General features: G+C 49.6%; 98 protein-coding genes, 1 tRNA gene and 1 pseudogene (1 of these 100 cut by a window edge). 59 read left to right on the top strand and 41 right to left on the bottom strand.

Annotation, left to right across the window (positions count from 1 at the left end):
* On the top strand, positions 1-1588 hold the 3' portion of the coding sequence (locus ACYVK4_RS05585; protein ID WP_461126486.1) for a glycoside hydrolase family 10 protein. It extends 113 nt beyond the left edge of the window; only the last 1588 of its 1701 coding nucleotides appear in the window; the start codon falls outside the window, past its left edge; its stop codon occupies positions 1586-1588.
* Positions 1589-1590: 2 nt separating this feature from the next.
* Here the strand turns inward: ACYVK4_RS05585 and ACYVK4_RS05580 are convergent, their stop codons facing one another.
* Positions 1591-2850 carry a 4-hydroxy-3-methylbut-2-enyl diphosphate reductase gene (locus tag ACYVK4_RS05580; protein ID WP_461126485.1) on the bottom strand — a complete coding sequence of 420 codons (1260 nt, stop codon included), beginning with the start codon at positions 2848-2850 and terminating at the stop codon, positions 1591-1593.
* 334 nt (positions 2851-3184) lie between these two features.
* On the opposite strand from ACYVK4_RS05580, the gene ACYVK4_RS05575 reads away from it, so the two are divergent.
* The 4 genes from ACYVK4_RS05575 (at position 3185) to ACYVK4_RS05560 (ending at position 8065) form a co-directional block, all read left to right on the top strand.
* Positions 3185-3658, top strand: coding sequence for a flavin reductase family protein (locus ACYVK4_RS05575; protein WP_461126484.1), 474 nt, complete (start codon positions 3185-3187; stop codon positions 3656-3658).
* 56 nt (positions 3659-3714) lie between these two features.
* Positions 3715-4995: a hypothetical protein gene (locus tag ACYVK4_RS05570; protein WP_461126483.1), complete on the top strand. Its 1281-nt coding sequence runs from the start codon at positions 3715-3717 to the stop codon at positions 4993-4995.
* Between the two features lie 269 nt (positions 4996-5264).
* The gene (locus ACYVK4_RS05565) at positions 5265-5726 is read left to right on the top strand and encodes a (2Fe-2S)-binding protein (RefSeq protein ID WP_461126482.1); all 462 of its coding nucleotides are present in this window, start codon (positions 5265-5267) and stop codon (positions 5724-5726) included.
* An 80-nt stretch (positions 5727-5806) separates the two neighbouring features.
* Positions 5807-8065: a xanthine dehydrogenase family protein molybdopterin-binding subunit gene (locus tag ACYVK4_RS05560; protein WP_461126481.1), complete on the top strand. Its 2259-nt coding sequence runs from the start codon at positions 5807-5809 to the stop codon at positions 8063-8065.
* A gap of 115 nt (positions 8066-8180) precedes the next feature.
* Here ACYVK4_RS05560 and ACYVK4_RS05555 read toward each other — a convergent pair whose 3' ends face one another.
* From ACYVK4_RS05555 to ACYVK4_RS05510, 10 genes are all read right to left on the bottom strand, one after another.
* On the bottom strand, positions 8181-10223 hold the full coding sequence (locus tag ACYVK4_RS05555; RefSeq protein ID WP_461126480.1) for a M13 family metallopeptidase: 2043 nt from the start codon (positions 10221-10223) through the stop codon (positions 8181-8183).
* 174 nt (positions 10224-10397) lie between these two features.
* Positions 10398-12044 carry a long-chain-fatty-acid--CoA ligase gene (locus ACYVK4_RS05550; RefSeq protein ID WP_461126479.1) on the bottom strand — a complete coding sequence of 549 codons (1647 nt, stop codon included), beginning with the start codon at positions 12042-12044 and terminating at the stop codon, positions 10398-10400.
* A 127-nt stretch (positions 12045-12171) separates the two neighbouring features.
* Complete coding sequence (locus ACYVK4_RS05545) at positions 12172-13047, bottom strand: SDR family oxidoreductase (RefSeq protein WP_461126478.1); 876 nt, start codon at positions 13045-13047, stop codon at positions 12172-12174.
* Positions 13048-13079: 32 nt separating this feature from the next.
* Positions 13080-14288: an acyltransferase family protein gene (locus tag ACYVK4_RS05540; protein WP_461126477.1), complete on the bottom strand. Its 1209-nt coding sequence runs from the start codon at positions 14286-14288 to the stop codon at positions 13080-13082.
* A 182-nt stretch (positions 14289-14470) separates the two neighbouring features.
* Positions 14471-14980 carry a lipocalin-like domain-containing protein gene (locus tag ACYVK4_RS05535; RefSeq protein WP_461126476.1) on the bottom strand — a complete coding sequence of 170 codons (510 nt, stop codon included), beginning with the start codon at positions 14978-14980 and terminating at the stop codon, positions 14471-14473.
* Positions 14981-15053: 73 nt separating this feature from the next.
* Positions 15054-15596 (bottom strand): hypothetical protein, encoded by a 543-nt coding sequence (locus ACYVK4_RS05530; RefSeq protein ID WP_461126475.1) that lies wholly within the window; start codon positions 15594-15596, stop codon positions 15054-15056.
* A 111-nt stretch (positions 15597-15707) separates the two neighbouring features.
* Positions 15708-15956 (bottom strand): hypothetical protein, encoded by a 249-nt coding sequence (locus ACYVK4_RS05525; protein WP_461126474.1) that lies wholly within the window; start codon positions 15954-15956, stop codon positions 15708-15710.
* Positions 15957-16075: 119 nt separating this feature from the next.
* Positions 16076-20053, bottom strand: a complete 3978-nt coding sequence (locus tag ACYVK4_RS05520) for an ATP-binding protein (RefSeq protein ID WP_461126473.1) — start codon at positions 20051-20053, stop codon at positions 16076-16078.
* 280 nt (positions 20054-20333) lie between these two features.
* Positions 20334-20786: a putative quinol monooxygenase gene (locus ACYVK4_RS05515; RefSeq protein WP_461126472.1), complete on the bottom strand. Its 453-nt coding sequence runs from the start codon at positions 20784-20786 to the stop codon at positions 20334-20336.
* Between the two features lie 21 nt (positions 20787-20807).
* Positions 20808-21404 carry a hypothetical protein gene (locus ACYVK4_RS05510; protein WP_461126471.1) on the bottom strand — a complete coding sequence of 199 codons (597 nt, stop codon included), beginning with the start codon at positions 21402-21404 and terminating at the stop codon, positions 20808-20810.
* A 37-nt stretch (positions 21405-21441) separates the two neighbouring features.
* Between ACYVK4_RS05510 and ACYVK4_RS05505 the strand changes: the two genes are divergently transcribed.
* A complete protein-coding gene (locus tag ACYVK4_RS05505) occupies positions 21442-21723 on the top strand; it encodes a hypothetical protein (RefSeq protein ID WP_461126470.1) in 282 nt (93 codons plus the stop codon).
* Positions 21724-21865: 142 nt separating this feature from the next.
* Here ACYVK4_RS05505 and ACYVK4_RS05500 read toward each other — a convergent pair whose 3' ends face one another.
* A complete protein-coding gene (locus ACYVK4_RS05500; protein WP_461126469.1) occupies positions 21866-22768 on the bottom strand; it encodes a helix-turn-helix domain-containing protein in 903 nt (300 codons plus the stop codon).
* Positions 22769-23001: 233 nt separating this feature from the next.
* Here ACYVK4_RS05500 and ACYVK4_RS05495 point away from each other — a divergent pair, with 233 nt between their 5' ends.
* Positions 23002-23988 carry an aldo/keto reductase gene (locus ACYVK4_RS05495; protein ID WP_461126468.1) on the top strand — a complete coding sequence of 329 codons (987 nt, stop codon included), beginning with the start codon at positions 23002-23004 and terminating at the stop codon, positions 23986-23988.
* A 56-nt stretch (positions 23989-24044) separates the two neighbouring features.
* On the top strand, positions 24045-24800 hold the full coding sequence (locus ACYVK4_RS05490; protein ID WP_461126467.1) for a carboxymuconolactone decarboxylase family protein: 756 nt from the start codon (positions 24045-24047) through the stop codon (positions 24798-24800).
* Between the two features lie 261 nt (positions 24801-25061).
* Here ACYVK4_RS05490 and ACYVK4_RS05485 read toward each other — a convergent pair whose 3' ends face one another.
* The 7 genes from ACYVK4_RS05485 to ACYVK4_RS05455 all read right to left on the bottom strand — a co-directional run bounded on the left by ACYVK4_RS05485 (position 25062) and on the right by ACYVK4_RS05455 (position 38249).
* The gene (locus ACYVK4_RS05485) at positions 25062-26585 is read right to left on the bottom strand and encodes a GH3 auxin-responsive promoter family protein (protein WP_461126466.1); all 1524 of its coding nucleotides are present in this window, start codon (positions 26583-26585) and stop codon (positions 25062-25064) included.
* 71 nt (positions 26586-26656) lie between these two features.
* The gene (locus ACYVK4_RS05480; protein ID WP_461126663.1) at positions 26657-27535 is read right to left on the bottom strand and encodes a glycerophosphodiester phosphodiesterase family protein; all 879 of its coding nucleotides are present in this window, start codon (positions 27533-27535) and stop codon (positions 26657-26659) included.
* Positions 27536-27601: 66 nt separating this feature from the next.
* Positions 27602-31414, bottom strand: coding sequence for a VCBS repeat-containing protein (locus tag ACYVK4_RS05475; protein WP_461126465.1), 3813 nt, complete (start codon positions 31412-31414; stop codon positions 27602-27604).
* A 124-nt stretch (positions 31415-31538) separates the two neighbouring features.
* Positions 31539-33074, bottom strand: a complete 1536-nt coding sequence (locus tag ACYVK4_RS05470) for a RagB/SusD family nutrient uptake outer membrane protein (protein ID WP_461126464.1) — start codon at positions 33072-33074, stop codon at positions 31539-31541.
* Positions 33075-33098: 24 nt separating this feature from the next.
* A complete protein-coding gene (locus ACYVK4_RS05465; RefSeq protein ID WP_461126463.1) occupies positions 33099-36569 on the bottom strand; it encodes a SusC/RagA family TonB-linked outer membrane protein in 3471 nt (1156 codons plus the stop codon).
* Between the two features lie 17 nt (positions 36570-36586).
* A complete protein-coding gene (locus ACYVK4_RS05460; protein ID WP_461126462.1) occupies positions 36587-37579 on the bottom strand; it encodes a FecR family protein in 993 nt (330 codons plus the stop codon).
* Between the two features lie 76 nt (positions 37580-37655).
* Positions 37656-38249, bottom strand: coding sequence for an RNA polymerase sigma factor (locus ACYVK4_RS05455; protein WP_461126461.1), 594 nt, complete (start codon positions 38247-38249; stop codon positions 37656-37658).
* Positions 38250-38421: 172 nt separating this feature from the next.
* Between ACYVK4_RS05455 and ACYVK4_RS05450 the strand changes: the two genes are divergently transcribed.
* From ACYVK4_RS05450 to ACYVK4_RS05315, 28 genes are all read left to right on the top strand, one after another.
* Positions 38422-40848, top strand: a complete 2427-nt coding sequence (locus tag ACYVK4_RS05450; protein WP_461126460.1) for a penicillin acylase family protein — start codon at positions 38422-38424, stop codon at positions 40846-40848.
* 60 nt (positions 40849-40908) lie between these two features.
* The gene (locus ACYVK4_RS05445; protein ID WP_461126459.1) at positions 40909-41283 is read left to right on the top strand and encodes a hypothetical protein; all 375 of its coding nucleotides are present in this window, start codon (positions 40909-40911) and stop codon (positions 41281-41283) included.
* Between the two features lie 60 nt (positions 41284-41343).
* Positions 41344-41940: an OmpH/Skp family outer membrane protein gene (locus tag ACYVK4_RS05440; RefSeq protein WP_461126458.1), complete on the top strand. Its 597-nt coding sequence runs from the start codon at positions 41344-41346 to the stop codon at positions 41938-41940.
* 222 nt (positions 41941-42162) lie between these two features.
* Positions 42163-42624 (top strand): SsrA-binding protein SmpB, encoded by a 462-nt coding sequence (gene smpB / locus ACYVK4_RS05435; RefSeq protein WP_461126457.1) that lies wholly within the window; start codon positions 42163-42165, stop codon positions 42622-42624.
* A 176-nt stretch (positions 42625-42800) separates the two neighbouring features.
* Positions 42801-43316: an HNH endonuclease gene (locus tag ACYVK4_RS05430; RefSeq protein WP_012930120.1), complete on the top strand. Its 516-nt coding sequence runs from the start codon at positions 42801-42803 to the stop codon at positions 43314-43316.
* Between the two features lie 256 nt (positions 43317-43572).
* Positions 43573-45360, top strand: coding sequence for a 30S ribosomal protein S1 (rpsA, locus tag ACYVK4_RS05425; protein WP_461126456.1), 1788 nt, complete (start codon positions 43573-43575; stop codon positions 45358-45360).
* A 143-nt stretch (positions 45361-45503) separates the two neighbouring features.
* Positions 45504-45574, top strand: a tRNA-Cys gene (locus ACYVK4_RS05420).
* A 226-nt stretch (positions 45575-45800) separates the two neighbouring features.
* Positions 45801-47129, top strand: a complete 1329-nt coding sequence (locus tag ACYVK4_RS05415) for a c-type cytochrome (RefSeq protein WP_461126455.1) — start codon at positions 45801-45803, stop codon at positions 47127-47129.
* A gap of 89 nt (positions 47130-47218) precedes the next feature.
* Complete coding sequence (locus ACYVK4_RS05410; protein ID WP_461126454.1) at positions 47219-50332, top strand: TAT-variant-translocated molybdopterin oxidoreductase; 3114 nt, start codon at positions 47219-47221, stop codon at positions 50330-50332.
* Positions 50333-50429: 97 nt separating this feature from the next.
* A complete protein-coding gene (gene nrfD / locus ACYVK4_RS05405) occupies positions 50430-51860 on the top strand; it encodes an NrfD/PsrC family molybdoenzyme membrane anchor subunit (RefSeq protein ID WP_461126453.1) in 1431 nt (476 codons plus the stop codon).
* A gap of 81 nt (positions 51861-51941) precedes the next feature.
* Positions 51942-52475 carry a DUF3341 domain-containing protein gene (locus ACYVK4_RS05400; protein WP_461126452.1) on the top strand — a complete coding sequence of 178 codons (534 nt, stop codon included), beginning with the start codon at positions 51942-51944 and terminating at the stop codon, positions 52473-52475.
* A gap of 14 nt (positions 52476-52489) precedes the next feature.
* Positions 52490-53101: a c-type cytochrome gene (locus ACYVK4_RS05395; protein ID WP_461126451.1), complete on the top strand. Its 612-nt coding sequence runs from the start codon at positions 52490-52492 to the stop codon at positions 53099-53101.
* 74 nt (positions 53102-53175) lie between these two features.
* Positions 53176-54486, top strand: coding sequence for a quinol:cytochrome C oxidoreductase (locus tag ACYVK4_RS05390; RefSeq protein WP_461126450.1), 1311 nt, complete (start codon positions 53176-53178; stop codon positions 54484-54486).
* An 18-nt stretch (positions 54487-54504) separates the two neighbouring features.
* Positions 54505-55626, top strand: a complete 1122-nt coding sequence (locus ACYVK4_RS05385) for a cytochrome c oxidase subunit II (RefSeq protein ID WP_461126449.1) — start codon at positions 54505-54507, stop codon at positions 55624-55626.
* A 27-nt stretch (positions 55627-55653) separates the two neighbouring features.
* Entirely contained in the window at positions 55654-57537 is a 1884-nt protein-coding gene (locus ACYVK4_RS05380; RefSeq protein WP_461126448.1) for a cytochrome c oxidase subunit I, read from the top strand.
* Positions 57512-58531: a COX15/CtaA family protein gene (locus ACYVK4_RS05375; RefSeq protein ID WP_461126447.1), complete on the top strand. Its 1020-nt coding sequence runs from the start codon at positions 57512-57514 to the stop codon at positions 58529-58531. The genes ACYVK4_RS05380 and ACYVK4_RS05375 overlap by 26 nt, the downstream gene beginning before the upstream one ends.
* Before the next feature lies 1 nt (position 58532).
* Positions 58533-59411, top strand: a complete 879-nt coding sequence (cyoE, locus tag ACYVK4_RS05370; RefSeq protein ID WP_461126446.1) for a heme o synthase — start codon at positions 58533-58535, stop codon at positions 59409-59411.
* 8 nt (positions 59412-59419) lie between these two features.
* A complete protein-coding gene (locus tag ACYVK4_RS05365; protein WP_461126445.1) occupies positions 59420-60010 on the top strand; it encodes a cytochrome c oxidase subunit 3 in 591 nt (196 codons plus the stop codon).
* Positions 60011-60026: 16 nt separating this feature from the next.
* Positions 60027-60824, top strand: coding sequence for a cytochrome c oxidase subunit 3 (locus tag ACYVK4_RS05360; RefSeq protein WP_461126444.1), 798 nt, complete (start codon positions 60027-60029; stop codon positions 60822-60824).
* A gap of 12 nt (positions 60825-60836) precedes the next feature.
* Positions 60837-61160: a cytochrome C oxidase subunit IV family protein gene (locus ACYVK4_RS05355; protein WP_461126443.1), complete on the top strand. Its 324-nt coding sequence runs from the start codon at positions 60837-60839 to the stop codon at positions 61158-61160.
* A gap of 3 nt (positions 61161-61163) precedes the next feature.
* Positions 61164-61874, top strand: a complete 711-nt coding sequence (locus ACYVK4_RS05350; RefSeq protein WP_461126442.1) for an SCO family protein — start codon at positions 61164-61166, stop codon at positions 61872-61874.
* A 10-nt stretch (positions 61875-61884) separates the two neighbouring features.
* Positions 61885-62427 (top strand): DUF420 domain-containing protein, encoded by a 543-nt coding sequence (locus ACYVK4_RS05345; RefSeq protein ID WP_461126441.1) that lies wholly within the window; start codon positions 61885-61887, stop codon positions 62425-62427.
* Between the two features lie 11 nt (positions 62428-62438).
* Entirely contained in the window at positions 62439-62714 is a 276-nt protein-coding gene (locus ACYVK4_RS05340; protein ID WP_461126440.1) for a hypothetical protein, read from the top strand.
* Between the two features lie 58 nt (positions 62715-62772).
* Positions 62773-63042 (top strand): DUF983 domain-containing protein, encoded by a 270-nt coding sequence (locus ACYVK4_RS05335; protein WP_461126439.1) that lies wholly within the window; start codon positions 62773-62775, stop codon positions 63040-63042.
* 110 nt (positions 63043-63152) lie between these two features.
* Positions 63153-63752 carry an RNA polymerase sigma factor gene (locus ACYVK4_RS05330; protein ID WP_461126438.1) on the top strand — a complete coding sequence of 200 codons (600 nt, stop codon included), beginning with the start codon at positions 63153-63155 and terminating at the stop codon, positions 63750-63752.
* Entirely contained in the window at positions 63721-64650 is a 930-nt protein-coding gene (locus ACYVK4_RS05325; RefSeq protein WP_461126437.1) for a hypothetical protein, read from the top strand. The genes ACYVK4_RS05330 and ACYVK4_RS05325 overlap by 32 nt, the downstream gene beginning before the upstream one ends.
* Positions 64650-65669, top strand: coding sequence for an outer membrane beta-barrel protein (locus tag ACYVK4_RS05320; protein ID WP_461126436.1), 1020 nt, complete (start codon positions 64650-64652; stop codon positions 65667-65669). The genes ACYVK4_RS05325 and ACYVK4_RS05320 overlap by 1 nt, the downstream gene beginning before the upstream one ends.
* A gap of 3 nt (positions 65670-65672) precedes the next feature.
* Positions 65673-66497, top strand: coding sequence for an NAD(P)H-binding protein (locus ACYVK4_RS05315; protein ID WP_461126435.1), 825 nt, complete (start codon positions 65673-65675; stop codon positions 66495-66497).
* Here the strand turns inward: ACYVK4_RS05315 and ACYVK4_RS05310 are convergent.
* The gene (locus ACYVK4_RS05310; protein WP_461126434.1) at positions 66492-67640 is read right to left on the bottom strand and encodes a glycosyltransferase family protein; all 1149 of its coding nucleotides are present in this window, start codon (positions 67638-67640) and stop codon (positions 66492-66494) included. The two genes, ACYVK4_RS05315 and ACYVK4_RS05310, sit on opposite strands and share 6 nt — an antisense overlap.
* Before the next feature lie 17 nt (positions 67641-67657).
* Entirely contained in the window at positions 67658-68476 is an 819-nt protein-coding gene (locus tag ACYVK4_RS05305) for a UDP-2,3-diacylglucosamine diphosphatase (RefSeq protein ID WP_461126433.1), read from the bottom strand.
* Between the two features lie 113 nt (positions 68477-68589).
* Here ACYVK4_RS05305 and ACYVK4_RS05300 point away from each other — a divergent pair, with 113 nt between their 5' ends.
* Together ACYVK4_RS05300 and ACYVK4_RS05295 are read left to right on the top strand one after the other, a co-directional pair.
* On the top strand, positions 68590-69222 hold the full coding sequence (locus ACYVK4_RS05300; RefSeq protein WP_461126432.1) for an acetyltransferase: 633 nt from the start codon (positions 68590-68592) through the stop codon (positions 69220-69222).
* Between the two features lie 153 nt (positions 69223-69375).
* Complete coding sequence (locus ACYVK4_RS05295; protein ID WP_461126431.1) at positions 69376-70119, top strand: TlpA family protein disulfide reductase; 744 nt, start codon at positions 69376-69378, stop codon at positions 70117-70119.
* An 80-nt stretch (positions 70120-70199) separates the two neighbouring features.
* On the opposite strand, the gene fcl is transcribed toward ACYVK4_RS05295, so the two are convergent.
* Positions 70200-71141 carry a GDP-L-fucose synthase gene (gene fcl / locus ACYVK4_RS05290; protein ID WP_461126430.1) on the bottom strand — a complete coding sequence of 314 codons (942 nt, stop codon included), beginning with the start codon at positions 71139-71141 and terminating at the stop codon, positions 70200-70202.
* Between the two features lie 118 nt (positions 71142-71259).
* Between fcl and ACYVK4_RS05285 the strand changes: the two genes are divergently transcribed.
* Positions 71260-72273: a toxin-antitoxin system YwqK family antitoxin gene (locus ACYVK4_RS05285; protein ID WP_461126429.1), complete on the top strand. Its 1014-nt coding sequence runs from the start codon at positions 71260-71262 to the stop codon at positions 72271-72273.
* Positions 72274-72387: 114 nt separating this feature from the next.
* Here the strand turns inward: ACYVK4_RS05285 and ACYVK4_RS05280 are convergent, their stop codons facing one another.
* From ACYVK4_RS05280 to ACYVK4_RS05270, 3 genes are all read right to left on the bottom strand, one after another.
* A complete protein-coding gene (locus tag ACYVK4_RS05280; protein ID WP_461126428.1) occupies positions 72388-73197 on the bottom strand; it encodes a tetratricopeptide repeat protein in 810 nt (269 codons plus the stop codon).
* Between the two features lie 73 nt (positions 73198-73270).
* On the bottom strand, positions 73271-74698 hold the full coding sequence (locus tag ACYVK4_RS05275) for a DEAD/DEAH box helicase (RefSeq protein WP_461126427.1): 1428 nt from the start codon (positions 74696-74698) through the stop codon (positions 73271-73273).
* 126 nt (positions 74699-74824) lie between these two features.
* Positions 74825-75721, bottom strand: a complete 897-nt coding sequence (locus ACYVK4_RS05270) for a fructosamine kinase family protein (RefSeq protein ID WP_461126426.1) — start codon at positions 75719-75721, stop codon at positions 74825-74827.
* A gap of 86 nt (positions 75722-75807) precedes the next feature.
* Between ACYVK4_RS05270 and ACYVK4_RS05265 the strand changes: the two genes are divergently transcribed.
* Positions 75808-77004, top strand: a complete 1197-nt coding sequence (locus ACYVK4_RS05265; RefSeq protein WP_461126425.1) for an anhydro-N-acetylmuramic acid kinase — start codon at positions 75808-75810, stop codon at positions 77002-77004.
* A gap of 45 nt (positions 77005-77049) precedes the next feature.
* On the opposite strand, the gene mog is transcribed toward ACYVK4_RS05265, so the two are convergent.
* The 3 genes from mog to ACYVK4_RS05250 form a co-directional block, all read right to left on the bottom strand.
* Positions 77050-77574, bottom strand: coding sequence for a molybdopterin adenylyltransferase (gene mog / locus ACYVK4_RS05260; RefSeq protein WP_461126424.1), 525 nt, complete (start codon positions 77572-77574; stop codon positions 77050-77052).
* An 82-nt stretch (positions 77575-77656) separates the two neighbouring features.
* Positions 77657-79477 carry a glycosyltransferase gene (locus ACYVK4_RS05255; RefSeq protein WP_461126423.1) on the bottom strand — a complete coding sequence of 607 codons (1821 nt, stop codon included), beginning with the start codon at positions 79475-79477 and terminating at the stop codon, positions 77657-77659.
* A 95-nt stretch (positions 79478-79572) separates the two neighbouring features.
* Complete coding sequence (locus ACYVK4_RS05250; RefSeq protein ID WP_461126422.1) at positions 79573-80586, bottom strand: isoaspartyl peptidase/L-asparaginase family protein; 1014 nt, start codon at positions 80584-80586, stop codon at positions 79573-79575.
* A gap of 110 nt (positions 80587-80696) precedes the next feature.
* Here ACYVK4_RS05250 and purU point away from each other — a divergent pair, with 110 nt between their 5' ends.
* Positions 80697-81551, top strand: coding sequence for a formyltetrahydrofolate deformylase (purU, locus tag ACYVK4_RS05245; RefSeq protein WP_461126421.1), 855 nt, complete (start codon positions 80697-80699; stop codon positions 81549-81551).
* Here purU and ACYVK4_RS05240 read toward each other — a convergent pair.
* A complete protein-coding gene (locus tag ACYVK4_RS05240; RefSeq protein WP_461126420.1) occupies positions 81538-82278 on the bottom strand; it encodes a copper homeostasis protein CutC in 741 nt (246 codons plus the stop codon). The two genes, purU and ACYVK4_RS05240, sit on opposite strands and share 14 nt — an antisense overlap.
* A 310-nt stretch (positions 82279-82588) precedes the next feature.
* On the opposite strand from ACYVK4_RS05240, the gene ACYVK4_RS05235 reads away from it, so the two are divergent.
* Positions 82589-82810: a DUF2795 domain-containing protein gene (locus tag ACYVK4_RS05235; RefSeq protein WP_009284883.1), complete on the top strand. Its 222-nt coding sequence runs from the start codon at positions 82589-82591 to the stop codon at positions 82808-82810.
* Between the two features lie 256 nt (positions 82811-83066).
* Here the strand turns inward: ACYVK4_RS05235 and ACYVK4_RS05230 are convergent, their stop codons facing one another.
* Positions 83067-83549 carry a sterol desaturase family protein gene (locus ACYVK4_RS05230; RefSeq protein ID WP_461126419.1) on the bottom strand — a complete coding sequence of 161 codons (483 nt, stop codon included), beginning with the start codon at positions 83547-83549 and terminating at the stop codon, positions 83067-83069.
* Between the two features lie 220 nt (positions 83550-83769).
* On the opposite strand from ACYVK4_RS05230, the gene ACYVK4_RS05225 reads away from it, so the two are divergent.
* The 3 genes from ACYVK4_RS05225 to ACYVK4_RS05215 all read left to right on the top strand — a co-directional run bounded on the left by ACYVK4_RS05225 (position 83770) and on the right by ACYVK4_RS05215 (position 87253).
* Positions 83770-84438: an AlbA family DNA-binding domain-containing protein gene (locus tag ACYVK4_RS05225; RefSeq protein WP_461126662.1), complete on the top strand. Its 669-nt coding sequence runs from the start codon at positions 83770-83772 to the stop codon at positions 84436-84438.
* Positions 84439-84519: 81 nt separating this feature from the next.
* Entirely contained in the window at positions 84520-86586 is a 2067-nt protein-coding gene (locus tag ACYVK4_RS05220; RefSeq protein WP_461126418.1) for an OPT family oligopeptide transporter, read from the top strand.
* 100 nt (positions 86587-86686) lie between these two features.
* Positions 86687-87253 carry a hypothetical protein gene (locus ACYVK4_RS05215; RefSeq protein ID WP_461126417.1) on the top strand — a complete coding sequence of 189 codons (567 nt, stop codon included), beginning with the start codon at positions 86687-86689 and terminating at the stop codon, positions 87251-87253.
* Between the two features lie 21 nt (positions 87254-87274).
* On the opposite strand, the gene ACYVK4_RS05210 is transcribed toward ACYVK4_RS05215, so the two are convergent.
* From ACYVK4_RS05210 to ACYVK4_RS05200, 3 genes are all read right to left on the bottom strand, one after another.
* Complete coding sequence (locus ACYVK4_RS05210) at positions 87275-88339, bottom strand: DmpA family aminopeptidase (RefSeq protein WP_461126416.1); 1065 nt, start codon at positions 88337-88339, stop codon at positions 87275-87277.
* A 232-nt stretch (positions 88340-88571) separates the two neighbouring features.
* Positions 88572-89312: a ferredoxin reductase gene (locus ACYVK4_RS05205; RefSeq protein WP_461126415.1), complete on the bottom strand. Its 741-nt coding sequence runs from the start codon at positions 89310-89312 to the stop codon at positions 88572-88574.
* An 11-nt stretch (positions 89313-89323) separates the two neighbouring features.
* A complete protein-coding gene (locus ACYVK4_RS05200; RefSeq protein ID WP_461126414.1) occupies positions 89324-89938 on the bottom strand; it encodes a sulfite oxidase-like oxidoreductase in 615 nt (204 codons plus the stop codon).
* Positions 89939-90593: 655 nt separating this feature from the next.
* On the opposite strand from ACYVK4_RS05200, the gene ACYVK4_RS05195 reads away from it, so the two are divergent.
* The 4 genes from ACYVK4_RS05195 (at position 90594) to ACYVK4_RS05180 (ending at position 95416) form a co-directional block, all read left to right on the top strand.
* Positions 90594-90944, top strand: coding sequence for a hypothetical protein (locus ACYVK4_RS05195; protein ID WP_461126413.1), 351 nt, complete (start codon positions 90594-90596; stop codon positions 90942-90944).
* A gap of 1113 nt (positions 90945-92057) precedes the next feature.
* Positions 92058-92507 (top strand): hypothetical protein, encoded by a 450-nt coding sequence (locus ACYVK4_RS05190; protein WP_461126412.1) that lies wholly within the window; start codon positions 92058-92060, stop codon positions 92505-92507.
* A 1528-nt stretch (positions 92508-94035) separates the two neighbouring features.
* The gene (locus ACYVK4_RS05185) at positions 94036-94629 is read left to right on the top strand and encodes a hypothetical protein (protein ID WP_461126411.1); all 594 of its coding nucleotides are present in this window, start codon (positions 94036-94038) and stop codon (positions 94627-94629) included.
* A gap of 391 nt (positions 94630-95020) precedes the next feature.
* Positions 95021-95416, top strand: coding sequence for a barstar family protein (locus ACYVK4_RS05180; protein ID WP_461126410.1), 396 nt, complete (start codon positions 95021-95023; stop codon positions 95414-95416).
* A gap of 132 nt (positions 95417-95548) precedes the next feature.
* Here ACYVK4_RS05180 and ACYVK4_RS05175 read toward each other — a convergent pair whose 3' ends face one another.
* Complete coding sequence (locus tag ACYVK4_RS05175) at positions 95549-96655, bottom strand: DUF4932 domain-containing protein (protein ID WP_461126409.1); 1107 nt, start codon at positions 96653-96655, stop codon at positions 95549-95551.
* 327 nt (positions 96656-96982) lie between these two features.
* On the opposite strand from ACYVK4_RS05175, the gene ACYVK4_RS05170 reads away from it, so the two are divergent.
* Positions 96983-97381 carry a response regulator gene (locus ACYVK4_RS05170; protein ID WP_461126408.1) on the top strand — a complete coding sequence of 133 codons (399 nt, stop codon included), beginning with the start codon at positions 96983-96985 and terminating at the stop codon, positions 97379-97381.
* A 363-nt stretch (positions 97382-97744) separates the two neighbouring features.
* On the opposite strand, the gene ACYVK4_RS05165 is transcribed toward ACYVK4_RS05170, so the two are convergent.
* The 3 genes from ACYVK4_RS05165 to ACYVK4_RS05155 form a co-directional block, all read right to left on the bottom strand.
* Positions 97745-98407, bottom strand: coding sequence for a methyltransferase domain-containing protein (locus ACYVK4_RS05165; protein ID WP_461126407.1), 663 nt, complete (start codon positions 98405-98407; stop codon positions 97745-97747).
* Positions 98408-98739: 332 nt separating this feature from the next.
* Positions 98740-99984, bottom strand: coding sequence for an RNA polymerase sigma factor (locus tag ACYVK4_RS05160; protein WP_461126406.1), 1245 nt, complete (start codon positions 99982-99984; stop codon positions 98740-98742).
* The gene (locus tag ACYVK4_RS05155; RefSeq protein WP_461126405.1) at positions 99985-100323 is read right to left on the bottom strand and encodes a YciI family protein; all 339 of its coding nucleotides are present in this window, start codon (positions 100321-100323) and stop codon (positions 99985-99987) included.
* Between the two features lie 762 nt (positions 100324-101085).
* Between ACYVK4_RS05155 and ACYVK4_RS05150 the strand changes: the two genes are divergently transcribed.
* Positions 101086-101655, top strand: coding sequence for a methyltransferase family protein (locus tag ACYVK4_RS05150; RefSeq protein ID WP_461126404.1), 570 nt, complete (start codon positions 101086-101088; stop codon positions 101653-101655).
* 508 nt (positions 101656-102163) lie between these two features.
* On the top strand, positions 102164-103033 hold the full coding sequence (locus ACYVK4_RS05145; protein WP_461126403.1) for an alpha/beta hydrolase: 870 nt from the start codon (positions 102164-102166) through the stop codon (positions 103031-103033).
* A 116-nt stretch (positions 103034-103149) separates the two neighbouring features.
* On the opposite strand, the gene ACYVK4_RS05140 is transcribed toward ACYVK4_RS05145, so the two are convergent.
* Positions 103150-103554 (bottom strand): VOC family protein, encoded by a 405-nt coding sequence (locus tag ACYVK4_RS05140; protein ID WP_461126402.1) that lies wholly within the window; start codon positions 103552-103554, stop codon positions 103150-103152.
* A gap of 307 nt (positions 103555-103861) precedes the next feature.
* Between ACYVK4_RS05140 and ACYVK4_RS05135 the strand changes: the two genes are divergently transcribed.
* Positions 103862-104863 carry an alpha/beta hydrolase family protein gene (locus ACYVK4_RS05135; RefSeq protein ID WP_461126401.1) on the top strand — a complete coding sequence of 334 codons (1002 nt, stop codon included), beginning with the start codon at positions 103862-103864 and terminating at the stop codon, positions 104861-104863.
* A 129-nt stretch (positions 104864-104992) separates the two neighbouring features.
* Here ACYVK4_RS05135 and ACYVK4_RS05130 read toward each other — a convergent pair whose 3' ends face one another.
* Positions 104993-105433: a hypothetical protein gene (locus ACYVK4_RS05130; protein WP_461126400.1), complete on the bottom strand. Its 441-nt coding sequence runs from the start codon at positions 105431-105433 to the stop codon at positions 104993-104995.
* A 326-nt stretch (positions 105434-105759) separates the two neighbouring features.
* On the opposite strand from ACYVK4_RS05130, the pseudogene ACYVK4_RS05125 reads away from it, so the two are divergent.
* From ACYVK4_RS05125 to ACYVK4_RS05115, 3 genes and pseudogenes are all read left to right on the top strand, one after another.
* Positions 105760-105864: pseudogene (locus tag ACYVK4_RS05125) on the top strand (IS5 family transposase); the annotation flags it as partial.
* An 80-nt stretch (positions 105865-105944) separates the two neighbouring features.
* Entirely contained in the window at positions 105945-107342 is a 1398-nt protein-coding gene (locus ACYVK4_RS05120) for a hypothetical protein (RefSeq protein WP_461126399.1), read from the top strand.
* 276 nt (positions 107343-107618) lie between these two features.
* A complete protein-coding gene (locus ACYVK4_RS05115) occupies positions 107619-108038 on the top strand; it encodes a GNAT family N-acetyltransferase (protein WP_461126398.1) in 420 nt (139 codons plus the stop codon).
* 674 nt (positions 108039-108712) lie between these two features.
* Here the strand turns inward: ACYVK4_RS05115 and ACYVK4_RS05110 are convergent.
* A complete protein-coding gene (locus ACYVK4_RS05110) occupies positions 108713-109909 on the bottom strand; it encodes a PQQ-dependent sugar dehydrogenase (protein WP_461126397.1) in 1197 nt (398 codons plus the stop codon).
* Between the two features lie 929 nt (positions 109910-110838).
* On the opposite strand from ACYVK4_RS05110, the gene ACYVK4_RS05105 reads away from it, so the two are divergent.
* The 3 genes from ACYVK4_RS05105 (at position 110839) to ACYVK4_RS05095 (ending at position 114688) form a co-directional block, all read left to right on the top strand.
* On the top strand, positions 110839-111210 hold the full coding sequence (locus ACYVK4_RS05105) for a hypothetical protein (RefSeq protein WP_461126396.1): 372 nt from the start codon (positions 110839-110841) through the stop codon (positions 111208-111210).
* 2565 nt (positions 111211-113775) lie between these two features.
* Complete coding sequence (locus ACYVK4_RS05100; RefSeq protein WP_461126395.1) at positions 113776-113970, top strand: hypothetical protein; 195 nt, start codon at positions 113776-113778, stop codon at positions 113968-113970.
* A 1-nt stretch (position 113971) separates the two neighbouring features.
* Positions 113972-114688, top strand: coding sequence for an IS110 family transposase (locus ACYVK4_RS05095; RefSeq protein WP_461126394.1), 717 nt, complete (start codon positions 113972-113974; stop codon positions 114686-114688).
* A gap of 467 nt (positions 114689-115155) precedes the next feature.
* Here ACYVK4_RS05095 and ACYVK4_RS05090 read toward each other — a convergent pair.
* On the bottom strand, positions 115156-115343 hold a 188-nt coding region (locus tag ACYVK4_RS05090; RefSeq protein WP_461126393.1), incomplete at its 5' end, for a hypothetical protein.

The following is a 115343-nucleotide window of genomic DNA, read 5'->3' as shown; positions in this document are numbered from 1 at the left end:
TGCGTTTGTGCCCGCTCAGCCCAAACCTGCCACCACGGTCAAACCCGATCCGCCAAAGCCGGTTGTACCCAAAGTTATTACGCCACCGGCTGATACCCTTCCCTACGATGAAGTGACCGATCTGACGCCCGCTCCGCCAAAACGGGAGTTTCGGGCTGTCTGGATCGCTACGGTAACCAATATCGACTGGCCCAGCAAAAAAGGCCTGCCCGTGGCCGATCAGCAGCGGGAAATCGTGACAATGTTCGACCAGCACCAGCAAATGGGCCTCAACGCGGTTGTGGTACAGGTTCGATCGGCCGCCGATGCGTTTTATGCGCGCGGCTCGGAGCCCTGGTCTGAATGGCTGACGGGTCAGCAGGGGCTGGCTCCCGAACCGTTTTACGACCCGCTGGAGTTTATGATCGAGCAGGCGCATCAGCGCGGACTTGAGTTTCATGCCTGGTTCAATCTCGACCGGGCCGCATTCAGCAAAACGGCCAGCATAGCGCCCACCAATATCGTAAATCGGAAACCCGAATGGATGCTGTCGTATGGAGGAAAAAAGCTCTTCAACCTCGGTATACCGGCGGTTCGCTCCTACATCGCCGGTATCGTGGCCAACGTGGTTCGGGAATATGATGTGGATGGAATTCACTTCGACGATTATTTTTATCCCTATGCCGAACCCGGTCAGGTACTGCGTGACGACAGTACTTACAAAGCGAACTTCAACGGAATGAACAAAGCCGACTGGCGACGCGACAATGTAACGAAGCTGGTTACCGAACTGCGCGATTCCATTCGGGCCAACAAGCCCTGGGTTAAATTCGGCATCAGTCCGTTTGGCATCTGGAAAAATCAGAGCAACGATCCCGAAGGTTCGGCGACCAATGGTGGTCAGGCTTATTACGAACTGTATGCCGATACCCGCAAATGGGTACGCGACGGGCTGATCGACTACATTGTGCCGCAGGTGTATTTTAGTTCGGAATTTAGTCGGGTGCCCTACAAAACGCTGGTCGACTGGTGGACGCGCAACTGTGGCGAAAACTGTCATCTATACATCGGCCACGGCGCTTATCGTGTCGGGCGCGGGTCGGAACGTGACCCCGGCTGGTGGCGTCCTACCGAATTTCCGAACCAAATGCGCTATAACCGGCAGCAGCAGGGGGTAAAGGGGAGTGTGTTCTTCAGTGCGAAGAACCTGCAGATTAACCCGCTGGCCATTCGGGATTCGCTCCAGACGAACTTCTACCGGCACCCGGCGCTGGTGCCAACCATGAAATGGCTGGATAGCATTCCGCCCCTGCCGCCCCGCGATCTAAGAGCGGCCCTGACACCCGAAGGCGTCGAATTATACTGGCACCAGTCGGCCGATGCGTCGGATGGCGACGGGGCGAATGCTTATGTCGTTTATCGGTTCGAGGGGCGCCGTCCGCGTTTGCGGCTCGATGATCCCCGCTGTATTCTGGCGCAGTGCATGGGTGAATCCTCGACCCGCTTTGTCGATAAAACGGCCGATCCCAAAAAGAAATACACCTACGTCGTAACGGCCCTCGACCGGCTACAGAACGAAAGCCGGGAGGTCGTGGTCAAAGTGCCGTAAGATTATTGGGCAAACTCGCTGATGATCTCTGATACCGGGCGGGCATTCGGGAAGTAGCTGACCAGTTTCAGCAGAATGCCTTCCACAACGGCGTCGGGGCACGAAGCACCACAGGTCAACAACACCGTAATGGGGCTGTTGGCCGAATTGTCGGAGGACTGATCGGCCTGTTTGGTTAGGAAGTTTTCGGTAACAACTTCCTGCTTCGTATGCCCGTTGAAGTGCCGGATCAATTTGTCCGACAGGATTTTCTGCTCAGACTCGATGAAGTATGTTGGCAGTTTTTCTTCGCAAAGTTCAACGATGTGCGAGGTGTTGGACGAATTATACCCGCCCGCTACGATGGCGAAGTCGGCCGGGTACATCAGCAGGGCGTAGGTTGCATCCTGATTGTCGTTGGTGGCGTAGCAGAGCGTATCGCGGGTGTTGGCAAAATGGGCCTCTGTTGTATCGGGTGTTAGACCGTATTTCTGGATCATCACCTGCTTCAGAAAATCGGCAATTCCCTGCGTATCCGAAGCCAGCATGGTAGTTTGGTTTACGACCCCAATGCGCTGCAGGTCACGTTCCGGCTCGAAGCCAAGCGAATGTTGACCAGCAAATTCGGTATAAAACGCCTGGGCGGGCAACTCACCGGTAATGTATTTCGCCAGACGCTGGGCCTGCGCCATGTCTTTCACAACAACCGTTGGGGCGGCCTCTTTGCTGTGCGAGAAAGTAGCGCGGGTCTCTTCATGGGTGGGTTTGCCATGCACAATAACCGTATAGTTCTTCTGACCAATCTGACTCGCTTTGTTCCAGACTTTTTCAACGAACGGGCAGGTGGTGTCATATTTGGCTACGTCGAGGCCAAGGGCAGCGAGCTGATGCTGGGTTTCCAGTGTTGTGCCGAAAGCCGGAATGATAACGACATCCTCGGCCGTTAGCTCAGTCCAGGAAATAAGTTGATTGCCCTTGGTATCCATAATGAACCGAACCCCCCGATCCTGTAGATCGGCGTTGACATCGGGGTTATGGATCATTTCGCTGAGCAGGAAAATGCGCTTGTCCGGATTCTCAGCGATGGCTTTGTACGCAATTTCCACCGCATTTTCAACGCCATAGCAGAAACCAAAGTGCCGGGCGATCAACAGCCGGATGGGGCCGAAATCGAGTAGGGTAGGGGTGAAGTCCCGTTTCAGTTTATCCTTCTTCCGCCGAAATTCTTTCAGTGGGGTAATAATGCTGCTGCGGTAATAGTCGGGTATGTCGAACGATTTCATTGACGGAAAAAGCGAAAGAGCGAATGAGTGAAAGAGCGGAGTAGCCATTTCACACCACACTCCATAATGAATCACTGCTTAATTCAAGGCTTTCGTATAAAAAAGAATTAGAACACAGATGATACAGATCGAACGGATTTGTACAGATAAAACGGCTGGTCCTCGACTTTATCCGTACGAATCCGTTCGATCTGTATCATCTGTGTTCTAATTCTATCCATCCTTAGGTGTATCTATTTTTATAAGCAAGTCCTGCTGATTAACTATAGAACAGAAGTGTAAAACGCTTCGTTCGGTGCAAAGTTAATGTAGCGTCCATGCGACAACCAACCCTATGCCCAAACGACTACTGAAATACAAAGATTACGACATTCACAGTGTAACGACCAGTGCTAATGGAAAACGCAATGCCAACATTGTTACCTGGCTGATGCAAACGGATATGGGTGGTAAGGTGCTCGCCGTGGCGTTGTATAAAGTCGATTATACAATTGAGCTCGTACGCGAAAGCGGCATCCTGAACATTAATCTATTAGCCACCGATCAAACGAACCTGATTCGTAAACTTGGCCAGCAGTCGGGTCGCGGTCGGGATAAGTTTAAAAATCTGCCCCATGCCCTCGACGAACGCGGCTGCCCATATCTGACCGAGGCCGTTGGCTACGTCCAGTGTCGTGTGATGCACAGCACCGATGCGGGCGATCATGAACTGTTCATTTGCGAGGTGCTGAAACAGGTCGTTCTTCATCCCGATAAAGACGTGATGACAAACTCATTGATCAAGATGAAGAAGTTGATTCGGGGATAATTGGTGATTTTGAGGGGATTACTTATTATTGTTAGTTCCTCTCAAACACACCATGTATGGAAAATACCGCTGTGCACCCTGCCGATCAATGGGCTTTCTGGCAAAAATTCCTGTTTCGTTTCGGCTGTATTTATCTGCTGCTCTACATGTCGCCCTGGACATGGGTTAGTGATTTGCCTTTTCTGGGGTTCATCGGCGAATATTACGGTAAAGTTGAAGAGATACTGGTTAATTTCACCAATACGTATATCGTTCACGTGAAAGACGTGCTGGTGCCGCTCAACGGCAGTGGCGATACATCCTATGGCTATGCACAGCTTTGCTTTTTTCTGATCAGTGGCTTGGTCGGTGCGATCGTTTGGACACTTTTCGACCGGCGCGACAATTATAATACTGCTTACTACTGGCTGTTGGTTCTCCTTCGGTATTATGTGGCTATGGTTGCTTTGCGGTACGGGGTTATCAAGCTTTTTGGCCAGCAAATGGTGTTTCCGTCCATGAGTGCGCTGGCGACTCCACTGGGCGATCTGCTGCCCATGCGCTTCTCCTGGTATTTTATCGGATACTCAACGCCCTATCAATTTTTCTCGGGTGCGGTGGAGGTGGTGGCCGGACTGCTGCTGTTCTTCCGGCGTACGAGTACGTTGGGGGCGTTTGTGGCCGCGAGTGTTTTTCTCAACGTGATGATGATGAACTTGTGCTACGACATACCCGTCAAGCTGTTCTCTATTCACCTGTTCCTGTTCAGTAATGTGTTGCTGATTGGCGATGCGAAGCGCCTGCTTAATTTCTTCGTTTTCAACAAACCCACCCAGCCAAAACCCCGTCTGGTTCTACCCAAAAAATGGATGCGAACCACGCAGATCGCGTTGAAAGTGGCTTTTGTCATTCTGTTCCTGGCCATGCCTTTGTTTGGGTTTTACCAGAGTACCGCTGGATCGAGTAACAATTCAGCTCCCAAAAAACTGACAACGGGCTTTTTCACCGTCGACCAGTTTCAGGGCAATGTGGCCGATAGCCTGCGGTGGAAAGATGTTGTTTTTGAACCGAACACTTCAGGGAGTATCCTGACCGCCGATACGTTGTTTCGGCAACGCTACCGACGGGGCTATTTCAACTATACACTGGATTCGCTCAATCACACGTTGGCGTTCAAAAAATTTGCGTCGGATTCGACGGCTCTTTTCACGATGGGTTACAGCATGCCGGACACGAATCACATTGTGTTACGGGGCAAAGTTCGAAATGATTCGATCGTGGTGGCCCTAACACGTCAGAAACGTCATTTTCAACTGGCAGAGCGGCAGTTTCACTGGCTTTCGGAAGCGAATCGGTAGCGGGCGAAGAAGCAGGAGGGGTCTAAGTGCCATTAAATCAGTGAAATTGGTAGGAATATCTGTAATTTGTATACCATTTAGTTCAAGGATAAAAAAGACCTTTGTAAAGCTCCTGACTGGCTCATGAATTTTTAGTGCGGGTCTGACAGAGAGTAACTTGATCGTTTTTCGATAGCTGTAGCTGCAAGTATATAAAGGCACCGACGAAATGGTTAGCCGCTATGAGTCTGTGTTCTGGTTCAATATAAATCCTTTAACTAGTTTACACGTTGGCAAAGTATAACCTAAAAATCAACGGAAAAGTCAGACCCGTGGAGGTTGATCCATCCACGCCAGTACTTTGGGTACTCCGCGACCATCTGGACTTGCCCGGCACAAAATACGGCTGTGGCATGGCGCAGTGCGGAGCCTGCACGGTTCATCTGGACGGAACGGCAGTTCGGTCCTGTCAGTTGCCTGTTTCGGTTGTTGGCAATCAGGCTATCACCACCATCGAAGGGTTATCGGCTAAAGGCGACCACCCGGTGCAAAAAGCCTGGCTGGAACACGATGTGGCGCAGTGCGGCTACTGCCAGGCCGGACAAATCATGAGTGCGGCTTCGTTACTGAAGAGCAACCCCAAGCCTACCGATGCCGACATCGATGCCGCCATGAGCGGTAATATCTGCCGCTGTGGCACGTACCTGCGTATCAAAGAAGCCATCAAATCAGCATCTAAAACGACAAAGTGATCGAACGCTGATTTTTATGATCATTACGATTCCCCAAATCATGATCATCATAAAAGTCTGTGTTCCATCTGATACACAGTATGGAAACGACCAAGACAACATATAACAGGCGGTCTTTTTTGACGTCTTCGCTGCTGGCGGGTGGCGGCCTGATGCTCAGCGTGAGCTGGTTATCGAGCGCGAAAGGTGCCGATAAAATGCAGGCGTTAAACCTGCCCGAGAAATGGGTGGAGTTAAACGGCTACATTCAGATCACACCGGACAATGTGATTCGACTCCTGTGCCCCAATCCGGAATTTGGCCAGAATGTAATGACCTCGCTGCCCATGATGCTGGCCGAGGAACTGGACGCCGACTGGAAAAACGTGGTTGTGGAAATGGGACCGCATGACAACGCAAAACTAGGTCCCCAGTTTACGGGGGGGAGTAATTCGGTGCGTATGTACTGGAAACCCCTCCGCGAAGCCGGTGCGGCTGCCCGACAGATGCTGTGCGAAGCAGCCGCCCAAACGTGGAATGTGCCGGTTGGTGAAGTGACCACCAAGGCAGGCGTGTTGTCGCACTCGAGCGGAAAATCGGCGAAATACGGCGAAATGGCTACCAAAGCCGCTACCATTCCTGTGCCAAAAGGCATGAAGCTGAAAGCCCCGAAGGATTTCAGCATTGTCCGAAACTCGAAGAAAAATGTCGAGGGGCTCAAAGTAATTACCGGCAAGCCGCTGTTCGGACTGGATTATCGGGCAGAGGGTATGTTGATCGCGATGATTCAGCATCCGCCAGCCTTTGGTATGAAGCTAAAATCGTTCGATGCGTCGCAGGTGCTCAAAATGCCGGGCATCAAGGACGTGTTCACCCTGAAACTGTACCAGGACGGATTTGAGCAGGGCGGTTTCGATACCCGTACCTTCAACGATCTGCTGGTTGTGGTGGGCAAATCGACCTGGGAGGTCATGAACGCCCGCAAAAAGCTGGTGGCCCAGTGGGAACCGACCGGCGACATTAAAGATACGATGGCGGGTAGGGGCGGTAAACGTGAGGTTACGGTTCCGGGTGAACTGGAAAGTACCACAGCCCAGCTTGAGAAAATGGCGGAATACGCCAAAAAACCGGCGCAGCAACTGCGGAAGGACGGCGACCCCGAAACGGCGTTCAAAAATGCGGCTCAGATTATCGAACGCACCTATAATGCTCCGTTTCTGGCCCACAACACGATGGAGCCGATGAATTTCTTCGCCCATGTAACGGAGGACAAAGCGGTATTGGCTGGACCACTTCAGGCACCGGGTTGGGTAGAACCCACTTTGTCAAAAGTGCTCAATCTCCCCGCCGACAAGATCGAGATTCAGATGACACGCATGGGTGGCGGCTTTGGCCGTCGGGCATACGCCCATTACATGACTGAAGCGGCACTGATCTCAAGAAAAGCCAAAGCGCCGATCAAGCTGATCTATACCCGCGAGGATGACATGACCTATGGTATCTATCGCCCGATGTACACGGCTACGTATCGGGCCGCTCTGGATGCCAATAAAAACCTGATCGGTTTCCATGTGAAAGGGGGAGGCATTCCGGAGCACGCAATTCATGCCAATCGCTTTCCGGCCGGAGCCGTGGATAATTACCTGGCCGAAGGCTGGGAGATTCCGTCCAACATTACGATTGGGGCGTTCCGGGCACCGCGCTCCAACTTCAACGCAGCCGCTGAGCAATCCTTCCTGGATGAAGTGGCCGAAGCGATGGGCAAAGACCCTATCGAGTTGCGGCTGGAGCTGCTGAAACGGGCCAAGGAAAGTCCGGTAGGCAAAAACAACGAGTACGATGCCGACCGATACGCGGGTGTACTCACCCTGGTACGGGACAAATCCAACTGGAACAAGGCTGGTAGCGAAAAGTACCACCGCGGTGTGGCGGCTTATTTCTGCCACAACTCCTACGCGGCCCACGTGGTCGATATGGTAACCCGCGATGGGCAGCCGTATGTGGAGCGGGTATTTAGTGCCATTGACTGTGGTATTGTGGTCAACCCCGATTCGGCCAAAAACATGGTGCAGGGCGCGGTGGTCGACGGCATCGGCAACGCGTTCTACGGTGCGCTGACGCACAAGAGCGGAGCCCCCGAACAGACTAACTTCGACAAGTACCGGCTCATTCGTCATAACGAAGCCCCCAAGCTTATTGACGTTCACTTCGTGGAAAACGACATCGACCCAACCGGATTGGGCGAACCGCCTTTCCCACCCGTATTTGGTGCGGTGGCCAATGCGTTGTATAAAACCACGGGTAAACGTCAGTATAATCAACCCTTCCAGCCCGAGTTGGAGAAGAAAATTCAGGGTTAATAAAGCGTTTAAATAGAACGCGGATGACGCAGGTTAAGCAGATTTTACTAATTTTTTAAATCTGCTTAATCTGTGTCATCCGCGTTCTATTTTTTTATGTCAGTTAGCGCCAACCCTACCAGACGACTATCCGATCCTTTTCAGGTTTATACATCTTGTCGCCTGGTTTCACATCAAAGGCGTTGTAAAAAGGCGTGAAGTTCATCAGTGGACCGTTTACGCGCCACTTGGCGGGTGAGTGGGGGTTCGTGTTCACGTACATGCCCATATACGCGTCCCTTGTTTTCACACGCCAGATGCGGGCGATCGAAATGAAAAATCGTTGATCGGGCGTAAAGCCATCCAGTTTCGTTGTGCTCTTTCCTTGCTCAGTCAGCTTGAAGGCATCGTAGGCAATGGCCACTCCGGCAATGTCTGCTGTGTTTTCGCCCACGGTTAACGCCCCTTTTACGTGTACCGAATCCAGCACGGTAAACCGGTTGTATTGATCAATTACCTGATTGGTTCTGGCTTTGAATTTGGCGTAATCGTCTTTAGTCCACCAGTTCGTTACGTTGCCGACTTTGTCAAACTGCGCGCCCTGGTCATCGAATGAGTGGGTTATTTCGTGGCCAATCACCATACCGACACCGCCGTAGTTCAGCGCATCATCGGCATTTACGTCAAAATAAGGGGGTTGCAGGATACCCGCCGGGAAAACGATTTCGTTGAGCGGGGGATTGTTATAGGCCGTTACCGTTGGCGGAGTCGTGTGCCATTCCGTTCGGTCGACCGGCTTTCCTACTTTGACCACGCTTTGGAGGTAATCATTTTTGTTTGCCGACAACCGGTTTTCAAAATAAGCGTCCCGCTTAACGTCTACCTTCGAGTAATCCCGCCATTTGTCAGGGTAGCCGATTTTCTCGGTAAAGGCATAGAGTTTCTCTTTGGCCCGGGTCTTGGTCGAATCACTCATCCAATCCAGCTTGTTGATCCGGGCTTCAAAGGCTTTTTTGAGGTTGCCAACCAAAGCGGTTATCCTTCTTTTGGCTTCTTCAGGAAAGTATTTCTTCACATACAGCTGCGCCAGTGCCTCGCCTATCGACCCATCGACTGCCTGGGTCATTTCTTCGGCCCGCGTTTTCTTGGCGGCTTGCCCGGTCAGCATTTTTGAATACGCAAACGACTCGTCCACAAAGGGTTGGCTCAGGTAATTGGCATAGTTGGACAGCGCATGGGCTTTCAAATAGACCTTCCAGTCATCGATGGAAACGGACGTTAACATCGTGTTCAGCTTGTCGTAATATCCCGGCTGGGCTACGTTGACGGAGTCTGCCTGTACACCTAAGTTGGTTAATAACGTCGGCCAGTTCAGGACAGGCTGTTTTTGAGCGAGGCCAGCTACTGCCAGTTTGTTGTAGTTGGCCTTTACATCCCGGCGTTCAATATTGGTTCGGTGGGCGGTGGCCAGTTGTTTCTCAATGTCGTAGGTAACGGCGGCATTTTTCCGGGCCGTGTTGGCATCCGTACCAGTAAGTTCAAACAGGCGGGTAAGGTAATTTCGGTAGGCTTTCTGGATTGAGCCGGTTGAGGAATCGGTCTTAAAGTAGTAATCCCGTTCGGGCAGGCCAATGCCGGTCTGGCTAAACTGAGCAATATTGATCGAACTCCGTTTGTTGTCGGGGCCAACGTAAAAACCAATGATGGACCGATCTCCTGCTTTTTGTTCTTCAGCCACCAGTTTTAACAAGGCAGCAACATCGGTCAACGCGTCGATGCGGGCCAGCAGGGGTTTAATGGGTTCATAGCCGCGTTTGTCAATGGCGGCTACGTCCATGCCCGACGCGTAAAAATCGCCCACCTTTTGTTCGATGCTCCCCACCGGAAATTTTCCGGCCGAAACGCTGTCCAGAATCGCTTGCAGCCGTATGCGTTGCGGGTAGTTCATGAAGGAATATGCCCCTACACCGGCCTGACTTTCGGGTATCCGGGCGGTGTCGGTCCAGATGCCGTTGGCATATTTAAAAAAATCGTCGCCGGGTTTTTTAGACGGGTCGATTCCCGTGATAACGACGCGCTTTGTGGTCGGAACAGTTGTCGTTGGCATGGACGCCCGTTGGCAGGCGACTGCCAGTAACAGGGTTAGAGAGACGTAAACGAGGCTTTTATAAGTTGTCATGTATAGGGGCTGATCAATGAATAGCGCCTAAAGATAGTCAATATATGAACGGGCCGGATTCTGCCGGAATGGGATAGATTAAGTCTAAATCAGAGCAATTGTAAAAAAAGGAAAGGCTTTTGAATGGGCGAATGGACGCCATCGCTTTCACAACGCTTCGTTCAAAGAGGTCACCTATTTCAGTAATTCCAGCCGGAGTAACTCCCGACGCAGGATTTTTCCAACGACACTTTTAGGTAGTTCGCCCAGGAACTCGATGTGTTTTGGGATTTTATAGGCCGCCAGCCGCTCCCGGCAGAACGCCGATACTTGATCGGCGGTCAGCGTTTCGCCGGGTTTGAGCACGATAAACGCTTTTACGGTTTCGCCCCTATAGGCATCGGGTATACCCACACAGCAGGCTTCCAGAATGGCGGGATGGCTGTATAAAACCTCATCCAGTTCGCGTGGATAGATGTTATAGCCTCCGGCAATGATCATATCCTTCTTCCGATCCACAATGAATAGCCATCCCTCGTTGTCGATATAGCCAATATCGCCCGAGTACAGCCAGCCATCGCGCAGTACGTCAGCCGTAGCGTCGGGTTTGTTCCAGTAACCCACCATTACCTGTGGCCCCCGAAAACAGATTTCGCCGTGCTCACCGAGGGGTAGGATCGTCTGCCCTGTAGCCGCATCGACAATTTTAACGGCCCCGTTGGGGTAAGGAACGCCTATTGATCCGGGCTTGAACGAGTCAGCACGAACCGACGTTCCTGTGGCAAAACCACTGAGTTCGGTCATACCCCAGACTTCGCTAATGGTCACCTGTGGACACTTTGCCATCAGCTTCGGATAGGTCGAAGCCGCCATAGGAGCCGATGAGGTAATCAGGATCTTAAGGCTCGATAAGTCCAGCTCTGCCCATCGGGAGTCGTTTAGTAACCCGACATAGATAGTAGGCACCGCTCCAATGCTGGTTGGTTTAAAGGTGCGCAGCAAGTTGATAATACTGTCGGGGTCGGGTCTAGGTATCAGCGTTATGACGGCTCCGTAGCTTAGGCCCAAAACCTGAACGCCTGTATAACCCGCCACGTGGAAGAATGGATAGATAGCCAGACTTCGCTCCCGGCCATCCAGCCAGATTCCGTCAAAATCAACTTTTGCCTGCTGAACATTGCTCGATATATTGGCATGCGTAAGCATAACTCCTTTGCTCTGCCCGGTAGTGCCGCCGGTATAGAGCAACGCAGCCGTGTCATGCCACCGGCTCTGGTCGGGAAAGGGGTGGCCGACGGGGTAATCAGCCTGCAAATCGAGGTAGCTGTTGATACCCTCACCCGTTTCTACCGCCCGGTATGCGTTGGCAGGAAGTGCCTCCGTCGGCACCGGAATCAGATCATTTACGTGGCAGACAATAAGCTGTGTCAGGGATGTTTGCGGCCAGGCCGCCTTCGCTTTGTCGATAAGTGCATCCAGCACGATCAATGTTTTGGCTCCGGAATCGTTGAGCTGATCGGTTAACTCAGGAACCGTATAGAGCGGATTCACCATTACGGCCACGGCTCCCAGGCGGAGAATGGCGTAATTGGCTACCACCGTTTGTGGCAGGTTGGGGAGCATAATGGCTACCCGGTCGCCGGGCCGGATGCCTATGTCTGCAAGCGATTGAGCCATGCGGTTCACCAGATCGGTGAGGGTACTGTAGCTGATTGAGAAGCCCATAAATACCAGCGCGGGCTGCTCGCCGAACCGCAGTGCCGATCGGGAAAGCAATTGCGGCAGGGTAAGAGGCTCTATCGCAACGGAGTCGGCAGTAATGAGCGAGGGTTGGGGTGTCATGGGCGATTTAGTTTACAAATACCAAGTACTTGTGCAGTAATAATCAGGTAAATGTCAGCCCTCAAACCTAAGGGGGGGGGGGCGGCATTAACCTGATTACTACTCAACTACTACTTAGTAGCTGCTATTAAGACTCAGTTCCCAAATACGGCAGTACATCCAGACCTAGCTGATTCATCCCGGCGATCCAGGTGGCCTCGTCTACATTGCCCGACGAAATCCACTCATAGTCCGACAACGATGCCCGCCAGCCGAGCAGCAGCGCGGAATCCGGGCCTACGGGGTAGCGTAGTTGCGTACTGTTGTCTGTCAGAATATCCCGGATTGTTTCGCCTACGATACTGGGCGGTACATGGTTTGTCTGCGAAGCGGAGAAAAACGCCTTTACCCGATTCATGATGGGGTACTTTGTATCAGCGGATGGCGTTTCTATTTTGTCCAGAATCGGGGTGTCGATAACACCCGGTTCAACCAGCACGACCCGGATGCCAAAGGGTTGAACCTCAGCGGACAGGCTTTCGCTGAAGGCTTCTGTAGCTGCTTTTGACGCTGCATATGTCCCCTGAAAAATTCCATAGATTTTACCGGAAACGGAAGTGACATTAACGATACAGCCCGCACCCCTTTCGCGCATGGAAGGCAATACCGCCTGAATGCAGCGAATGGTACCGAAATAGTTGGTTTCCATTACTTCCTGAAAGGCCGAAAGTGGTAATTCTTCAACGGAACCCAGCCGGAAGATACCGGCATTGTTGATCAGTACATCGATATGGCCTGCCTGTGCCAACACGCTGGCAATGGTGGATGTCACGGATGCATCCGAGTCGACATCCATTGGTAAGATGATAATGGGCAGGTTGTCCTGCTGGGCCAGTTTGCCCAACTCGGGGGCGCGTTGCGGGTTGCGCATGGTGGCATAAACGGTGTGGCCGCTGCGGGCTAACACTTCGGCGGTGGCAAAGCCAATGCCGGTACTGCATCCGGTAATGAGAATGGTAGACATGATTTAGGAAAAGGGGTTATGTGTATTATACTTTACAGAGATACGGGGATGGACTCCCTGGACTTACTGTTCTGAAACCGGGTGTTGAGGTAATTGCGAGCAGGAACTTCCACGAAGCGATAGGTTAACGAAGCGACCAGGACAGTTGTAAGGAGAAGGCCGAAACAAAGTAGCCAGGCGTCTGCAAACGTGGGTGCATAGGCATGTTGGGTACCAAAGAACGCTTCCCAACTCGACAACATCTTCGGGTACTCGGATAACTTAAGGGTCAGGAAGGCAAAGATCAGAGGAACATGAACCATATAGATCGAAAATGACCAGTCGCCAAGGCGTTGTAGAGGTTTGGTTTCCAGGACTTGTTTTACGAAGTCGTTGTTATAGGCTGCCGTTAAAATAATTAGGGGAAATAGCGTAATAACCAATAACTGATGAGCATTGACGTGCAGGGCAAACACCGCTCCTCCAAATGCAGCCAAAAACACCCATCCGTTATGCAACAGACCAAAGGCCCATCGACTGCGATATGCTTCATAGGCCAGCATTCCCAGCAGGAATCCGGCCAGACAACGAAAATAGCCCAGGTCAGCTGTGACATTTAACGTTGGGGGGCCTAGCTCGCCGGGTTTAACAAAGGAACGGTTGCCATAATGGGGAACGATGTAATACATTAAGCCAAAAAAAAGCGCGGCAATGCCTACAAGGGCAATCCCTTTACCCAGACCTTTTAAATTAAAAAAAGGACCAGCCAGGAAGGGGAAAATAACATACACCCACCACTCTGTACTGAGCGACCAGGATGGTGTATTCAGCGGAGGGGTTTCATACAAGTGCATTGATTGAAGTAACAGCAGTGAGGCCGGGATGGTGTGTAGCCCAAAAATCGTTTTCGAAAAGTCCGTCATGCCATCGGCTTTGGCATGAATGATCAGAACCAGCACAGCCACTATGCACAGTGTGACAAAGTGCAGTGGGTAAACCCTGGCAAAGCGTGCGCTTATGTAGCGTTTGTACTGATCCCAGTTGACGGCTGAGTGAAAGGCATCGCCATAAACATGTGATAGAACAAAGCCGCTCAGTACAAAGAAAAAATCCACCCAAATCCACCCATTTTCCAGCAGGTGTGTAATAGTTGGACTGGCCAGTGGAGCCAACTGTAGCCCTGAATGAAATATAACCACCAACAGAGCCGCAATACCACGTAGCGGGGTTAAGGTTGTCAGATAAGCTGTTTGCTGTTTCATAATTGAATGCTAGGTCTTATTTATACTCCGTTTTTGATGTGTTGCAGAGCTATGATTCTCCAATCGTCTTTGTACTTTGGGCAGGTGTAGGCGAAAATCCCTATATGCGCAGGGGCTGCTCAGCACCATGCCCGGTAATGCGAATGCCGTAGTGATAAGTTAAATACAGGAGGACGGACCATTTAAAGTTTAACCCACCGAAGTCTCCCTTTCCTGCTTTCCACCTTTTCGATAGTGGTTAACAGCAATGTATCTTTCGTGAATTTAAAGTGGCGTGTTAGTGTCGTCCCGAAATGCTGGGGTTCTGTAGCCGACATTCGATGATGCTCAATCGTCGAATCGTTTACAATGTTATAGCTGGCAAAATAGACGAAGTTCTTTTGGTAGAATTTTGTCAACTCTTCCAGGCTTCCTCGATCCACACTATCAATATTCCTGCTGGTGTCGAAATCTTCGTACCCTCTTGGAAACATATGCACACTCATATGGCCTTTTCCGTCATATTGAATGAAGCCATCCGTGTAGGTTCCTCTCCATTTAGTGGCCATCCATTTTCCGGAAACCGTATCAAAGGCTTCAATATTGTCGAGCCTGTACGTTCCGTTGAACGTATCGTCCATTGTCTGCCGGGTGGTGCAACTGAAAATGGTCAGAAGGAATACGACTCCAGGCAAGAATGTTTTCTTAGTCATAATGCCGATTCATTTGTTTGATATTTTCCCTCAGGTTGGCCCGCGATAGTTGGGCCAACCTGAGGGAAACGGGTTACTTCTTGGCCATTTCCGGCGGGGTTACTTTGTAGCCCATCTGGCTGATGATGTACAGGTTGTCGTAGTAAATGCGGTCGCCCAGGATTTTTCCATCGGCTACGCCGGCCGTGTACTGAAACGGGAACTTGATCGTTTTTCCCGCCTGTGTAAACGTATAATCGCCCCACAACGACACCCAGTTGCCTTTCTGCGCACCCGATAGAACTTTGAATGTCTGGGTGACAAACGTGACCTTTCGATCTGACTGATTTTTGCGGTTTTCCTGCCAGCTTTGAATCACCTTATCCACAGTAGCAGAATCTGTGGCGGCTGGTCCCCGCCCTATATACGTTGGCGCGGTCAGCGAACGCGCTTTTCTCAAATCGCCCGATACAAGTGAATTTATGAAATCACCGACTACTTTCATATCGGCTTCGGCCGTGGGGTTATCGACCACCACATCTTTGTAGCGGGTTGTTTGCTGGGCTTGCGCCGATGCGCTGACAAACAGGAGAATGGCCGCTAAAACTACGAGAGGTAAACGGAACAGAGTTTTCATTGGTAAGCGAGGTTTAGGTTAAAAAATAAGAAAACGGGTAAGAGATTTATGAGCAACACTAAATAATAAAGTGTTGATTTTTAATAAGATATAGCTGGTACATTCGCTTGCTTACACCCGTCCGCGCTCTTCACCCGAGCTGGTAGCCCGTCGGTTGATCGCCTTCACGGTCTTGCTGCCAAACGGCCGGGTGTAGGTGAGCCGAACAACCCGCGGCTCTACCTGGCCGCTCAACAGGGCCATGGTGATAAATGGAAGGGGCTTTCCGGCTCCATCATGGATGGAACCGGTGAGGGTTGCTTGAGCCAGGGCAGATGTGGCCAGGCTCAGGAGAAGTAGGTAGGTGCGGATGAATTTCATGATTTCTAGGTGGAACCGAGCAATAAAAACCGTCGTTGTGGGCGACGATACAATATTCCGGTACTTACCTCAAAGTCATTATTGGTTTTGGGTCAAATGTAATCGCTATTAGGCCACACCTACTGCTGAGTGTATTCTGTCGGTGTTTTTTGAAAGAAATCCTTGAAGATCAACGAAAAGTGGGCTGGACTATCGTAGCCAATCATATAAGCCGTTTCGGATACGTTATGACCGGCCCGTAGAAATTCGGCAGCCCGTTTCAGTCGGTATTGCCGGATGATGTCGTTGGCCGACTGATTGGCAACGGTTGCCAGTTTGCGATTGAGGGTTCGGCGGCTCATGCCCACCATCCGGGATAATTCTTCAACCCCGAATGTGCTATCGTCCAGATGTGTGTTGATGGCGGAGTGTAGCTGCCGCAGAAATTCATTATTGATCGTTTCCGGGCTGAACGCTTCGCCGGGTTGCGTAAACTGCTGAAAATAGTAGTCCCGTAAGGTTTTCTGGCGCGCCAGGAGGTTGTGGAGACGCTGGTGAAGTTCGTCGAGGTGAAAGGGTTTGGTAAGGTAGTCATCGGCCCCATGCTGCAGACCTTCCATACGGCTTTCGTATGAAGCTCTGGCCGTTAACAGCATCAGGGCTATATGATTTGTGGCAGCACTTGTTTTTACCAGACGTGTCAATTCATAGCCGTCCATATCCGGCATCATAACATCCGAAATGATGCTGTCGGGCAGCTCTGTCTGGGCCAGGTGCCAGCCTTCCCGGCCGTTGCGGGCTGTCAGGACCCGATACGCAGGGCTTAGCTCATCGGCGATGAACCGGAGTAATTCGACATTGTCTTCAATGACCAGCACGAGCGGGACATCGGCCGAGTGTGTGTGTGGTGGATCGTTTGATGGGTCTGCAGCAGCGAATACTGTTGGCTGATGAAGAGCAGGCGTTACAAGTGTGGGTGTGGTCTTATCCGCTACTGTGGGCAGGACGGGAAGCTCCAGCGTAAACGTAGTGCCCTTCCCCGGCTGGCTCTCCACGCTGATTTTACCACCCAACACGTCGACCAGCTCCTTAACGAGAGACAGCCCGATACCGCTTCCTTCGTACGTACGGGTACGCGTATCATCGACCTGATAGAAACGGTCGAAGATATGGGGTAATTTTTCGGCGGGGATACCAATGCCCGTATCAGCAACGGTAAGTCGAACAGACGTCTGCGTATGGAAGGCCATATCAAGAGTTACCTCCCCGGCTAACGTAAATTTGAGCGCGTTGGCAACCAGGTTGGTGATAATTGTCTGCCACTTATCGGCGTCGAACAGGTGATCTTCCTGTGCGTTTCCGGTGCGAATGTGCAGGGCTATACCTTTGTGATCGGCTATGGCGTGAAACGGTTCGACGATCTGTTCGATGCACTGGGCGACATTTCCACGCGTTGGCGATACGACCATGTTGCCTGCTTCCAGCTTCGACAGATCGAGCAGTTGATTGACCAGATTGAGTAGCTGCCCGGCGTTTCGATGTACCGTTGTCAACGTTTGACGGGTTGATTCGTCGTGCTTAGTCTCCCGCAGCAGTTTTTCGGTTGGTGATAAGATCAACGAGAGGGGCGTACGAAACTCGTGGGTAATGTTGGAAAAAAAACGATTTTTTAGTTCGTCAACGGTCTTTAGCTGTTCCGCTTCCCGTTGCTTGAGTGCCATCTCCTGCCGCTCTCGTATACGGCTGATACGCAGGCGGATAAATCCGGTTACGACGCCCCCGAAGACCAGTGCGTAACAGGCATAGGCCCACCATGTCGACCAGAATGGGGGTTTTACGCTGATGGCCAGCCGTTTAACCTGCCGGCTCCACTGCCCGTTGGGGTTAAGTGCTGTCACTTCAAATATGTAGTCATTGGGTCGAAGCTGCGTGTAGTTGGCGGTATTTTGTGTACCGGTATTAATCCAGTCATGATCGACGCCCAACAGGCGATGGCGGTACTGAATCTGGTCGGGTCTGGCATAGTCCAGTCCGGCAAACTCAAACGTGAGGAAATTCTGTGTATGGTCGAGTGTCAACTCCGCCTGCGAGTTAATGGGATTGAGCAGGGGGGAGGCTGGTGTGTTGGCCTCCATCAGGACATTGTTGATGCGCAGCGCCGACAGCACCACCGGTGTTTGGCTCGTCTGCTCCCGAATGCTTGCCGGGTCAAACCAGATCATACCGGTTCGGCTTCCAAATGCCAGGCGGCCATCAGGCAGTTTTGCCGAAGTGGCAAAAATAAATTCGTTATCCAGCAGGCCATCAGCCTGGGTAAAAACGCGCATCTGAAACGAGCGCGGATCGAGCCGCACCAGCCCTTTCGTCGTGGCGATCCAGATAAAACCTTTCAGGTCACGCTGCAAACTATTGATGGTGTTATCAGGTAGACCATCGGCTTCCGTAAAGGTTCGAAACTGTCTCGTTTGCGTATCGAACCGGGTGAGTCCACCGCCCAGCGTACCAATCCAGAGTATCCGCGTGGGTTCGAATGGATCGGTGAGTAAACCCAGCAAGTGGTTAGTCGGCAGCGACTGGTTGTTGGCCGAGTTATGCAGTAAATGTTCAACGATCTTTTTTTGCCGCAGGTCGTACTTGTACAGGCCTTTACCCTGATAGGACGCCAGCCAGACCACCGAACCCATTGGTTGAATATCAGCTACGTCCAAGCCTCGCTTTTCGAAGGATTGCGGAACCAGACTGTTGGGCCAGAAACGTTTTACATGGCCAGCAGCATCCATTTCTGTTAAACCGCCGTTTTCATTTCCGTATACCCAAAGGTGCGCCTGCTGATCGGACTTCAACGCAATTTTGAAGTGACAGCTATCGCCGGATGTAAAACTGGATGTTTGGCTCAGCTTAAATCGGTGCTGGTCGGGCGCGCATTGATACAGGGTTGCGACGTCGATAAACCAAAGCCGACCGTTTGCCGACGTGAATCGTGTCCAGCTATCCCCACCTGATGAAACCCAGTTGGGGTGCTTAACGCCCAGTATAACCTCAATTACATCTGATTTCCATTCGGTTCGATAAGTTGATGTGTGGAATGGCTGCACCTGGCGGACGAACCCCTTAAGATCTCCTGCCTGTGTGTGGACCCATAAAACACCCGAGCGGTCAATTAAGTAAGGAACACCGAACGATGCCTGCTCGCCCTGTGGTTTTTCCCATTCGCGTGCCAGCAAAAACCGGTCATCAGGCAACAGTTCATACAAGCGGTTGCCCATACTGATATATACCTTTCCGTTGGCAAACACACGCATGGCATAGGCTCCATTGCGGATCAGTTTAGTAGGGAATTTGAGTTCACGGTATTGTCCTGTTTTTGTATTCAGCACTAATAAATAGTCGCGTCCAATGACCATAATCTCCCCATTCGGTCGCTCAGCCACCGGCTCCCAGTCGACAACCGGCATCACGCCATTGAGCCAGTGGGCTATCTGGCCCTTGAAAGGTAGCAGTCGGTGTTTGCCCGTTCGGCCATCCAGTTCGATCAGGCCGTTGTCGTGATGCGCATACACCCGACCATTCGAAGCCGGCGTTAGACTATGCAGCGTTTTAGTGGCTATTCCCAGCGTACGCTCATCCCAGGTGTGGAGAGGCTTGAATTTTTGGTCGAAGCATTGAATTTTTTCACCTCGCCATAACCCCCAGAATGTTCTACCATTGGGTGTCAGCCAACCGACGTCGATTTTACGCCTGCCCTGTTTGGATAGTGGTAAAAACGTAGTAAATCGTTCGGTTTCGGGGTCAACGTACTGAAAATCGCCCGTGTTGGTCTGAAGGAGAAAGTCGCCGTTGGCCAGAGGCTGCAATCGGCTGATGTTGTTTTCCAGTAGAGTGTTTGGCTGTTCACGGTGCCGAAATACGCTAAACTGTCGGCCGTCGTAGCGCGCCAACCCATCTGCCGTACCGATCCAGATGAATCCCTCCCGATCCTGCACCATGTTTCTTACTGAAGAATTAGGCAGACCGTTAGCAGTCGTGAGTGTTTTTTCTTTACCAAGCTCTTGTTGAGCGAACGCCGAGGAAAGGTATAACCAGGATAGGAGGGATAACAGAATCCGTCGGAGAGGCATAATCAATAAGTAGGTTCAAGGCTAAAAAGGAGTTTAGAAATATAGTTTATATTACAATCAGCAACAAATAAGTAAATGCAAAGAGGTATATTATATATTTATGTATATAGATTTATAATCTAATATATTGGCGGCTATTTTGGATTGGTGTGAACGTGCCCTACTGACGACTTAACGTTGGTAATGGGGTATAGTATCTGATATTCAAAATGTTAGCTGTAGTAGGTGCGGTATATTTGGCGCTAAAGTGCCTCTCTGGGTAAACGATAAATAAATTTTATTACTTAATCTTCATACCGGGTACGAGCGGAACCGTTTCAATCAATTCCAGTGATTTTACCATGTCTTTAGTCCCGGTTTTGTATTTGAGGAAATGGGGCGTCTGAATGTGTGCCTTGTAAGCCGCTGAGTCTGCGTAGATTTCCAGGATCGTGATATGCGTGGGATTGTCTTTTTCCGACATGGCATATAACGTCATCACGCCGGGCTCAAGGCGCACAGAGGCTTCTATTTCCTCTTTAAGAAGCGCTTTATACGGTTCCAGTTGAGCCGGGTCAACAACGATTTTAGCCATTCGTACCATTTGAGTTTTGGGTTGGCTGAATGTCTGTCCAGCCGATAAAAGCATCAGCATGCTTACCGCCAGCACCCACCACGGCTGTAAACCGCTGAAACGATTCGTGTTCAACATCTTCTCCAGATTTAAAAAACTGCGTTTGTTTAGTAGAAGCATGCGTTACTACCTGACTGCTCGTTAGGGTAATGTTCTGAACGTCTTACTGAAATTATAGGCCAGCATTACGTTCCACATAAAGTCCTTATTGCCCGGAATATCGGACTTGATGGTCTGGTTGATGGTGGATTGAAGCGTAAACGGTACGTTCTTCTTCGACAGTATGGCCGTTCCGGAAAAGTAGCTGCCTTTGTGCCCATCAAGATACAGCAAATACAGGGTTGGAATGAGGTTAAGTCTGAAACTGCCCCCTACGCTGATGTTCGAAATGTTGTTGTTCAAAAAGAGAACATTGGTGTTTTGGGGACCATGATTTTGCAGACCACTCCCGTGCAGGTAAACAGCTCCGATGCTCCAGTTTGGCCTGATTTTATACGTAGGAACCACTTCAACTGCGGCAAATCGCAGCATCTCGGTAATTTCACTGTCGGTGCCGTTATCACTGATGGTTTTCTTGACCAGCGAAAAGGCCGGGTGCGCACCTACCCGCAGACTGAACTTTTTCTTTTCGATCAGGCGGTAGCGAAACCAGAAAATAAAGCCCCCTTTACTGGCATCCGACACCAGGCGGATGTCGGGATCAAAACTAAATCGGTTCTTCCGCCAGTAAAAGTTCATAACCGTTGCCGGTCTGTTTAACGAAAAGGTCGGAACGATGGAAAACCCATTGTTGGTAATTCCCACAGAACCCGAAAATGTAGAAACGGCTTCCGTGGATGTAGATGCAGGCGCTGTGGATATGGCCGCCGTGGATGCGGCCGCTGTGGATACGGTTCTCGTAGATGTAGTCGCCGTGGATGCGATCTGGGTACTGTCTGCTGATTGCCCGGGGCTTATCTCCGGCAAAAAAGCGAACAAAGTCAGCAGTAAGCTGGTAGATAAGTGTCTCATGTATAAAATGTTAGCAAACAAGTTGGTCGGTATGATGCAAAGGTAGCCTTTGCCCAAACGCCTGATTGTATACATTTTACGGTTTTACTTACCACTATTACCGATGGCGGTACGACTGAGTATTTTTGCCTGGCGCTTCCGGTAAAAAGAGGCACGACACCCGTTGGCTACCGGGAAACTATGGGTTGTTAGTTATTATGGATTACGCGGTATTCATTGGGCGACTGGCCAACCCGTTGTTTAAATAGTCGGTTGAAATGCTGGGGGTATTTAAAGCCGAGTTCGTAAGCAATTTGACTCACCGTTTTGCCGGGCTCAAAAAGTCGTGCTTTGGCTACGTCCATCACCTTCGACTGGATATATTCCTGTGCTGTTTTACCTGACTCTTTTTTCACCAGATCGCCAAAATAGTTGGCCGATAAATTCAACTCCCCCGCACACCAGGCTACAGAAGGTAATCCAATCGTGAGGGGCTTATCGGTCTGGTAATAGGCATTTAACAAGACCTCGAACCGTTCAAGAACGCCCTGGTGCACCGTGTCGCGGGTGATAAACTGCCGGTCGTAAAAGCGGACGCAATAATTCAACAATAGCTCGATGTTGGAGACAATCAAACGCCTGCTGTGCTTGTCGACGGCATGCTCCAATTCGTAGTCTATCTTCGAAAAACAATCCAGCACAATTTTCCTCTCCCGTTCCGACAAGTGCAGGGCTTCGTTGGATTGATAGCCGAAGAAGGAGTAATCCTGAATATGCCGCCCCAGCGAAGTGCCGTGGATCAGATCGGGGTGGAAAACAACGGCATAGCCTTTGGGCTGATAGATCTCTCCGGCATTTTCAACGGTGATTATCTGCCCGGGGGCAATGAATATCAGCGTGCCTTCCTGATAGTCGTAGGTATGCCGACCATAGCGAAGATCACCGCATTTCACGTCTTTTAGTAAGATAGCATATAATCCATAATGCATGGTCGAAATCTGCCTTGGGTGAGCGTTCGACATATTGATCACGCTCACCAGCGGGTGACGTGTTTCTGTATTATTGAAGATATTATACTCATTTACGGTCTCAAATCGTCGCAGCAGGTCCATCGCATTAGTTGTTTTAACAAGTTCAAAATTAGTGCTTTACTTGGTTTTTGCAGAATACCCCTGCTGGAACCAGTAATATTGGTAGTATAACCCGTAATCAGTATACAACCCGCCTGGAAAGAAGTGAAGACCTTTGTACAACGGAAAAGCGCACACGATAGATCTTGGTTGAGAGGGACTATCAGTTAAGGCCCCGTATTAAATTTAAGTCAACAAGTAAAACAACGCTTGGTATGCAAACGAGAACTTTAGGAACCAATGGTCTGCAAGTGTCAGCCCTTGGACTGGGCTGTATGGGACTTAGTTTTGGCTACGGTCCGGCTACCGAAAAGGGAGAGGCTATTAAACTGATTCGGGCGGCCGTTGAGCAGGGTGTTACCTTCTTCGATACGGCCGAAGTATATGGCCCCTATACCAATGAGGAAGTGGTTGGCGAAGCCCTCGAACCGTTCAAAGGCCGGGTAACGATTGCCACTAAATTCGGATTCAATTTTCAGGATGGGAAGCAGGCAGGCCTAAACAGTCGTCCCGAGAACATACGAGCCGTTGCCGAAGCCTCCCTGAAACGGCTAAGAATCGACGCGATCGACTTATTTTATCAGCATCGCGTTGACCCCAATGTGCCCATTGAAGACGTGGCCGGTGCGGTACGCGACCTGATTCAGGAAGGCAAAGTGAAGCATTTTGGCTTGTCAGAGGCAGGTGTCAGCACCATTCGCCGGGCGCATGCTGTGCAACCCGTAGCGGCTCTGCAAAGTGAATATTCCCTGTGGTGGCGCGAACCCGAAGCCGAAATTATGCCCACGCTGGAAGAACTGGGTATTGGCTTTGTGCCTTTCAGTCCGCTGGGAAAAGGATTCCTGACGGGAAAAATAGATGAGAGTACCACCTTCGATAAAACAGATTTCCGCAACACCGTTCCCCGTTTTTCGGAAGAAAACCGAAAGGCGAATGCCGCATTGGTGGACTTGCTCGGCAGCATCGCCAGTGAGCGCGGAGCTACACCCGCCCAAATTGCGCTGGCGTGGCTGTTAGCCCAAAAGCCGTGGATTGTTCCCATTCCGGGAACGACAAAATTGTACCGGTTGGAAGAAAACATCGGTGCAACAGCGATTACACTGGGTGAGGACGACCTTGCATCCATCGCAGCGGCTCTGTCCACCATCGACGTACAGGGCGGACGGTATTCTGAGCAGGCGCAAAAGATGATTGATCGGTAGACGGCCGGAAAACGTGCTTTACCGTTCATAAAGATAAGACCACTAATAGTCCATTTATGAAGATTTTTCTGGTGCTAGGCCTTATTACGTCCTGTTTGTTCAATGATTTACAGGCACAGCAACCGCTGAAAGTAATGACTCAAAAAACTAGGCAATCCGGTCAGGGACTAAGTGCCAGTCAGCAGGCGATCGTTACCATTTCGGCGTTCACGGCCCAGGGAAATATACCTCAGTTGACGAAATCCCTGAATACGGGTCTGGACGCTGGTTTGACGATCAGCGAGATCAAAGAAATGCTGGTGCAGCTCTACGCCTATGCAGGGTTTCCCCGTAGTCTGAACGCTCTGCAGGCCTTTTCAGACGTGCTGAAAGAACGTAAACAACGGGGTATTAATGACCCGGCAGGTAAAGAGCCATCGCCCCTGCCAGCTGATATGAACAGACGCCAGTTTGGAACAGACAATCAGACGAAACTCATCGGCACGCCCATTAGCGGGGGGCTTTTTGAGTTTGCCCCGGCAATTGATCAGTTCCTAAAAGAACACCTGTTCGGCGATATTTTTGGTCGGGACAATCTCGACTGGAAAACCCGCGAACTGGCCACCATTTCGGCATTGGCCAGTCTGATCGGTGTAGAAAGTCAATTACGTAGCCATCTGGGCATCGGCTTGCATAACGGGCTGACCGAAGGTGAGCTAACGCATCTGATCTCTATCATCCAAACCAGCGTTGGCGAAAAAGAAGGGACTACGGCAAGCCAGGTATGGCAAACGATGCTACAGCAACGGTCCGCAAACCCTTCAACGAAATAAATAATGCGAATAATGGATTGTTATCTAGTCTTCGTATGAGGTATGTTCCTTTAAGCAAGCATTATGTTTGAAAAGGATTGACCACAGAGGCACAAAGAGCACAGAGGTCTATCAGGGGAGAATGTGACTCATTAGGACCTCTGTGCTCTTTGTGCCTCTGTGGTTAATCCTTTTCAGTCGACGGGTGCATGATCTTAAACGAACCTGTTTTACTCGATTCATTCCTATTACTGACGTTAATCAGCTGGTAAGGGAGAGGAGCTACAATTCGAGCACTTTGCCCAGAATATCATCCAGGTATTCCCGCGAGTTGGCTAAGCGAGGCACTTTGTGCTGACCGCCCACTTTACCGCGCTGTTTCATCCAAGCATAGAAAGTGCCGGGCGGCACAACGTGAATACGGGGCCGTTTGAGCACCATGTCGTTGTAGCGCTTGGCGTCGTAGTCGGAGTTGATTTGCCGGAGCGTTTCGTCCAGAATCTGGTTGAACCGCTGGCGACTGTCGGGTTCCTGAGCAAACTCGATCACCCATTCGTGGCAACCGCTGGCCCCGTTGCTCATGTAATTGGGGCCGGCAGTATAGTCTGTGATGACGGCTCCTGTTGCTTCGCAGGCTTGTGTAATGGCCGTTTCTGCGTTCTCGACAATGACTTCCTCGCCAAATGCATTGATAAAATGCTTGGTACGGCCACTCACTTTCAGCCGGTGCGGATACAGCGATGTAAACCGAACCGTATCGCCCACTTTATACCGCCACAAACCACCGTTCGTCGATACGATCAGGGCGTAATTTTTATCCAGCTCAACTTCATCGATGGTCAGCGCTTTCGGAAACGGCTGGTCGGCTTCGTGGAAAGGCACAAACTCATAAAAAATGCCGTAGTCGAGCATGAGCAGCATTTCGCCAACGCGTGTCAGGTCGTCCTGAATGGCGAAGAACCCTTCCGATGCATTGTAAACTTCCTGATAGCGGACTGCCTTTGAGGGGAAAACGTGGTGTTGAAATAACTCCCGATAAGGTTGAAAATTGACCGCGCCATGCATTAGCACCTCGAAATTAGGCCACACTTCCAGAATATTCGATTTACCCGTGAGGGCCAGAATCTTGTCGATCAGCACCATACCCCAGGTGGGCGTGCCGAGCATACTGGTTACGTTCTCCTGCGCCGTTATTTCGGCCATCCGCGCCAGCTTGGACTCCCATTCGTCCATCAGCGCGACCTGAATAGAAGGGGTGCGGATGTACTGCGCCCAACTCGGCAGGTTTTTCATCACCACCGCCGACACGTCGCCAGCCGCGCTGTTATTGCCGTATGGATTCTGGTGAAGACTGCCGCCAATCGACAGCCCTTTACCTTCGAAGGCCCGGCTCTCGGGGTTGTTGGCGATGTACAGGGCCATCATATCTTTGCCGCCTTTGAAATGACTTTCGTCCAGCGACTCGGTTGTGACGGGGATAAATTTGCTCCGGGCATTTGTCGTCCCCGACGATTTGGCGAACCAGCGCACGGGCGAGGGCCAGAGCACTTTATTCTCGCCTTTCATGACCCGCTCAATGTAAGGGAACAGGTCTTCGTAGCTCGACACGGGCACCTGCTGCTGAAAATCCTGAATGCTGCGGATGTCTTTGTATCCGTGCTTTTTTCCCCATTCGGTTCGGCGACCAGACCGAACAAGTTGTGTAAAGACTTTTTGCTGCACCGGCCCTGGTTGCTGCATCATTGCTTCAATGCGCGGCAGTCGCCGTTGCAGTAGCCATTTGAGCGTGGTATTTAGAAAAGTCATGGGGCTAAAATAACATAAACTAACCAGATTGAGGAGGTTAGTAGTAAAAACCTGAATTCACACGTTGGTGTTTACAATCCGATTGCGCGGTCTGGATAGTCGGTAATCAACCCGTCGACTCCCCATTTCTTCAGTCGCTCCATGTCATCACGCTGGTTAACGGTCCACGGAATAACCTGAATGCCCTGCTGGTGCAACTGGTTGATTTTTGCCTTACTGAGCAGACGGAAATAAGGGCTATACACATCCGGTTTAAAACCCAGTTCGTCAAGGTTCTTTTCGGGACTGCGCAGATTTTCGACCAAAGCCGATAGCCGAACGCGCGGGTATTTACCGGCATCCATTCCTTTTTTCCATTGGGTCAGCATCGCGAAATCGAAACTCTGGATCACGACATAGTCTGAATGAACACGCTCAGCCGGAAGATGTTTTTTTAAGATGCCCTGCACGAGCTCACAAAACTCAACTGGCTCGGGCTGGCTTCTGTTATACTCGGACGTTTCGCTTTTGAGTTCGATGTTGTAGGAAAAGAGAGGCAGGTTTTTTGCTTTTCGGTAGGCTTCGGCCTGCTCGATAACGTCGCTTAAGAGGGGCTTATGGACCGAAAGCTTCTGTTGTTCGGGATAAGCCGGGTTGCCATTTGCTCCAACATCGTAGCGTTTTATATCGGCATAATCCATCTGGTAAAGCACCAGATTTTTTTGCTCTTTTTTATCAACCGGTAGGCCATTGGGTGTCAGGCTGAAGGCTGCATTGAAATAGGGTTCGTGCGAAACAACCACCTGTTTGTCCTTGCTGATGACAACGTCCATTTCCAGCGTCGTTACGCCCAGATCGAGGGCTTTCAGGAAGGCCGGTACCGTGTTTTCTGGCATCAAACCCCGGCAGCCCCGGTGCCCTTCTATGTCGAAGGTGGGCAAATTTGGCTGAACAAGAGCAGGTTGCATCATGAAAAACAGTACGATCAGTAAGCGCATAGAGTCAGGTGAAATGCGGTCAAAAGTACAATTTCTTTTTTAGTCGCGGCTTTTTTCTGCCACCCGCGAGGATTGCGACAGATAGCCGCTTCCGTAATCGGGTTCTATTCGTCGCTTCTTTCCGCTGATAGTGGTTGTTGTTGGTAAAAGCGCTGAGGCTGTTGTTTTTACGCGCTCATACGTTAGCCGGGAATTGGTTTGCTTATACACGCGCAAAGGCCCATTGTTTTGCGTGGCCACATAGTAAAGTTGGCCGTTGGCCAGCAGCACCGAGGCCAGTGCTTTGGCATCGCCATCGACTACAAAGCCGGAATGAGCGGGTGTTAATGGCTTGAAATGCCCGTTGCCATCGCCCAGCAGGCATAACCCCAATCCGGCATCCTGCCAGCCCGACAGCACTTCGGTTGCGTAATCGTTACCCACCAGCAGCATATCCAGATTGCCGTCTCCGTTCAAATCCCTGACCGAACTGCCAAATACGGGCGAAAATTGCGCTTCAATGGGCAGACTGTGCACCACAAAGGTCCCCGCCCGATTCTCGATATAGGCCGATGACAGATAGGTGGCTCGTTTTATCTGCGCCTGCTTCTGTTCATCGGCTGACAATAAGTCCGGCAGGGTTGTTTTTCCATACGCAGCATAAGTCGTCATCTTCTTTTTGAAGGAAGGAATCTGGTCCGTTAGCACATCGCGGGGGTGAAATGGGTATTCGATGCCCTCATTGAAAAAAGTTAGAATTGGGTCCAGCGTGCCGTTTTTGTCGTAATCGGCCGCGTAGACAGATACGGGCTGGCTGGCCGAAGCCTGAAGCCGGCTGTTCTGGCCGAAGTTGCCGGCCACGTAATCCATGTCGCCGTCGTTATCAAAGTCACCCGCCGACAGGCTGTTCCAGAATCCAACGGCCTTAGCCAGTGCCGGGCTGTTCACCGGCGCGAAAGTCCGGCCCTGCTGATTCCTGAAAACCGTGATGGGCATAAATTCACCCGCCAGCATCAGATCGGGCCAGGTGTCGTTGTCGACATCGGTCCACAGTGCCGAACAGACTAGCCCTGCTTTACTCAGGCCGGGCGCTGCCTGATCCGTTACGTCGGTGAAGTGGAGGGTGTTGACGGATGCTTGAGCTGCCGTCGTTTGAGAGCGGCTTTCCACCCGTTTTCCGCCGTCATTGCGCAGCAGATAACTTCGGGCGGGTTCGGGGTAGCGTTGGGGTACGATACGGCCGCCGATGAACAGGTCCAGGTCGCCGTCGTGATCGAAGTCGGTGGCAATGACGCACGAGCCGCTGGACGTGGTTTTGGGTAAGGCGTTTGGTGCCGCCCGGAAGTTGCCTCTGCCATCGTTCAGGTATAGGCTGTCCTGACAAACGGTTTCATTTTTCCCGAATTCAGTACTGCCATGAACGGCATACAGGTCGAGGTCGCCGTCGTTATCTGCGTCGAAGAGCAACACGCCGGTCTCTTCGGGTTTCTTGGCAGGTCGATCTTTTCGTGTAAACGTCGGCTGACCTGTATTGCCTGATCCGGCCTGTTGCAGAAAAAACGTGCCGCCTTTATTAGCGCTGCCTGCTATGTAAATGTCATCCAGACCGTTGCCATCTACATCGCCAACCGCCATGCCCGGCCCAATCTGCGAATGCTTGTGTGAAAGCAGGGTTTGCTGGGCTTTATAATCGACAAAATCATCTTCCTGATGCTGATAATCAAGGCCCGCTGGTTTGGTTGATACCTCGGTAAGTAAGGGCTTCGCCAGCGGCTGCAACTGAATAAACGAAGGTGGTTGGGTGGTGGCCTTTCGCTCGTCCAGTGTCAGGGCTTGATTTGTTTTAATGTTCCGGATAAGCTGCCCGGTACCATTCGGCCAGACGATCTTCAGCGAGTCGATCCGTTTCGCGGTACCCAGGCCGATATGAATTCCCGCGGCCATCGTAGATAAATAGCCGCGCTGGCGGGTATATTCCGTATAGTGCAGCTGACCGTTTGCCCAGACGGCAATTTTGGCCCCAAGGCCCTCCAGATTGCCGGGCTTTCCCCGCAACTGAATCGCCAGAAACTGCCCGCCCGACGACTCTCCGAGCTGCTCGATAGTTTGATTTCGGTAAATAAAAGCCGGGTCGTTGATGTTATTCATGACCAAGTCCAGATCGCCATCGTTATCAAAATCAGCATAGGCGGTGCCATTGGTGAACGAGGGTTCCGTTAGGCCCCAGTTGTTGGCGACGTTGGTAAAGTGCAGGTCGCCGGTGTTATGAAAGAGGAAATTGGGTTTATAAACCGGCTCCAGATCAACAATCCGTTTCAGCAATTGCGTGCGTCGTTCCGCATCAGTCCCGAACATCCCCGCTTCGCGGTTGTAGCTGGTGAAATCCAGGTCAGTAATATCCTTTCGGTAGCCATTCGTTATCAGCAGATCCTGGAATCCGTCATTATCCAGGTCAGAAAACAGGGCGCTCCAACTCCAGTCCGTTGCCGCGGTTCCGGCCAGATAAGCAATGTCGGAGAAGTGGGGAAGGAGGGGGGAGGGAGGGCGCGAAGATCCAGTTTTTAGCTCTTCTCCCTCTACTCCCTCTCGTCCCCCTCCTCCTTTTATTCCTTTTACTCCCTTTACTCCCTTTACTCCCTTTACTCCCTCTCCGAACCCTCTATTGAGTTGCAGGACATTGCGGATGTACTGGGGCTGGTAGCCAAGCCGACGGGCCATCTGAAAACGGTCGTAGGGAATGAGCGAGAACATGGTCTTCTGCCGCAGGTTATCATCAGGTAGCATATCCACCACGGCGAAATCGTTGAGGCCGTCGTTGTTGATATCGGCCATGTCCATCCCCATACTGTTATGGCTCTGGTGCTTCAGCGTTTCGGCAATGCGGTTGCTGAACGTTCCATCCTGATTATTAACGAGCCAGACATCATTCGACTGGAAGTCATTGGCCACATAAATGTCCGGCCACCCATCCTGATTCACATCGTTCACGATCACCCCCAATCCCCAGCCTTCATGCACAAGCCCCGCCTTCGCAGAAATATCGGTGAAGGAAGGAGTTAGGAGTGAGGAGCGAGGAGTGAGGAGCCGTCCGGCGGAGGTAACGCTATCGCGTTTGCTGGTGCGTTTAGTGGCAACCGGTTGGCTTCTCACGCCTAACTTCTCACTCCTCACTCCTGTAATACCCACTCCTAACTCCTCGCTCCTCACTCCTTCATTCCGGAACAGCTTATCCGCACTTCTGGCGGAGCCGTCGTTTCGGGGGCCGATGACGTTGTTGCGGTTGAAGCTTTCGAGGGCGTTGGTGAGCAGAAACAGATCGAGGTCGCCGTCGCGGTCGTAATCCAGAAAAGTGGCCTGGGTGGAGTAGCTTGAATCAGCTAATCCGGCAGCTTTGGCCGACTCGATAAAATGAGGAATGCCGTTGGCATCGTTGCCTTGGTTGAGGAAGAGGAGGTTAGGGACAGATTTGTTCCGGTCGGGGTGGCTGGTCGAGACGTAAATATCCTGCCGTCCGTCCTGGTTAATATCGGCGACGGCCACGCCGGTACACCAGTATTTCGTACCAACACCCGCTGAATCCGTTATATCTTCGAACTTGAAATCGCCTTTGTTCAGGTACATTCGGCTCGACACCTGATTCCCGGCAAAGAACACATCGGGTTTGCCATCGCCGTTAAAGTCACCCACGCCCACGCCACTGCCGTTGTAGAGATACTCGAATTCCAGCACATTCAGCGAATCACTTTCCGTAATGGTATTGGCAAAGTCAATGCCGGTCTGGCTGGCCGTTAAGCGTTCGAACCGGGACGAAGAATGGGTACAGCCGACCAGCGTAAGGGTGAATAGTGCGGTCAACCTTAGTAAATAATGCATACGTGAAATATAAACAAAATCCCCGATTGACAACAAAGTCGACCGGGGATTTACTATTCAGATTAGGTTGGTAATATAAAAGGGTTGGTTTAGCCAGGGCGTTGACCTGAGCCAAACAAAGGGCTTAATATCCCGGATTCTGGTCTTTCTGCGTCAGTTTACTGTTGTTGTCCAGTTCCTGTTGCGGAATGGGCAATAGCTCCTGTTTGCCTTTGGCGAAGTACGAGATTGGTTCGGCCTGTAGCTTGTTCTGTGCCCGCCAGCGTAGAATATCCCGGTTGCGGATCTGCTCACCAGCCTGCTCAACACGCTTCTCGTGAACGACCGCGCGGAACACCTCAGCCTTGCTGTTGACCGGATATTTTGCTGTTGGATACGCTGGCATGGCTACACTGGCCCGCGCCCGAACCTGGTTGAGCAGGGCAATGGCGTTGGCACTGTTGCCCGTTTCGTTTTCCGCTTCGGCCATCATCAGCAGTACTTCGGCGTAGCGAATCAGGCGCATATTGATGCCCGACGTGTAGAAGGTCTCGTTGTTCTTGTACATCGCCGTGTATTTCCGCCAGCTAACTTTCTGCGTTACGCCATTCACGACAGAGGTGTTCCCCTGCACCTGCGAGTCCATGAGCGTGTTCAGCCCGTTGTTATAGGTATCGCCGATAAAGTAGAAATTGTACTTTAGGCGTGGGTCCGTTTTCGCGTCGCCTTTGGCCGTGCTTTCGTATTCGTTCAGCAAACCATCCGACGGAATCAGGTTGCGCCAGCCAATGGCCGAGTACTCCTGGCTGCGGGTCATGGTTTCGTTGGCACCGTTGTCGTTACCGTCGCCGTCCCAGTTGAAATCGCCGATTTTCGAAAAGCCAATTTCGAAGATCGACTCCGTGTTGAATTCGGTTTCTTCAATAAAATTATCGAGGTAGTTATCCGTCAGTTTGTACAGCCCGGAGCTGATAATCGACTGAAGCTGGGTTTTGGCACTGGCATAATCGCCTTTCTGCATGTAGAGCCGTGCCAGCAGTGCCTGAGCGGCCCCTTTGGTGGCCCGGCCCAAATCAGCACCGGTTGCGGTGGCGGGCAGATCGGTCTGAGCCGCCAGCAAATCGGTGGACAAAAGGGTGTAAACCTCATCTACGGATGATTTTGCTTTGGTGCCGTCTACTTCTTTCACGTAATCGGTATAGAGCGGAACGGCCCCCCAGAAGGTGGTCAGATCAAAATAAGCCATCGCCCGCAGGAATTTGGCTTCGGCCGCCACCCGCTTGGCCAGCGTTGGGTTGTCCGTTACGGACGGACCATTGGAAATGACGACGTTTGCCCGGTGAATAACCCGGTAGAGGCCGTTCCATACCGAGAGCGCCACGGCATTGCCGGGGTTCTGGGCACCAATCAGAATCTGATTACGGGGCGCTTCCAGCTGACCACCACCGGAGGCCACATCGTCGGAGCGGAGGTCTTGCAAAAAGAACCACTCGCGACCGGTCAGGTTAGCACTTTGCCAAAGGGCATAAACGGCGTTAACGCCTTTGAGCAACTCCGCGGAGTCTTTGTAATAATTAGCCGTAATGACCTGATTGGGGTTCACTTTGTCGAGGCTGCTGGTGCTGCATCCGAAGAGCAGCCCCATAGCCACGATACCCGAGGTCCAATATGTAGATTTCATAATGACGTTGTGTTTTCTAGTTTCTTAAAAACCAAGTTGAAGACCTACCATGAGGGTGCGGGCCTGTGGAAACTGACCATAGTCAATGCCGTTGGTCAGGGTTGAGTTAGAGCCCGTACGGGTGCCGATTTCCGGGTCGTAGCCGGTATATTTGGTAAACGTCAGCAGGTTGGATGACGCCACGTAGACCCGTGCCCGGCTGAGCGTACCCCGCGAGAATGACTGTAAAGCGCCCGCCGGAATCGAATACCCGATGCTCAGGTTTTTCAGCCGCAGGTAAGAGCCATCCTCAATGAAGCGGTCCGACGTGCGCGAATTGCCGTTCGGGTCGCCATCGACCGCGCGGGGAACATCCGTATTCGTGTTGTTGGGTGTCCAGGCACGCAGGACGTCTGTTCCGGCATTGAATAAACGCAGCATGCCCTGCTCAATTACCTTCACGCCGTTATAAATTTTGTTGCCCTGCACACCCTGGAAGAACAGCGCCATATCGAAGCCCCGGTAGTTGGCCGACAAGTTCAGGCCATAGGTGAACTTGGGTAAAAAGCTGCCCAGATTCACCCGGTCGTTGGCGTCGATCTGTCCATCGCCGTTGGCATCCACGAAACGAATGTCGCCCGGTTTCGCATTTGCCTGCGTGGGAGCGGCTTTTATCTCGTCGGCGTTCTGAAAAATGCCCGCTACTTTCCATCCGTAGAAGTACTGGATGGGCTGACCGGCTTCGGTACGGGTAATGTCAAATCCGCCGTAATCGGCGTTGGAACCGTTCAGCAGGGGCGAAACCGTTGGTCCGAGACTCAACACTTTGTTGCTGATGAAGCTGATGTTACCCGATGCATTGAACCGGAACGCGCCTTTCGTTTTATTATAACCCAGCTGCAATTCAACGCCGTTGTTGCGCATACTGCCAATGTTCACCGTAGGCGATTGCGAATAGCCGATGGAGGGCGCAATGGGCTGGTTCAGAATAAGCCCGTCGGTGTTTCGCTGATACACCTCCGCCGAGAGGGTGATGCTGTTGCTGAACAACCCTAAATCCAACCCGACATTGCTCATTTTCGTTACCTCCCAGCGTAGATCGGTGTTGCCCAGGCGGTCGAAGTAAGTACCCTGCGAGCGGTCGCCCCCGATGATGGCGTTGGTGTTCTGGGAAACCGCTACCTGCCACGAGTAATCGCCGATGCCGTTGAAGCCCATGGTCCCGTAGCTGGCGCGAAGTTTCAACTCCGAAATGGCCGGTACATTTTTCAGGAACGCTTCTTCGCTGATCCGCCAGCCTGCCGAAACGGACGGGAAATTACCCCATTTGTTGCCCGGTGCAAAGCGCGATGAACCATCTCGCCGGAACGAGGCCCCCAGCAAGTACTTGCCGGCATACTCGTAGTTCAGACGTCCCAGATAAGACAGCAGCACGTTCTGCGAACGGGTACCGGTTAAGCCTGCACTGGTACTGATCACGGCACTCAGCTCGCGGATGGTGTTGGAGGCTGCCTGCCCTGTACCAATGATCTGAAGGCTGTTGCCCGCCTGCCGCTCGGCCACGGCCACTACATTCAGGCTGTGTTTGCCAAACGTTTTCTCGTACGTCAACTGGTTCGAGATCAGGGGCGACGAGTACGTCAGACGGTCGTCCGATATATTGGCCAGCGCCCGGGCGTTGAAGCTCTCGCTGTAGATCGGCAGGAACGAAAAGGTCCGGGCCGTTACGTAGTCGATACCTCCGCGCAGCCGGTAGGTTAACCCATCAATGATCTTAACGTCGATATAAGCGCTTCCCAGAATTTTCATGCGCTGGGTGTTGCTCTGGTCCTGCAGGGCGGCCCGAACCGGGTTTTGCGGGTCAGAAGCATCGGAGCCGTCGGGACCGCGGTAGCCACCCACCAGGTTAGGATCTTCGATGGGCATATAGGGCGTCATCCGGATCATGTTCTGCACCTGGGTCCGGCCACCGGCACTGACTTCGTTGAGTTTGTCGTCGTACGAAATGGTGAGCGTTTGCCCGAACGAGAAACGCTTGCTGATGGTATGATCGGAGTTGATACGGAAGTTGCCGCGTTTGTAGCCCGTTCCGATCATGATACCCTGCTGATTGAAGTAGCCAACCGAAGAGTAGAACCGCGACTTTTCGTTACCGCCCGACAACTGCACGCTATGCTGCGTGATAGGAGCCGCCCGGAACATCGCTTTTTGCCAGTCGGTGTCGGTTTGGGCGTAGGTTTGCGTGGCTCCGGCGTAGATAGGCTGGCTAAGGTTGCCGAAGCGCGTTGGTATCGGCTGACCGGCGTTGGTGCGCAGGGCCGTTCCATACTGAATGTACTCGTCGCGGTTCAACAGATCGAGCTGCCGCCATGCACTTTGCGTGCCTACGTAACCGTCGTAGTTAACGTGCAGTTTGCCATCGCCGGTCCCTTTTTTCGTCGTGATGATAATGACGCCGTTGGCCGCCCGTGAGCCATAAATAGCCGCCGATGATGCGTCTTTCAACACATCCACAGATTCAATGTCGCGGGTGTCGAAGTTGTTGAGGTCGCTCGTTGGGAAGCCGTCGATCACATAAAGCGGGTTGGCTGCGTAGTTGATCGAGCCAATGCCCCGGATGCGGACAATGGGCGTTTCGCCGGGAGAGCCGTTGCTTACAACGGTCACACCCGGTACGCGCCCCTGAATGGCCTGTTCAACGCTTGGTACGGGCAGTTGCGTTACCTCCTGTGCCGACACCGACGAGATGGCTCCCGTTACCGATGCCCGCTTCTGGGTACCGTAACCCACCACCACCACCTCGCTGATGGACTTCACATCGTCCAGGAGGGTTATATTAATGCGGCTACGGCTGGCTACGGGCACCTCCTGCGAGGCATACCCAACAAAGCTGAACACCAGCACCGCATTGTTGGGCGCATTCAGCGTGAAGTCGCCGTCGGTGTTGGTGGTGGTGCCGCGGGTTGTGCCTTTGATGACGACACTAACGCCCGGAATTCCCTGCCCGCTTTTATCCACCACTTTGCCGGTGATGTCGGCCAGGGGCTGGGCTGAGGTCATGGACCAGCCAATGCGTTCCAGCTTGTCAATCGCCCGATCGGGTAATCTTACGGCATCCGTCGCCGGATCGGTAGTGGCTTTGGCTTCAATCTGTTCGATCTTACGAAAAAGGCGCGTGCTTTTTTCTTTTTCCGGCATAATGGCATAGAATCGGGCCTGTACTTTTCGATACGTCAGACCAGTGCTGGTCAGCAACGTTGTCAGCTCGATTTCCAGATTCCGGCTGCGCTGGTTAATCATCAATACTTTGGTGTTGACCAGATTGGTCGGGTAGATGAATGAAACGCCGTAATGCTGCTCAAGTTCACCCAGGGCGCTTTTCAGTGTAATCAATCGCGTATCTGTTCCCTGTTTTTGATGAGAAGTGTACCGATGGCTCGACGCTACAAGCTGCCCCCGGACCGGTAGTATGCCAATCAGCAGCAACGAGCCAAGTGCAATAAATTGTTTAGTCATGGTAGTAAGAGGTTGAGTCATTGTATAGTAATTCGGTTTGATTGCTGAGTGATATGCAGGTCGAATACCGTGGCCAGACCGTCGAGTATCGTCTGCATGGATTGATTGGGTATGGTGCCTGAAATCGTCTGTCGCTGGAGGGCCGGATCGGCGATAATGACCTGTACGCCGTAGGTATCTTCAAGCATCTGCGCGACCTCCTGCAGCGTGTTGCCATCGAACGTCAGTTTGCCGGATTTCCAGGCCGACTGAGCTGCGGCATCGACATGCTTGCGGTAGTAGACTTTGGCTTTCACATCGGCATAGAAGAGATCGCCGGGGCGCATAACCAATTGCTGTTTGGCCTGCTCACCAACGTCGAGCCGGATTTTGCCGGTATTCAGCACAACCTTGGCCCGCTCTTTCCGCGCCATCACGTTGAACTGCGTACCCAGCACTTCGATGTTTAGCTTATTCGGCAGGTGTACTACGAATCGCTCGTGATTCTGCTGGTGCGTTACCCGGAAATAGCCTTCGCCATCGAGCCAGACTTCCCGCGTTTTATGGCTGGCCCATTGCGGGGCATAGCGTAGTCGGCTGTTTCCGTTCAAGGTCACTGTTGAGCCATCGGGCAAAGTAAACGTCGATACCTTGCCGAAGGCCGTCTGGCGAATCAGGTCGTCGGGATACCATTGCTTATAGGTTTGGAAAGCGCCCATGGCCAGCAGGACGAAGCCAGCCAGTACGGCGGCCCAGCGCAGCGGCTGATGCCATACCGGTAAGCGTCGGACCGGGACGTCGGAAACGGTAGCGGGAATATCCATCCGCTGCCGCATCGCGTTCAGCATCCGGTCGGTGTCCGGAGCGGCTGCTGAAGGCGATGCTTTCCAGGCGGTTTCTTCAAACTGAGTGTCGAGCCGATTGAGCAGATAGGCCTGACCGGCGTTGGTATCAAACCAGTCGAGTACACGACGGGCTTCGTCGGGCGTAACCTGGTTGGCAAAATAACGCTGAAGTAGCTGTTTGGTCATGAGCATAGCAAGCAGTTTCGCTTACTATACACCACCTGAAGTTGGAAGTATTACTGGGGATGAAAAAAAAACTGAATTAACTCCAAAACGCTGCGATAACCACCAGCGTAGCTTCGATACCCGCGTGTTGGCGGAGGTAGTCGCGGAGGAATCGACAGGCCTGGTAATACTGAACCTTGACCGTATTAATGGAAACTTTGAGCGTTGAGGCTACTTCTTCGTTCGACAGGCCCTGCTCCGAGCGGAGGGTAAACACCAACCGGCGCTGGGCCGAAAGTTGGCGCAGGCCTTCCAGGAAAACCGAACTGTACTCGTTCAGGAGCAGGGTTTCTTCCGTGGCCGTGTCGGCATTCGTTAGCGTAGTCTGGTGATTCAGGTGCCGCAGAATGGCCCGTTTCTCATTACGGATGAGGTTTACTATCTGATGGCGTGTCGCCGTAGCGAGATAACTTCGGATCGACTGTGTTTCGTCCAGGCTTTCCCGGTTCGTCCACACTTTCAGAAAAACCTCCTGAATGGCATCTTCAGCCAGTGCGGGATCTTTAACATATTGGATAGCAATGGTATACAAATAATGAGAATACCGCCGAAACAACGTTTCGAATGCTACTTCGTTATGCTCTTTTACACGAAGCGTCAATTCCTTATCCGTCAACTCCGTATGCATCATCGTTTGAGGAACCAGTCAGCGACTATTACCAAAATAGGACTTCTATCGCCGTTATTGACAAATTTAAAAAAGAATTGTCCTAATAGCGGAAATAATGCTTTTTATTTGCTGTATGCCTCGGTAGTCTTACCTTATTTACGTATTTAACTGTCTCCGTTGCTTTTACTTCATTATGCGTTACACAAAGGCGATAGCTGTTTCGCTATGTACATTGTTGGTTATTTGGGCGTTGAATCGTAGCTGGGGAAGTATCCCGGCCTTTGCCCCTTTGCTAAGTCCGTTTGTTGGTTTCTGGCAAAACGCCGAGTCTGTTAACAATGCCGACGACGAAATTACACTAAATGGTACAAAAGCGCCTGTCACGGTAGTCTTCGATGAATTGGCGATTCCGCACGTTTTTGCTGAAAACGATGCGGATGCCTATTTTGCGCAGGGCTACCTGACCGCCCGCGATCGGCTCTGGCAAATGGAATTCCAGACCCACGCAGCTGCCGGGCGCGTTTCGGAACTGGTAGGGGATAAAGCCCTGGAACTGGATCGCTATAACCGTCACCTCGGCATGGGATTTGGGGCCGAAAAAGCGGTGAAGGAGATGATGAAAGATGCGCGCTCGCGTGAAGCTGTTGAGTCGTATACGGCGGGTATCAATGCTTATATCAGGCAGCTTTCCCCGTCACATTATCCACTCGAATACAAATTGCTGGGGTATGCGCCCGAACCGTGGCAACCTATCAAGTGCGCGTACTTCCTGAAATACATGTCGGGTGTACTGGCCCTCGGCGCCGACGACCTGAACATGAGCAATGTGCTCAAAAAATACGGTACTGTCGTTACCAGCGATCTGTTTCCCGACTACCCTTCTCGCGAAGACCCTATTATTCCCGTTGGCACAAAATGGGACTTTACCCCGGTGAAAATACCGGTGGTTCCGGCAAATCCATTCCCTGATACAAAACCGCTGGCCATGAACTGGCCCGAGCATGACCCCGCTATTGGCAGCAACAACTGGGCCGTTGGCCCGCAGAAATCAGCAACGGGCTATCCTATTCTGGCCAACGACCCCCACCTGACGCTGAGTTTGCCCTCTATCTGGTACCAGATTCAGCTGGTGACGCCAACCATGAATGTATACGGAGCGTCGATGCCCGGATCGCCGGGGGTAATTATCGGGTTCAATAAGCAAATCGCCTGGGGGGTGACCAATGTGGGGGCCGATGTGCTGGACTTCTATCAGATTCGGTTTAAAGATGCCGCCAAAAAAGAATACTGGCATGGTAATCAATGGAAGCCCGTAACCCGTCGGTTAGAAGTGATCAAAGTGAAAGGCAAGCCCGATGTGATCGACACGGTACTGTATACGCACCACGGCCCGATCATGTACGAAGTAGGCCAGAAGCCGTTCGCCAAAAACGTTCCGGTAGGCTATGCCGCCCGTTGGATCGCGCATGAAGCGTCCAATGATTTTCTCACCTATTATTTACTGGACCGCGCCAAAAATCATGACGATTACCGAAAGGCGTTGAGTTATTATGGGGCTCCGGCTCAGAACTTCGTATTTGCCGATGTGGCCCGGGATATTGCCATCTCGCCAAACGGGCGGTTTCCGCTGAAGTGGAAAGATCAGGGTAAGTTTCTGCTCGACGGCACCAACCCCGCCCACGACTGGCAGGGCTGGATTCCGGCCGCGCAGAACCCGCACGTTAAAAATCCGCCCAGAGGTTTTGTCAGTTCGGCCAACCAGTCCTCGACCGATCCAACGTATCCCTATTATATCAACTGGCAGTTTGGCTCCTATGAGCGTGGTGCCCGAATCAATCAACGCCTGACGGCTATGCAGGGGGCCACAGCCGACAGCCTGCGTGTGTTGCAGAATGATAATCGGAACTTGCGGGCCGCTGAGGCCCTTCCGGTGTTCCTGCCCTATATACAAGCCAAAGCCTTAACCGGCGAGCAGACTAAAGCACTGGGCATCATTAAAAGCTGGCGGTACAACAATGACGTCGCGGAGATAGGCCCAACGATTTTTTCAGAGTGGATGCGCCAGTACATGGATGGTGTCTGGAAAGATGATTTTCCGGGTAATGACACTACTACGCTCCGATACCCAAGCTTCGACCGAACGCTGCAGCTGGCCGAAAAGGAGCCGACGGCTCATTGGTTCGACGACGTAACAACGCCCGCCAAAGAGACAATTAGCCATGTGCTGACCAAATCGTTTCAGACAGCTATCGACTCGCTGACCCGCCAGCATGGACCAATGGGTGAATCGTGGCAGTGGAGTAAACATAAAGCAACGCGCATTGGGCACCTGGCCCGGCTGGATGCCCTGAGCGCGCTGAATGTGGAGATGGGGGGTGGAGCTGGTATCGTCAACGCAACTACCGAACGGACGGGACCATCGTGGCGGATGGTCGTAGCACTGGGGCCAACACCCAAAGGGTACGGCGTTTATCCGGGCGGGCAGTCGGGCAATCCGGGCAGTCCTTATTATTTGAATATGCTGGAAACCTGGCGAACCGGCCAACTCAATGAGTTGCTGTTTCTGCAATCGGCAGACGACAAAAGTCCGCGTATTAAACGAAAACTGATTTTAAAATAAAGCCATCAGGGCACGTTTCCTGAAGCACTTTAACGGCAGTTTTTAACTGCCTTCCCCGATATGATCGAGATTTTTCTGATTGCCATACTGAGCTTACTGGCTCAATTCATCTTACCTTGGTGGAGCCTTGCCATTGTTGCCTTTGGCGTTTGTTTCTGGCGGAGTCCCGGTGGCGGACGTGCTTTTTTATCGGGTTTTCTGGGAGTGGCGGTCGTATGGCTGGTACACGCGTTACTGCTTCAGTTTCGTACCGATGGTGTTTTTATTGGGCGAATGAGCGAATTACTGTTCAAAACGAACACCGCTGCTTTGCCGGTAGTGGTCACTACCCTTGTGGGTGGTCTGGTAGGCGGACTGGCTGGTTTGTCCGGCTATCTGGTTAAACAGGCAACAACAACACAACCCGTCAATCGCACAGCCGGGCGGTCTCGTTAGGAATTCGATAAATCCCTTTACCTTTGTTCTATAAACTGATAACTAACTGATTCGTTTCCTGTGAAGAATGCCTCATTAATTCTAAATGTCATCCTGACAATTGCCGTAGCTGTATTGTACTACCTGCATTTTAAAGATCATCAGCCCGAAACGGTGGCAGACGTAAAAGCCCCTGTTGAAGCCAAAGGTCGGTCTATCGTATACGTGAATGTCGATTCGCTGTTGACCAAATACGATTTTTTCAAAGACACCCAGAAAGTGCTGGAAAGCAAGCGTTTTCAGTTGGAGAACGATTTGACGGCTAAAGGTCGCAATCTGCAAAACAAGGTTGCTTTCTTTCAGCAGCGTGCCGCCACTATGACGCAGGAGCAGGGTCGGGCTACCGAAGCATCTTTGCAGAAAGAGCAGCAGGATATTCTGGCGTACCGCGAACGGGCCGCTCAAAACCTGGCGGCCGAAGAGCAAGCTAAAAATCGGCAGCTCTATGATCAGATCTACGAATACCTGAAAAAAGAGAACGCTAAGAACAAATATGAATTCGTGCTGGGTTACACCAAGGGCGGAGGTATTCTGTTCGCCGACCAGTCGGGCGATCAAACCAGCCGCATTCTGGCCGGTCTGAACAAAGAGTACCAGGACAAGCAGACGAAGAAATAAAAACTATACCCGCTTTCGGGCGCGTGTACGGACATCCGGCTACTAAGCGAGAGTTTAGTAGCCGGATTCGTTTACGCGGAAGCGGCCAAATTTTCGAGGTCTGGTAAACCTCTCTTTCCATTCCAGTGTTCTTGGTCGTACCTACGGGCTTCAGCCCGTATTTGTTTTCATTAACGTGTACACGGACTTTAGTCCGTGGGTACATAGATCCTACATCAGTACATGGCATCTGCTTCTATTGTTAAACAAGTTGATATCCGCAATCGACGGGCTTCCTTTGAGTACTCTTTTTTAGAGACCTATACCGCTGGTATTGTGTTGACCGGTACTGAAATAAAATCCGTTCGGCAGGGGAAAGTGAATTTACAGGACGCCTACTGCTTAATTCATAATGATGAGCTGTTTATTCGTCAGCTGAGCATCTCGACGTATACCGAAGGAACACACTACAACCACGAACCCCTCCGCGACCGGAAACTGCTGCTGACGAAGCGCGAGATCCGACGATTGGCCGAGAAACTGAAAGATCAGGGACTCACCATCGTGCCGATTCGCATGTTCACCAGCGAACGTGGTTTTGCCAAAATTGATATTGCCCTCGCTAAAGGGAAGAAATTGTACGACAAACGCGACAGCATCAAAGAGCGCGACGTGGAGCGGGAGATGCAGCGGGAACGATATTAAAGCAGAATAAAATAGAAAAATAGTGTTTTTGTAGACTAATAATTGCCTTTCCAACGTCAGGGGCTGGTTTAGCCTTTCGTTTTCTCATTTTTTCGTTAAGTTAATTTTTTCCACAAGTATTGCCCATATGTGGATAACTCTGTAACTTGCTACCGTACAGAGGCTCTAAACGCGATATGGGTAGGAAAGTATTAGTCTTAAATCAAGATTACAGTGCATTCAGCATCTGCTCCGTTCCCAAAGCATTCTTGCTGGTTTATTTAGATAAAGCTGAGTTGGTTGCAGAATCGGAGCAGTTCATGCTTCGAACCGTTTCGGCGGAGTATCCAATGCCATCGGTCATTCGTCTTCACCGGTACGTTAGTCTGCCCTATAAGGGCGTTATGCTCACCCGGCAAAACATTTTCAAGCGCGATGGCCATCACTGCCAGTATTGTGGCACCACCGAAGACTTGACACTGGACCACGTACTGCCAAAGTCGAGAGGAGGTAAAACCAGTTGGGATAATCTGGCTACGGCCTGTAAGCGGTGTAACTCACGAAAAGGTGATTATACGCCCGAAGAAGCCAATCTCAAATTACGGCAGAAGCCATTCAAGCCAACCTTCCTGGTTTTTCTGCGCGAATTCTCGGGCTCCCTCGAACAAAGCTGGATGCCCTTCCTGGCGAAGAAGGAAAAAGCATTTAAATAAAAGGAGTAAGGGGAGGAAAAGGACGAGGGGGAGAAAGGAGTTTGCTCATGGCATTATCCCTTTCTCTCCCTCGTCCTTTTCCTCCCCTTACTCCTTTTGTCCTCTCCCTCAAAGACTTTTACCGTAATCGAAACTTTTTTTCGAAAGCATTTGCTATCTTTGCAGTCCTTTTTCAAAAGGAAAAAATTCACAACTAAAGTCAGTTCGCCATTGACCCACGAACTGATGTACTGAGCGGGTCAGGGAAATTTTTTTTATGAGCAAAACGCAGCAACGCGAACTGCCGGCATTTGATTGGGACCGGGCAGACAACAAAGGGTTTGGAAGCGGCTATTCGGTTGAAGAACACAGCCGGATGTTGGAACTTTACGACAACACTCTGTCGGAAGTTAAAGAGAAAGAAGTGGTAATGGGAACCGTCGTTGGGATAACGGACCGGGAAGTACTGCTCAACATCGGCTTCAAGTCGGATGGCTTAGTGCCAGCTTCTGAATTCCGGGATATGCCGGACCTGAAGATGGGTGATGAAATTGAAGTTTACGTAGAAAATCAGGAAGACCCGAACGGTCAGCTGGTACTCTCTCGCAAAAAAGCGAAAGTGATCACCGCCTGGCAGAAAATTCAGCGTGCACTGGACGAAGACCTCGTTATCGATGGTTTCGTTAAGCGCCGGACGAAAGGTGGTCTGATCGTTGATATTTTCAGCATTGAAGCGTTCTTACCAGGTTCGCAGATCGACGTGAAGCCAATTCGCGATTTCGATATCTTCGTTGGTAAGAAAATGGAGGTTAAAGTCGTTAAGATCAACTATGCTAACGACAACGTAGTCGTTTCGCACAAAGTCCTGATCGAGAAAGACCTCGAAGCACAACGTGCTCAAATCCTGAACAACCTCGAAAAAGGTCAGGTACTGGAAGGCGTTATCAAGAACATGACAAACTTCGGTGTGTTCATCGATCTTGGTGGCGTAGATGGTCTGCTGCACATCACGGATATTTCGTGGGGTCGTATCAGCCACCCATCCGAAGTACTGCACCTCGACCAGAAGGTCAACGTGGTTGTACTCGACTTCGACGAAGACAAGAAGCGTATTTCGCTGGGCATGAAGCAACTCCAGGCTCACCCCTGGGATGCGCTGGCTGAAGACATTCAGGTTGGTTCGAAAGTGAAAGGTAAAATCGTGAATGTTGCTGATTACGGCGCGTTCCTCGAAATTCAACCCGGTGTTGAAGGGCTGATCCACGTATCAGAAATGTCGTGGTCGCAGCACCTGCGCAACCCACAGGAATTCCTGAAAGTTGGTGACGAAGTAGAAGCACAAGTGCTGACACTGGACCGCAACGACCGCAAAATGTCGCTGGGCATCAAACAACTGACGGAAGATCCCTGGACTCGTCCAGAGCTGCGGGCTAAATATGCCGTTGGCACGAAGCACAAAGGCATGGTACGCAACCTGACAAACTTCGGCCTGTTCCTCGAACTGGAAGAAGGTATCGATGGTCTGGTACACGTGTCTGACCTGTCATGGACGAAGAAGGTGAAACATCCTTCGGACTTCATCAAGGTTGGTGACGAACTCGAAGTGCTGGTACTTGAACTGGACGTCGACAACCGTCGTCTGGCCCTGGGTCACAAGCAACTCGAAGAGAACCCATGGGATACGTTCGAAACCGTATTCGCCGTTGGTACCGTACACCGTTGCACGATTCTGAACAAGAACGACAAGATGGCTACCCTCGAACTGCCCTACGGCATCGAAGGCTTCTCGTCGCTCAAGAATCTGGGCAAAGAGGATGGTACCTTCGCTGAAGTTGGCGAAACGCTTGACTTCAAAGTAACGGAGTTCTCGAAAGAAGAAAAGCGTATCATGCTATCGCACACGAAGACGTGGGGTGAGAAGAACGAGCCTGTTAAGGAAGCGAAAGCTCCGAAAGCAGCCGCTCCGAAAGCAGCTTCTGCACCGGCTCAGGCCGAGCGTGGCGCTACCCTGGGCGACCTCGATGCACTGGCTGCATTGAAAGAGCAACTGGAAGGCCGTAACTAAGCCTTACTGTAGTCGTAATAATGTATAGAAATACCCCTGGCTTTCGGGCTTAGGGGTATTTTTTTGTCTAATCGTTTCCTTATACGGGATAAAAACGTATCTTTGCACTCCCGAACGCCTGACCTGTCAGTATGAGGGAAAATGGTTCCGTGGCCGAGTGGCTAGGCAGTGGTCTGCAAAACCTCGTACAGCGGTTCGAATCCGCTCGGAACCTCTCCTTTACAAATGCCATTTAATGCTGTTTCTGCCATGGAAATAGCGTTAAATGGCATTTTTTTTGGAGAAAAACTGACGAAACTCAGAGGAATAAAGAACAACGATCATTTCCTTAATTAGAAACAATATAAATAAAATGGGGTATGAAATAACTAAAGAGCAATTTTTGCCTATACAGCAATCGTGTCGTACTTTTGGGCGCTAATAAAATAGCAGTGCTGATTATGTTGATCAACTCAAAAAATATAGTTCATAAAATGAGTCGCTTCTATAAGCTTTGCGTGGCTATTGTTCTGTCACTGACATTGTTGGTTTCCAGCAGTCAGGTGAAAGCACAGGATGCGGCAGCCGGTGGTGCACCAGCCGCAGCAGCAGCCCCCGCAGCGGGTGGTGCTGATGCCGAAAAGGGAAAATCTCTGTTTACCAACAACTGTGCTCAGTGCCACGCGGTAACAGATGAAAAAGTGGTTGGGCCTGGTCTGAAAGGAATTGAAGAGCGTGCGCCAAGTAAAGACTGGCTGCACAAATGGATCAGAAACTCGTCGGCCGTAATTGCTTCCGGCGACGCGTATGCAAACCAGGTGTTCAACGCCAACGGTAAAGTACAAATGTCCAGCTTCCCGAACTTATCGGATGCGGACATCGACGGTATCCTGGCTTACATCGATCAGGCAAGCAAACCTGCCCAAACCGCAGCTGTAGCCGGTGGTGATAACACTAAGAATGCTGGTGGTGCTGGCGGTTCGGGCCCATCAATAGGTGGTGGCCCTTCTGAGCTGTTCACCTTCGTTCTGGTCGCTCTGCTGATTGTCATGTTGCTGGTGCTGGGCGTTCTGCTGGCTATCGTAACGATCCTGTCGAAAGCAGTAACCCCTGCAACGGCTGACGGTACCTTACCGGCTGCTTCGTTAGGTCAGCGGCTCAAAACAGGTCTGTCGGATGCGTTTAACAACCCAACACTTCGTTCGATTGTTATCTGGCTTTTCCTGTTTGCCGTAACGAAAGCTACCATTGATGGTGCTTACAGTGTGGGTATCCAGCAGGGATATGCGCCTAAGCAGCCTATCGCTTATTCGCACAAACTGCACGCCGGTCAGTACAAGATCGACTGTAACTATTGCCACACGGGTGCGCAGAAGGGCAAGAGTGCTACCATCCCTTCGGCTAACATCTGTATGAACTGCCACGGCGTCATTAAGAAGGAGTCGCCTGAGATTCAGAAGATATACACGGCCATTGAGAACAACCAGCCAATTGAGTGGGTGCGGGTACACAACCTGCCTGATCTGGCTTACTTCAACCACGCTCAACACGTAAACGTAGGTAACGTTGCGTGTCAGACCTGCCACGGCGAAATCGAAAAGATGGAAGTTGTTGAACAGCGCTCTTCGTTAACGATGGGCTGGTGTATCGACTGCCACCGCCGGACGGAGGTTAACACCAAAGACAATGCTTACTACGATAAGTTAGTCGCTCTGCACCGCAAGGAAAGCAAAGAGCCGCTTAAAGTAGCCAACATTGGTGGTCTGGAATGTTCTAAATGTCACTATTAATTAATGTGTAAGACGAAAGGGAGTTTCTGATTTCCAATTCATTTCATCCTATACATTATTCATCTTAACCATTGCCGCATACAACACGCATGGAAAATACATCTAAACGGTATTGGAAAGGGGTTGAGGAATTACGCAATGACGCGACGTTTGTCAAGAACGCTAACAGCGAATTTGCTAATCCAGACCTGAGTGAATCATCGAACGACCTCGACGGTCTGCTCGGTGGCTCGAATACCCAACGCCGTGACTTTTTAAAAGTAATGGGCTTTGGTATGGCGGCTGTGTCGCTGGCTGCTTGCGAAGCGCCGGTTCACAAAGCCATTCCTTACATTAATAAGCCTGAGTTTACCTTCCCCTCTATTTCGGATTATTACGCGTCAACTTTCAGTGAAGGGGGCGATTATGCCGCCGTTCTGGTAGAAACCCGCGAAGGCCGTCCTATTAAAATCGAAGGGAATCCACAGTCGAGCATTACGAAAGGGGGTACAACCGCCAAGGTTCAGGCTTCTGTCCTGTCGCTTTATGACATCGACAAACTGAAAGGGCCGAAGCGGGGTGACGCCGATATCGACTGGGCTACTGCCGATAAGGAGATCGTTAACCAACTGAATGCCGTTGCAGCCAAAGGTGGTGCTATCCGGATCGTTACCTCAACGATCCTCAGCCCGGCAACGAAGGCGGTTGTCGCTGATTTCGTAGCTAAATATCCAACCGCGCAACACATCATGTATGATGCCAACTCGGTATTTGGTATCATGCAGGCCAACCAGGCGTCGTTCGGTAAAGCAGTAATTCCTTCCTACGATTTCAGCAAAGCTGAAACGATCGTTAGTGTTGGTGCTGACTTCCTGGGTACCTGGATTGCTCCCCTTGAGTTCATGGGCGCTTATGCCAAAGGCCGTAAGATTGGTGCCGTTGGTGGTGGCAAGAAAACGATGTCCCGCCATTACCAGTTCGAAACCGGTCTGTCGATGACGGGTGCCAATGCCGATTACCGTACCCCAATCAAACCATCGCAGGAAGGTCTGGTTGTTGCTGCTCTATACAATAAGGTAGCTGCTAAACTGGGCGGTACGGCTGTTAGCACTCCAGCCGTTACGGTTGCTGAGTTAGACAAAGCCGCCAACGATCTGGTTGCTTCGCGTGGTAAGGCTTTGGTCGTTTCCGGCTCCAATGATGTAAATGTACAGACGGTAGTTAACGCGCTGAACGGCCTGCTGGGCAACTACGGAACAACCATCGATATCAATACGCCGGTCAATTACCGTCAGGGTAATGACCAGCAAATGAACGCTTTCATCAATGCAGCGAAAGCTGGTCAGGTAGGGGCGGTTCTTTTCTACGGTGCGAACCCGGTATATGATCACCCACGTGGTGCTGAACTTGCTGAAGCATTACCCAAAGTGGCACTGTCTGTTTCTTTCGCCGATCGTGCAGACGAAACCGCTTCTTTATCGAAATACATTACCCCAGCTCCTCATTACCTCGAATGCTGGAACGATGCCGAGCCAAAAGCAGGATTTTATAGCCTGACTCAGCCAGCCATCACACTTATCTTCAAAACCCGTCAATTCCAGTCGAGTCTGTTGACCTGGGCTGGTAAGCCAGCGGATTATCAGGTTTACCTGAAAAACTTCTGGCGGACAACACGGTATCCGCAGGCAACCGGCTTTAGCTCGTTCGAAGCGTTCTGGGTACAGTCGCTGAACGATGGTGTATTCGAACCAAACAAAGCCGCTGTAACGGCGGGTGGTGCAACCTTCGCCGGTAACGTAGCACAGGCTGCTGCGGCCATTGCTCAACGATACAAGCCAACGACCGGTATGGAGCTAGCGCTGTACGAATCTGTTGGCGTAGGTACGGGTGCTATGGCAAATAACCCCTGGCTGCAGGAGTTACCCGATCCCGTTTCGAAAGCGTGCTGGGATAACTACGCTGCCCTTTCGCAGAAAACCGCCAATGACATGAAAGTGGCCCAGAATGATCTGGTCACGATTACGGTTAACGGCAAGTCTATCGAACTTCCAGTGCTGATTCAGCCTGGCCAGGCTGATAACACGGTGTCTATCGCCGTTGGATACGGTCGCGAGAAAGCAGGTAAATCAGCGAATGGCGTCGGTAAGAATGCTTATCCATTTGCTTCGGTCACGAATGGTAGCGTGAACTTTGCTTCGTTCACAGCTACTGTCGCCAAAGCAAGCGGTCGTCATGAAATTGCCCAGACACAAACCCACGATACCGTAATGGGTCGCCGGGCCGTGTTGCAGGAGTCGAAACTGGCTTCGTACCAGAAGAATCCAAAGGCAGGTCGTTATGAGCCCAAAGTGCAAACGTCAGTAGGGCCAACCGATCCAACCGATATTACACTCTGGAACGGTTATGGCAAGCCAAACCACTCATGGGGTATGGTCATCGACCTGAACTCCTGTGTTGGTTGCGGAACATGCGTAGTTGCCTGTAACGCCGAAAATAACATTCAGGTAGTTGGTCGCCAGGAAGTGCTTAACCGTCGCGAAATGCACTGGATGCGTATCGACCGGTACTACAGTAGCGATGCAGAGGCAGAAGACTTCTCGGCTCTGGAAGTAGCTTCGGCGAACCCTGAGGTAACGTTCCAGCCCATGCTTTGCCAGCATTGCAGCAATGCACCCTGCGAAACGGTATGTCCGGTATTAGCTACGACTCACAGTACGGAAGGTTTGAACCAGATGACGTATAACCGTTGTGTGGGTACCCGTTACTGCGCGAACAACTGTCCGTATAAAGTGCGTCGTTTCAACTGGTTCAAATATCACGACAACGATAACTACGATTATCACTTCAATAATGACCTGGGCAAAATGGTCATTAACCCGGACGTAACGGTTCGTTCACGTGGTGTAATCGAGAAGTGTTCTTTCTGCGTACAACGGATTCAGGAAGGTAAACTGACCGCTAAGAAAGAGCGTCGTCGGTTGGCTCCTGACGAAGTTCAGACTGCCTGTTCGCAGGCTTGTCCAACGGATGCGATCACATTCGGTGACATGAACAACCCGGAGAGCACGATTTCGAAAATCCTGTCGGTAGAACTGGAAGGCCGTGCGTTCCACGTGCTGGAAGAAATCAACGTGAGACCTCAAATCTCGTACCTGACCAAGATCCGGAACAAAGACGAAGAAGCGAAGAATAACGAAAACGCTCGTCAGGAATCGCACGCATAAATTAATTACAGATTACGCGGGTTGGTTTTAGAACAATCTGGGACTACAAAGCGTAATTTGTCTATCGTAAAACTTACATCGTAAATCAGTAAATTATATGTCGCATGTTACATCAGCCGTAAGAACTCCTCTCGTCACCGGTGGTAAAACCTACGCCGACGTGACGGAGGATATCAGCAGACAGGTTGAGGGAAAACCCACTCGTGAGTGGACGATTGCCTTTACCATTGCGGTAGTTGTGCTACTTTACGGAGCCGCCTGCGTATTCTGGACCTGGTGGGAAGGATTGGGCGTCTGGGGTTTGAATAAAACTGTTGGCTGGGCGTGGGATATCACCAACTTCGTATGGTGGGTAGGTATCGGTCACGCCGGTACGCTGATCTCGGCTATCTTGCTTTTGTTCCGTCAGAAATGGCGGACCGCTGTAAACCGGGCAGCTGAAGCCATGACCATCTTCGCCGTATTATGTGCAGCCAGCTTCATTCTGATGCACATGGGTCGGCCCTGGCTGGCTTACTGGGCGCTTCCGTTGCCTAACACGTTCGGTTCATTGTGGGTAAACTTTAAGTCGCCACTGGTATGGGACGTATTCGCCATCAGCACATACTTTACCGTATCGCTCGTATTCTGGTACATGGGTCTTATTCCTGACCTGGCTACCATCCGCGACCGGGCCCGGAGCAAAGTATCGCGTTACATCTACGGTGCGTTTGCCATGGGCTGGAATGGTTCGGCTAAGACCTGGGCTCGTTATGAATACATGAGCTTGATTCTGGCCGGTCTGTCAACTCCCCTTGTACTTTCCGTACACACGATCGTAAGTATGGACTTTGCTACCTCGGTTATTCCGGGATGGCACACCACGATTTTCCCTCCTTACTTCGTTGCCGGTGCTATCTTCTCCGGTTTTGCCATGGTGCAAAACCTGGTGCTAATTATCCGGGTCGTTTTCAAACTGGAAGATTACATCACCATCGAGCACATTGAGTCGATGAACAAAGTTATTACGCTCACCGGCTCTATTGTTGGTGTGGCTTACCTGACGGAGTTCTTCATCGCCTGGTACTCGGGTGTTGAATTTGAAAGCTACGCGTTCATCAACCGGGCAACCGGTCCTTACTGGTGGGCATACTGGGCCATGATGACCTGTAACGTAATTACGCCACAGCTATTCTGGTCGCGGGCTATCCGCCGGAGCATCGTCTGGACATTCGTTCTATCGGTCATCGTGAACATCGGTATGTGGTTCGAGCGCTTTGTAATTATCGTTACATCGCTGCACCGCGATTATCTGCCATCAAGCTGGGCCATGTTTCACCCAACGCTATTTGACATCAGCGATTACATCTTCTCGTTCGGTTTCTTCTTCACCCTGTTCCTGCTGTTCTCGAAATTCCTGCCGGTAGTGAACATGGCCGAAGTAAAAACGATCATCAAGTCGTCGTCTGAGAAGTTGCCGGTTTCGGTATCAGGAGTAGCAAAAGGGGAACGCGTCGCCAATCCGACGTTTAATAAAGACGTAGAATAAGATAGTTTTGGTTTGCAGTTCCCGGAGGATTGATGCGCAGGCAACCGGGAACTGCGAACGAAGCTGCAAACTGAATTAATCATGTCAGATGTAAATGGTAACGGTAAGTTCTTAGTCGGCATCTATGATGATGACGATGTAGTGCTCAGTGCCGTTAAAGAAGTTAAAGGAGCGGGCGTTCGGATTCAGGAAGTTTACTCACCATTCCCAATTCACGGGCTGGACGTTGCTCTTGGCCACCCCCGCAGTCGTTTAGGTATTGCGGCTTTCCTGTTTGGTCTTAGTGGTACACTTACCGCTCTGGCGCTGACGTACTACACAGAAGGTTTCGACTGGCCAATGATTGTTGGTGGTAAGGATTCCTACTCTCCTATAATCTATGTACCGATTATTTTTGAGTTGACGGTCTTGTTCTGCGCTCTGGGTATGGTAGGTACCTTCTTGCTTTCCAACGGCATGGGACCAACGGTCAAACCGTTAATGTATGACCTCCGGACAACTGATAACAAATTTGCTATGGCCATCGACCTGAGCAAAAACAACATCGGCGAAGGTGATATTGAGCAGATTTTGAGAAAATCAGGTGCTGCTGAAGTAAATATTAAGCAGTTCTAACGATCAGTATAAGGATGATAACTAAACATAAGAGTGTTACGGCACTAGCTGTTATCGGGTTACTCATTACGGGAATCTCCTGTAAACGAAGCCATGATGATACCGCAACTGTATATGCTCCCAACATGTATGAGTCTGTTGGGTATGAGCCTTACCGTCAAATACGTCCGAATACCATAAACGTAAAAGAGAACGGTCTGAACATGCGTTTACCGGCTCAGGGAACGGTTGCCCGGCCAAACTACCATACAACATTCGGGGAAGGTGCTAGTAAGACCACCGATCTGATGATGTACAATATTCCGGCAGACAGCATTGGAATCGCGGAGCGGGTGTTGACAAACCCAATCGCTGATTCAGAGAAGGCGCAGGCAGAAGGTCAATTGTTGTATACCCGCTATTGCAGCCATTGTCATGGGGCAACGGGCAAAGGGGATGGACCGGTTGCTGCCCAGTACAAAGGGGTTCCCAACTACTCGGCTGATGCGTATAAGACTATGAATGACGGGCATATATTCCACGTCATTACCCATGGAAAAGGCCGTATGTGGCCCCATGGTTCGCAAATCACACCAGAAGATCGGTGGAAGATTGTACAATACGTTCACAAACTCCAGCAAGGATAATTGACGCCGGAGGCAATGACAAGTTCTGGTCATAAGCTGCCTGGGTCTTTAAATTAATTGACAAACCAATAAGAATGGCATCGGCTCACGCAATACCGTCCTTAGACGAAGAATTTGAATTTACTGCGGCCTCCAAACGTCGGTTAATGATCGGTATTGGAGCCGGAGTCGCGTTAGTAGCAATTGGCGCATACCTGTTGGCTTCGGGTGTTGGATCACACGAAACGCACGCAGTAGCCCATGGCGCTGGAGCCCACGAAGCACACGGTGGCGGTCATCACGAATATAAGTGGACGAATCGCTTGTGGGCTAACGTATGGCTAAACGCTGTTTATTTTACGGGGGCTTCGGTTATCGGGATGTTCTTCATCTCGTATAACTATCTGGCGCAGGCAGGCTGGTCGTCAGCTTTCAAGCGTATTCCGGAAGCTCTTCCCGCCTTTTTACCTTTTACAGGCATTGCCATTCTGGCCGTGTTCTTCATTGCCGGACACGATTTGTTCCACTGGCTGAACCCTGCACTTTTTGATGCGTCGAGCCCTGAGTTCGATCCAATCATCAATGGCAAGAAAGGCTTTTTGAACATGCCTTTTTATCTGACGCGCATTATCCTCTATTTCGCTCTGTGGTATATGATGTGGCGTGTTATCCGTAACTACTCCCTACAGGAGGATCTGGAAGGTGGTACCGAATATTACGATAAGAGCATCAAGCTGGGTACGGCGTTCCTACTTGTGTTTGGTGTTACTTCATCGACCTCGGCCTGGGATTTCGTCATGTCGATCGATACGCACTGGTTCAGCACCATGTTTGGCTGGTATACACTGGCTAGCTGGCACGTAACCGGATTGGCGATCATCACACTGGCCGTTGTTACGTTAAAAGAGCAGGGTTATTTGAAGATCGTTAATGAAAGCCATTTGCACGATCTTGGCAAGTTTATGTTTGCTTTCAGTATCTTCTGGACGTACGTATGGTTTGCTCAGTTCATGCTGATTTACTACGCTAACCTGCCTGAAGAAACAATCTATTATCGCGAACGATTTAGTGGGTTTGGCGGGATTTATAAAGCGCCATTCTTTGTTAACTTATTCCTGAACTTCGTGTGTCCATTCCTTATTCTGATGACACGTGATGCAAAGCGTACTTACATTATTTTGAAGTTAGCTGCCTGGTGTATCATTATCGGCCACTACTTCGATTTCTATGTAAATATTATGCCGGGAACAGTAGGTGAGCACGCTGGTTTTGGTCCGATTGAATTCGGTATGATTCTCATTTTCGCATGTGGTTTTATCTGGAGTGTTTCCAGTCAGTTGACAAAGGCTAATTTGATTCCCAAGAATCACCCAATGCTAGTCGAGACACTACACCACGATATTTAATTTCCAATCCGTATAGAAATGGTTTATATAATCGCTTTATTATCGGTAATCTTCCTTGGATTGGCGGCTATGGTCGTCTCCAGGATGGGGGCAGTGGTTAAAAACGCAAGCGGGCCTGTTGCTGATGATCACATTGGCTTGAGCAACAAGATCAACGGGGCTATGTTTATGGTCTTCTTTATCCTTGGTCTAATTGGGGCTGTCTGGTCGTTTATGTATGCCCGGCAGTTTTTCCTTCCAGAAGCATCGTCTCCCCACGGTCGGCGGACAGATTTTCTGTTCTGGCTGTCGATGGCTATCATCACCGTTGCTTTTGTCATCACCAACGCGCTATTATTTATCTTCGCCTGGAAATATCAGTACAAAGAAGGCCGTAAGGCTTCCTACTATCCTGAGAACCACAAGCTGGAGTTGATCTGGACGGTAGTACCAGCCGTTGTCATGGCTATTCTGGTATTCACTGGCTGGCGTGCCTGGCGTGATATCATGTCGGAAGCTCCGGCTGATGCACAGGTGTTCGAAATTGTAGGTAAGCAGTTCAACTGGATTGCCCGCTATCCGGGTGTTGACAACAACAAGCTGGGTTCGTTCAACTACAAATTGATCGACAACAACAACGATACAGGTATCGACTACACCGACGAAGCATCTTTCGATGACTTTACCTCAACATCAGAATTACACATTCCTGCCAACAAGCCCATCCTGTTGAAAATCCGGGCTCGTGACGTATTACACAGCGTATTCATTCCCCACCTGCGGGTGAAAATGGATGCTGTGCCAGGTATGCCTACGCGTTTCTGGTTCATTGCCGACAAAACGACGGATGAGATGCGGAACATCACGGGTAATCCAGATTTTGGCTACGAGATTGCTTGTACTGAAGTATGTGGACAGGGCCACTTCTCAATGCGTATCCGCCTGATCGTTGAAGACGAAGCCTCATGGGCAGCCTGGTGTAAGCAGCAAAAGCCGTTGTTGACGTCGACTCCGGAATTAGCCGCTCGTATTCCTGCAAACTTGAAGGCAAAGGCAGCAAAATATTTACCGGCTGACGCTACAGCTGCTCCAAGTGACAGTTCTACGGCATTATTACCAAAAACTGGTGGAGTAACGATAGCTAGCGCTAAACTCCGTTAATATCTAAACTTACAACAAACCAAAACTATGGCGACTGTAGCAGATAACTCAGCGGTTGTGGCCCATGCTGTAGAGCATGACCATCATGAACCGCAAAGTTTTTGGCGCACGTATATTTTCTCCGAAGATCATAAAACGATAGCCAAGCAGTACCTGATCTCAGGTATCATTTGGTCGGTTATCGGTATCAGTCTTTCGGTGATGTTCCGTCTTCAGTTGGGTTTCCCCAATATGAAGTTGGGCTTCTTACGTCCAATTCTGGGGAACTGGATCAATGAGACCGATAAGCTTGACCCGGATTTTTATCTGGCACTGGTTACAATGCACGGAACCATCATGGTGTTCTTTGTATTGACAGCCGGTTTGAGCGGTACGTTCTCTAACTTCCTGATTCCTCTACAAGTAGGTGCCCGGGATATGGCATCGGGCTTCCTGAACATGTTGTCGTACTGGTTCTTTTTTCTGGCCAGTGTTATCATGTTCTCGTCGATGTTCATTGAAACAGGACCGGCTGCCGGTGGCTGGGTAATTTACCCACCACTGAGTGCCTTACCACAAGCGCACAAAGGATCTGAATTGGGCATGACGTTGTGGCTGGTGAGTATGGCCTTGTTTATCGTCTCGCAATTGCTGGGCGGTATCAATTACATCACAACCGTTATCAACCTGCGTACGCGGGGTATGTCGTTCAGCAAATTACCCCTGACCATCTGGGCGTTCCTGCTGACTGCTATCCTCGGTTTGATCTCCTTCCCGGTTCTTTTGTCGGCAGCTCTGCTGCTGATCTTCGACCGTAGCTTCGGAACCAGCTTTTATCTCTCTGAGATTTATATCAAAGGTGAGGCTCTTCCGAACGTTGGTGGTAGCCCGATCCTGTTCCAGCACTTATTCTGGTTCCTGGGTCACCCGGAGGTATACATTGTGTTGCTGCCTGCCCTGGGTATGACATCGGAGATCATTGCAACCAACGCCCGTAAGCCAATTTTCGGCTACCGTGCTATGATTGCATCCATGATGGGTATTGCGTTCCTGGCGTTTATCGTGTGGGCTCACCATATGTTCGTGACGGGTATGAACCCATTCCTGGGCTCTATCTTTATGTTCCTGACGCTGATCATTGCCGTTCCATCGGCTGTTAAAGCGTTTAACTACATCACGACACTGTGGCGTGGCAACATCCGGTTTACCCCGGCCATGCTGTTCTCGATTGGTCTGGTATCCTTCTTCATCTCGGGTGGTATCACCGGTCTGATTCTTGGTAACTCAGCTTTGGACATCCAGTTGCACGACACGTATTTCGTTGTTGCTCACTTCCACCTTGTGATGGGTGCTGCTTCAGCCTTTGGTTTGTTAGCAGGTGTTTATCACTGGTTCCCCAAAATGTTTGGGCGGATGATGAACGAAAAACTGGGCTATATCCACTTCTGGCTGACGTTCATCGGAATTTATCTGGTGTTCTTCCCAATGCACTATGTAGGTATTGCTGGTTTCCCACGCCGTTATTATGCATTCACCAGCTATGATTTCACGAAGAACATCTTCGCTGATATGAATGCATTCATTAGCCTGGCAGCCATCTTTACGTTCACGGCTCAGTGGATTTTCATCTACAACTTCGTTCATAGCCTGATCAAAGGACGTAAGGCAACGCAAAACCCATGGAAGTCGAATACACTGGAGTGGACAACACCCATTGTACCGGGTCATGGTAACTGGCCGGGAGAAATCCCCGCTGTGTATCGCTGGCCTTATGATTACAGCAAACCAGGTGCACAGGATGACTACATTCCTCAAAACGTGCCTTATTCTCAGACACCAGAGTCTAATCTTCCTCACGAGAATGAATTGATCAGTCTGGAAAAAGAGATCGAGGCACAAAACCTGAATGACCAGTTCAAACAGCCTCATTGATAAAAAAGAGCAGCGCTTCCGGAGCCTGGTATCTCTAACAGTAATCGTTATTTACTTGCTTGTTCTGGCAGGTGGTATTGTTAGAGGTACAGGCTCTGGAATGGGCTGTCCCGACTGGCCTAAGTGCTTTGGCCGTTGGGTCCCACCGACAGAAGTCTCCCAGTTGCCGGTAAACTATCAGCAGATTTACGGTGCCAAGTTGAAAGGGGAAGTAGAATTCAACGCTGTAAAAACCTGGATAGAATACGCCAACCGATTGCTGGGTGTTTTATCGGGTTTTCTTGTTTTTGCTACCCTGATCGCATCGATTTCCTACTTGAAAAAAGACAAGACCGTATTTTGGGGAAGCGTCAGTGCTTTTCTGTTGATAGGTCTAAACGGTTGGTTAGGCTCACGGGTAGTAGCCACTGAATTGGAGCAATATGTAATCACGCTGCATTTGCTACTCGCCATTTTGCTGGTATTTGCCCTGATTTTCGTCTGGGTTCGTTCCCGAAGTCCGCAAAACATGCCCGTTCTGGCAACGAGTGATTCTAAAAAGCTGCGCTCCTTACTGATTGTGGTTTTGCTCTTAACTATGGGTCAAATCATTTTAGGGGCTCAGGTACGGGATGTCTTGGACAGTGTGGTGAAACGCCTGGGATACGAACAGCGTGATAGCTGGATTAGCCAGTTGGATTGGCGCTTTTATGTGCACCGATCATTTTCTCTGATCATCTTCGCGTTCCACGTAGCAGTTATCTATCAACTGCGAAAGTTGAATAAAACAGGACAGTTAATTCAATTAACAAATCTGTTGATCGCGCTGGTAATAGCCGAAATTGGTACCGGGGTCGTCATGGCTTATTTAAGTGTTCCGGCTATCGCGCAACCTATCCATCTCGAATTAGCCATTTTAATGATCGGTTTACAATTTTCGATTTGTTTGCTTTTGACCCCTAAGCTTGCTATACCAAGTGGGATAAGCGAAGCGTCTCGATTAGTAAAAGCATAATATGGAAAAAGTACTGGCATCTGCCATCATCAACGAAAAAGGAAAAGCGTACATTGAATTAATAAAGCTAAAGCTTACACTCGCCGTTGTTTTTTCCGGTGTATTTGGCTACTGTCTGGCAACGGATCACGTCATCTGGTGGAAGATTGTAATTCTAACGATTGCTTCGATTAGCATCACAGGATCGGCGAACATCATAAACCAGATCATTGAAAAAGAGTCTGACAAACTCATGAAGCGCACGGCAGTTCGGCCATTGCCAACAGGTCGGCTCTCGGTAAATGAAGCGGCTGGGTTTGCGTTTATTCTCTTTGGCATCGGCTGCTACCTGTTTGTCGAATTCTTTAATGTTCGGGCGGCTGCACTGGCAGTATTGTCACTGTTGTTATACGGCTTTGTATACACGCCCCTAAAGCGAAAAGGTCAGATTGCTGTATTTGTTGGTGCCTTACCAGGAGCTTTTCCTCCGATGATTGGTTGGGTTGCTGCTACGAACCATTATGGCTGGGTGCCAGGTATCCTGTTTGCCATTCAATTTTTTTGGCAGTTTCCACACTTCTGGGCTATTGGCTGGCTCGCATTTGACGAGTACAAAAAAGCAGGTATTCAAATGATGCCGGGCGCGGGTAAGACCTCACAAACCGCCTTCCGGATAATGCTTTATACACTCTTCCTGATTCCTGTTGGTTGGTTACCTTTCTTACTGGGAATGACCGGAATATATTCAGCCCTGGTTGCTACCGTTGGCGGAATCTTGTTCCTGGCACAAACGTTTCACTTAATGAGAACCTGTACCGATAAAGCGGCTTTACAAATGATGTTTGGCTCGCTGCTTTATCTTCCAATCGTACAGATTGTTTACCTGTTAGATAAAGTATAACAACAATCATGAGTGAGTTAGTCAACGATATTTCAATTGTAGAGGAGCCGCAGGAAACGCTCTCCATGAACCCCCGCAAGTTTATCATGTGGTTGTTCATTGTCAGTATCATTATGCTGTTTGCGGCCATGACCAGTGCTTATTTGGTTCGCAGAGCGGAAGGGAACTGGCTGGAATATGACATTCCTTCTGTGTTTTCATACAGCTCAGTTGTACTGATTATTAGTAGTCTGACGATGCATTGGGCATACCTGGCTGCAAAAAAAGACAACTTTAGCAGTCTGAAAATAGCGATAACTATTACTTTTGCACTTGGAGCGGTCTTTTTGTACATGCAGTTCCAGGGTTGGGTTGAGTTAGTAAAAGAAAATGTCTTTTTCGTAGGCAATCCGGCGGGGTCATTCATGTACATTTTTACCGGTCTGCATGGCTTTCACCTGATCTCAGGTTTAGTTGTGCTGGTCTTCGCATTGATCGCTGCATTTAGGCTTCGTATTCACGGTAAGAGCCTGAACCAGTTGGAAATAGCGGCTACCTACTGGCATTTTTTAGACATTTTGTGGTTGTATTTGTTTTTCTTTTTAGTCTATTTTCATTGATAATCCTTTTAGACGCATGGCGGCTACTGTAACACACGATACCCTGACAACCGACTCGGAGCAAGTGTTCGACAAGAAAACCTGGATGGGTGGAGTTGAACCGATGAAAGTGAGCTACGGCAAGCTGATGATGTGGTTCTTCCTGATTTCGGATACGTTCACCTTCTCAGCATTGCTGGTAACTTACGGTTTGATCCGTTATAGCTACCCTGCCTGGGACCCAGCTGTTTTTGGTGAAGTATTTAAGTTTTCCAACATGTACTGGCCAACACCCGAAAAGGTGTATAACTCAGTACCGTTCCTGCATGGTGTTGATCTGCCCCTGATTTTTGTGGGTATCATGACCTTTATCCTTATCTTCAGTAGCGTAACGATGGTATTGGCCGTTGAGGCCGGTCACCGGATGGACCAGAAGGATGTAGAGAAGTATATGCTATGGACGATTCTGGGCGGTTTCACCTTCCTGGGAAGTCAGGCGTGGGAATGGAGTCACTTTATCCATGGTACAGAAACCGGTACAACCATTACTGAGCTGATCAACGGACAAAGCATCCAGCGTACGATCTTTGGCGCGAATCTGGTCGAAAACCAATATGGACCGCCTGCGTTTGCTGACTTGTTCTTCTTCATCACAGGTTTCCACGGAACCCACGTGTTTAGCGGTGTTGTCCTGAACATTCTGATCTTCTATCGGGCCGCAACCGGCTTGTATGCGCGTCGCGGTCATTATGAAATGGTCGAGAAAGTAGGTCTCTACTGGCACTTTGTTGACCTGGTTTGGGTATTTGTCTTTACATTCTTTTATCTGGTTTAATTACCCTGAGCTATGTCTGATCATTCACACGGAACCCACGAGGTTGGTGAAATTCCACCAGCTAATACAGGCCTTATCTGGCGCACGTTTTTCATTCTGTCGGCTATTACAGCCGTTGAATTTACGCTGGCTTACTTCATGAAAGCCGGTGGATTCAGAACATCAATCTTCGTTCTGATGACGTTGGTGAAAGCGTTTTATATCGTTGGTGAGTTTATGCACCTAAAGCACGAGGTGAAAAGCCTGATCTGGGCAATCGTTATCCCCGTTGTCTTTATCTTCTGGTTGCTGACAGCCTTATTAATGGAAGGCGGGTCGATATTTGAATTACGATAATCCATGACGGTCAATCGAAAAGCCGGGATCTTGCTTGTTACATTGCTGGTCCCGGCTTTGCTGTACATATTCCTTCGGTATGCTACCGAAAATCATTACGTGCTGCCGCGTTACTTACCCAAAATCGATTCGACGAAAGGCGAACCGCTGATGGGAAAAGTGAAGCTGGCAGATGGCAGCGAAGTAACGGATACGATCTATAACCATATTCCTGCGTTCAAGCTGATTGATCAGGATGGAAAAGTGGTCGATCAATCAATTGTCAAGAATAAAATTTACGTTGCCTCTTTCTTCTTTACGCGGTGTGGCACAGTTTGCCCCCGCATCTCATCCCAACTAACGCGGGTTCAGGATATTTTCAGGGCTAATCCGTCAATCGTATTTCTGTCGCATTCAGTCGATCCTGAACACGATCGTCCTGCTCAGTTGAAAGCGTACGCGAAAAAGTATGAAGCCATCCCCGGCAAGTGGTATTTCCTGACCGGAAACAAGGCTGACATTTATGATCTGGCCATGCACGGTTATTATCTGCCAACCGTAGATGCCGGCGTGAAGGACGGCAAGCCCGACGAAACTTTTATTCATAGCGAAAAGTTGGTATTGGTAGACAAAGAGGGCATTGTCAGGGGGTTCTATGATGGAACCAAAAAGGAAGATGTCGATCGCTTAGTCCTTGAGATTCGGATACTTCTGGATATTTACAGCAAAGAATAAATCACTGCATATGGAAGCATTACAGCCCGTAGAGGAACGGAAAGCCAACAGGGTTATCACAATCCTTTCGTTGGCTATTCCGATTGCCGTAGCCGTGTTATTGGGTATCCGGCAGAAAGTTGATTTAGGTAGCTGGACAACCTATCTGCCTCATATCAACGGCATCATCAATTCCATCACATCCGTGCTATTATTGATGGGGCTCTATTTTATTCGGCAGAAGAACATTGTGGCCCATAAGCGCGCAATGCTGGCTGCTTTTACCTTCGGTTCCCTGTTTCTGGTTAGTTATGTATTGTATCACTTAACCAACGAGTCAACGCCGTTTGGTGGTCAGGGATGGATAAGGCCGGTTTATTATTTCCTGCTGGTATCGCACATTGTTTTGTCAGTTGTTGTTGTATGGTTTGTATTGAGGGCTGTTTATTTTGCTTTAAGTGGACAAATAGCCCGCCACAAACAAACCGTTAAGTACGCGTTTCCCATCTGGCTTTACGTCAGTGTAACGGGGGTAATTGTGTATTTGCTGATCAAACCGTATTACATCCATTAACCAATACAAACATGAGACGTTGGAAAGTGTGGTTCATGGTAATAGCCTTACTGGCTGTTGCCCCCGATCTGATGGCGCAGTGTGCTATGTGCCGGGGTACCGTTGAGAGCACCGTGAGCAATGGCCGCAGCGTTATTGCCTCCGATTTAAATATTGGTATTGTTTATTTATTAATGATTCCATACCTCATTGTAGCGTCTATTGCTTATTTATGGTATCGAAACAGCAAACGTGAGTATGGAAGACGTCTCGAAATTGCAGGCCGCGTTAAAAGGGCTATGTCCTAGATGCAGGCAGGGAAAAATTTTTATTAAGCCCTTCTATTCGCCACGTGGGTTCGATGATATGTATGAGCATTGCCCACACTGTGGGCTGCGCTACGAAGTAGAACCGGGGTACTTTATTGGTGCCATGTACGTAAGCTACGCCATTTCGGGTGGTATTGCTCTTGTAATGGGCTTTCTGATCTTTTACCTCGGTGGTGACCCGGATGGCTGGGTGTATGCCGGTTTGATTGCGCCGGTCATGTTACTCATCGCTCCCATTAATTTTCGAATATCAAGAGTCATTTGGCTACATTACGTAGCCGGTATCAAATACGTAAAAGGGCTTTAACAGCCCTTTTTTTGTGGCTATACAGCAAGAAAAAATAATTGTATATTTTTTTCACCGCTCATGCAACCGCCATACTTTATCTTGCATCTACTCAATGAACCTAAACGAATATGCTGCGAATTATACCTTTTTTCACGACAGAAGCGCAATTGATCGTTGCCCTGAAGCGAGGTGAGAGTCGTGCGCATAAGGTCGTATATGAACGGTATGCCGGTAAAATGCTGGCCGTATGCACTCGGTACTGTGCCAACCGGGACGATGCCGAAGAGGTGATGCTGGATGGCTTCATGCGGGTATTCGAAAAGATCGATCAGTTCCGGGAAGATGGTAGCTTCGAAGGGTGGATCAGGCGTATTATGGTGACAGAATCATTGATGTTTCTGCGGAAAACAAAACAGTGGCGGCAGGAAATTGCGATTGACGAAGTAGCCGAAGAAGCGGATTATAGCTGGGCCGATGCTGCTGTAAATGAAAACGACCTGCTCCGGCTGGTCAATCAACTACCCGATGGCTACAGAACGATATTTAACCTCTATGCTATTGAAGGGTATGCACATGCTGAAATTGCCGAGATGTTGGGCATTTCAGAAGGCACGTCGAAATCACAGTTAAGTCGTGCCCGTATGCTGTTACAGGCAAATTTGAAAAAAATGGAACAGGACCTTCGGACCGTATCCTATGAAAAAACATACAGAAAAACAGCCAATTGACGAGCTATTTGCCCGCAGGCTTGGTAACATGTCAATGAAACCAAGTGCCGATGGGTTTGAGCGGTTACAGGCAAGAATGGGAAAGAATAAGCCGGAAGCAAAAATTGTCTTCTGGCAAAATCCGGTCATGCAACGCTATATGGCGGCTGCGGCTTGCTTGCTGCTGGTCAGCTTATTTGGATGGCTCTACTGGCCATCCAACGATGCAGCCAACCCAGGTCAAAACCAGGTAGCCGTAAATCGGTCAGGGCCATCTGTTGCTACAGCGGAAAAGACGAACGAAAAACATGACGTTCAGCCGGTAAAACCAAATGGAACGCCAGCGCTCGAAACAGAAACGCCAACTATTGATACAACGCCAGCCGATCAAATGGCGGTTGTTAATAACAGCGTAGAGAAGTCCATTAAAACGGAGACACGACCTGGTGGGCAAGTAGAACGAAGCAAAACGCTCAACATGCAGCCTGCCATGCCCGCTACGCCAATGGTGGCCCAAACAAAACCCGTTGAGCCGAAAGCCCAGGATGAGGCCGTTGCGCCAGTCGCTCCGGTCAATCAGACCAAAGCTGTGACGGAGCAACTCGCCGATAACAGACCCGTAACTAAGCCAACTCCGGCGGCAGAGCGTGTTCTGGAGGTAACCATTGCCGAACCCGAAGCCCTGGTTGCGGCCCGCCAGGCCGCTAAAACAGCCATAGAGACGAAAGCAATGGTAGCCCAAACCGAAAAGTCGGAGAAAGAGACCAAAACCGGGAGTTTGTGGCAGCAGGTGAAGCGGATAAAAAGTGGAGAGGTTTTCGCCCGGCAGGATAAGCTTACCGACGAGGAGGGTGGCTTGCTGGGTCGCGCCTACAGCGGTATCAAACATAGTTTGGAAAAAGATAAATCAGACAAGTAATGAAGAGTGTATTGCGCACCACACTAACAGTAGCCGGTCTGTTGACCGCCTTACTGACTCAGGCTAGACCAGTAAGCCCCACCGATTCGCTAGTGATCCGGTTTGCCAACCGCACGCGACTCGTCATCTACGCGCCGAATAAAGCCGGGATTCAAGCCCTGTCCAATTATGATCTGAATAAAATTGTCCGCGAGATGGGCATGAAGCTGGACTCCGTTCCCGGCGGTCAAACCCGAATTTCGCAGGACGGCGGTCAGTATTTGAAAGACACGGTTTTGGTCGTGACGAAGCAGAAAGACGGCGTAACCGTAGTGATCAATAGTTCGGAGGATACAACCAAAACGGCTTCATCGAAAAGGGACCAGACCGATCGGGATTATGAACGGTCGAGACGGAGAAAGCAGCATGATGGCGGAAACTTTGATTATAACCTAAGTATTGGTCTCAATACACTGGTGCAGCAGAGTGTCACGAGCTATCCCGAAGACAGTTATAATCTGAAGCCCATAGGGTCGCGCTATTTTGCGATGTCAGCGGGGGCCATGCCAACACTCATTCGAGGTAAATACGCGTCGCTGAAGCTATATTACGGTGTAGAGGTGGCCTGGAACAACTTTATGTTCGAAGACAATGTAATTGCCGAAAAAATAACACCCACTGGCATTGCGTTCACCAACGCGGGCCGGGAATTGCAGAAGAGTAAATTAACCGTGTGTACCATTGGGGTGCCCGTAGTGCCACGCGTAACATTCTACAACAGCGATGGCCGCAAGGTGTGCCACCTGGGTGTGGGCGGCTACGTGAACTACCGGCTCGACAGCTACCGGAAAATCAAGGAAGCTGACGGCGGCAAGGATCGTCGGCATTCGGATTACTACTTGAACAACGTCCGGTACGGGTTGGTCGCGCATCTGGGTATTCGGAGCTTCGATTTTTTTGCCAAATATGATATGAGTCCCTTATTCCAGGCTGGTAAAGGTCCCGACGTGAGAACCCTTACCTTTGGGATCGGTTTCTAAACTATGGCTCAAAAAACAGTTTCTATTCTTGGTTGTGGCTGGTTGGGGTTGCCCCTTGCTGAACAATTGATTCATGAAGGATTTACAGTAAAAGGCAGTACCACATCGGCCGAAAAGCTGCCGACCTTACGACAACAGGGTATCGACGCCCATCAACTGGTGCTAAACCCCCAACCCATTGGCGACCTGTCGGATTTGTTGCAAACCGATACGCTTGTCATCGATATACCCCCGAAAGCGGGTAAGTTGGGCGATGATTTTCATCCGGAACAAGTCCGTCAATTAGTTGAGGCCATTCGGAAATCAACGGTGGCACACGTAATCTATATCAGCTCAACATCAGTTTATCCCGAACGGAGTCAGCTTGCCGTTGAACAAAATGTAGCGACTGTAGAAGAGTCGGCGGCACCGGGTTTAATGCAGGCCGAGCTACTCGTTCAGCAGCTTTCAACGGAGCGTGCCGTAACCGTCATTCGATTCGGCGGGTTGATGGGGTACGACCGTATTCCGGGCAAATACGTGGCCGGCCGAACGGTGAACAGTGGCGATGTGCCCGTCAATTATATTCATCGCGACGACGCGGTTAGAATTCTATCCGCCATCATCAGTCGGCAACTGACAGGTACCTTCAATGCCGTTGCGCCGGAGCATCCAACACGGGAAGCCATCTATCGGAAAAGCTGCGCCGATTTCGAGTATCAACTGCCAACATTTACCATTCCTGACGAAGCGGTTCCGTACAAAATGATTTCGGTTGAAAAGCTGGTACAGGCAACGGCCTACAAATTTACCTACCCCGATCCGCTGCAATTTCACTATCGATTATGACCGCAGCAAATGCCGAACCCGCGTCGATAGAAAACTACCCGACGATGGTTTTCTCGTAGGTGTGATGGCTCGGTTAAGCGCTCCCAGGAATAAGAAGTACCCCTGCGCATACCAGGCCCGAAAGCGTTCGCTTACTTTCGGGTCGTGCTGAGGAAGGTAGTCCAGCAGCTGGTTAAGGTCGAAGCGATTGGATGCGATACCCACACCCGCCCGCTGACTGTCGATGGCGTTGCAGGCTTGCTCGTAATGGTTGGCCTGTGGAATCATCAGGGCAGGTTTCCCCAAATAAAGGGCTTCACAAACTGACTCGAACCCCGCTGTGGTCACGACCGCTTTGCTGCGCGACATAAAGTCCAGGTAACGTTTTCCATCAATGGCATGATACGTCAGGGTATCGTCAACAACTTGATCGGGGCCGGTGGCGTCAGCATGGAACGCATCCATACGAATATCGGGACGCTCCTGATGGGCTTTCTTCAACGCAACTTTCAGGCCGGGCTGGGTAACGTAGGCCAGCAGAAAGTTTCCGGCAACCGGCTTAAGCTCCGTAATTTCCTGACGCAGCAAAGGGGGGACCACCCGCAGGCGTTCTTTCGGTTCATTTACCTGTTTATCGAACGAAAGTGCCAGCAGTTCTGTAGCACCCAGGCACGTTAAGCGGGTATTGAACTTAAACGCCTGCCGATAGAACCACTGTCCTTTTGGGCGCTGAAAATCGGGGTGAAAAGCCATGTACTGGTGGGCGATACAAACCATAGGAACCGAGGGGCGAAGAAAGGCGTAGGTCATGCCGCCAAGCATCTCGTAGAAGTTAACGACCACATCGGGGCGCAGCGTGTCGATCTGGTCGCGTACCTGCTTTAAACTGCGCCAGAACGGCCGAAGGGTACGCAGCGCGTGTAGCGTCGTTTTGACGGGTTCAAGCGCATTCGTTCCGGCGTTATACACGAGCCCCGGACTAAACACCGGCACAATGGGCGCGGAGAATTTCTCGCTGAAGAACGTGGGCACTGCTCGTTCGGCCGTTACGCCAACCACGGCTCCCACAACCTTATGACCGGCCATGTGTAAGATCTGCGCCAGCGACAAGGCTTGTGTCAGATGGCCCCGGCCTTCTCCCTGTACTAAAAACAATACCCGCATGGTAAGAAATGAGTTGGCTAGATGAATAAAGTAGGATTCACGACCCGGTTGGTCTGATCAGGGGCTGGATTTGATTCAGCCTCATCGTCAAGGTCGGAGGTGTAGTAGAGCAGGCTCCAGTTGCCCTCATGATCTTCGACCAGCGCGCTGAGCGATTCAACCCAGTCGCCGGAGTTCATGTAAATAATCCCGTCAAATTCGTGAATGGCGGGCTGATGAATATGTCCGCAGATGACGCCGTGGCAATTCCGGGCGCGGGCTAGTTCGGTAAGTTTCTGTTCGTAATCGGAGATGTAGTTGACGGCCTGTTTTATGCGCGATTTCACTTGCTGCGACAACGAATAATAGGGGAGGCCCCGCCAGTTTCGGTACTGGTTATAAAACTTGTTGACCCATAACAGAAAGGTGTAGCCTATATCGCCCAGGTAGGCCAGCCACTTCATTTGAGACGTGATCGAATCGAAGACATCGCCGTGGGTAATGTAAAATTTCCTCTCTCCGGATGTCAGCGTGTAATCTTTCCGGATCGAGAAATTCCGTCCGACTTTGAGCGGCATAACCTGATCGAGAAAATCGTCGTGGTTACCGCGCAGATAGATAACTTTGGTATCGTAGTGAACGATTTGTTTTAAAACCGTTTTAAAAAAAGCGGTGTGTTTCTTTTTCCAGGTTCCGTACTGCTTCAGTTGCCAGCCGTCGATGATATCGCCGTTCAGAATGAGCTTCTGACACGAGTAGTTGCGCAGAAACTCGGTGGCTTCTTTGGCTTTCGATCCGGCACTACCCAGGTGGATATCTGACAGAACAATCGTGCGGAACTGCGTACTTGATTTCATGAACGAAACTACAGTTCAGCTGTTACGTATGATTTACCGCACTGTTACCAAATTGCCAATTTTATAAAGCTCTAAGACAGGGGCTTAACATTGACTTAATAAAATCAGAATAGATGGAAAATCCAGTGCTTATTTTCGGGGCCGGTAGCCTTGGTCTTACGGCTTTAGACCTGTTTCAGCGGAATAATGTAGTTGTATATGGTTTGCTGGACGATAACAAAGAGCTGCACGGAAAGGAGTTCAGTGATGTATCGGTACTGGGCGAAACGGATGATGATGGCTTCCTGAAACTCATTGGGCAGAAGTGCGAAGCTTTTGTAGCCATCAGCGACAGCCGTGTGCGGAAGCGGCTCGTTAAAATGCTTAACGAACGGCGGAAGGTGCAGCCCGTCAATGCCATTCACGACACAGCTACGGTATCCATTATGGCGGCTCTAGGTCACGGCAACCTGATAGGGGCTCGTGTGGTCGTGAATCCACTGGCTGAAATTGGCCAGCACTGCATCATTCAGACGGGGGCCATTATCGAAACCGGTGCCCGAATCGGCGATTTTACTCTGGTGGGTACCGGCAGCGTCATCAACAGTGGCGTAACCGTTGAAGAAGGTGCTTTTATTGGTACCGGGGCCACGATCATTGCCGGGGTGACAATCGGCAAAAATGCCCGGATCGGGGCCGGTTCGGTAGTCGTTGAAAATGTTGAAGCTGGCACCACCGTTTTTGGTAACCCCGCCAAAAAGATTTAGTGTATTCAACAAAGCGGTGGTGTATTCGTTTTTTCGATGGCGAATGCGCCACCGCTCCCCGATTAACAGAGCAACATAAAATGCGGGGCATCCTTGCGTTATTTGGGATACGCTGATTACTTGCGGGATAATCAACGTCATCTGTCAATACGTATGAAATTCCTTCTTTTTTGGATTTTGCTTGTGGGTGCACACGTAAGCACACATCCGTCTTTGTTCGCTCAAGCAGTCAGTATAGGCATGGGGTCTATCCGGCAATCCAGGCGAATTGACGAAAACACACGAATAGTTGATAAGACCAGTGGTAAACAGCTTTCGTACAAAGCGTATCAGGAGTTAATAAACAATGATCGATATGGCTATCATCTGGAGCCGATTATTGATGGAAACGGCCAGCCCAGCGCCTATACAATTCGGCCTACCACGCCGGAAGAGAGAGAAACACATAGGTTCAGCACCTTCAACACGTCACTGCGACCGAAAGTAGGCCAGCCAATGCCTGAGTTTGCCATGAAGGGCATTGACGACAAGTTATACCGATTATCCGAGTTGAAAGGTCGTGTCATTCTGCTTAGCTTCTGGATCAGTCTGGCAAAACCTTTCTGGGGGCCTAATCAGGCAAAATCTTTCGCCAACGTTTTGCGGCCTTATCAATCGGAAACCGACCCTATTTCGCTGGGTATCTTGCAGGAGTCGAAGGAAGTAATCGACAACGTGATGACTACGGAGACGCTGCCGTTCATTCCCATCCCCAACTCATACGGCTTCAACCAGAAGTTTCAGGTGACCACCGGGCCAAGCTTTATTGTAATTGACCGGTTAGGTAAGGTGGCCGCTTTCATCGAGGGATCGAATTATGATCAGCTACAAAAAGTATTGCGGACAGTGAGCCAATAAAAGAAACAAGCGGAGTACAGGATTTACCAATTGAGCAGTAAACCCTGTACTCCGCTTGTTTCTTTTCTATTGTAATGGACTTACTCTACATATAAAACTTCGTTCGTCAGGAAGTCCTGATAGGTGCGTTCCAGGCCGTCTTTCAGCTCAGTGGTGTGTTTCCAGCCCATGTTGTGGAGTTTGGATACATCCATCAATTTTCGGGGCGTACCGTCGGGTTTATCGGTATTCCAGCGCAGTTCTCCCGTAAAGCCAACGGTTTCTTTGATCAGTTCCGCTACCTCGCGGATGGTTACGTCTTCGCCGGTGCCGATATTGACAAACAGGGCGTCGTTATAGTTTTCCATCAGGAAGAAACACGCGGCTGCCAGATCATCGGCATGCAGGAATTCGCGCTTTGGAGAACCCGTTCCCCAAACTTCAACCGTTGGCTGGTCATTTACTTTGGCCTCATGGAACTTCCGGATCAGGGCAGGCAATACGTGAGAGCCCTGCAAATCGTAATTGTCATTCGGGCCGTACAAATTGGTAGGCATGGCCGAAATAAAGTTGCAGCCATATTGGCTCCGATAGGCCTCGCACAGCTTGATGCCGGTGATTTTCGCAATGGCGTAAGGCTCGTTGGTTTCTTCGAGATAGCCACTTAACAAATACTCTTCCTTAAGCGGCTGGGGGGCCAGTTTAGGGTAGATGCAGGATGAGCCTAAAAACAACAGCTTCTTAACCGCTGACTGATACGCACTATGTATGATATTTGCTTCAATCATTAGGTTGTCGTACAGGAATTCGGCACGATAGATGTTGTTAGCCAGAATACCACCTACTTTGGCTGCGGCCAGAAATACGTAGTCGGGTTTTTCCTGCTCAAAAAAGCGGGAAACGGCAACCTGATTGCGCAGATCTAATTCCGATGAAGTACGGGTGATAATATTGTCGAAGCCTTCGGCCTGAAGTTTGCGAACGAGGGCCGAACCAACCATACCCCGGTGTCCGGCAACATAAATACGAGCGTGTTTTTCCACAATGTCTGGAGATAAACTTAACCGCTGGGAAGAGAGACGGTCGGGTAGATAAAATAATAACGCTTTAGAAAGCGTTGCAAAAATAACAAACTTAAGGCACCAATTACCTGTGCAGGCCATGTTTGGATCGAACTTGAAACAACTGATTATAATCTTTTTATCTAGTGGGCTGTTTGTTTTTCCGGCAAACGCGCAAACGGCTCCGTCGTCGCTCACCACAGCGGGCAAGCCCGTATTGGCCCCGTCTGGAGCCGCTCCCTCCCCATTGGATGGATTTTCGTCGGTACCGTCGTCGCTCACTACGCTGGGATTACCCACTATGTCGTCGCTGAAAGAGCAGAAGGATGCCTACCTGGCCGGTATCATGCCCGACCTGGGATTAAAAGTAAAGCAGCTTAAAAAATTAAAGGCTGACCGGAAGAGTAAGCAAAAACTTTCCAGAACGGAGTACGAAGGTTTATCAATGGTGAAAGCCTATACCAAGTTTGGGAGTGGAGACCGGACGGTTGTAGAGGAGTTTTACGTCCTGCGCGACAATGATGCTGCCAAACCACTGCCCTACGTTCGGGACATATTTCGCTACTATCAGAAATCAGCTCGTGTCACTAATTCCATTGTGCGCGATGAAGGGACGGGCTTGCTGCTGCATGGCCCGTACAAACGTTATCAGAACGGCGATCTGGTTGAAGAGGGTAACTATTATGCCGGCATGAAAGATGGGCGCTGGGAGAAGTATGACAGTAAGTTTATGCTGACCGATAAAACCCGCTGGCATCGGGGTGTCCCCGCCGAATCGAGGCTGGTCTTCTATGATTCAACTCACCATAAAATCAAGGAAATTATTCCCATCGAATATGGCAAAGTGAAGGGTACCTATATGGCCTTTTACGAAAATGGCCTGCTGGCTGAAGAGGGTAAATACGACAACGGTGTGAAAGTGGGCCGCTGGACGGAGTATTATCCGGTTAACCCCAATGGCCGCCGGATGCGCCGAAAATTGTCACAGTACGCCAGCGATCAGTGGGATACCGAATTTGAGCCCTACACCATCACCGAATGGGACGAGAAGGGAAAAGTAACCTTCGAGCGGGCCAAAGAAAAGGTCGTTCAGGAAGACGAAACGGAGAATTAAATACAAGTGGTAAGTAATAAGTTTGTAAGTGGAAAGTGGCTGACGCACGAGTAATCTTACTCTCGCAGGCCCGTAACTTATTACTTACCACTTGGCAACTTACAACTTGCTAACTTACTTAAACTTCCCTTTCGGGTCGGGATGTTTGGCGAGCAGTTCGTTGAGGTAGCCGATGTCCAGAATGGATAAGTCGAGGGTGTAAGCCTGATGAAAATAATCCCAGGCCTTCGGGTAATCGGCTTTCAGATAATGGACGACAGACAATTTCTGGTAGGGAGCCGCATTTGCCGGGCTGAGTGCAATGGCTCGTTGCAGATGTTCCTCCGCTTCGGTCAGTATGTCAGGGGTTGGTTTGTCCTGATACTGCTTAATTTCTACGGTAGCCAGATCGGTTATCAGGGCCACGTTGCTATCGGCCACCGATAGGCCCTTCTTTAGCATACGAATGGCGTCGGGCAGTTGGTTCTTCTGATAACAAACCACACCCAGTCCCCAGAACGCATCCGGATTATGATCATTGAGCAGCCACGACAGGTTAAAGCGGTAGGCCGCCGTATCCAGCTGCCCATTGCCAACATAATCCCAGCCCCGGGCCGCAAAAAAATCGCTGGCCTCGGTGCGACTGGCAAAATTTCGGTCGCAATCATTCAGGAAGTGAATTTCGGCGTCGATCTGTTCGGGGGTTTTGGTCCGTTCGCCAAATAGAGGCAGATTATTGACCTGACCGCTGGCAGGCTCGGCGGCATCGGTAGAAACAGATTCTGTGGGTTGATGGGCGATCGTTTCGGCAGGCCGTTGCACGGGTTGCCTCTGCTGAACGGAATCGCCTGAACGCGCCGATATAATAAGTTGCTTTGGTTGTGCCATCGACAAAAACGGCAACACAACTAAAGTACACTGTATCAGATTCATCCGAACGTTCATAGAAAGTACTATACCAGGGGGTTTTGTCTCGATAGAACGAAATGGGAATCCAAGTTAGTACATTTTAAATCGATTACCGACGGCCTCCGCGTGGGCCTGCCTTTCGGGCACCACCTGCCTTACTGCCTACCTTTCCGCCAGATTTGCGGCTAAATCCACCGGAACGCGTTCCCGGGCTTGATGGACCCGTTTTTTTTGCCCCACTGAGCTTCGCCTGAGCTTTGTCACGCTCCTTACCCGGAGCCATATTTGATATTTTTTTATCGTGAAAAGCACCCAGAAAGGTTGGATCATCTTTCCGGCGCTGCTCATCAATCTCACGCAGCATGGCCTGTTCTTCCTCAAAAGGTGTTTCCGTAACCTCCACTTCGGGCGGCAGCGGCTGGCGGGGAATTTCCATGCGAATGATGCGTTCGATCTTTTGCACGTGGTACTCTTCGGCCTTGGTCAAAAAGGTGATGGCTTCGCCCGTATGATTGGCCCGCCCCGTCCGGCCAATTCGGTGCACGTAATCTTCATAGATCAAGGGCAGATCGAAGTTAATCACGTGGCTTACCTGCGCTACGTCAATACCACGAGCCGCAACGTCTGTCGCTACCAGCACCTGAACGTTTCCTTCTTTAAAAGCCTCCATGGAGTTGATCCGGGTATTCTGCCCTTTATTGGCGTGAATGACCCGCACTTTCTCAGGGTCTAACACTTTGCGTGCCAGAAACTTATAAATATTTTCGGCTGTCCCTTTGGTGCGGGCAAAGATGATCACACGCTGGAAGTTTTCACGGGTGATCAGGTAATTCACCATGTTGATCTTAGTGCGGAAGTTCGGCGCTTCGTAGATCACCTGATTCACCATATCGGCGGTGGAAGCCTGCGGGCTTACCTCGACTTTAATAGGCGCTTCCAGAAACTCGGATGATAACCGTTCAACTCGTCCACCAAAAGTGGCCGAAAACAGCAGATTTTGCCGCTTGGTCGGAATCACCTCCAGAATAGACCGGATCTGGGGCATAAAGCCCATATCCATCATTTTGTCCGCTTCATCGAGCACCATGGTGCGAATTTCCTTCGTCACAATTTCGCCGGTCCGGTACAGATCCATAAACCGGCCGGGGGTGGCTACCAGAATATCGATGCCGTTCCGAAGGGCTTCAATCTGTGTTTTTGGTCCAAGACCGCCAATAAGCGCCAGATGTCGAAGATCCGTAAACTTCCCTAACTCGCTAACGGCCTGGTCGATCTGCATCACCAGCTCGCGGGTTGGCGCCAGGATCAGCGCACGTGGGTTTTTGCCCTGTGCGTATTTGACTTTCATCAGAATCGGGAGCAGGTAAGCCGCCGTTTTACCGGTACCCGTTTGGGCAATGCCCAGCACATCATGATTGCCCAGACTCAGCGGAATCGTTTTCTGCTGAATAGGTGTCGGCTCTGTATAACCCAGTTCGGCCACGGCGTTAAGCAACTGCCGATTCAACTCGAACTGTTCGAACGAAGTAATTTCCATGAGAAACAGTCAGCAAGTTAGTAAGTCAGTAAGTTGGTGAGTCGGTAAGTGGCTGACGCAAGTACTATGCATGCGTCAGCTACTTACCGACTTACCAACTTACCAACTTACCGACTTATCGACTCATTAAAATTGTTTCAATATTCTTTCTACGCCACTAACGTAGCCTGAGCCAAACAGATTCACGTGAACCAGTAATGGATACAAATTATAAATGGCCACGCGCTCGTTGAAGCCATCCTGAAGGGGAAACGTTTCGTGGTAAGCGTCATAAAAACGGTCGTCGAAACCGGCAAAGAGTTTAGTAAAGGCCAGTTCGGCTTCCCGGAAACCGTAGTACACTGCCGGGTCGACCAGAGCGGGCTGGCCCGTTTCGTTCACCAGCACATTGCCTGACCACAAATCGCCGTGAAGCAACGCCGGTCGCTCGTTTGGCAACAGATCGGGCAGACGCGTGCGAAGCCGGAAGAGGGCGTCGTACATTTCTTTGGACAACAACCCTTTGTAGAGTGCCAGACCCGCCTGCGGCAGCAGCCGATGTTCGAAAAAGAAATCGTATCCGTTCGCCGTCAACGTATTGTTTTGTGGCAGGGCGCTGATGTAATTGGCGAAGTTCAGGCCAAACGATGGCTGGGTGTGCGAATGAAGAACGGCCAGCGAATGCCCCAGGGTTTCCCAATACGCTTTGTCGGGCGTGCCCGGATCGATATATTCCAGAATCAGATAGGCTTTGTCCAGAAGACGGCCGTGGCCAATGACTTTCGGAATGTGCAACGCTTCTGTCTGGCGAAGCAGGTCGAGGCCGCGTGCTTCGGTAGCAAAGATGCCGGACTCATCGTCAGAGGAAACCTCCAGCTGATTCCATTTGACAAAGAAGACGCCTTCCGACGAAAACACCTGAGCCGACGTATTGATATTGCCCCCCGATAGAAACTGCATTTCGATAACCTGCACCGGCTGGCCCAGGGCCGAAAACAGAATGCTTTCAAAAAAAGAAAATTGCTCGTCGCCCCAAAAATCCATGCGTTATTTGCGTATCGGCTGTTCTAGTGAGTGACCATTGGCGATGGGCACTTGTCAGCCGATCAGCCAGAAATAATTGATATAGAATGAATCCACAAATACAGCATCTTTACGATATAGCCCGAAAACCCAACCGCCGAATCATCGGCCTGATGTCGGGAACTTCGCTCGATGGCCTCGATGTGGCGCTTTGCCGTATTTCGGGCAGTGGCCCCCAAACCCAGGTAATCCTTGAACGATTCGACACCATCCCTTTCGACGAAGCGTTTAAGAATGATATTCGCACCATTTTTGCCAAGTCAACCATCGACTTCGAGCAACTCTGTCTGCTGAATCCATACACTGGCCGGCTTCATGGTCAGCTCATCCTCGACTGTCTGTACAAGTGGGGTATTAACCCGAATGAGGTAGACGTTGTTGCGAGTCACGGGCAAACGGTGTATCACGCCCCAAAAAGTCAGCACCGGCGCGATAAGTTCCCGAACGCAACGCTCCAGATTGGCGATGGCGATCACATCGCGGCCGTTACGGGAATTCTTACCCTCAGTGATTTCCGGCAGAAACATGTCGCACATGGGGGCGAAGGGGCACCTCTGGCCGTTTATGGGGATTACTTCATGTTCTCGAAACTGGGCGAAAACCGGATTTTGCTGAACATGGGCGGCATTGCCAATTTTACTTATTTGCCCGCCGATGGCGATGCCGGTAATGTCTTCACGACCGATACAGGACCGGGCAATACGTTGCTGGACGCTTACGCACGAAAGTTCCTGAGCAAACCCTACGATGAAGATGGGGCCTTAGCTGCGCAGGGTGAAGTCAACGAACGCTTGCTGGCGGCCCTGAAAACGAATCCCTTCTTCGACGCTCCCTTTCCGAAAACAACAGGTCCCGAAGTGTTCAACATACCATATGTGGATGATGCACAAACCCGCAGCCAAACCACCAAAATACACCCCGCCGACCTGATGGCTACGCTCGTTCAATTCAGCGCCGATACCATTACCGAAGCCATTGGACGCGTGATGGAAGAAGGTGAAGTTTACCGGATTTATATGAGCGGGGGCGGTATGCACAACCCTGAGCTAACGGCCAGACTCCGCAACCTACTGCCCAACTGCACTTTTGGGCTTACTAATGAGCTGGGTATCAACGGTGATGCGAAGGAAGCCGTTCTGTTTGCCGTACTGGCCAACGAAAGTTTAGTGGGCGGAAACACATCCTTTGGCGACCGGCAGGGTGTTCCAGCCGTTTCAATGGGAAAGGTTAGCTTTCCCAAGTAGTTTCCTTTAAACCTATAAGGTTTTAAAAACCTTATAGGTTTGGAGCTAGCTTTTTGGCCTGAAAACCGGCATTACTCCTTCATGCGTGGTCAGAAACGGCCCGCCAATAAGGTCGATGCAGTACGGAATGGCGGGAAACACCACCGACAGGCACTGGCCAATGGCTTTGGGTTTGCCGGGCAAGTTCAGAATGAGTGTCTGGTTGCGTATACCGGCTGTCTGGCGCGATAAAATGGCTGTAGGGACGTATTTCAGGCTTTCCTGGCGCATCAGTTCGCCAAAGCCGGGCATCATCTTTTGGCAAACGGCTTCGGTTGCTTCGGGCGTAACATCACGCAGGGCCGGGCCGGTGCCGCCGGTCGTTACTACCAGGCAGCAGCCTTCGGTGTCGGCCAGTTCGATCATTGTCGCTTTCAGTTGGTCCTGCTCGTCAGGGATGATGCGGTACACGGGCTGCCATTCGCAGCTAAGCCATTCGTTCAGGAAACCAACGACCGCCTTTCCCGGAATATCTTCATAGATCCCCGCACTCGCTCTGTCCGAAACGTTAATAATACCAATGTAAATCATATATGATGTATGATATAGGGTGTATGCTATAGGATGCAAGGTATCTGCTACATACATCCTATAGCATACATTATACATCAAATTACGGTTTCCTTCGCTTCAGCGCCAAATCGTGTGCGGTGTCGTAATAGGATCGGAGGCTGCTCCAGTCGAAGACATCGGCAATACTCTCGACCCGGTTTCGCTGCTGAATCCGGTCACGCTGGGCCATTCTGACAAAGCGGTACAGCACATCGGCCAACTGATCGGCGGCTTCGTCGAACGACTGGGTGCGTCGGTTAATGACGTAAATACCCCGGTTCTCATAATCACGCATGATCTGCATGATAAAGTCACCAAAGCCCGACTGGTCGCTGGTGACGGTGGGAATGCCGCGTACAACGCATTCCAGCGGTGTATAGCCCCACGGCTCATAATAGCTCGGGAACACGCCCAGGTGGCAGCCCCGAACAAACTGGCTGTAATCCAGACCGAACAGGGGGTTGGTCGACGCAATGAAATCGGGGTGATACACGATCTTCACGCGGTCGTATTCATTGTTGACCAGGTTGGCCTGCCGGATAAACCGCGTCATGTCATCCTCCTGCACCAGATTGTGCGTCACAAAGGGTGGCAGGTGTTTGGTTTTCCAGCTCTGCACGGTTCGCCGAAGACGCAGCCGCCAGTATTCATCAACAAAACTGTTCAGGTCGGGGAGGGAGGTACCCTGCGGGTCGGAGGCTGCTGCCTGGAAAAGCCGCTCGCCAACCTGTTTCTCGATGCTTTCGCAGGTTTCCTGAATTTCGTCCAGCAACGCCCGTGAGTGAAGCACTTCGGGGTTGATGGACGTGTAGGGTTGCTTGGTCACCATGAACATCACGATCGTCATGTCCATGTTGGCTTCCCGCATTCGGTAATTCAACCGGGCCAGGGCTTCGAGTGTCAGGTCATAGCCTTTGTTGGAAAACTCGAATCGGCCGGAGGTGAAGAAATAAAGCGTTTTCTCCAGATCGAAGGAATAACTCTGGAAAAAGTGGCCCATGACAAACTCATGAATCTTTTGTTTGTAGCGAACGTGCAGATTCTGAAATTCGTGGACGGCCGCAAAACGCGTAACGTTCAAGCCGTTGGGCAACACCAGATCGGGGTTTCGGCCCAGGAAGACCTCGCATTCACGCGCCGTTACATCGCTGACGGTGGTGAAAACGTGAGACTGTAACGCCGACAGACGCTCGATAGTGGCCTGCGTTTCAATATTGTAATGCTGGGCTTCGCGCTTCCAGTCAAAAAAGGGCAGCTTCCCATAAAATCCCGGCTCATTCTGTGCCAGGTACCGCCCCAGCATGGTAGCGTGGGTTGTAAAAACGGTAGCTACCTTAACATTGTCATGCCGCAGGTCGGGCAAGCCTGTGCTGGCCATCCATTCATGGAAATGGGCCACGAAATCAACACGACGGGCGTGGTCTTCGGCCAGCAGGGTGATAAACAGGCGGACCATCTCGCCGAAGGCGATGGTCTGGTTGACCAGGTCTTCGATGTTTAGCGTCGAGAGTTGATGCCTGAGCCAGAGCTGGGTTTTTATTTGGTTGAGTTGTTCAACCGTAATGCTGCTAATATCGAAGAGTACCACCCTGGGCCGACCCGTAACGAGCCAGTAACCGTACTCAACGCGATAGCCCATCTGCCGCATCTTACGAACGGTCTGTCCAATTTCGGTTTCGTCTGACTCGATGATGGGTTCAAATTCAGCGGCTGCCCGTTGAGGGAAATAGGGGCCTAGAGCTACGTAATTGTCGTCCCACTTTTCGACCATCGCTGGTACTTTGGACCTGATTACTGTGTAAATTCCACCTACTTGATTGCACACCTCCCAGGCGACTTCCAGTAGTAATTTCCGCTTCGATGTTGAGAATACCGCTTCCAAATTAGTTAGTTAGTTTTGACACAAGGGTAAGTTGTGACGATTTTCAGGCCTTTGACGTGCAAGTAAACAATATAAACTATAACAGATAAATTTGTTTATTTTAAATATGACTTGGCATCTGTCACCTGAGTTTGTTTGTTTCGGGAAAGGGTGTAATTAAAGCCCGGTTGTATACTGAATGCACCATGTTCGCCTTTTTTATTTACCGCTAAAAAGCCAACCTGTATATCCTTGAACTCCTGTTTGTTAACAATGCGTAGTGCGGCTTCTTCGCAGGCTTGCTGAGGAGTTCGGCCCTGACGCATCAGCTCGACGACCAGAAATGAGCCGCAGGTCCGCATCACCAGTTCGCCCAACCCCGTAGCACAGGCCCCGCCAATTTCGTTATCGACGAAAAGCCCGGCACCGATAATGGGTGAATCGCCAACGCGACCGCGCATCTTATAAGCCAGGCCGCTGGTTGTACAGGCTCCCGAAATATTTCCTTTAGCGTCGATCGCCAGCATACCGATGGTGTCGTGCCGCTCGATGTTGGCAATGGGTTTGTATTTGGCCGTTTTCAGCCATTCCCGCCATTCCTTTTCGGCTTTGGGCGTCAGCAGGTTTTCTTTTTTGAAGCCCTGCGACAGCGCGAATTGAAGGGCACCTTCGCCACTGAGCATGACGTGGGGTGTTTTTTGCATCACAGCTTTGGCCACCGAAATAGGATGCATGATATGCTCCAGAAAGGTAACAGCGCCCGCGTTCCCTTTCTCATCCATAATGCAGGCGTCGAGCGTAACGTGTCCGTCGCGATCCGGGCGACCGCCGTAACCAACGCTCATATCCTCCGGATCGGCCTCGGGCACCCTTACACCGGCCTCCACGGCATCCAGGGCATTGCCTCCCTTGTCCAGTACAGCCTGGGCTGCGGCATTGGCTTTAGGCTGTTTCCAGGTTGAAATGACCAGCGGGGCAGGCTCCGCAGCGATATCAGCCGGAATCGATGAATTAGGTCCGGAAAGGTCGGTTGAGGAGCCCGTATGGGTTGATTTGGTGTTGCTAAACGATAGCGAAGGAATGAGCCCGGCCAGCGAGCTAAGTGTGAGAAAACGGCGTCGATTTACCATAGATATAGGGCTTACGGCTCAAATTAAAGGAATAAACGCTTGGCATTTACTACTTTTAGGCGATTTATTGCAAACGATGTATGGGCGTTCCTGATAAACATATACTACTCATGGACGGCCCCGATAGCAAGGGCCTGATCTATCACGTAACGGGTGTGCTGTTCCGGCATAATCTGAACATTATTCATAATGATGAATATGTGAGCCCGTCAGGGCGTTTTTTCATGCGGACAGAGTTCGAAGGCACCTTTGATAGTGTGGCTTTGCTGCATGAGTTGCAAACAACGATTCCCGCTTCGCTTCAGGCCGCTGCAAATCAGGAGGGCCCGGCTAAACCGTCGGGCATTACCTTTCGGCTGAATCCAAAGCGCAAGAAAAACATTGTTGTGATGGTCACAAAAGAGCATCACTGCCTGGGCGAATTGCTGATCCGGTATGCGTTCGACGAGCTGGATGCCGATATTCTGGCCGTTGTCAGTAATTACAATGTGCTGCAGCCGTTGGTCAGTAAGTTTGGCATTCCGTTTCATTACATCTCGCACGAAGGCAAGTCCCGCGAAGAACACGAAGAGGCCATTTTGCGCACTTTAGCCATTTATGAGCCCCAGTACCTTGTGTTGGCAAAATACATGCGGGTGCTTACCCCCGGCTTTGTCGATCACTACCCGAATCAAATCATCAATATTCACCACTCCTTTCTACCGGCCTTCATAGGAGCCAATCCCTACCGGCAGGCGTATGAGCGGGGGGTAAAGATCATTGGTGCCACGGCCCACTTTGTCAATAATGACCTGGACGAAGGTCCTATTATTGCCCAGAACGTGAAAGAAGTCGATCACCGCCACACAGCCGCCGATATGGCAACAGAGGGCAAAGACGTGGAGAAAATCGTGTTGTCGCAGGCGTTGAAGTTAGTCTTTAACGATCGGGTGTTCATTTCCGGCAATCGGGCTATTGTCTTGTAGTCGCTGCCAGACGAACGACTCCACGAACTTTGTCCTCATTGGTTTCGATGTATTCGTATTCGTCGGGTAAAGAAGAGGCCATGGACACGGATGGCTGCCGGAAATTCATACCGCTATCTTCCTTTTGACCGCCACTTAAATGCAGGGCATTTACCCCCGCGTCGATGAAGCGTTGGGCGTTTTGGGCATTGACCCCTGCACCCGCCATAATTTCAATACGTCCGGCGGCTGCCTGTGCCAGTTGGCGAAGGGTATCCAATCCTTTCTCGGCGGTTTGTTGCTGACCAGACGTTAGAATACGAACGGCTCCCGAGCGAATGACCGCTTCGAGGGCTTCGAGTGGGTTGCTGGTCATATCGAAGGCGCGATGGAAGGTAACCGGCAACGGATTTGCCAGGTCGACGAGCTGTCGGGTCAGTCCTTCATCGACGGTGCCATCAGGCTGAAGGAGGCCGAATACAAGTCCGTCGGCGCCAAGGGCTTTGGCCAGCTGAATGTCGGCTTTCATGACGGCTAATTCATTTTCGGAGTACAGAAAATCGCCACCCCTGGGCCGAATCATAACATACAGCGGAATAGACAGGTGCTGGCGTGCCAGTTGAATCAGACCTGCGCTGGGTGTAGTACCCCCTTCGGCCAGACCTCCGCATAGTTCAATTCGACCGGCACCGGCTTGCTGGGCAACCAGGCATGAATTCAGAGAATAAGCACACACTTCAATGAGCATAAAGTAGGGAAGGGCTAGATAGTATAGAAAAGATTTGGCAAATAGCTGTATATTAAGGGTGATCAGGGAGTTTACAGGGTCTGGACAACGAAGAGAAAATAGGTTACGGGTGCGGTATATTACCAACCAAACCGTTAAATAGCGACTTTATTTTGCCGAAGAGAAACATTCGCCAGTTTTACGCGTTAATGGCCTAAATCCCGTCAAAAGAACGACCGACAACATTTTTGCCAAAAAGAGCTTGGATATTAACGGTTTTTTTACTTTTGCACCCATATAAAAACACAGTCATTTAACTATCGGACATACTATGTACTGGACACTTGAACTGGCATCCTATCTGGAAGATGCCCCCTGGCCCGCCACCAAAGACGAACTCATTGATTATTCAATTCGCTCCGGCGCTCCCCTTGAAGTTGTTGAGAACCTACAGGAACTCGAAGACGATGGGCAGCCCTATGAAAGCATTGAGGAAATCTGGCCGGATTATCCAACCAAGGATGACTTCTTCTTCAACGAAGACGAATACTAGTTGTTCGGCATTTTTACTAAAAAAGGCGTATCCAGATCAATGGATACGCCTTTTTTGATGTAGGGTTGTTTATAGGATTTCTGATGAAAGAAGAACACGGATGATGCGGATTGAACGAATTTCTACGGATAAAATCCGTGATCGGCCCTTCTGTCAGTGAAAATCTGTTCGATCTGTATCATCCGTGTTCTCACTTTTATTGAGAAAGTCCTGCGATTGTTGATAATCGTACCTACGGACCGGGCCGCAGGTACGATTACGTTTGATTGGCCTTTGCCTCCGTCTTTACGGTTTTCACCGGCCTGTCATACTTTTTGGGCGCATACAGAAATCCGAACGCTTCGGCTCCTTCGCGCGTGTGTACTTTGTGATGGATGTAGTGGGCACGCATGATGCGTTGCATGTAGCGGCCGCTGGTGTCGATTTTTACTTTCACACGTCTGTGGACGATCACATCGTGGAAAACGAAGTAGAAGAAGCCATATAAGGTCACTCCTGCGCCAATCCAGATCAGATAGGACAGTTCCGGATATTCGACGCCAGCCAGAATCAGGCCGATGGCTGTCAGGCTAAAGACGACTGCAAACAGGTCGTTTACTTCAAAAAAGCCTTTATGGTGATTGTGGTGATCGTTGTGCCAACTCCACAAAAAACCGTGCATCACGTACTTATGAGTAAACCACGCAACGCCTTCCATGAACAGGAAAGTACCCAGCACTAAAGCAACATTTACGAGCATTTTTGTGTTTCTTAAGTAGTACAGATAAGAAAAATAACAGAATTAGTGCCGTTTTACCAATTCTGTTTTATTTGTCATAGAATCTACTTCGCTAACGGTTTGTGGCATCAAAAAGTTGACACCAATAGACCAGGATTTTAACGCAAAGTAGAGATACGCGCCAAATAATTGCAAGTTTGTGGAAAAGTCGTATCTTTATAAGGAGTCAGTTGTCAACCAGATGAACCCATCGGTTATGGACTATCAGGCACTCAAGAACCTGGTAAAACGGGGAGAGGGTAGCAATTTAGAGTTCAAGCTGAAAACAAATCATCCCGAAAAAATTATTCGGGGCGTGGTCGCCTTCGCTAATACAAACGGAGGAGTGATGTTGATCGGCGTTGGGGATGACAAGAAAATTCCCGGACTAAAATACGCCGATGAGGACGAATACCTGCTCGTCCGGGCCATTAACAAGTTTTGTTTCCCCCGAATTTCCTATACCATAGAGCGCGTGCAGCTCTACGACGAACGCGAAGTGCTCGTGATCCGGGTACCCCGCAGCCCAACTCGTCCCCACTATATTATCCCCGATCCCGCCGAACCCGACAACAAGAAAGCCTATGTGCGTGTCGGCGATAAATCCGTTCAGGCCAGCCGCGAAGTGCGCGAAATCCTGAAAGGCGAACAGGCCGAACGGGACATCCGCTTTACCTACGGAGAGAAGGAGAAAAAGCTTATGCAGCACTTGGGAGAGCACAACAGCATAACCGTCGACCTGTTTGCGTCGATTGCAGGTATCTCCCGCCGGATCGCTTCCCGAACGCTGGTGCTGCTGGTGCTGGCTAATGTGCTTGAAATCCATCCCAGCGATGTTATGGATAAGTATACGCCCCGGGCAATTCAATAATGTTGGTCCCGTTTTTCGGTATGTTCCGGGAATGTCTTACTTTGTCATGCTCAGGAATGATGCATAACAAACCCGAAGACAATGGTTTCAACTCCACCTGCTCATAAACCCTTTGTTCCCGCAACGGAATCCCCCGCCGAGTTCACCGCTAAAGCCGTCATAACAGGGGCTGTGTTTGGTGTATTATTTGGCGCAGCGACGGTATACCTCTCGCTGAAAGCCGGTCTATCGGTGTCGGCATCCATTCCCATTGCCGTACTGGCCATCTCCCTCGGGCGTCGATTTCTGAACACGACCATTCTCGAAAACAACATCATTCAAACAACCGGCTCGGCGGGTGAGAGCATCGCTTCCGGGGTGGTGTTTACCATGCCGGGCTTTCTCTTCCTGACCAACGGCTCCGGTGCCGATTTCTTTAATTACTGGACCATCCTCACGCTGGCCATTCTGGGCGGGTTGATCGGCACGCTGATGATGATTCCACTGCGTCGGTCGCTCATTGTGCAGGAGCATGGTACGCTGCCATATCCCGAAGGTACGGCCTGTGCTTCGGTGCTGATTGCCGGAGAGAAGGGTGGTGACTTTGCCAAAACGGCCTATCAGGGCTTAGGAGCGGCACTCATCTACGCGTTTCTTCAGAAGGTGCTTCATATTATTGCCGAAGTGCCGGTCTGGGCTACCAAACAGGCCAATCGTTATTTTCCCTCGGCGCAGGTGGCGGGCGAAATAACACCTGAATATTTGGGTGTGGGTTATATTATCGGTTTTCGCATTTCGGCGGTGCTGGTGGGCGGGGGTATTCTGGCGTGGCTTGGTCTTATTCCCCTGCTGGCGTCGGTTGTGCCGGGCGATACCATTGCCCTTCAGCTACAGAAGCTGGGCTACCTGGATAATCTGCAAACGGCTGGCGGGCCGGGTGGCTGGAATCCGGCCACGCATACGTTCTCGGATACGGCAGCGGCTATTTACCGGGCGTATATCCGGCAAATTGGGGCCGGGGCCGTAACGGCGGGTGGGTTCATGACGCTCATAAAAACCATTCCAACAATTGTCTCGTCGTTTAAGCAGAGTTTCAGCAAAACATCGATCAACGCCATCGAAGCCGAAAACGCCTTGAGTGGCCACAGCGGCATTCCCCGTACCGAACAGGACTTAAGCGTTCGGATCGTTGTGATCGGTAGCATTGTACTGGCAGCCCTAATGGTCATACTGCCCCAGATTCCCGGTGATTCTATTCTGACCAAATTGCTGATTGCTGTGCTGGTCATCGTGTTCGGATTCTTCTTCGTTACCGTGGCCAGCCGGATCGTGGGACTCATCGGGTCAAGTTCATCGCCCGTTTCAGGAATGACCATTGCCACCATCATGGGCACGTCGCTGGTGTTCATCGGTTTCGGTCTGACCGGCAAACTGTATGAACCCGCCGTTTTGGTTGTGGGAAGTATGATTTGTGTAGCGGCTGCCAATGCGGGGGCAACGTCGCAGGATCTGAAAACCGGCTATATCGTTGGCGCAACGCCGAAGTACCAGCAGATGGCCTTGTTTGTTGGCGTCATTGTATCGTCGCTGGTGGTGGGAGCCACAGTAAAAATTCTGGACACGCCCACGCCCGATCTGCTGGCGCAGGGCATTACGCATGCCATTGGCTCCGATAAGTTTCCGGCTCCGCAGGGTACGCTGATGGCCACGCTCATAAAAGGACTCTTATCCTTTAATCTCGACTGGCAGTTTGTGCTGGTAGGGGCGTTTATTGCCTTTGTCTTTGAACTGGTGGGCGTTAGTGCGCTGGCGTTTGCCGTGGGGCTGTACCTGCCGTTGTCGACTACGCTGCCGATTTTTGCCGGTGGTCTGGTCAAAGCCATTGTCGACGCGAGTAAAAAGCGGAAAGGCATCGTAGAGGAAGATGCCGACCTTGGAAAAGGAAATCTGTTTGCAACGGGCCTGGTGGCCGGAGGGGCTTTGGCGGGGGTAGCGGTCGCGCTGTTATCGGTCAACGCTTCCATCTACAATGGCCTGGCCTCGCTGACGCTGGAGCCTGTATTGGGTGGTGCATTAGGAGAGGGCGGGTATATGCTGCTGGGCGCGCTGTCGTTTGCTGGTCTGGCGATACTGCTGTGGCGCGTTGGTGAGCAAAAGCAGGAAGGCTAAATAGCCTACCGCTTAGTAAACCCTTACAATTCTAAGGTAAGTATTTGGTAATTAGGGGGCTGATTAAAATGCCCACCGTTTACTAAAGACTTGAAACGATATGCTTACTGCGCTATCAACTTTCTTTTACCGCATAGCGTCCTGGAAAACGCTGTTGCCGGGAGTTATCCTGTATATACCCTTTCCTGCCTATTTCTTCAAAAATCTTGAAGCAAGTATGAATGCACAGGCGGGCTATGCCGTGGGGCCTATCGACTTGCTGGTTGGGTATAATCCGGCTATCATCAGTAAAATGGTTGCCGCGTACGGCGACGTGGGGCGGGCCATCTATGCGCAGGGGGAGCTGACTATTGACGTAGCTTACCCGTTCATCTACACATTTTTATTCTGTATCATACTCACACTGCTGTTCAGACACAGACCGTATACCTCGTTCCGGCTGGTCAACGTGTTGCCCGTGGGCATACTTGTGTTCGATCTTCTGGAAAATAGCTGTATCGTTTACCTGCTCAAAACCTATCCCGAACCGTCTCCGGTTATTACATCTTTTTGCTCCGCACTGACCAATCTGAAATGGACGATGTTTATGATCGTACTGGGCATGGTGCTCTACGGGCTGGTGAAACTGGCAATACGAAGTAGCCAGGGAAAAGTCGCACGTGGATAAATGACCGCGCAGGCAAAGGTATCAGCGGGCCTGTCCGGCTTTCTTCAGCAGGTCCACGACTTTTTCGATGGGCAGCTGTTCGACGGTGTGACCCTGATCGCCCGTGCTTGTTTTGGCCGCAAACAGCGAGTTGATAATGGCTTCTTCCGTAGCTTCGATAGCTGCCATGAATAGGGGCGATACGTTATCATTCCGCAGCAGTTTCAGCTCATCGAATGAGCTGGCGGTTTCGTGCGGAATGCGGTAAGCCGTCGATACGGCAATGACGTAATCGCCACTGCCATTCGAGGCAATACCACCCGTTTGGGCAAGACCCATAAATGCCCGCTTGGCCAGCCGTTTGAGGTTGCGGGCATCCAGCGGGGCATCGGTCAGCACGACCATCATGCACGAGCCGTCGAGTTTTTCCTTGAATGAGTATTTTCCTAAGGCCACCCCAATCGGTACGCCCGCAATCTGCAGCACCCCGCCAAAATTCGTCTGAACCAGTGCACCGACGGTATAGCCGCCCAGCGAGGCCGGTAGCTTTCGGGAAGCGGTACCGATGCCGCCTTTGAAACCGAAGCAGACCGTTCCGGTTCCGGCCCCTACGTTACCTTCTGACACCGTTCCGGTTTTCGCCTGCTGAATGGCGTCGAGCACATGTTGTTTCGTAACATGACGCCCACGAATGTCATTTAACGACCCATCGTTGGTTTCGCCCACGACCGTATTCACCGAACGCACCTGCTCATTGCCTTTTTGCGCCAGCGTATAGTCAATAACCGCATCGGCTGCAGTGGGAACGCTGAGCGTGTTCGTCAGAATGATGGGTGTTTCAAGGGTGCCCAGTTCCTCAACCTGGCTGTAGCCGGTCAGTTTGCCAAAACCATTGCCGATATACATTGCCGCCGGGCTTTTCTGCTGGAAAAGGTTGCCATCGTGAGGAATAATGGCCGTAACGCCGGTGCGGATGTTTGTTCCCTGATTCAACGTAACCTGCCCCACCCGAACCCCCGGTACATCGGTAATGGCATTGAGTGGACCGGTGGGCAGTACGCCAAACTTGATACCATACTCCCGGGGGCGTTTGGATTGTTGAGCCATGGCCGTAGTTGTTACAAGCGAAGCGGTGAGTAGTAAAAGTAATCTGGAGGGACGTAACATAAGTAAAGAAGGTCTTCTCCAGCTAATTTACGGTAATTGCTTTAGTACAATCGTACAGCGGAACGGTTTTCCATTGGGCCAATAAGTTAATAGGCTATCAAGAACGGCAATTGGTCTATCGGCCCAACGGAAAACTCCCGCGCGGGTGACCCCGTCCGTTGTGCAAAAACTCCTACCCGCCCGTTGGACCAAATCGCTCGGTGCGAATGCTCGTTGGGGGTAAACCAACATCGGCCAGTGCATTGGCGACTTGCTCAACCAGTGGGGTAGGGCCACAGACGAAACAAAGCGGCTGGGTCGCGAACCGGCTTAGCACTTCTGACAGCATAGGCCCGTCGATGCGCCGTTGGTAACCCGTCCAGTCCGATGGTGGCCGACGGGTGAAGGTGATGAGCAGGCTGAATTGAGCATCCTGACTGGCTAACGTTTTCAGTTCATTCCAATAAATGACGTCCTCATCGGTGCGAACACTGAACAGCAAAACCGTCGGATTAGTGGCTTTTATAGTAGCTCGATGACGCAGCATCGCCATCAGCGGCACAATGCCCGAGCCACCGGCCACCAGTAGCAGGGGTTCATTGGCCATGCTGTCTTTCCACACAAAATAACCGCCAATTGGCCCCCTCACTTCCAGCGGGTCGCCAATGGCGATGCCATCAAAGAGATAAGAAGACACTTCGCCATCAGTAATGAACTCGATGGTCAGGTCAATCTCGCCGGTCTTCTCCGGTGGCGACGCGATGGAGTAGCTACGCTCGGCCTGGTATCCATCTTCGGCCGTCAGGCGAAGGTCGTAATGCTGGCCGGGGAGATGTGGGGTCCACTCCGGAAGACGCAGCGTAAGGGTTTTCACGCGCGGTGTTTCCTGAACGATAGCCGTTACTTCGGCCATCTGCCATTGAATTTTGTTCATTGGTGATAGGATCAGTCGTCGCTGCGGTAGCGTTGTTCTTTCCAGGGATCGCCGTACATGCTATAGCCGCCCCGTTCCCAGAAACCGGCTTTGTCGGCATCCATGAACCGCAGGCCTTTGATCCATTTGGCACTTTTCCAGAAATACAGATGCGGAACCACCAGCCTAGCGGGACCGCCATGTTCAGGTGCCAGCGGCTGGCCTTCAAAACGAAGACCAACAAAGGCTTTGCCGTGGCGGAGGTCTTCGAGCGGAATGTTGGTGGTGTAATCTCCGTAGGAATAGGCCATGACGTGGGTGGCTTCGGGTTTAACGTTGGCGTGTTCCAGCAGGGTTTCGATGGAAACGCCTTCCCAGTGCGTATCGAGCTTCGACCACTTCGTGACGCAGTGAATATCATTGGTGAATGACTGATGCGGCAGGGCATTGAACTCCTCCCAGGTCCATTGAACGGGTGTGTCGACCAGTCCTTCGAGCGTAAACGTCCAGGTGGTCAACGGAATGCGGGGCGTAGGGCCAGCCGTCAGGACGGGGAAATCGCGGGTTTCGTATTGGCCGGGAGGAATGCGTCCGCTCGTGTCGGCTTCCCGTTTCCGGCCAAACCCTTTGTTAAAAAAAGAAGCCATAGTCTATGACGTTAGTCGTCTGGCAAGATAATCAGTCTCTTACAAGCGAACAACGGTACTATGGCATGTGGCCAACAAAAAAGTGTGTATCGGGCGAGGTTTATAAATAATGAGAATCATGCCATGGCCGCTTCTGTCATCCTGACGCCAGGAGGGGCCGCCGGAGCGGGGATCTTCAATAGGGGCTTTTTTCGTATCTAGACAGCGCGGCTGCCGCAAAGAATTACGCTAAGCGTTTGGGGTAAAGATTAATCGCTCAAACTCAGGTGCACCGCTGAAAAAAAGACTTTGATTGTTGAGATGACAATTTGAGATTGAGCGTAGCTAGAATTGACGCGAACAGCAAAGACCCGGTGACGGTCGCTTTAAACGGGCGTTTAATGGGATGATTTATTTTATTTAGCAGTCAACTACTAGCCCTAACATACGCCCTCATAAGTAGAGTGTTTCGTGTGACTTGCTACAGTCAGGGAAGTCAGAATAAAGGGAATCCTTAGCTAGCCTGAAAGACTCTGTTTGAGCGATTGACTTATTGACCGGGCCCTGATCATCACGGGCGGTGGCTCAACTAATCGCTGGCCTCCCCAGGATTCCTGGGTGTAGGGACTCTTTTTTGTTCATCCAGGCAGCTTTATCTGGGTGTTCAATACATATTATGGAACGGCACTCTTTTCCTTTCACCGCTTTTGATGGCACTCTTACCCACTGTTCGCTGCTGATCGATCGGCCCAGTCAACTGGTTATGGTCTGTCAAACCCAGCAGGGATTGGAACTCACCTGGGCGGCCCCGGAAATTGCGACTCGGCTGGTTACCCACTATAAGCTTACCCCCAGCCGGATGCTCTATATTGAACGGGACCTGCAAAGCCAAGCCGAGGATTCCATTCAGGCGCTATATTATCTGGTTACATTTGTCTGGCAGGGAGAACAGGCAACCCGACCCGACTGGCATTACTTGTCTGCCGATACCTGCCGGTCGCTCTTTAGGTGGATGAGCCACCACTAGCGGACCAGGACTCGCCCAGGGCACCTCAGGCCTAGGGGGTGGAAGGTTGATAAACGCGGACATAATCAATCTGAAAACGGCTCCGGAAACGAGTACCCACCGGATCACCCCCTTTATCTCCGCCAACGGCCAAACTTAAGAGCAGCGAATGGGGTTGCCGAAACGGGTTAGGAATGGGACCATACCCGTTCACCAGTTTCTTAAGCCGAAGGGCTACCCGCTGCCGTAGGTTTAAGGCAGCGTAATAGTCCCGGTTTACTGTTTGTTACAGGTCGATCCGGTTGAGTAATACATTGTCCACGTATAGACGGATGCTGGCTTGATCCCAGTCCATCCGCCACTCATGAGATTTTCGGGACCAGTTCGGGTCATTGAACGAAGAGAGGGGTTTGGTCCGGATCCGCCAGGCGACCGCAAAGGGCTTGTCTCTCTCTCAGGCCACATTGGACAGCAACTGATGCTGGTAGTATTCCATAATATCAATATCTCCCCCATAAGGCCATTGACCCTAAGTCCCCATGGTCCAGGAGACGGGCCATAACCCTGGTATGCAAAGAAGCGGTGTGTATACTGGCTGCTGTATACGCCATAACTGGAATCAGTTAAAAGATGCTGGCCTCCTCTGTGAATACAAAAGGCTAAATGGGCCTCATGATTGCTAAAGTTATTATAAGAACTCACATAAGGTGTTTTAACACCTACATTTTCATAATCTATATTAAGCAACAAACGACAGGCGTGGTTGGGGCTGTACTTCCGCTTTTTTCCTAGTATGATTTTTATCGCGTAAAGATTAGTTTTTGTTAGAATGCAACCAAAAAACCGATAAATCCTACACTTCATCGAATTAAGTTATAATTAACTACACTATTGGATAAAATTTGTATCGATAAACTACATAAGGAAACTTATTTATCAAATAAATTTCATCTGTCACGCGAACTAATGAACACGACGCTTGACGATAAAGCCTACTTGTCAAAAATTGGCAAGTAAACAGTACTTTATTGTTCTACATATACGATTGAATAGTAAATGCTATCTGCCCATTCTCACCAAACGTCCACTGATTTTCAAAAAACCGATTGCTCAGGCTCTTCGGCTAACGTTGTCATGAGTGAATTTCAGAATCGATTCTGGTTTTGTCTGGCCTTGAGCTTACCCATTCTGGCCTATTCTACTGCCCTTCAGCAACAACTGGGTTATCAGCTGGAACTGGCTGGCCGACCTTATCTGCTTTTGATCTGGTGCACGGTCAGCTTCTTATACGGAGGATGGCTGTTCGGCTTAGGCATGGTTATGGAAGTGAGTCAACGCCAGCCGGGTCGCCAGACGCTTTGTCTGCTCGTTGCCAGTTTGAGCTACCTGTTTAGTTTGATACTATTTACCGACCAGCCGTTCGAAAAGAACTGGTTTTGGTTAACTGCCCTGCTGATGGATGGGTTACTACTGAGCAGTTATCTGGAGTTAAAACTAAGAGGTTACAAATCCGAAACCTATAAGTTGTTTCAAACCAAATGGCCTGTTACCGAGGTTGAGCAATACACGTCAAGGCTGATATGAGCCAAAGGAAGTGAGCGTTGTATTAAAAAAACGCTCCCGCCTGAGACGAGAGGCTGATAAATGCGTCTACAACAGGGCGTGGCTGTTAGCTCGCGGGATTTTTTGATGACGCCCTCAGAAATACCAACCAGACTAGTAAGATAGATTCGATTCTGTCTTTTTCTATCAGGCACCTTGAAGGCCAGAAACATATCGTTTGAAAACTGTCATAGTAACCTCCCCCAAGTCGATGGCCAAACTCACTAAACTACTGCTGACCCTCAGTATGGTCCTTGTTTGGGGGTGGACTATCTTTATGGGAACATTTGCTACTCATGCTCATGGTCGGCTAGCCGGCTGGATCATTGGCCTTGTTCTCAATGTGCTATTGGGCCTAGTTTATAGCTACCAGACAACGCATCCTAAAACTATTAAAGAATGGTTTAAAAGGTAATCATTTGCGGGTGTGCACCGGCCAGCGTTTTCAGAAACAGTATTCAGCCTGAAGTTTGGTTCTTTGACTAAATACGCATGTAAGCCCGTCTCTTCAAACCCTCACTCCTAAAACGAAAAAGCGCTCATGTACCCGTGTTAATAATGGGACATTTATAATTACCAATTGATTGGGGCTTGCTATAATCCTAATTAAATGGGACTTGACACCAGGTAATTCGTGAAGGTTACGAGCTGGACTAGTTTTAAAAACAGAACTCAAAAGAGGGATCCTTTTCTTTTAGCAAGTCGCGCCTTTACTATTTATAAATTGTTACCTAATTAATTAGCTTAAAACAGTGCTTATGTTGAAAGCAAAAATTTTGATACCGTTCAGTGTACTTCTGTTATTCCTTTATTTTATACTTGTTGTCCGTCAACCGCCAGCCGAACGACAAAAAATTCAGTTTATTGATCCGATTCAATCGGTGCAGGATTCTATGCAGACTTTAAACCAGATTTGTGATACCATAAGGACCGAGCCGAATGGATTTATGAGTCTTTTCGTGCGACCGAATGATGGTGTGTTGTATTATAGTGGTGAATCAGTCGGAAATTTAGATTCAGTCACTGCGTCAAACGAAGCACTTAAAAGGATGCGAACAGCGCACGCCAACAGGTTGCTTTTAGTAATAAAATTCCTGAATCGAAATTTTATTAATGGTATTCGTTACGAAGGGACCGTAGGTTCTTGGCTGTACGCCTACAGAAGCGATGTAAACTATAGTGACAGATATGGTATTCGCAGTCTCTATTTATTAAATAGTTCTGGCGATGTACCTCGGCGCTCATTAAAACAGTACTGGACTATATTAGACCGAGAAGGACGTATACTGCTTCTTAGTCATATTTAGCCGATGCCCAACAGTCTAACGAAAACGCTCCCGATTGAGACTAATGATTATTGTGGATCTGCTTCAGCATGGGGGCGTTTAAATAAACGCCTTGTTTAATAACTGTTAACGACAGTTCGTAGCAAACGGAGCTAATTCGTACTTCTAAATCTTGTCATACATCAGCTCGTTAGTAGCTTTGTAACCAAACACGTTATGAACTTATGAAGAACAAGATCCGACAAAAGCTAATGAGCTACGTGGGTTGCTTGGTTAGCCTGTTCTGTTTACAATGTACACTTGATACACCGCCAAAAATTAATTACGACCAGGTAGCCGCTCAGCTCATGACCGATCTGAAACCACAATTGGTCGGCACTTGGAAACTTCGCCAAGTACGGGTTAGCCCTAAAATGGGCAATAACCGGCTTAACCTGACCAAGGATAGTACCTTTCAGGATCTAGCGACCATGACCATCGTGCCAGCCCTCAAACCGCGCACAACCCCGACTGATCCACAACAGGGGGAATACGACGGAACCATCCAATACAAAAACAAGACCTATCCCATTCAATTCGATATGTGGCCGGGAACTCGGGTCTATAATCCGACCCAGCAGGGACCACAAGCCTTTTTATTGTTCAGCTATCACTTCCCCGATGGCATCCGATACCCCGAACCCGAAGAGACCTTTTTAGAAGATCTAGGGCTGATTTATGAGACCTTCTCGCTGGAAACGGATTTAGGTCAGCCCACCATGAAATGGGTTGGTCTGAATCGTGGTATTCAACAAATCGACTTTGTAAAGCAACCCTAAACCAAGTAGGTCGATTATAAAAGCCAAAACAGACCTTAAGCGATCTGTTTTGGCTTCCCATTTTTCAGCAATCTTGATTATCAAAGCTTACAAAGACCCGCCTAAGAGACAGTTGGGGTGGATATGCCTAATAAAACCGATTGGTTACATCTCCATTCCCAAGCCTCGACTCTGCTTCGTCGATTCCTCGAACGAACAGAACGTCGATCTGCAGATACAATTAGTTGATATTAATGCTCAGACTGTCCAGGTACTTGACTTGCTAGCTTTCTTTGGACAAAAAGCGAAGTAACGTTTGTCTAAAAAGTACTAAGTCTAATCTCACAAATCGCTCCAACTTGAAACGAGGAAACGTTCATAAATAGGCTGATTTTTATTGGTCCGTAAGTGCATGGTGATTAAACAAATAGAAATTGACGGAACCGCCATCAACGACATTGCCTCCTTTTATGATGAGATCAATCGGGCGTTCATGGTAGGCGAAAGCTGGCGGATCGGCCCGAGCCTGGATGCGTTCAATGATTTACTGTATGGGGGCTACGGTGCCCTGCAAGGAGCCGAGTCAGTTGAGTTGGTCTGGCACCACATGGACCACAGTCGAAACGCGTTAGGGAAGCAAACCACCCGCGATTACTATCTGGATAAGCTGCGGCCTGGCTCTCCCTATAACAAAAAGCTATTTAAAGAAAAGCTGGAAACGTTGGACAATGGTGCTGGCGAAACGTATTTTGACACGGTAATGGCCATCCTGACCGAACATCCAAGCATTCGACTGATCAGTGGATGAAATGTTTGGGTTGGGCACGACTTTAACTGAAAGATGATGTCTACCCAATCAGAAGCCATGGGTATCCGTTCTTAAATTAACGCTCAAATAAATAGCCAGCTATCTACCTCAATCCTTTTTGCAAACAAAGCATTAACGGGAGCGTAGTTTTTCTAACGAGCCAATCAGATCTGGCAGGAAGTCTGTAAAGGCTGGATAGCGAGCCCGATTCTTCTCATAAGAAGCCAGTTGGGCACTAAAATGATCCAGGTAAGGCCAATCTTTGTACAAACCTCGTAGTCGCTGACTCTCTCTGGGGAGCCCCATTTTTAAGGCAATCCGTATCTCACCCGCTCGCACCGTCAATTCATTGAAAAGCGTGAGCCAGTCGGTATACTGGGCTTGATTGGGGACGGGTTTAAACAAGTCTTTATATTGATTGATTCGCTCCGTCCATTCGGGTTGCATGGTGTACGGATTGACAAAGGAATGGCCAAACTCGTGCACACAAAGCGTACGAACGGCTTCCCGGTCGTTGAAACCAGGATCCACGACCCGTTGACCGAGTACGTGCTGGTCCCCATAGGGCGCGCTAATATTAAAAAGCCTGGCCTGCTGCTCTTCCCCAGTTTGCCAACCCATCCCCCACTGAGTAATGAAGAAAGGCATCACCACGATGGTATAGGCTTGCTTGCGACTCCCATAGTAGGCTTCCATGGTCGGTATAAAGTCAACCGAAGGGCGGTTCCGGCTCACTTGCCCTATGGCTTTTTGGTAGGTACTGCGTTGCTGGGCTAAAAACTGGCCAAGGTGAGCATCCTGATAGAAACGGGCTACCTGAGCCATATATTCGTTGACAATAGTGGCTGCCGAATCGGGATTAGTATTTACAGCGGCTAACAGCAACGGGGATACGGGATGCTGCCAGCCGGTGGCAGGCAATGGGCGGGCGTATAGCCCCAGCAGATACACGCCCGTCCCTAGTTTGTCGGCTAAGGCTTTGGTGGCCCTAATGGCGGGATGGTTGGTATAGGACCGAAAGGCATTATAGTTGATCCGCATTGACCGTGAACGCCGATAGCCCGCTGGGTCTTTAGCTGAATCGGGCAGGAATTCAGTCGACAACTGGTTCATCAAGGTGGCGATGGTTTCGACCGTGGGGTTTACTTGGACGGTAACCTGTCGAGTAATTGGTTGAGCGATGGCTATACCAGAACTGAACAGCAGCCAGGATAAGAAACGCACAAGGGAATAGTTCACTTGTTTAAAGCACGACTAAAGCGTTGGTAAATAAGTACTGTTGGTCAATCTAGAAAAAAAACGGATACTTACTACAATCTAAAGCACTCTCGTAAATCGCTCCTTTATCGAAGGCTTCTTTTGGGCATATAACCGTAGCTTGGACGTCAGTTTCACTATTAGACGCTCGCTTGCCGAAACAAGCAGGTGAAATTAAATTCGTCCTTGTTACTTTACGTAATCTATAGAATATGGTGGACATTTAGTAAACAAATCGCGTTCAAGAACTCCCGATCAATTTCCTAACATCTGTCACTGAATTACAATCAAACTTGACCCTTCGTGTCCATGAGTGATCACCATCCTCAAACAATTAATCGCTTGCCGTTTATCCTTTTGGCTGACCCTGACCCGGATAACTATTTGTTGTTAAGTGGCTTGTTACGTTGCCTTGGCCTTACCCCTACCCAAACCAAGTCTTTTGAGGAGGCTCGTTTACTCATGCAACAACAGGAAGTTGGTGTTGCGTTTATTAATCTAAGGCTTCCTCTAGGGACCGCTCTGCGGTTGCTAACGGAAAGCCAGCAGATGACGCCTTCACCCAAAGTCATTCTTATGAATGCTTCTGGTACTCTGGAGGTAGAGCGGTCGATGGCGTTAGGGGCGGATTATTATCTGGAGAAGCCGTTTACAAGAGCAAAGCTCATGCAAGCCTTTGTCAAGTTGGGGTTTAGCCTAGACCGTTGAAAGCTTCATTTGGGCTAGGCAGCTCGTGCAAATCCTGGCAGAACGTTAATGCGGATAGTCGAACAGAATCTGAGTGTCGCTCGGCAAGCGAAAGCGGACAAAGGGACCAGGCCCTTGCTATGGTTAAAAGGCATAGGCGAGTGATTAGGTGATTTCATTGAATACATGGCAAAACATAAGTGTTCACTTATCGAAACGGTTTGGTGTACGATTTAAGACGGTAACGGCAAAGGTCAAGCCAGGCCGCAACTCAGCCAGTAGCGTCCATTTGGCCAAGTGTTTTTTTTCTCGATCTCCTAATACATTGACTAGCTGTACAACTTATTGTTATTGGACTAGTCCGTATGAATGGGGGCGTTCCCCTTAGTTGCTTATCCAATGAAGACCGTTTGAATCGTGTGTTGAGCCAATCTCATCTTTAACCCGGCCGACCACCGCAAATAGCGGATCACTCCAGCCAGGCGGGCTACGATCAAGGACCTCTAGTTGGTCGAACAGGCCGGTTTGCTCATAATACGAACGCACCAACTGCTGATGGCCCCGATCATCGAGCGATTGCCAGATGGCAACGGCCTTGGTCGGAAACATGCGATTGGAGAACACCGTCAGGAACGGACTGCCGGGCCGCAGCACGCGCGCCAGCTCCCGGTAAACCATCACTGGCTGAGTCAGGTACTGCACCGACACGGTTACCATGCCACCGTCGAAGGTATTGTCGGGGTAAGGGAGGCTGGGTGTTTGGTTGAGGTTCTGTACCACGTACTCGGTGAGTTGTGGGTTGGCCTTCAACTCGACCTCGTTCATGCCCAGCCCGGCTACGCGTCCGTACTGGATGTTGGTTGGCAGATGGCTTACCCAACTGCTCATCAGATCGAGAATAGTGCCGCCAGCGGGCAAATATTCGGCATATAAGTGGGTGGTAGCCCGGAGGGCAGCCTCGTCGATGTGGTTGACCAGACGGGGTTGCCTGTAAAAGTGCCGGTCGTCGGTTTCGTCGTAGCGTTGAAATGGGTTATTAGCGGTCATAAGAAGCAGGGAACTGATCAAGAGCCAAACCGATCGTTTATCGGGGATGTTTTGCTGGATCAGGCGTAAAGCTGATCCAGAAATGAGCAAACTTACCCACCATGTTTGGGCTGCTTTGGCTAGAATGGTCCGCGTTCTATAGGGGGGGCGGGTTGTTGACTTGTTACTGTTTATCAGTCTTTCTAGGCAACTTATCGGATCAATTCTCAACTAATGCTCCTGCGTGAGACGAATGGACTTTAATGAATCTGCTGCTAAGAACCGGGCGTTTAAGTGGGCGGATGGTTTTAATAACTGTCAACTGTCATAACGAGCATACGAGTGACTAAAAGCTAATAGCCCATTGCTGATAGCTTCTTTATAATCACCTTCTGATCGGCTTTGGAATTTGTCAGATCCAGCGAAGTTTTGAAATGATTTACCGCTTTTTCATTGTCGATGCCTGTGTACAATTCACCTAATAAGGCATGGTATAAAGGGTGGGCAGTGAGATTCAGTTTCTCTGCTTCCTGGATCGCGATTTCTTTCCCGTTTGCTTTCGACAACGCGTAAGCTCGGTTTAAAGCGGCCATCGGTGAATAGTCGATGATCAGCAATTGATTGTAGAGTTGCAGAATGCTTTCCCACTTTTCCTTTGTATCCTTTTTAAGGGTATGAAAATACGCAATCCCAGCTTCCAGGTGATATTTGGATAGCCTATTCCCTGATGAAGACTGGTTCAGAAAATGCTCGCCCTGGCGGATCAGATCTTCGTCCCAGAGCTTTTTATTCTGATCTTCATACAGCACCGTTTCCCCTTCGGAATCGATCCGGGCTTCGAACCGGGAGGCCTGGAAACACATCAAGGCAAGCAACGCATACACGGGCGGTTGACTCGTGAGCTTGCTTTCCAGAAGCAAATTTGTGAGTCGGACAGCTTCGAGGCAAACATCCTTGCGTAGTGTTACATTGCATCCGGAAGCATGATAACCTTCATTAAAAAGCAGATAGAGTGTGGTTAGCACATTTTCCAGGCGCTTCTGAATTTCAGCAGCCTCCGGAAATTCAATTTTCACCTGATTCGAACGCAGCCTTTCCCGGGCACGAAAAAGGCGTTTGGTAATGGTTTCTTTGTTGGTTAAAAACGCAGCTGCGATTTCATTTATACCAAAACCGCAAAGGATGTTGAGTGACAGCCCGATTTGAGCCTCCGCCGGAATGGACGGGTGACAGATCGCAAACATCATCTGTAACTGGCTGTCGGTGATGTTCCGGTCCGAAAGATCAACGTCGATCCCGGCACCGGAATTTTCCACACCGTTTTGCTCATACGTAATCTGCTGCGCAATTTTCTCCTTGAAAAGGGTATTGCGTTTGAGGTAATCCTTTGCCTTGTTTTTAGCGACGGCATATAGCCAGGCGGTGGGATTTTCCGGAAGTCCTTTTATCCCCCATGTTTCCGAAGCCTGCAAAAAGGTATCACTCGCAATATCCTGCGCAATTTCAATGTGTTCCAGACCGAACCGTTTCGAGAGAACGGCCGTGATTTTCTGGTATTCTATTCTGAAAAGATGAGGTATCAGGTCTGGTTCGCTCATTTAAATGGCAATTTCTCTGACTTCTACATTTCCGCCGTCGAGCAGGATGGGACAGCTACTGGCCATGGCCGCAGCTTCTTCCAACGATTCGGCTTTTACAATGATGTAGCCGGTGATCGATTCTTTGATTTCGGTATACGGACCGTCGGTGATCACCTGACCCGGGCGTACCACTTTTCCGTCATGAACCAACCGGTTTCCACGATTGGATAGCTTGTTTTGAGCGGCAATGCTTCCAAACCAGTCCATCCACAGTTTCAGGTTCGCCTGCATTTCTTCCGGCGATGCCGATGGTCCGTCATGTTCCGGGGATCTGAAAATTAATAAGAAGTCTTTCATTGCGGAAATGTTTAGAGGTAAAAAACGAATGACGATCGGGAGGGCCGGGAGTGGACAAAAGATTAGATTTTTTCAAAAAAGATTTTCACTTTCCATTAACAATCTTTAAATCAACAGAAAAAAGCTATTCACTACTATGGTATGATTGGTTAGGAATTCCAGTACCTTCAGGATGGCTGGGCGGCTACCTGGTGTGCACCCTGCTTACATGAAATGCCGCACAATAAAAAAAATGCACAGGTCGTCAAAGAGTTGCTAATAGTGTTTGTGTACGTGTGCACAGCCCGAGATTCGGACGAGGACAAGTGGAAGTGAAGAGTGGCTGATTTAAAACTGTCTGCCATTCACTTTTTCATTGATGAAGCTCTGGATGCGAACCTGTCGCAGTCTCTCTCCTTTAGAGGTTACCCAGGTTATGCCTTCATCGATCAAAATGGGGCCTATAAGTTAGGGGCCATCAGGTGGCTATTAGCCATAAAAGGCAAGGATGACCTGGCGGCATTACTTAAGTAAACGGACGAAATCTGTGAAGTCTGTCATTGACTTACCTTTAATTCCATTCAGCGCAGGTTGATAAGTCCAGATTAACTCGTTCTCACATAATGCTCCTGCCAGAGACGAGGTCGTATCTACAATTCAGGTTTTTTAGTATAGCCTACCGCTTCACGCATCACGCCACCGGACGGAATTAATGGAGTGGGCTTACAACACAAATTGATAGTTACCTCAGTTACCTAAGCTATATGCAATGAATCTGTCACTATGTTCACGACTTACTTTGCTCTAAGTACATGGGCCATTTTTTGGCTAGGCTGGGCCATCTGGGGGTATACAACACGCCGTCGAGTTCAGGTGCAGCAGCCATCTAAGACAAGTTGGTATCGGCTAATCCATGTAGCACTCGTCGTGCTGTCCTTCATTCTATTGCTTAATCCACTACCCATGGCGTTCACGAAACCTGTTTCCGTTATGCCGCACTGGGTTCACCCAGTAGGCATGGGTTTGATGCTGCTGGGCATGCTGTTCGGAGCTTGGGCCCGCCAGCACCTGGCGGATAACTGGAGTGGGGCCATTCAGCAAGTTGACAACCAGACCTTAGTGACGAGTGGCCCCTATCGGTACGTTCGCAATCCGATGTATACGGGTTTCCTCTGGGCCGCGTTCGGGACGACCCTGTATCAACCCAGCCCGTCAAGCTTGGCGGGCTTACTGCTCTTGTGTGGAACCTATTTGGTGAAAATAAGCCGGGAAGAGCAGTTCTTACGGCAAGTACTTCCTGGCTACGCTGCCTATAGTGAGCATACTTGGCGTCTGATTCCGTTCCTCTATTGAGTTGAGAATCGGCGAGACGTACCGGGATTGGGATTGCCACAACTGAATGCCCCGGTTGGAGGACGCTACCCAGAAGAATTTTTTGAGCGGATTGGCTAATTTTTGTGCCGACCTACTATACAGCTGAGGAAAGCATACCATCTTAATAAACGCTCCCAAATAAGACGAACAAGTGTTTATGTACCTGCTCATTAATTTCTGCGTTTAAAGAGATTGTATAGCAAAGCGATATACGCCCCAAATTATAGCCCTTCTCAAGTGCCTAATTCATACGGGCGACACTTCACTAAATAAGAGACGTCTATGGATACAATAAGCATGGCCCACAGCCACAGCTTTTTATTGAAGTGGCTGACCGATCTTTGTCGGCCGTCGTCTTCTATCGAGCTTTTAAGGCTATATTTGGGCTGACACCACTCCGAGTATCGTCACTACAGCACGCCCTAATCCGGTCGTGATCAGGCAAAAATTCGAGAATTCGAGGCCATCATTCGTTAAATTTTACCCAATGAAGTTGTTGCTGTATTCCTTACGATGGCTATCGATTCTGCTTATGTTTGTCGATTCACCGGCAAAGCCCCAGTCTACGCAGCCCTATACCTATCCAGCCAGCGAGGTGGTGAGCCTACACTCCCAGCTACTGAACGAAGAGCGTAAAGTATATGTGCATTGCCCTAAATTGGACTCCACCCATAGAAACCAGCGATTTCCCGTCTTATACGTACTGGATGGTGACAATCATTTTGAACTGCTTGCTCAGTACGTCGATTATCTTTCTCGGCCCGATGTGATGGCCATGCCCAAGACAATCGTCATTGGTATCCCCAATACCAAACGGACCCGAGACCTTACCCCAAGCCATAGCGTCCTGAATTATGAGGGCAAACCCGATACTAGTGCGTATCAAGGCAGTGGGGGCAACGAAAAATTTTTACAATTCATGGCGACCGAATTGATGCCCCTGATAGAGAAAACCTACCCAACCGCGGCTTATAAAATTTTGGCCGGGCACTCTTTTGGGGGCCTTGCATCGCTGAATTGTCTGTTGACCCATCCTAATCTGTTTGATGCCTATATGGCCGTCAGTCCCTCGCTTTGGTGGGACAAGGAGTATGTGTTGAAGATGACCGATGAAAAACTGAAAACCGGTTCAGCCTTAAACAAGCGGCTTTTTATTAGTGACGGAAATGAAGGGGGGCCTAATTCGTTTTTTCATAAGCATTTACTAAAGTTGGCAGCCACACTAGCTAAAAAAAAGCTGCAACGCCTGACTTATCTGTATAAGCATTACCCCAGCGAAACGCACATGACCGAACCCGTTGTGGCTTATTTCAATGCGCTACGTTTCATGTTCAAGGATTGGGAAAAGCCTCACTAAGGATTCTCAAAAAAGGCTCCTCCGTCTCACGGAGGAGCCTTTCTGTAATTGCTTGTTTACTAGGCCTGCAGTGGCGGCTGACCTCTATTAAAAGGGCTACAACATAGACCAGAACGTTATCGGTCAAACTTCTCAAGTGCTTCTGGGGTAACCGGTGTGAAGAAATTCACCAGATTGCCATCCGGGTCGCGAAACAGGAGCGAACGATTTCCCCAAGGCATAGTCGTCGGCTTCTGAACGAGCTTATCACCTAGAATGTCGGCTAACTTCTGATACTCCCGATCAACATCATCAACCCGAAATTCAAGAATGACAGACTGATTGCTGGAAGCCCTAGCTATATTGTCTCCTCCAAAGAGTTGCAGGGTACGCGTACTGCCGATGGCTAAGGTAGCTAAAGGCATCTGCAATTCGGCGAAATCATCGGTATACTGAGTCACGGATAGTCCAGTGATCTGCTCGTAAAAGCGAACCAACGACATTATGTCGGCCGTAATGATTCGAAGGGAAATAAAATTCATGAAATCGGTGAATTTGGTTTAATTCACACAAAGTACAGTAGAGCTACTGACAGCAGTATGTCAGCAGAGATTGCCTTATACTCGTGATACTATTCGTCTCTCCAAAGGCTCCCGCGTGAGACGAAGGGAGTTCAATGTATCTGCTGCTTAATATGGGCGTTTCAAGAGACGGCTGATACTCACTTGCCTTTCTTTAACAAATCTTAACTTGGAGACAAAAGTCTAGCTATCCACCTTTGCTTGACCACTAAGACCAGCTTAGCTTGTGAAGTTCTTTCTGATTTCCGCTTACCTAATTTTCTGGACAATGAATAGCCTGTATGCCCAATATACGCCACGAGCGGTTGGGGGCTATACCGTCTTTACCATTCCCTTCGAGGGCGATTCGGTCACATTTGCCGTCGTTGCTAAGCCTGGCCAGCTGAAAGCCAGGAAGCCTGTTTTTTTGTTTCGGCAAGGCTCCCTGCCTATTCCCTTATTTACAATCAATCCCAAAAACAACCGACCCTCATTAACCGAATTACCCATCACCTGTTATGATCATGAAGGTGACTATTATAGCATTATGATCGCTAAGCCAGGGGTGCCCCTCGTCGTAAAAGATGCCTACCTGGATACCTTATTTACCACAAGGAACAACCCTAAGCCATCGATGTACCCGCCCAATTATCAAGCTCATAATTATCTGGACTACTATGTTAGGCAAACGAACGAAGTCCTCAAGTTTGTACTTAAACAGCCTTGGGCCGATGCCAAGCAAGTGGCCATTGTTGGAGGTTCAGAAGGGTACTATGTGGCGATTAAGACCGCTTTTACTAACCCAAAAGTTACCCATTTAATTGCTTTTTCTGGCTTCCTAGATGGGCGACAACAAGGGCTTATTCGGCAAGAGAGGGCTAAAGGAATTAGTGGTGAAATTAGTCAAGAAGATGCTCAGCGTAATATTGAGGCTTTACAACAACAATGGGTTGAAATATGCAAAGACTCACTAAATACATCGGCCAACGTTGGTGATCCCCCTCGTACCACCTATTCGTTTTCTCATAACCAAACCAAAGATCAGTTATTATCACTTAGCGTTCCAATTCTGATTATGTATGGTACTGCTGATATTGCCGCAACTTCCAATGACATTTTGCCGCTAGAGTTTGCTCTGCATGGTAAACGGAATTTAAGTGTGAAAGCTTACCCCAATCATGACCATAAATTCCACAAATTAACATTTGATAGCAGGGGTAAGGTTGCTAACAAAATTTACAATGGTATACGTGTTGAACAAGATTATTTTCAATGGCTAAAAGAGCATTGAATTTGATATTTTTCGAGTTATTAAACTTGTGCCTCTAAATAGGTATTCGTGGCCCAACCACATAACAATATTTTATGTGGTTTTACTTTAAACTATCAATAGCTGGATTTCGCCCTTTCATTCAAATAGTTACAATCCATAGTTTCGCTCGAAGGTATAAGCAGGACCATCAGTGAATGTATAATCTATAACTAATTGTTTGTTGTTTACTTTAAGATAGCCCCCTCCAGCAAGAAAGATAGAAGAGTTTCCACTTTGCTGAGTAACAGTAAAAAGCAACGTTTCTGAAGTTGTTTTATCTAGTGTAAATTGATAGCGAGAGACCTCTATTGCGTCTTTATAAATAGTAGCTTGTTGTTGCTCAGTAATTGTCATATCTATTTTTTCTGTAGATAAAGTAGTTTGCCCTGTCCATCCTGAAGTAGTAGAGACCAAATGCCAATTCCCTGTTGCTTTCTGGTAGGCGTTTGCTTTCTCTGTGGCTACTTTATTTGGGTCGCAACTGACCAGGCAGAAAAATAAAACTGTGCTGATTACCGCCCAAAAAGCAGTAGGTTCATTCGGTTTCATAGTACACTTATTTGAGTTACTAAATTGACCCCCAATAAGCTTTAATGGTTGGAAGAGCTTTCGTATGCGACAGATAGCGTTTTACAGATATTAGGACTTAGTCCTCTCGTAAAAGGCTCCAATACGAGACAAAGGATCGTTCAGGAATCTGCTGCTTAAATGGGGCGTTTCAAGAGATTCGAATAATTTTCATACTTCGATTAACTAGTACATTTTTAGTCGGTTGTTTGCTTGCGTATACGACTAATAGTATTTGACAGATATTAAAATTTCACTGTCTTTTCTTGGAATCATACGGGTCATTGCGTGAACCAATCGCACGGGCGACCCCGTTCTTCCGACGCATTGTCAAAGATTACGAGTACGCCGTATCATCTTCGGTCAACTGGCTTTATTTAGCTAATATTCAACTGATACTTCAGCGAATTTGAGTCTACTACAAAATATAATTCCCCAACACGTTCTTATATTAGGAGCTCAGTTAAAAAAACGAGCTATTTATCCTAGCACCATGAAACAAGCGTTGTACCTATTGACATTTTTAGTTAGTAGTCAATTAATTGCACAAAGTAACTATGTTGCAAACACGGCTAACTCATTTTCACCTGGTACATTTAACACGTTCGTTGGACCCGGTGCAGGTAATACCAGCATGACGAGCGGTCAAAATACATTTATAGGAAATGGAGCGGGTTCCAATAATACTACTGGGTTTGCGAATACCTATGTTGGGGCTTTTGCTGGTGTTGTTAATTCAACCGGAGCCATAAATACATTTATAGGAAATGGGGCTGGCCAGCAGAATGAAACAGGTAATTCTAACGCATTTATTGGCAGTGGGGCAGGTAGTCAGAATACAAGTGGCTCTTACAATTCCTTTGTGGGGCCTTCGGCAGGTCAATCGAACTTAACCGGAGATAATAATTCTTTCATGGGTTATTTAGCGGGCTGGTTAAATACAAGTGGCGTTAGAAATGCGTTTTTTGGTAGTCAGGCCGGGTATTCTACCACCAAAGGGAATTATAATACCTATTTAGGGGGGAATACGGGATTTTCAAACAAAACCGGCAATGCCAATACGATGGTGGGTTTTTCATCAGGCAATCAGGCAATTGCTGACTCCAACACCTTTGTTGGCTATCAGGCTGGCTACGCGACCACAACTGGAAAAGGAAACACCTTCTTTGGAACAAAATCAGGGCAAGGCAATGTGACTGGGAACCACAATACATTTGTAGGGAATGGAGCTGGACCGGCTAGCAGTAACTCGGATAATAACGTATACCTGGGCTATAACACAGGCCTCCATGACAGAGGCTACCAAAATACGTTTTTAGGTACTGAGGCAGGTGTTCTATTGGCCGATAATGGCGATCCACTTTTCAACGCCACGGCCATCGGTGCCCATGCCAAGGTAGCCAGTAGTAACGCGGTTATTTTAGGTAATCAAGCAAACGTCGGTATTGGCACTTCAGCCCCTACTGCCCGCCTGGAGGTCAATAGTGGAGTAGACAATCAATCCGGCGTTCGGTTAAGCCAACTCACAACTGATAGTCCAGTCCAAATAGCGATCGCCGAAAAGGTACTCACCGTAGATAAGACTGGCCAGCTTGTCTTGACTCCATCAGGCCGCTTCTTGGTGCGGACTGTAGCCGATTGGAGCGATAAAGTATTTGCTCCTGCTTACAAGTTGCAAACCCTGGCTGAGGTGGAACGATACATCCAACAGAACCAACATTTGCCGGGCGTACCCTCAGCTCAGGAGGTAGTAAAGAATGGTGTTGAAGTGGGTAAGATGGAGGCTAAGTTGCTGGAGAAGATTGAAGAGTTGACCCTTTATAGTATTCAGCAACAGAAAGAGATTGATGAGTTAAAGCGATTGGTAAAGCAATTAGCCGACAAGAAATAGCGAATCAGGCAGGTGGGGCTATGGCGAATACATTGGGGGTTAGTTACCAGAATCAAAGATCCAGAGTCGTTTTTGATGAATTGCTAGAAAGTGCTTTACTTTTTTCAGGTCTCACTGTTGAGCCTTTATCCAGTCACCCAATACCACTTATTAAACGGCGATCAGTAGTCTTTTGGAGCGAGTGAATGTGTACGTTAACTGCGTCCGGATCGAGACAATAAACGAGCGGCTTTTCGGTATTTTACGATCTCGATCACACTTATAGAACAGAACTGAATGATTGTTTCCGAAGATGTTACTCCTCAAGATGCGCTAGAGATCCGTCGGCGATTGCTGTCGTTCAATGCCCAAGCTGTGCCCATAAATGGTCCCAATTTACAGCCCCTTAAGCTAGCTTTACGGGATATAGAAGGGTTGCTTAGAGGAGGAATAATTGCTTCGTTACATGGATGGAGTATTCTGTTTATTGATTTGTTATGGCTTGATGCGGAGTATCGACAGATGGGCTATGGTGCACAACTACTTCGGGAAGCTGGGCGATTAGCCGTTCAACGCGGTTGCCGGATGATTCAACTCGATACCTTCGATTTTCAAGCACCCGCCTTTTACCAACGAGAAGGATATGAGTGTTTTGCCATTTTAGACGACTTTCCTCCAGGTCAGAAGCGATATTATTTCAGGAAAGTACTTTTATAATCTCTTCGCTCAATTCTATCTTTAATTCATCAACATGATGCCAGTGGCTGTTGCAAAAGTTTCTATTGGTAAAGAAATCCTGAGTGGTCAGACTGTTTTTAACCGTTCATTAGCTAAAAATTGGCTGTGTGAGCGAGTACGTCCAGAACCCGAATTTCTTTTCAAACTTTTGCAACAGCCACATAGTATATGCAACTTGACTAAGAAAAGTAGCATTTTAAAAGCATTCAATTTGTCGAAAGGATGTGCCGGGAAGCGTCCCTTCATGGCTATACTATGACAAATGAGCTAATCTTTTCAAGAAATGGTTGATAAGCTAGGAAAATTTATAATTCTCAGATGACGCTGATTTCAATGGTATAGGTCACCCTGCTGAATTTGGTGTTCAAAGGCCCCCAGAGGCTTACATCCACTGATAACGGGCCGCCGGGTGATTTTAGCTGACATACGAGTTAAAGCATCTTGGCAGGGCCTGCCCTGCTAGTGCGGTCGCTCACATTTGTGAGTTATCCAAGATAGAAGTCCGGCTAAGGCTATCTTAAACTAATAGCACTGAGCATAGCTAAAGGCATACGGTTACTAGATAAATGAATCTCGTTGTCGGAATTATAGACACTAGAGCCGAGATAGCGTCGAAGGGGGTAATACTTCGCTGCTATCTCGGCCCCGTTAGCTTACTTGCCCGAATACGCTACCCGGTAAATCACTCCGTTGGCATCGTCGGTGATCAGCAACGACCCATCGGTATGCTGCGCAATGCCACACACCCGGCCAAACTGTTCCTTGTTGCCGTTGACTAACCAGCCCGTCACAAAATCTTCGATGCCCGTGGCTCGGCCTTGCTTATCAAAACGCACTCGCACCACTTTGTAGCCCGACGGTTTGGCCCGGTTCCAGGATCCGTGCATGGTCACGAAAGCGTCGTTCTGGTATTGGGTCGGAAAACTGCGGCCCGTATTAAAAACCATGCCCAAAGGAGCAGCGTGGGCATCGTACAACTGAATGGGCTTCGTCGTTTTGGCGGCATACTGTTCGGGCGTTTCGCCGGCTGGTTGCGGGTGGGGAGGCAGCTTCCCATTGGCATATACGTAAGGCCAGCCGTAGTCGGCCCCTTGTTTAATTTCGTTGAGTTCTTCCCGCTGATCTTCGTCCCCCAGCCAGTCGATGCCGTGATCGAATCCCCAAAGTGCCTTTGTGGCGGGGTGCCAGCCAAACCCGATGGTATTACGAAGGCCTTTGGCATATACCCGGCGCCCCGAGCCATCGGTATTGATCTGAAGCAGGGTGGCCGCTTCTTTATTGCGCTCGTCGCAGGCATTGCAGGTGCTGCCTGCTGACAGGTACAGCTTCCCATCAGGACTAAAATTGATCGTGCGGTTCGGATGTTGCCCCGCGTCGGGCAGATCGTTGTAAAGGGTTTTTAAGTCGCTCAGGGAGCCATCGGGTTTGATGTCGGCTACGTACAATTCCCGAATGGAGGTCATGTAGAGCTTACCCTCGCGCAGGGCCAGCCCGTGCAGGTCCGCTTTCTGAGCCACGACTTTAACCAGTTCGGCCTTGCCGTCTTTGTTCGCATCACGCACCAGCATGACGGTTCCTTTCGTGCGGTCCGACACGTACACGTCGCCGTTGGAGGCCACGACCAGCATGCGCGGGTTACCCGTTTTTTCGGCAAACGTGGTGACGCTAAAACCGGCGGGGGCTTTCAGTTGCGCTACGCGCTCTGTTGTGGCATCAACCTGCTGGGGCTTGAATACATTGACGGAGTAGCCGTCTTTGACTGTGGTCTGATAATCGTTCTGGGCGCTGGATGGCAGGGCCCCCAGCAAAGCGGCTGCGCTGAATAGTAACGAAATGGATTGTTGTCTCATAGGTTGATTAAGTATCGCCAACAGGTTGTTCACTGTAAGCAATCTCCTAACCACCGGTTAATTCGACTTGTTTTGAGGGGATTATTCTCATTCATGCTGCTGTTTATCAATAGCTGCCAAACCCCACTTTAACCTCCATTTTTTGTCTAATGGGCGTGGCTCCGGATCGTCGGCTGTGGCCGTGCCGTTGCAAACGAGCAAACGTAGTCAAGTTGGTTTAATCAATTAGCCATGCCAACCCAATTTTGCCTCTCAAAATGGGCGTTATTTGAAACACCGTTTCATTGAACTACTAGTGTTTTTGCCCTCTGTCTTACAGGTGTCAGACAGTACTTATTTTTGTCTGACACAATGTAGTACTTAACAGCCACAGAGATTATACAACAACAAAGAATGCATTTCCAACTCTTTGTCGGGTATTCAGGTCTACATCAAAAACGTAGTCCATGCGAATCATAACCAGTATATTACTACTAGCCTTACTGAGTTGTAGCGGCCCTACATCTGTTAACCGGCAATGTGTAAAAGGTCGATACCTTACCAGTTATTGCGAGGGGGTAGTTATTCAAGTTTTAGATGGTACGCCTATTGGCCAAGAGTGGAGAAGTTCTTTCAATGGCGTACATCAGAATTGTGTGGTAGCGAGTCTGGACAGCCTTGCTTTCAAGGGTTCGTCCAGCGCAATATTGACGCAAACCGACTCTACCTTTTACTTCCAATATCGAGAAGGAGGCTATCCTCAAAGAGCGTATGTTCTTTGTCATCCACCTTCTTTTATAACGATCACGGCTATAGCAGAAACCGCCTGTAGATGAGTTACAAATTAGTTTTGGTTATCATAATGGTAGTTATACAACTGCTCTGCTTTTAATTCAATTATTCGACTGAAAGATAGGTAGTTAGTAATAGTATTTTATTAATAATCACTGATGGCTTTTTATTTAGAATTGGATGGCCAACAGATGGAACTTAGAGACGTTTGGCTAGAATACTTAAAACCCTACTTGCTTGACTTTTCAGAGCATCATAAGGTTGAGCATACGAGCCACAAGTTATCAGTACCATTTGACGAAAAGGCGCATCTGCTGCATTATGTCGAGACCGCTTTGATCGACTTACTAGCTGCATCTTATGTAGCACCGACTCACGAGCAGGCCAGCAAACATTCAAGCCGTTATGAGAAGATTACAGTTCAGGGGAAAGTCTATAAGGTCAATTATCGTTCTGATAAAACAGGTATAATAGCCTATGGTCTATGGACCATAATTAATTGGACCAACTCGGTCTATTTATATCATTAGTAAGAGTATAAAATAGCACTTCTCATAGACTAGTTGTATAACTACAATTATGTAAAGGGATAAAAGGCAGAAATAAGGCTACAACCTTACCTACATACGTGTTGGAAAAAGTGAACTTTTACCTTCACCTAATAGAAGCAGTTGTCACGTCAATACTTGGATAGAAGGGCCCTAAATCTGTACAAGCTCGGGCCTCACCAGCTGTTATTTTTCGAATCTTCACTTGAAGACTTATTCCAGCCTTGGCGTAAGATGAGTCCAGGTTAACGGCATAATAAAACTTACTAGGAGAGGTTACTCCAATAAGGTTTCCCACTTCAGTCGTTCGAGATCCAAAATCTAGCAGGGGTAGTTTGCAATCCCCTCCAATACCTTGCACAACCACGTCAAAGACTGGTGATATTTCATTTTCTGAAGTTCTAGTGCAAGCGGTTGTCAACAGAAACACCATACCTAAAAACACACAAGTAGATTTCATCTGATATCATCAGTTTTCAGTGCTTTTAGTGACCCGCAAAAAGTTACTTTGGTTGTAATAACCTGTTGTATAATTGGGCATTACGAACTTGTGCTTGACTTTTAACACAGTTCATAATTTCACTTATATAACAAGAAATACAATACTTACTTGGGTATCTGCTAATATACTAGTGTACTGACATATATTAAACTCTTTTCCAGACGTTTAGCACTAAACAAGCCGCTCAGTTTGTACTTCTAAACCCTGTAGTTATGCAACGCTTCTTACTTATTGGTTTTCTAGTCTGTAGCTTAACTAGCTTCGCTCAAAGTTCTCAAGATGAGGAGGCAATCAAAAAGTCGATAGTTCGATTCAACTTTACAGCTAAGAACAGCAATCATGACCGGCTAATTTCGTTCATTGCTCCTCTACCTTACACGCGAATTTTATTTTTCCGAGAGACAAAGGATGGCTTGCGAGCCATAACGTATGAGGGTTGGACTAAAATAGAAGAGTTTATCAAAACCAATCCTGATCCAATACTGAAACGGGCGGATCGAGCCGAGTATGGGGATTGGCAATTCACGCCAATGAGCAGCGACTACTACACTGTTACTTGCTCGGTAAGATATAGCGCCAGACTAGATCCGTGGGCTCGGGAGACCCGACAAACATTGCTGATGCAGCGAATGGGGGACTCTTGGAAGCTCATTTCACTAACGAGTGTACCCCTCTCAGATCAAAGTTAATATGACTCATATATGCCGATTTTGTCAAGGCTATTGATGAGAACACTAACTCGTTGGTGAATTGATGTAGAGTATTAGTTATAGAACAGAATCCAGATCTGCCACTAATTATTCGTTAATGGCAATCTGAGAAAAATCAATTTTTTAGATGTCGAGCAAAACGCAGTTCAATAAGCAGCTGAAGAATACCACCCCACAGTATTGCATTCAATAATAGGCAGATTATGATGCTTGCCACAGATTCTGGCCATGGTAAAGTAGCTAAGGGGAAAAGGATATACCACAACACTTTTTGCCAAAGAGCTGGCTCACTAGCTGAGACGCCGAGTAGTAGCCAGACCGGAAACAAGGCGACGCATAAAACTAAATACCTAATAGCCTTCAGGGTTATTCCTCCTACATAATTACGCCAAGTACGATTAATCATAATTTTGTTGTATAAGTGCAATTATGTAAAGGGATTATTTAAATAAGGCCCACATAGTCAACGAGATAGCCGTATTTGAATAGTTATATCATGACTCACGTGGATGCATTTTTTCATTTTTCTTGAGGTTCATCATGGCTTTTTCACTTGGATCGTTGCCGAATGATTCTGATCAGATCGTATTTCACAACCCCCGAAGTTTGGTGAATTATCTGGTATTGGACAACTAGTGATTATGTAAGGTGAACCTATACGAATGTCGTAATAACTAACCCCCTTTGGCCAAGATAATGTCAATTTTATTACTCCAGTTTGGTCAGTCACGTTGTTGAGTGTTTCCAGATCATATAGGCGGGTAGAACTCGTTTTGAATCCTGTTAAAGTGACACCAACTCCGGGTAGTGGTTTCCCAGTTGTGTCCTGCACGGTTAGTACCAATTCAGACTTTTTGTTGATGGCTAAAAAACAGCCACTCATTAGCCAGCTTACAGCACTGTATAGGATCAAGCTATTAAGCAACAGCCGGCTGAAATGATTGAGCGACATCTTCCTGATTCCAAACATATGGTGTAGCTGATTAATATTGTATAAGTAAACGTTATAGTACGTTTGAATTAGTTTGCAAAATACTCGAAAAAGCAGTTATTCAACTGTGGTTTGAGCCACCAGCATGGGTAAGTCCGATACGTTATTAGCCAAACCTGTTTAACATGTTTTGACTCCTGCTGGTGAATTTTTAAGCCTGAACAGTTCAATTGGTGAAAAACCGCGTCTGCTATGCTAGGGTCTAAAATTCAAGGCGTCACTCCCCTGTTATCTGTTTTCTTTTCCCTTTGTAACTATCTATTTCTATGACCACTTACATTGGTATTGACGTCTCCAAAGATAGTCTTTCTGTGGCTATCCCAAAACCAACGGCGGGCTAGAAAGTGATCAGCTTTGCCAATTCGCCTGACGGTATTCATTCACTTGTAAATCAACTTCCCGAGCAGGCCCACTGCGTGCTGGAAGCCACCGGTTCCTATTCTGTTTTAGTGACCTATATGCTTACTCAGGCCAAAGTGACGGTATCGGTCATTAATCCTAAGCAGATCGGACCGCCGAAGCGGCCATCACTTTGCTAAAATGCATTTATCGATCACTAAGACCGATCCGAGCGATGCCATTTTATTGGCTGAATACGGACGAGCGCTCCAACCGCCTGTTTATCAGATGAGTAATGAAAGTCTGATGCTGCTCAGACAGAAACGTACGTTGCTCCGGCAATATCAAAAACAGCGGGTAGCGTTGCTTAACTTGTTCGAGTCGTTCCAGCCATTACCCCTGAAAGATGCTACCGTTCAGCATAGTTTGCAACAGATGATTGCTCATTTCCAGACGGCCATCACTCAATTAAAGGCTGAAATTAACCAGGTATGTCAAGCTGATTTTACCGACCAGTACAAGCGGTTGAGGTCTATAAAAGGGATTTCTGACGCCGTTGCCACGGCCTTAATTGAGACGACCAATGGATTTCGCGACTTTACTTCTGCGAAGGCTCTAGCCAAGTTTATCGGTGTGGCTCCGGTGATCTATCAATCGGGAAAAGTGGGGATCACCAAGGGAATCAACCGCTCGGGGGATGCACATTTGAGGGGCCAATTATACATGGCCAGCTTATCAGCTATTCGCTATAACAAACCGTGTCAAGAGTGTTATCAGCGCTTAAAAGCGGCCGGTAAAGTGACTAATGTAGCGTTAATGGCAGTCGTTAACAAACTGCTTCGTCAGGCATATGCAGTAGTTAAATTTAACGAGGACTATGATCCGAATTATCAACCAATTTTACGTTCAATGGCTTGACTTTTAACACAGTTCATGTTAACCCCTAATCTGTTAATAGCGGTCCTTTACTCGTAGTCTGCGGGTTCAATCTACCGATATTCCATTAACATAATAACCGTCTTTTGCCTTCCCTTTCCAAGTTACAATTTGGTCTCTTTTTAGGGCTCGTATGCGGTGGTTGATCTTAGAATAGTTTATTAACATAATTCATAGATATTAAACTTGACTGGGAAGAGGACAAATATTAAGGCGTGTTACAAACAGATCGACACTTCCTTATGGTGGATAGTATACGAAACGGCTAATGAGCGCTTATTCTCAAAATACGCTCCTCATTGAAACGAAAGCGCTTTTTTGTCATGCGCTGGCTTACCCTACTTTTATTCGGACGTTTTCATAATCAATAAAGGCCCCAGCAGCTGTTTTATTACCTACTAATCGTTCAGCCCATTCTCTCACCAGCGAGTGGAAAGCCGATTCCTGCTTTACTTTAACTTACGGGTTTGTTTAGTCATGCTGGGGTCAAACACCCAGGACTCTCCATAAATAGAATGATAGTACACCACACAACGCATCAAATCGTAGTGTTGGTCTAAATAGCGGGCAACCCCTCGGTGGCTTGTTTGGTAAAGATTCAGCTTTTCATTGGCTGGAATAACTTTGCCGATCCACA

The organism is Spirosoma aerophilum (genome assembly GCF_054782495.1).
This window is presented reverse-complemented; position numbering and strand designations above follow the sequence as displayed.

Bases quoted from the DNA above. Each gene is read 5' to 3' on its own strand.
- ACYVK4_RS05185 (WP_461126411.1), top strand. From the start codon at position 94,036: ATGAAGAACAAGATCCGACAAAAGCTAATGAGCTACGTGGGTTGCTTG.
- ACYVK4_RS05535 (WP_461126476.1), bottom strand. From the start codon at position 14,980: ATGACTAAGAAAACATTCTTGCCTGGAGTCGTATTCCTTCTGACCATT.
- ACYVK4_RS05225 (WP_461126662.1), top strand. From the start codon at position 83,770: ATGAACCCATCGGTTATGGACTATCAGGCACTCAAGAACCTGGTAAAA.
- ACYVK4_RS05555 (WP_461126480.1), bottom strand. From the start codon at position 10,223: ATGACAACTTATAAAAGCCTCGTTTACGTCTCTCTAACCCTGTTACTG.
- ACYVK4_RS05465 (WP_461126463.1), bottom strand. From the start codon at position 36,569: ATGACTAAACAATTTATTGCACTTGGCTCGTTGCTGCTGATTGGCATA.
- nrfD (WP_461126453.1), top strand. From the start codon at position 50,430: ATGTCGCATGTTACATCAGCCGTAAGAACTCCTCTCGTCACCGGTGGT.
- rpsA (WP_461126456.1), top strand. From the start codon at position 43,573: ATGAGCAAAACGCAGCAACGCGAACTGCCGGCATTTGATTGGGACCGG.
- ACYVK4_RS05115 (WP_461126398.1), top strand. From the start codon at position 107,619: ATGATTGTTTCCGAAGATGTTACTCCTCAAGATGCGCTAGAGATCCGT.
- ACYVK4_RS05485 (WP_461126466.1), bottom strand. From the start codon at position 26,585: ATGACTTTTCTAAATACCACGCTCAAATGGCTACTGCAACGGCGACTG.
- ACYVK4_RS05520 (WP_461126473.1), bottom strand. From the start codon at position 20,053: ATGCCTCTCCGACGGATTCTGTTATCCCTCCTATCCTGGTTATACCTT.
- ACYVK4_RS05500 (WP_461126469.1), bottom strand. From the start codon at position 22,768: ATGGACCTGCTGCGACGATTTGAGACCGTAAATGAGTATAATATCTTC.
- ACYVK4_RS05305 (WP_461126433.1), bottom strand. From the start codon at position 68,476: ATGAAATCAAGTACGCAGTTCCGCACGATTGTTCTGTCAGATATCCAC.
- ACYVK4_RS05460 (WP_461126462.1), bottom strand. From the start codon at position 37,579: ATGACCAAACAGCTACTTCAGCGTTATTTTGCCAACCAGGTTACGCCC.
- ACYVK4_RS05525 (WP_461126474.1), bottom strand. From the start codon at position 15,956: ATGAAATTCATCCGCACCTACCTACTTCTCCTGAGCCTGGCCACATCT.
- ACYVK4_RS05180 (WP_461126410.1), top strand. From the start codon at position 95,021: ATGGTGATTAAACAAATAGAAATTGACGGAACCGCCATCAACGACATT.
- ACYVK4_RS05410 (WP_461126454.1), top strand. From the start codon at position 47,219: ATGGAAAATACATCTAAACGGTATTGGAAAGGGGTTGAGGAATTACGC.
- ACYVK4_RS05160 (WP_461126406.1), bottom strand. From the start codon at position 99,984: ATGAGCGAACCAGACCTGATACCTCATCTTTTCAGAATAGAATACCAG.
- ACYVK4_RS05580 (WP_461126485.1), bottom strand. From the start codon at position 2,850: ATGAAATCGTTCGACATACCCGACTATTACCGCAGCAGCATTATTACC.
- ACYVK4_RS05545 (WP_461126478.1), bottom strand. From the start codon at position 13,047: ATGTCTACCATTCTCATTACCGGATGCAGTACCGGCATTGGCTTTGCC.
- ACYVK4_RS05310 (WP_461126434.1), bottom strand. From the start codon at position 67,640: ATGCGGGTATTGTTTTTAGTACAGGGAGAAGGCCGGGGCCATCTGACA.
- ACYVK4_RS05215 (WP_461126417.1), top strand. From the start codon at position 86,687: ATGCTTACTGCGCTATCAACTTTCTTTTACCGCATAGCGTCCTGGAAA.
- ACYVK4_RS05150 (WP_461126404.1), top strand. From the start codon at position 101,086: ATGTTCACGACTTACTTTGCTCTAAGTACATGGGCCATTTTTTGGCTA.
- ACYVK4_RS05120 (WP_461126399.1), top strand. From the start codon at position 105,945: ATGAAACAAGCGTTGTACCTATTGACATTTTTAGTTAGTAGTCAATTA.
- ACYVK4_RS05570 (WP_461126483.1), top strand. From the start codon at position 3,715: ATGGAAAATACCGCTGTGCACCCTGCCGATCAATGGGCTTTCTGGCAA.
- ACYVK4_RS05335 (WP_461126439.1), top strand. From the start codon at position 62,773: ATGTATGAGCATTGCCCACACTGTGGGCTGCGCTACGAAGTAGAACCG.
- ACYVK4_RS05135 (WP_461126401.1), top strand. From the start codon at position 103,862: ATGAATAGCCTGTATGCCCAATATACGCCACGAGCGGTTGGGGGCTAT.
- ACYVK4_RS05140 (WP_461126402.1), bottom strand. From the start codon at position 103,554: ATGAATTTTATTTCCCTTCGAATCATTACGGCCGACATAATGTCGTTG.
- ACYVK4_RS05540 (WP_461126477.1), bottom strand. From the start codon at position 14,288: ATGAAACAGCAAACAGCTTATCTGACAACCTTAACCCCGCTACGTGGT.
- ACYVK4_RS05490 (WP_461126467.1), top strand. From the start codon at position 24,045: ATGAAGATTTTTCTGGTGCTAGGCCTTATTACGTCCTGTTTGTTCAAT.
- ACYVK4_RS05560 (WP_461126481.1), top strand. From the start codon at position 5,807: ATGGAAACGACCAAGACAACATATAACAGGCGGTCTTTTTTGACGTCT.
- ACYVK4_RS05110 (WP_461126397.1), bottom strand. From the start codon at position 109,909: ATGAGACAACAATCCATTTCGTTACTATTCAGCGCAGCCGCTTTGCTG.
- ACYVK4_RS05355 (WP_461126443.1), top strand. From the start codon at position 60,837: ATGTCTGATCATTCACACGGAACCCACGAGGTTGGTGAAATTCCACCA.
- ACYVK4_RS05375 (WP_461126447.1), top strand. From the start codon at position 57,512: ATGACCAGTTCAAACAGCCTCATTGATAAAAAAGAGCAGCGCTTCCGG.
- ACYVK4_RS05470 (WP_461126464.1), bottom strand. From the start codon at position 33,074: ATGAAATCTACATATTGGACCTCGGGTATCGTGGCTATGGGGCTGCTC.
- ACYVK4_RS05475 (WP_461126465.1), bottom strand. From the start codon at position 31,414: ATGCATTATTTACTAAGGTTGACCGCACTATTCACCCTTACGCTGGTC.
- ACYVK4_RS05220 (WP_461126418.1), top strand. From the start codon at position 84,520: ATGGTTTCAACTCCACCTGCTCATAAACCCTTTGTTCCCGCAACGGAA.
- ACYVK4_RS05350 (WP_461126442.1), top strand. From the start codon at position 61,164: ATGACGGTCAATCGAAAAGCCGGGATCTTGCTTGTTACATTGCTGGTC.
- ACYVK4_RS05275 (WP_461126427.1), bottom strand. From the start codon at position 74,698: ATGGAAATTACTTCGTTCGAACAGTTCGAGTTGAATCGGCAGTTGCTT.
- ACYVK4_RS05510 (WP_461126471.1), bottom strand. From the start codon at position 21,404: ATGAACTTTTACTGGCGGAAGAACCGATTTAGTTTTGATCCCGACATC.
- ACYVK4_RS05300 (WP_461126432.1), top strand. From the start codon at position 68,590: ATGGAAAATCCAGTGCTTATTTTCGGGGCCGGTAGCCTTGGTCTTACG.
- ACYVK4_RS05235 (WP_009284883.1), top strand. From the start codon at position 82,589: ATGTACTGGACACTTGAACTGGCATCCTATCTGGAAGATGCCCCCTGG.
- ACYVK4_RS05330 (WP_461126438.1), top strand. From the start codon at position 63,153: ATGCTGCGAATTATACCTTTTTTCACGACAGAAGCGCAATTGATCGTT.
- ACYVK4_RS05450 (WP_461126460.1), top strand. From the start codon at position 38,422: ATGCGTTACACAAAGGCGATAGCTGTTTCGCTATGTACATTGTTGGTT.
- ACYVK4_RS05415 (WP_461126455.1), top strand. From the start codon at position 45,801: ATGTTGATCAACTCAAAAAATATAGTTCATAAAATGAGTCGCTTCTAT.
- ACYVK4_RS05195 (WP_461126413.1), top strand. From the start codon at position 90,594: ATGGAACGGCACTCTTTTCCTTTCACCGCTTTTGATGGCACTCTTACC.
- ACYVK4_RS05380 (WP_461126448.1), top strand. From the start codon at position 55,654: ATGGCGACTGTAGCAGATAACTCAGCGGTTGTGGCCCATGCTGTAGAG.
- ACYVK4_RS05390 (WP_461126450.1), top strand. From the start codon at position 53,176: ATGGCATCGGCTCACGCAATACCGTCCTTAGACGAAGAATTTGAATTT.
- ACYVK4_RS05145 (WP_461126403.1), top strand. From the start codon at position 102,164: ATGAAGTTGTTGCTGTATTCCTTACGATGGCTATCGATTCTGCTTATG.
- ACYVK4_RS05325 (WP_461126437.1), top strand. From the start codon at position 63,721: ATGAAAAAACATACAGAAAAACAGCCAATTGACGAGCTATTTGCCCGC.
- ACYVK4_RS05170 (WP_461126408.1), top strand. From the start codon at position 96,983: ATGAGTGATCACCATCCTCAAACAATTAATCGCTTGCCGTTTATCCTT.
- ACYVK4_RS05240 (WP_461126420.1), bottom strand. From the start codon at position 82,278: ATGCTCATTGAAGTGTGTGCTTATTCTCTGAATTCATGCCTGGTTGCC.
- ACYVK4_RS05400 (WP_461126452.1), top strand. From the start codon at position 51,942: ATGTCAGATGTAAATGGTAACGGTAAGTTCTTAGTCGGCATCTATGAT.
- purU (WP_461126421.1), top strand. From the start codon at position 80,697: ATGGACGGCCCCGATAGCAAGGGCCTGATCTATCACGTAACGGGTGTG.
- ACYVK4_RS05165 (WP_461126407.1), bottom strand. From the start codon at position 98,407: ATGACCGCTAATAACCCATTTCAACGCTACGACGAAACCGACGACCGG.
- ACYVK4_RS05530 (WP_461126475.1), bottom strand. From the start codon at position 15,596: ATGAAAACTCTGTTCCGTTTACCTCTCGTAGTTTTAGCGGCCATTCTC.
- ACYVK4_RS05345 (WP_461126441.1), top strand. From the start codon at position 61,885: ATGGAAGCATTACAGCCCGTAGAGGAACGGAAAGCCAACAGGGTTATC.
- cyoE (WP_461126446.1), top strand. From the start codon at position 58,533: ATGGAAAAAGTACTGGCATCTGCCATCATCAACGAAAAAGGAAAAGCG.
- ACYVK4_RS05445 (WP_461126459.1), top strand. From the start codon at position 40,909: ATGATCGAGATTTTTCTGATTGCCATACTGAGCTTACTGGCTCAATTC.
- ACYVK4_RS05095 (WP_461126394.1), top strand. From the start codon at position 113,972: ATGCATTTATCGATCACTAAGACCGATCCGAGCGATGCCATTTTATTG.
- mog (WP_461126424.1), bottom strand. From the start codon at position 77,574: ATGATTTACATTGGTATTATTAACGTTTCGGACAGAGCGAGTGCGGGG.
- ACYVK4_RS05205 (WP_461126415.1), bottom strand. From the start codon at position 89,312: ATGAACAAAATTCAATGGCAGATGGCCGAAGTAACGGCTATCGTTCAG.
- ACYVK4_RS05130 (WP_461126400.1), bottom strand. From the start codon at position 105,433: ATGAAACCGAATGAACCTACTGCTTTTTGGGCGGTAATCAGCACAGTT.
- ACYVK4_RS05495 (WP_461126468.1), top strand. From the start codon at position 23,002: ATGCAAACGAGAACTTTAGGAACCAATGGTCTGCAAGTGTCAGCCCTT.
- ACYVK4_RS05455 (WP_461126461.1), bottom strand. From the start codon at position 38,249: ATGATGCATACGGAGTTGACGGATAAGGAATTGACGCTTCGTGTAAAA.
- smpB (WP_461126457.1), top strand. From the start codon at position 42,163: ATGGCATCTGCTTCTATTGTTAAACAAGTTGATATCCGCAATCGACGG.
- ACYVK4_RS05395 (WP_461126451.1), top strand. From the start codon at position 52,490: ATGATAACTAAACATAAGAGTGTTACGGCACTAGCTGTTATCGGGTTA.
- ACYVK4_RS05295 (WP_461126431.1), top strand. From the start codon at position 69,376: ATGAAATTCCTTCTTTTTTGGATTTTGCTTGTGGGTGCACACGTAAGC.
- ACYVK4_RS05430 (WP_012930120.1), top strand. From the start codon at position 42,801: ATGGGTAGGAAAGTATTAGTCTTAAATCAAGATTACAGTGCATTCAGC.
- ACYVK4_RS05265 (WP_461126425.1), top strand. From the start codon at position 75,808: ATGAATCCACAAATACAGCATCTTTACGATATAGCCCGAAAACCCAAC.
- ACYVK4_RS05210 (WP_461126416.1), bottom strand. From the start codon at position 88,339: ATGGCTCAACAATCCAAACGCCCCCGGGAGTATGGTATCAAGTTTGGC.
- ACYVK4_RS05480 (WP_461126663.1), bottom strand. From the start codon at position 27,535: ATGATGCAACCTGCTCTTGTTCAGCCAAATTTGCCCACCTTCGACATA.
- ACYVK4_RS05250 (WP_461126422.1), bottom strand. From the start codon at position 80,586: ATGGTAAATCGACGCCGTTTTCTCACACTTAGCTCGCTGGCCGGGCTC.
- ACYVK4_RS05320 (WP_461126436.1), top strand. From the start codon at position 64,650: ATGAAGAGTGTATTGCGCACCACACTAACAGTAGCCGGTCTGTTGACC.
- ACYVK4_RS05515 (WP_461126472.1), bottom strand. From the start codon at position 20,786: ATGCTTCTACTAAACAAACGCAGTTTTTTAAATCTGGAGAAGATGTTG.
- ACYVK4_RS05505 (WP_461126470.1), top strand. From the start codon at position 21,442: ATGGAAAACCCATTGTTGGTAATTCCCACAGAACCCGAAAATGTAGAA.
- ACYVK4_RS05190 (WP_461126412.1), top strand. From the start codon at position 92,058: ATGAGTGAATTTCAGAATCGATTCTGGTTTTGTCTGGCCTTGAGCTTA.
- ACYVK4_RS05270 (WP_461126426.1), bottom strand. From the start codon at position 75,721: ATGGATTTTTGGGGCGACGAGCAATTTTCTTTTTTTGAAAGCATTCTG.
- ACYVK4_RS05280 (WP_461126428.1), bottom strand. From the start codon at position 73,197: ATGAACGTTCGGATGAATCTGATACAGTGTACTTTAGTTGTGTTGCCG.
- ACYVK4_RS05550 (WP_461126479.1), bottom strand. From the start codon at position 12,044: ATGACACCCCAACCCTCGCTCATTACTGCCGACTCCGTTGCGATAGAG.
- ACYVK4_RS05385 (WP_461126449.1), top strand. From the start codon at position 54,505: ATGGTTTATATAATCGCTTTATTATCGGTAATCTTCCTTGGATTGGCG.
- ACYVK4_RS05230 (WP_461126419.1), bottom strand. From the start codon at position 83,549: ATGCTCGTAAATGTTGCTTTAGTGCTGGGTACTTTCCTGTTCATGGAA.
- ACYVK4_RS05315 (WP_461126435.1), top strand. From the start codon at position 65,673: ATGGCTCAAAAAACAGTTTCTATTCTTGGTTGTGGCTGGTTGGGGTTG.
- ACYVK4_RS05360 (WP_461126444.1), top strand. From the start codon at position 60,027: ATGGCGGCTACTGTAACACACGATACCCTGACAACCGACTCGGAGCAA.
- ACYVK4_RS05155 (WP_461126405.1), bottom strand. From the start codon at position 100,323: ATGAAAGACTTCTTATTAATTTTCAGATCCCCGGAACATGACGGACCA.
- ACYVK4_RS05365 (WP_461126445.1), top strand. From the start codon at position 59,420: ATGAGTGAGTTAGTCAACGATATTTCAATTGTAGAGGAGCCGCAGGAA.
- ACYVK4_RS05575 (WP_461126484.1), top strand. From the start codon at position 3,185: ATGCCCAAACGACTACTGAAATACAAAGATTACGACATTCACAGTGTA.
- ACYVK4_RS05200 (WP_461126414.1), bottom strand. From the start codon at position 89,938: ATGGCTTCTTTTTTTAACAAAGGGTTTGGCCGGAAACGGGAAGCCGAC.
- ACYVK4_RS05340 (WP_461126440.1), top strand. From the start codon at position 62,439: ATGAGACGTTGGAAAGTGTGGTTCATGGTAATAGCCTTACTGGCTGTT.
- ACYVK4_RS05285 (WP_461126429.1), top strand. From the start codon at position 71,260: ATGTTTGGATCGAACTTGAAACAACTGATTATAATCTTTTTATCTAGT.
- ACYVK4_RS05105 (WP_461126396.1), top strand. From the start codon at position 110,839: ATGGCTTTTTATTTAGAATTGGATGGCCAACAGATGGAACTTAGAGAC.